We start from the raw sequence: 113,524 nt of genomic DNA on the forward strand, positions 1-113,524 counted from the left end.
ATCCCCGCCTGGGCCGGTGAGTAACCCAGCGCCACTTGCAGCAGCAACGGCACCAGGAAGGGCAGGGCGCCGCTGCCCAGGCGGGCGAACAGGTTGCCGAGGATGCCGATGGCGAAAGTGCGCACGCGGAACAGCGACGGCGAGAACAGTGGCTCCGGGTCACGTCCGGCGCGCAGCCAGTAGGCGGCCAGGCAGGCCATGCCGGCGAACAGCAACAGCATCACCCGCAGGTGCGGCAGGTGCAGTTCGCCCAGGCCTTCCATGGCGATGGTGATAAGCACCATCGCCGCGCCGAACAGCAGGAAGCCCGGCCCGTCGAAGGTGGTGCGCTCGGCGCCGCGCAGGTCGGGGATGAACCTCCACACCGCATAGCAACCCACGGCGCCCACCGGCAGGTTGAGCAGGAAGATCCAGTGCCAGCTGAGGATTTCCACCAGCCAGCCGCCCACGGTCGGGCCGAGCAGCGGGCCGAGCAGGCCGGGGATGGTGATGAAACTCATGATCCGCACCAGTTCGCTGCGCGGGTAGGCGCGCAACACCACCAGCCTTCCGACCGGCAGCATCAGTGCGCCGCCCAGGCCTTGCACCACCCGGGCGAAGATCAGGAAACCGAGGCTGTTGGCCATGGCGCACAACAGCGAGCCGAAGCTGAATAGCAGAATCGCGCTGAAGAAGATGCGCTTGGTGCCGAAGCGGTCGGCGATCCAGCCCGAGGCCGGGATCAACAGGGCCACGGTGAGCATGTAGGCGATGATCACCCCCTGCATGCGCAGCGGGTCTTCGGCCAGCGAGCGGGCCATGGCCGGCAGCGCGGTGTTGAGGATGGTGCCGTCCAGCGATTGCATGAAGAAGGCGATGGCCACCACCCAGGGGATCCAGCGGGCGGTGACGGGGTCCAGCGGGGCACGGTCGGGCATGGGTTACCTCAATGTCCTGTTTTGCCTGGGGCGGCCTCATCGCCGGCAAGCCGGCTCCCACAGGAGTAGCGCATGCCGTTCACTGTGGGAGCTGGCTTGTCGTGGCGACGAACCGCAGCGATGAGGCCGGTCCTGCGAATCACAGTGTCAGGGTCAACCCCTTCACCAACGCCCCTGGCAGATGACTCGAACCGGTGCTGCGCTGCCCATAGGTGCTGGTCGAGAGGATCATCTCGCGCTCCTGGCTCAGGTCCTCCAGCTGGTTGCCCAGCAGGTTGTACAGGCTGTCGTCGAAGCGCATGGTGCTCACCGGGCCCTGGATCTGCCCGTTCTCCACCCAGAAGGTGGCGAAGCGGGTCAGCCCGGTCATGCGCGCCGCCGGCAGGTCCGAGTAATTCAGGTACCAGAGGTTGCTGATGTAAAGGCCGGTGCCCAGACGTTCGAGAATCTGCTCGCCGGGCAGGATGCCTGGCGCCAGGCTCAGCGCGCAGGGCGACTCGTAGCTGTCGGCGCCATTGGCCTGTTGGCCGAATTCGACGGCGCTGCGCGCACTCACCAGTCTTTCCAGCGCCCGCCCTTCACCGATCAGCAGCAGGTCGCGGCGCGGCGAACCCTCATCGGAGAAGGCCGGACTCAGCGAACCGCTGACCTGTTCGCTGAAGCTCACCAGCGGGCTCAACTGCGCGTCGCCGTTGTACAGGCGCTGCAACGGGCTGTTGCCAGTGGCCAGCGCCTGCGCGGAAAAACCACCCCAGCACAGCATGCCGGCGATCTCGTCCATCGCCGCCGGCGCCAGGTAGGCGCGGTAGCTGCCGGGCTTGAGGGTGACGGCCGGGCGCCCCAGGTGCGCCAGCTGTTCGCGAGCCTGACGCAGGCGTGCGGCAAAGGTTTCGCCGCGCCAGGCCTGCCCTGCGTAGTTGGCTTTGACGGCCTGGCCGTTGGCGTGGAACAGGCTCCAGTCAAAGTTGAAACTGTTGGCCTGGTGCCAGCCGAAGGCGCCGAACGAGCTGGCGAAGCCGCGGCAGATGGGGCCGGCGGCATAGATGCCGACCAGGTCCAGGTCGCCGGCTTCGCGCTCGACCAAGGCCAGCACTTCGTCCAGCTCGGGCAGTGGCTGCTCCAGCAGGCTATGACTGTGCCAGGCGCTGTCGTCGAGGTTCAGGTAGGGATCCACAGCTAGCAGCGGCAGGGTCTGGCGCAGTTGCGCGAGGGCGTCGTGCAGGCGCTGGCGGTCGAGTTCGGCATCGTCGCCCAGGGTGATCTGTTGCTCGGCCTGGCGTCCTTCGCGGACCAGCCGCAACTGCACGCTGGCCTGGCTGACCAGTCCGGCCTGGCGCACCTTGGCATGGTTGAAGCGCACGAACTGCGAGTGTTCGGCGCTGTAGCCCAGAGTGAACTGCTCGCCGGGCTGCACGGCGGCGTTCAGGCTATCGAGCAAGCTTTCGAAACGTTGCTGGTAGACGGTGCTCATCAGGCGTCCCCTCCGAATACGTCGATCTGGCGGAACACGCAGGCCGGCGAGGCATGGCCGACCCGCACCACCTGGTTGGGCTCGCCCTTGCCGCAGTTGGGCGTGCCTAGTACCTGGAAGGTGCTGCGGTCACCGACCGCCGAGAGGTTGCGCCAGAAGTCGGCGGAGATGCCGCGATAGTTCGGGTTCTTCACCACGCCCTTGAGTTCGCCGTTCTCGATCAGTTGGCCCCACTCACAACCGAACTGGAATTTGTTGCGCGCATCATCGATGGACCAGGAGCGGTTGGTGCGCATCAGGATGCCGTGCTCGATGCCGGCGATCAGTTGCGCCAGCGTCTGCTCGCCCGGCTCGATGTTGAGGTTGGCCATGCGGTCGATCGGCGCGCGGTTCCAGCCGCAGGCGCGGCTGTTGGCCACGCCGTCCAGGCCCGAGCGCAGTTGCGACAGGGCGCCACCCAGGGGGCGTATCAGCAGGCCATCACGGATCAGGAACTGCTTGCTGGCCGGGGTGCCGTCGTCATCGAAGCTGTAGCTGGCCAGCTCCTCGTGGATTGTCGGGTCGAAGGTCACGTTGAGCAGCTTCGAGCCGTATTGCAGGTGGCCGAAGTCGCCGGCTTTGACGAAGCTGGTGCCGGCGTAGTTGCGCTCATCGCCGAGAATGCGGTCCAGCTCCAGCGGGTGGCCGATGGATTCGTGGATCTGCAGCATCATCTGGTCGGGCATCAGCAGCAGGTCGCGCTGACCGGCCGGGGTGTTCGGCGCCAGCAGCAGTTGCAGCGCCTCGTCGGCCACCCGGCGGGCTGCGCCGACCAGGCCGCAGCGCTCGACCACTTCAAAGCCGCCTTGCTGGCCGAAGTTCTCCCGGCCCAGGCTGCGGCTCTGGCTGTCCTGGCCGTCGCTGGCGGTGACGCCCAGGCCTGGGTAGATGAAGCGCTGGGCGTGACGCAGCTCGGCGCCGGCGGAGTTCAGGTAGGTCTGTTCGACCACACTGAAGCCCAGGCTCGCCTGCCAGTCCACCAGGCGCTCGTCCTTGGGCACGCTGGCCGACTCGGCGGCAAGCAGCTCCAGGCAGTCGGCGAGGTTGGGCAGGGACTGTTCGAAATTGGGCGAGACATGATCGTGACGCCCGCTCGGGGCGGCCTGGCCACCCAGGTCGAGCAGGCTGCTGGCCTTGATCCGCCGGGCGAGTGCCTCGGCCTGTTCCAGCGCGCGTTGCAGGCCTGCCTGGGACAGGTCGGCGGTGGCCGCGTAGGCCTCGACGCCGTTGACCCGCACGGTGAGCATGGCGCCTTCGTCCTGGCTGAAGAAGGGCGGCTCGGCGACGTTGCGCCGTACTGACAGTGACTGCTGCGATTGCTTCACATGGCGAAGCGAGAACAGTTCGGCCGTGCTGCGCAACGCGGCGAAGCGCTGGCGCAGCAGGGTGCTGGAGTCGAACATGGGAAACCTCCGTGTGCGCGGTGGCTCCCCCTAGAACCACCCCTCTTGCATGCCCAGGCACGTATCGTCGCGGGCCTCGAGCAAAGCGAGGTCATTATGGCAGCCCGGCACTTCCCAGGTGAGGAAATAACGCGCGGCCTGGAGCTTGCCCAGGTAGAAGTCGCGGTCGCTGCCCTTGAGCAGGCCGACCTCGGCATGGATCGCCTGCTCCAGCCAGCGCCAGCCGATCACGCAGTGGCCAAAGGCCTTGAGGTACAGAGACGAGTTGGCCAGTGCGCCGGCGACCTTGCCCTGGGCCAGGTCGCCGAGCAGGGCGAGGGTGACCGCTTGCAGGCGGTTCACCAGCTGTTCCAGTGGCTGGCGCAGGTTGTCCAGGTTCGGATGATGGCTGGCGCGCTCGCAGGTGCCGGCGATCAGGCGGATCAGCTGCTTGAGCCCGGCGCCGCCGTTCTGCGCCAGCTTGCGCCCGAGCAGGTCGAGGGACTGGATGCCTTCGGTACCTTCGTGGATCGGGTTGAGACGGTTGTCGCGGTAGTACTGTTCGACCGGGTACTCGCGGGTGTAGCCGTGGCCGCCGAGGATCTGGATTGCCAGTTCATTGGCCTTGAGGCAGAACGTCGAGGGCCAGGACTTGACGATCGGGGTGAGCAGGTCGAGCAATTCCTGGGCTTGCTGGCGGGTGTTTTCATCCGGCGCAGTGTGGGTGTCATCGAACAGCCGGGCCGCGTACAGGCCCAGGTCGAAAGCACCCTCCACGTAGGCCTTTTGTGCCAGCAGCATGCGCTTGACGTCGCTATGCTCGATGATCGGCACGGCGGCGCTGTGTGGGTCCTTGTTGTCCGGCAGGCGGCCCTGTGGGCGTTGGCGGGCGTACTCCAGTGAATACAGGTAACCGGCGTAGCCGAGCATCACCGCGCCCATGCCGACGCCGATGCGCGCCTCGTTCATCATCTGGAACATGCAGGCCAGGCCCTGGTGCGGCTGGCCGACCAGGTAGCCGACGCATTGGCCATTGTCGCCGAAATTGAGCGCGGTAGAAGTGGTGCCGCGCCAGCCCATCTTGTGGAACAGGCCGGCCAGCAGCACATCGTTGCGCGGGCCCAGGCTGCCGTCGGGGTTGACCAGATACTTGGGCACGATGAACAGCGAGATGCCCTTTACCCCGGCTGGCGCGTCCGGCAGCTTGGCCAGGACCATGTGCACGATGTTCTCGGACAGCTCGTGGTCGCCGCCGGAGATGAAGATCTTGTTGCCTCTGAGTCGGTAGCTGCCTTCGCCTGCGGGTTCGGCGCGGCTGCGGATATCGGCCAGTGACGAGCCGGCATGGGGCTCGGTCAGGGCCATGGTGCCGAAGTAGCGGCCCTCGATCATCGGCTGCAGGAACAGGCGCTTCTGCTCTTCAGTGCCGAAACTCTCGATCAGGTTGGCCGCGCCCATGGTCAGGAACGGGTAGGCCGTGGTGCCAGCGTTGGCCGCCTGGAAGTGGGCAAAGCAGGCCTGTGATACCAGGCTTGGCAACTGCATGCCGCCGACTTCGAAGTCGCGGTTGGCGTTGAGGAAGCCCGCTTCGAGGAAGGCGTCCACGGCCGGTTTCACTTCCGGGATCAGCTCGGCGCGGCCGTCCACGTAACGTGGCTCGTTTTCATCGCCTTTGCGGTTGTGCGGGGCGAAGTACTTCTCGGCAATGGTGCGGGCGGTGGTCAGCGCCGCGTCGAAGGTCTCGCGGCTGTGTTCGGCGAAGCGCGGACGCTGGGTCAGGGCCTCGGCGTCGAGGACTTCGTAAAGTTCGAAGGCGAGGTTGCGGCTGCTGAGGAGTTGCTCGGACATGGCTGCATTCCTGGTTCGGGGTGCAGCGAGTCTAGGCGGGGTGGTGGGGCAGGGGACAGGTTAATAGGTGTGGGTGATATGGGGGCAGAAGTGGCCATCGCCCAGGTCACCTTGGGTTGCGCCGGGCGCCATGGACCTGGGTGTTACTCGTCGCAAAGCCTTGTCACGCAATTGCGCTTATATCGATATCGATATAGTTTTATCTTTGCCGCTCATGGAGAGTTTACGCCTCCGATAAGGACAAGCCAGGCGAGTGCATTGGCGGGAGCGTGCAGGATGCATGTAGGGCAAAAGCCAATCGAATGGTTGGGTAGCAGCAAGCAGGACCTGCGGGACTTTCCGATTGTGGCAAGGCAGCGGGCCGGGTATCAGCTGGAGCTGATCCAGGACGGTGAAGACCCCTTCGACTGGAAGCCAATGGAAAGCGTTGGTCCGGGGACGCGAGAAATCCGCATCAAGTGTCGGGACGGGGCATTTCGAGTGTTCTACGTCGTGAGTCGACCAGAAGCGGTTTACGTCCTGCACGCGTTTCGCAAGACGACTGAGAAGACGGAAAAGCGTGATATCGATCTGGCGAGAGCGCGATACAAATTGTTGGGCGCCTGCTGAGCCAGAACCGGCAGTACTGTATGAACGAGATGGATGCACAGAGGGATTTGCGATGACAAACGAACGCTCCACTTCAGTATGGGATGCGCTGTTCGACTCACCCGAAGAGGCCGAGAACCTACGGCTTCGGGCGAAGCTGATGCGGGTGTTGACCAAGATTGTCCGATCCTGGGATCTGCCGCAGAAAGATGCAGCGCGGCGACTGCATCTGACTCAGCCACGCTTGAGTGACTTGCTCAATGGCAAGATAGACAAGTTCTCGCTGGATGCACTGGTGAATATCCTGGCGAACGCCGATCTGGAAGTCGATTTTACGGTGAAAAAGAAATCGGCCTGATGGCCGCTTAGCCTCAAATTAATCGCAGTTTTCCAGTCGTCCCTATGGCTCTAATGGCCGAGCCGAAGTGCGTTTCCTACGCAGATTCCAAGACTTTCCCTATTCCATGTAGTCCAATTCCCAAACATACTCCCAAGCCCTTTCAAGCCATTGCGGTGCTCTGGGTTGGTCTCTAGTCTCGGACGGTCGCTGCAAAATCAGCGACCGGCTTTGACAGGCCGACTATCAAGAGCTTACTCAACGGTTTCGCCCTTTATGGCGGCTGTATGTGGGGCACTTCGCGTGCGCCGGGGTTTTGCTCTTGCTGACCGGTCTGTCAACCCATATACAGCTGCCACCTTCTTGTTTGACAGCAACGGGTGGTGGTCCCACTTGATCAGCAAGAGGTAGCTATGTTGAAGATTGTCCCCGATCCACCCCACAACCCTCATTCCCTCGAAGACACCCTCATCCAGGCCACCGAGTACGCCCTGTGCGCCTTGACCGTGGCCCATCACGCCGTACAGCTCAAACCCAGGTCGCCGGCTGCCGTGTTGATGATGGCGTCGATGCATGAAATGGAATCGCTGCGTGTGTTGCTCGAAGCGGCGTTGATCCAGGTGCAGATGCCAGCGCAGGCGCCGACGTTGCATTAAGTCTGATCGAGGGGAAAGCCCGCTCCCACGCAGCCGAATCCAGCGAAATCCTGGCGTGGGAGCGGGCTTGCCCCGCGATAGCGTCCGCACAGGCACCGACCATTTCAGGGAGAACAACCATGACCACAGACAATACCCCCACCACCGTCGGCAAGACCAAGTTCTACCAGGGCGAAGGTATGACCGACCCGCTGTTCTGCATCGAACCCGGCATCCCCTGCCGGCACGCCCGCGACCAGGCCTCGGAACTGATGGGCTGCGTACGCGACCTGACCATCACCGGGATCATGGAGGAAAAGCCCCAACTGCTCTGGGCGTCGTATTACCTGAGCGCCCTGGCCAAGGCGCTGATGGATGATGCCGAACTGGGCATGGGGCGTTAACGCCCCCAAAGGGCATCGCGGGGCAACCCCGCTCTCACGCCACTGGGTACTGCTGCGGAAGTGGGGCTGTCGTGATATCGCGCCAAGCGCCGGTTTGGGACAGCTCCTACATGGCAGCAGGACTTAACGCTGTTTTGCCGCTGCGGGAATTCCGGTTCCATATCCACCTTTCCCAGCGGCAATCAGTTCTCCAAATAGTTTCAGGGCTCGACCTTGCGAGTTGTACGCAAGTTTGTACAATGTTTGGCAGGCAGGTCGCACAGCGCCGACTTGCCATCAAGGCCTGTTGACTCTCGAGAACTGATCCAGGCGGTACCTGGAAAGGAAAGAAAAATGCATGTACTGACGTTCAGCCAGGCACGCGCCGACCTGAAGCAGACAATGGACGACGTATGCCGGGACCATGAGCCGGCAGTCATCACACGTCAGCGTGGCGAGCCGGTCGTGATGATTTCGCTCGAGGACTACAACGGCATGCGCGAGACCATGTACCTGCTGGAGTCGTCCGCGAACGCCAAGCGTCTTCGCGCTTCCATTGCTCAGCTCCGGGCTGGTAAGGCCGTTACCCAGGAACTGGCACTCGATGAATGTGAAAGCCAAGCAACGAAACAAGACTGAGGCGCGAAGCACCACAAGCGTGGCCTTCACTGCTGAGGGGTGGGAAGACTACGGTTACTGGCGAAACAGTGATGTCGCTATCTTCCAGCGCATCAACACGATGATCTGTGAGTGTCTGCCCAGCCCTTTCAAAGGCACCGGCAAGCCAGAGCCGCTCAAAGGCGACTTGTCAGGTTTCTGGTCTCGCCGTATCACTCGCGAACACCGATTGGTCTACTTCTACGAGGCGGGAATCCTGACCATCCTGCAGTGCCGTTACCACTATGACGATTAGGCCAAGCGCCCACAAAAAAGGAGAGCCGAAGCTCTCCTTTTTTGTTAGATCGGTGTCAGCCGATGGTCATCAGGCTGGCGTTACCACCTGCCGCCGCGGTATTAACACTCACCGCCCGCTCGATCACCAGGCGCTCCAGGGCGATCTGGTGATCGCCGCTCGACAGCCCATGCACGCCGACGATCGCGCCGGCACGCTTGGCCACCTGCTCGCAGACGCCGCGCAACTGGTCGGAGTGACCGTGGTGAATGACCGCGTCGAAGGCGACCTCATCCTTGCTCCAGTCAGCCACCAGCTTGATCTTCGCTTGCAGCTCCTTCGGCAGACGAGCGCGCACGGTCTTGGCCGGCTCGCCGTCCTGGAACACCGCCGAGCTGCCCACGGCCAGTACCGCTGCCAGCTGGGCCAGCAGGTCGGCCTCGTTGTCGGCCAGGCACAGCACGTGTTCGCGTGGCAGCACGCTGTAGGTGTTGCGCTCGCCGGTCGGGCCTGGCAGCACGCGGGTGATGCCGCTCTGCGACTGCTCGGCGAACTGCTCGCACAGCGCGACCAGGTCGCTCATCTGGCTGCTGGCCGCCCAGGTCTTGAGGGAGGTCAACGGCTTGAGCTGCTGGTCGCGCAGGGTGGTGTCGGCCTTGCTGCGCGCGTCGTCGGCCTGGAAGTGGCGGGCGATGGCGTCGGCCGGGCGGGTCGACAGCAGGCGGTACAGGTACAGCGGGCCACCGGCTTTCGGGCCGGTGCCCGACAGGCCTTCACCGCCGAACGGCTGCACGCCGACCACGGCGCCGACGATGTTGCGGTTGACGTACATGTTGCCGGCGTTGACGTTGTCCACCACCTTGGCGATGGTCTCGTCGATGCGGGTGTGCACGCCCAGGGTCAGACCGTAGCCGGAGGCGTTGATCTGCTCGATCAGCTGGTCCAGGTCCTTGCGGTTGTAGCGCACCACGTGCAGCACCGGGCCGAAGATTTCGCGCTTGAGCTCGTCGAAGCTTTCCAGTTCGATCAGGGTCGGCATCACGAAGGTGCCGCGCTTGATCTCTTCACCCTCGGCGATGGCCACCTGGTAAACGCTGCGGCCTTTGTCGCGCATGCCCTGGATGTGCTTCTCGATGCCGGCCTTGGCTTCGGCGTCGATCACCGGGCCAATGTCCACGGACAGGCGCTCCGGGTTGCCCAGGCGGCTTTCGGCCATGGCGCCCTTGAGCATCTCGATCACGCGGTCGGCGGAGTCTTCCTGCAGGCACAGCACGCGCAGGGCCGAGCAACGCTGGCCGGCGCTGTCGAAGGCCGAGGACACCACATCGATCACCACCTGCTCGGTAAGCGCCGAGGAGTCGACGATCATCGCGTTCTGGCCGCCAGTTTCGGCGATCAGCGGGATCGGACGGCCCTGGTTGTCCAGGCGCCCGGCAATGTTGCGTTGCAGCAGGCGGGCGACTTCGGTGGAACCGGTGAACATCACGCCCTTGACGCGCTCGTCACCGACCAGGCCGGCACCGACGGTTTCGCCCTGGCCCGGCAGCAGTTGCAGCACGCCTTCGGGGATGCCGGCTTCCAGCATCAGGCGCACGGCCTGGGCGGCGATCAGTGGGGTCTGCTCGGCCGGCTTGGCCAATACCGGGTTGCCGGCGGCGAGGGCCGCGGCCACCTGGCCGGAGAAGATCGCCAGTGGGAAGTTCCACGGGCTGATGCACACCACCGGACCCAGTGGGCGGCAGCTATCGTTGCGCAGATCGTTGCGTGCCTGCACCGCGTAGTAGCGCAGGAAGTCCACCGCCTCGCGCACTTCGGCGATGGCGTTGGCGAAGGTCTTGCCGGCTTCGCGTACCAGCAGGCCCATCAGCGGCTGGATGTCGGCTTCCATCAGGTCAGCGGCGCGTTCGAGGATCGCGGCGCGCTCGGCGGGCGGAGTGGCCTGCCAGATCGGCGCGGCGTTCAGCGCGCACTGGATGGCATTGTCGACGTCGGCGACGGTGGCTTCCTGCACATGGCCGACCACATCGCGATGATCGGATGGGTTGAGCACCGGCGTGGCCGGCTGTTCGCTGGCGGCGCAAGCCAGCAGCGGCGTGGCTTTCCAGTCGTTGTGGGCGGTGGCCAGCAGGGCGCAGGACAGCGACGCCAGGCGGTGTTCGTTGGCCATGTCGATGCCGGCCGAGTTGGCCCGCTCGCTGCCGTACAGCTCACGCGGCATCGGAATGCGCGGGTGCGGCAGGCCGATGCTGCCTTCCTGGGTACCCATGCGCTCGATGCTGGCGACCGGGTCGGCGACCAGTTCCTGAATGGAGATCGAGTGGTCGGCAATGCGGTTGACGAACGAGGTGTTGGCGCCGTTTTCCAGCAGGCGGCGGACCAGGTAGGCCAGCAGGGTCTCGTGGGTGCCGACGGGTGCGTACACGCGGCACGGACGGTTCAGCTTGCCCTCGGAGATCTTGCCCACGACTTGCTCGTACAGCGGTTCGCCCATGCCGTGCAGGCACTGGAACTCGTACTGGCCCGGGTAATAGTTCTGCCCGGCGATGGTGTAGATGGCCGACAGGGTGTGGGCGTTGTGGGTGGCGAACTGCGGGTAGATGGCTTCAGGCACCGACAGCAACTTGCGCGCGCAGGCAATATAGGAAACGTCGGTGTACACCTTGCGGGTGTAGACCGGGTAGCCTTCCAGGCCCTCGACCTGGGCGCGCTTGATCTCGCTGTCCCAGTAGGCGCCCTTCACCAGGCGGATCATCAGGCGGTGGCGGCTGCGCTTGGCCAGGTCGATGACGTAGTCGATCACATATGGGCAGCGCTTCTGGTACGCCTGGATAACGAAGCCGATGCCGTTCCAGCCGGCCAGCGACGGCTCGAAGCACAGGCGCTCGAGCAGGTCCAGCGACAGCTCCAGGCGGTCGGCTTCCTCGGCGTCGATGTTCAGGCCGATGTCGTATTGCTTGGCCAGCAGGGTCAGCGACAGCAGGCGCGGGTACAGCTCGCTCATCACGCGCTCGTACTGGGCGCGGCTGTAACGCGGGTGCAGGGCCGAGAGCTTGATCGAGATGCCCGGGCCTTCATAGATGCCGCGGCCGTGCGAGGCCTTGCCGATCGAGTGGATCGCCTGCTCGTAGGAGGCCAGGTATTTCTGCGCGTCGTGCTCGGTCAGCGCTGCTTCGCCGAGCATGTCGTAGCTGTAGCGGAAGCCCTTGGATTCGAACTTGCTGGCGTTGGCCAGGGCCTCGGCGATGGTCTCGCCGGTGACGAACTGCTCGCCCATCAGGCGCATGGCCATGTCGACGCCCTTGCGGATCATCGGCTCGCCGCTCTTGCCGATGATGCGGGTGAGCGAGGAGGTCAGGCCGGATTCGTTGTGGGTGCTGACCAGCTTGCCGGTCAGCAGCAGGCCCCAGGTGGCGGCGTTGACGAACAGCGATGGGCTGTTGCCCAGGTGCGGCTGCCAGTTGCCGGTGCTGATCTTGTCGCGGATCAGCGCGTCACGGGTGCCTTTGTCGGGGATACGCAGCAGGGCTTCGGCCAGGCACATCAGCGCTACGCCTTCTTGCGAGGACAGCGAGAACTCCTGCAGCAGGCCCTGGACGATACCGGCGCGGCCACCGGCGCTCTTCTGGTTGCGCAGCTTGTCGGCCAGGCTTGCGGCCAGCTTGTTGGTGGCTTCGGCCTGGGCGGCCGGCAGGCGAGCCTGCTCCAGCAGCATCGGCACCACTTCCTGCTCGGGGCGGCGGTAGGCGGCGGTGATCGCCGAGCGCAGTACCGACTGCGGCAGGATGCTTTCGGCAAACTCCAGGAAGCACTGGTGGGCGTGGTCGGCGGCGACTTCGCCGGCGTCATCGCCAGCGGCGGCATGGCCGTTGAGGTCGTTCAGGGTGGCGCCACCCTCGAGCTTCTCGAGATAGTTGAAGATCGCTTGCTTGATCAACCAGTGCGGCGTGCGGTCGATGGACTGCGCAGCTGCTTTGAGTCGCTCACGGGTCGGGTCGTCGAGTTTGACCCCAAGGGTGGTCGTCGCCATTTCTTATCCTCGTTATTGGCCACGGATGTGGCCTAAGCTGGCGGCAAGATTAGCCTGTAGGACAATTGGGGTGCAACCGGGTGCAACCCGAATTTTTCGTGCCCCAGGTGCAACTCGTCTGAAGGGTATTTCTGAACCGCCGAAATGGCTGTTTTTGCTGCATTTAAGTATGAGAAACGTCGTTTTTGCTCCGAAAAGAAGCAAGAAAGCAGTTTTATCTGAAAATGCAGGCTTGGGTGCAACTTGCAAATGAAAAATGGTTGCACCTGATTCATGTTGTTGCATAGGATGCGCCGCCTGGGTGCAACCGTCGTCGTGCACGGCGAGTCGCAGAGATAAAAACAACGCCAGGGCACAACTCATGGGCAATCCAATCACGATCACCTTCGTGATCTACATCGCGGCAATGGTGCTGATCGGCTTCGCGGCCTATCGCTCCACCAAGAACCTTTCCGACTATATTCTCGGCGGCCGTAGCCTCGGCAGCGTGGTCACCGCGCTTTCCGCCGGCGCATCGGACATGAGCGGCTGGCTGCTGATGGGCCTGCCGGGCGCCATCTACTTCGCCGGCCTTTCCGAGGCCTGGATCGCCATCGGCCTGACCGTCGGCGCCTACCTGAACTGGCTGTTCGTCGCCGGCCGTCTGCGTGTGCAGACCGAGCACAACGGTGACGCCCTGACCCTGCCGGACTACTTCGCCAGCCGCTTCGAGGACAAGACCGGCCTGCTGCGGATCATCTCGGCCATCGTCATCCTGGTGTTCTTCACCATTTACTGCGCCTCCGGCATCGTCGCCGGCGCCCGCCTCTTCGAAAGCACCTTCGGCATGTCCTACGAGACCGCCCTGTGGGCCGGTGCCGCCGCCACCATCGCCTACACCTTCGTCGGTGGTTTCCTGGCGGTGAGCTGGACCGACACCGTGCAGGCATCGCTGATGATCTTCGCGCTGATCCTGACCCCAGTGATCGTGCTGATCTCCACCGGCGGCTTCGACCAGACCTTCGCCGCCATCGACGCGGTGAACCCGGCGCACTTCGACATGTTCAAGGGCGCCACCTTCATCGGCATCATCTCGCTGATGGGCTGGGGCCTGGGCTACTTCGGCCAGCCGCACATCCTGGCGCGGTTCATGGCGGCCGACTCGGTGAAGTCGATCGCCAATGCCCGTCGCATCTCCATGACCTGGATGATCCTCTGCCTGGCCGGTACCTGCGCCGTGGGCTTCTTTGGTATCGCCTACTTCTCGGCGCATCCTGACCTGGCCGGTCCGGTCACCGAGAACCACGAGCGCGTGTTCATCGAGCTGGCCAAGATCCTGTTCAACCCATGGGTCGCCGGCGTGCTGCTGTCGGCCATCCTGGCGGCGGTGATGAGCACCCTGAGCTGCCAGCTGCTGGTGTGCTCCAGCGCCCTGACCGAAGACTTCTACAAGGCCTTCCTGCGCAAGAATGCCTCGCAGACCGAGCTGGTCTGGGTCGGTCGCCTGATGGTGCTGGCTGTCGCGCTGATCGCCATCGCCATGGCCGCCAACCCCGAGAACCGCGTGCTGGGCCTGGTGGCCTACGCCTGGGCTGGCTTCGGTGCCGCCTTCGGCCCGGTGGTGTTGATCTCGGTACTGTGGAAAGGCATGACCCGCAACGGCGCGCTGGCCGGTATCGTGGTCGGTGCACTGACCGTGATCCTGTGGAAGAGCTACGTCGGCCTGGGGCTGTACGAGATCATCCCGGGCTTCCTGTTCGCCAGCATCGCCATCTTCGTGGTGAGCAAGCTGGGCAGCCCGACGAACAGCATGGTTTCGCGTTTTGAAACCGCTGATGCGGCGTATCACGCCGACAAGTAATACCTGCTGAATCGGCATCGCCTTCATCGCCGGCAAGCCGGCTCCCACAGGGATCTCATCCAACCTGTGGGAGCCGGCTTACCGGCGATGCGATTCAAGCCCGACCGCCGTACCTGACGTCTCCTTCGCGACAAGGTAAACTTGCCGCCCCCGCAGGAGTCCTCATGAACTATCGTCACGCCTTCCACGCCGGCAACCATGCCGACGTCCTCAAGCACATCGTGCTCACCCGCCTCATCGCCCTGATGTCGCGCAAGGAGCAGCCGTTTGCCTATATCGATACCCACGCAGGGCTTGGCCTGTACGACCTGCAGGGCGATCAGGCGAGCCGTACCGGTGAGTACCTCGAAGGCGTCGCCCGCCTGTGGAATCGCGATGACCTGCCCGCCGTTACCGCTGACTATCTGGGTGTCATCAAGCGCCTGAACAAGAACGGCGAGCTGCGCTACTACCCGGGCTCCCCCGAACTGGCACGGCGCCTGATGCGTGAACAGGACCGTGCGCAGCTCAACGAAAAGCACCCTGAAGACGGCGTGCTGCTTAAAGAGAACATGAAGAAGGATCCGCGTGTCACCGTGCACCTGGGCGAGGGGTGGCACATCCCGCGGGCCCTGCTGCCGGTGCCGGAGAAGCGCGCGATCATGCTGATCGACCCGCCGTTCGAGCAGGCCGACGAGCTCAAGCGCTGCACCGTGGCGATGAAGGAGGCGATCGGTCGCATGCGCCAGACCGTCGCGGCCATCTGGTACCCGATCAAGGACCAGCGCTCGCTGACCCGCTTCTACCAGGACCTCACCAGCACCGGCGCGCCCAAGCTGCTGCGCGTGGAGCTGTATGTGCATCACCAGGACAGCCCGCAGGGCCTGAACGGCTCGGGCCTGGCCATCGCCAACCCACCGTGGGGCCTGGAAGACGAACTCAAGGAGCTGCTGCCGTGGTTGGCCAAGGAACTGGCACAGACCGCCGGCAGCTTCCGCATGGACTGGCTGATCGCCGAATAAACAGGCGTCGTAAGCACCGTGGGAGTGGGCTTGCCCGGCGATGGCGTCAGCAGATCCAACGCCATCGCGGGGCAAGCCCGCTGCCACGTCTATGCATCGCGTCAGGCGATCTTTGCGTTATAATCCCGCCCTTTAGCCGCCATCCGCCTGAATGGCCGGTGGCGCACTTCATACCGATTTGAGAGGCTAACCCCTTGGCACTGACGATTCTTGGCCTGTCCGGCGCCCTTAGCCATGACCCTTCCGCGGCCCTGTACATCGACGGCAAGCTGATTGCCGCCGCCGAAGAAGAGCGCTTCGTGCGTGACAAGCATGCGAAGAACCGCATGCCCTACGAGTCGGCGAAGTTCTGCCTGGAGCAGGCCGGCATCAAGCCGTCGGACGTCGACGTGGTGGCCATTCCTTTCGCCCCGATCAGCCTGTTCGGCAAGGCCCGCTGGCACTACGCCAAGCGCTACTGGTACGCCCCGGATCGCGCTCTCGACGCGCTGCTGATGGGCAACCGCCGCTACAAGCGCTACCGCAAGAAGATCGTCTGGTGCCTGGAGCAGCTGGGCTTCGATCCGAAGAAGATCAAGATCGAACCGGTCGAGCACCACCTGGCCCACGCCTCCAGCGCCTACCATTGCTCGGGCTTCAAAGAGAAGACCGCGATCCTCGGCATCGACGGCAAGGGCGAGTACGCCACTACCTTCTTCGGTTATGGCGAAAACGGCAAGATCCACAAGATCAAGGAATTCTTCGACCCGGACTCCCTGGGTGGCCTGTATGGCGCGATCACCGAGTTCCTCGGCTTCGAGATGCTCGATGGCGAGTTCAAGGTCATGGGCATGGCGCCGTACGGCGATGCCAGCAAATATGACTTCTCGCGCCTGGCCAGCTTCGAAAACGGCGAGTTGGTGATCAACACCGAGTACGCCAACGTCATCGGCCTGCGCCGTTATAAAGAGAAGGGCAAGGGCTTCTACTTCTCGCCCAAGCTGATCGAGTGGTTGGGTCCGAAGCGCGAAGGCGACATCGCCGACGAGCCGTATATCCACTACGCGGCGAGCATGCAGGCATTGTTCGAGAAGCTCGCCCTGCAGATGATCGACCACTACCTGGGCGATACCCTGAAAGAGACCGGCAAGCTGGCCTTCGCTGGCGGCTGTGCGCTGAACGTCAAGCTGAACCAGAAGATCATCGCCCGCGATGACGTGAAAGAGCTGTTCGTCCAGCCAGCGTCCGGCGACGCCGGAACTGCGGTAGGTGCAGCTGCCTATGTGTCCCACGCCCGTGGCGTGCCGGTCGAGAAGATGGAGCACGTCTACCTCGGCCCTGCGTACTCCAACGAAGACGTGATCGCCGCCTGCGCCCGTCACCCGAGCAAACCGGTATGGCGCAAGCTCGAGAACATGCCCGAGCAGATCGCCAAGATCATGGTCGACGGCAACCCGGTTGCCTGGTTCCAGGGGCGCATGGAGTTCGGCCCGCGCGCACTGGGTGGTCGCTCGATCATCGGTTGCCCGAGCGTGCCGGGCGTGGCCGACCGCATCAACCACCAGATCAAGTTCCGCGAGCGTTGGAGGCCTTTCTGCCCGTCGATGCTCGACACCGTCGCGCCGCAGATGATCAAGATCGATCACCCGGCGCCGTTCATGACCTTCACCTTCGAAGTGGCAGAAGAGTGGAAGACCCGTGTGCCGGAAGTGGTCCACGAGGACGGTACCTCGCGTGCCCAGGTGCTCAAGCGCGAGTACAACCCGCGCTACTACGACATGATGAAGGCGCTGGAAGACCTGACCGGCAACGGCGTGTCGCTGAACACCTCGCTCAACCGCCGTGGCGAACCGATGATCTGCTCGCCGACCGACGCCCTGAACATGTTCTTCGGCTCGGACCTGCAGTACCTGATCATGGAAGACATCCTGGTGGTCAAGGAAGGCGCCGCGCCGTATGACCAGCCGCTCTGAACCGCGGATCCTGCAGTTCTGCCATGGCTATGACGGGCCGTTCCTCGACTGCGCCCGTCAATATGCCAGCCTGTTCCAGGGCAGCGGCTACAAGGTCACCACCGTGTTCCTCACCGGGGCAGCTGACGCGCAGGTCGCGGCTGGCTGCGCCTCGGACGAGGTGTTGTTCCTGGAGTTCAGTTCAAAGGCCGTGCGTGGCCTGAAGCTGGGCGCCATCGCCGCGCTGCGCAAGATCGCCGCGCAGCGCAATTTCGCGTTTTGCATCGCCCACCGCTTCAAGCCGATCTATGTCGCGCTGCTGGCCACCGGTCTGCCGGTGATCGGCGTGCACCATGCGTTTGGCGACTACCAGCGCAAGGGGCGTCGCCTGTTCGCCAACCTGTTCTGTAAACGCCTGAGCCTGCTCGGTGTCTCGGACGCGGTGCGCGACGACATGCGACGCTGCCTGGGGCAGTGGCCGGCCGAGCGTATCCAGACCCTGTACAACCGCATCGATGTCGAGGCACTACAGGCCAGCCTGGTACCGCGTGACGAGGCGCGTCGCGCCTTGGGCCTGGATGAGCAGGCCTGGGTGGTCGGCAATGTCGGCCGACTGCACCCGGACAAGGACCAGGCCACGCTGTTGCGCGGCTTCGCCGAAGCCTTGCCTGGCCTGCCGGCTGGCGCGCGGCTGGCAATCCTGGGCAAGGGCCGCCTCGAGGCATCGCTCAAGGCATTGGCCAGTGAGCTGGGTATTGCCGGGCAGGTGGACTTCCTCGGCCAGGTGCCGGACGCCCGCCGTTACTTCCGCGCCTTCGATGTATTTGCGCTGAGCTCCGATCATGAGCCGTTCGGCATGGTCCTGCTCGAGGCCATGGTGGCGGGCGTGCCGCTGCTGGCCACCGCCTGTGGCGGCGCCCGGGAAGTGGTCGAGGGCGTGGGCGTGCTGTTCCCGCTGGGGGATGCCGCGCAGCTGGCCCAGGGCCTGAAGCATATGGCCGGGCTGGACGCCGGGCAGCGTGAGGCCTGTGCTTTGCACATGCTGCAGCGCCTGCAGCAGCGTTTTAGCGATCTGGCGGTGCGCGATGCCTTCTGGCAGTTGCCGCAGGTGCGTGCGCTGGTGGCGGAGGCCTGATGCTCAATCACCTCAAGGCCTGGCGCGAACGCGGCTGGCAAGTGATCGACGCGGCCGAATACAACGCTGCCTGGCAGCGTTTCGGCGGCAGTGTCGCCACGCACCCGCTGGTGGTCGAGCAACTGGCGGACCTGGCTCAGATCCCGGTGCGTTACCTCGGTTGTTTCCAGGGCGGCGAGCTCAAGGCCGCACTGCCAACCTGGGGGCGCCACCTGGCGCTGGCCAAGGATGTACTCAAGCGCGAAGGCAAGAAGGGTCTGTTCGACCTGGGCAATGCCGAGATCATCCTGCCGGCCGCTGCCGATGCCGGGGCGCCGCTGCGGCACGCCGGTCGCTACCTGTCGGAGCTGAACCAGGGCCGTTTCACCGGCCTGAAGGCGCAGCCTGAGCAGTTGGCCATGGCGCGGCCTCACGAGGATCTGTCGAAGAAGTTCCGCTATAACCAGCGTCGTGAGCTGCGACTGCTGGAAGAGGCGGGCGGGCAGGTGCGGCCGATCGGTGATTTCACTGCCGCCGAGATCGCGGCGATGTACTGTGATCTGTTCCAGCGTCGCTGGGGCTTCCCGGCCACCGGTGCGGACCGCATGGCCGAGGTGCTCGAGCGCCTGCGCGAGCTGCTGATCGGCTCGGTGCTGTTCCTCGAGGGGGCGCCAATCGCCATTCAGCTGGTGTATCGCGTCGAGGCGCCGCAGTGGATCAGCGTCGAATACGTCAACGGTGGTGTCGACCCTGAAACCAAGGCCTTCAGCCCTGGAAGCGTATTGAGCTTCATCAACACCCAGTCTGCCTGGGAGGATGCCACGGCCCGGGGCAAGGCGCTGCGGTTCTCGTTCGGTCGTGCAGACCGAGAGTACAAGGACCGTTGGTGCAACCCTGTACCGGTGTTTCAGTCGTGAGCCGCAAGCAGCAGTTGCTCAAGCGCCACCGGCGCAACAAGCGCCTGGGGCTGCTGGTGGGCCTGCTGCTGCTGGTCGTGTTGGGCGTGTTCGTTGCGTGGTGGTTGCCGCTGTTGTTGCTGCCGCTGTTGTGGGTGGCGCACGAGGCCTGGTTCGCCGATCACCTGTTCTACTCGCCGGGCGAAGACTACGCCTACCGTTTTGCCAAGGACACTCGCGAAGTCGCAGCGAGCCTGCAGGGCGATCTGTTGCAAACTGATGTTGCACTGCAAGGTGACGAGACACTGATCCTTGAAATCGGTATTCGTAGCAATTGGCTCGGGCGCTTCCTTGATCCTTGCGTCGAGCTGCTGGCGGGGGCCGCCAGCGACGTGCAAACGTTCGAGCGTGGCGTCAAAGGGGTGCGTTTCCTCAATCTGACCGGGTTGGCCGAACCGTTGGCGGCCGGCACGTTGCGCCTGCGTGGTCGGCATTGCCGATTGCAGCAATCGCCGCGCCTGTGGATAACTCCGGCGGTCGAATTGCGCAAACGCCGAGTGATGGTCATCGCCCCCCATGCCGATGACGCTGAGCTGGCGGCCTATGGCCTCTACAGCCAGGCCGACGAAACCTGGGTGGTCACTCTGACTGCCGGTGAGATCGAGGCCGAACACTACCAGGCCATGGGCCTGGCCAAGGCCGAGGCGGCCAGGCTGAAGGGGCGGTTGCGCGCCTGGGACAGCATCGCCGTGCCACGGTGGGCCGGCGTGCCGGAGTCGCGCTGTGTGCAACTGGGCTACTTCTGCCTGCAATTGCCAGTCATGCAGGCTGCGCCGGATCTGCCGGTGGGCTCGCGTGAAGCCGACCTTGCCGACATTCGTCCCTTCCGACGTTTCAATCCGTTCCCGCTGCCGGCCGATATCGATGGTGCGCCGACCTGGCACAACCTGCTGGCCGACCTGCGTGCCCTGTTCGAGATGGCCCGGCCCCAGGTGCTGGTGATGCCGCATTCGGTGCTTGATCCGCACCCGGACCACATCTGTGCCCAGGCCGCTGTGCTCGAGGCGCTGCAAGGCCTGGCGTGGCAGCCTGAAACGTTGCTGTGCTACGCCAACCACCTGCATGACAACGACCGCTGGCCGATGGGCGAGAGCGGAGATGGCGTGGCCCTGCCGCCGCAGCTGGAAGCCGCCGAAGCCTGGGCGCCCTGCAGCCTGGTGCTGGATATCGACACCCAGCGCGACAAGGCCATGGCTCTGGGCATGATGCATGACCTGCAACCTGCGCCCCCCTTCAAGCGTCGCCTGCGCCGTGCGTTGCAACGCTGGCTGGCAGGGCGCCGCCCATCGCCGTACGGAGAGAACGAATTCTTCCGCAAGGCGGTGCGCCGACATGAACTGTTCTGGCGTCGCGACCTGTGAGCGCCCAAGGAAAGCAATGAAAGTCCTATTTCTGGTGCAGAAGGAACAACGGGCGATTCTCGACCGTCTGTACGACGGCGTCGCGGCCAACTGCGACTGCGATCTGCGTTGGCTGAGCGACGAGGACCAGCGCAACCTGCGTCGCTATTTCAAGCGGGAAGTGGACGTCACGCGCTATGACCGTATCGTGTTCTTCCTGCGATTCAAGCAGGAAATCCGTCAGGTCGCGTTCATCCGCAGTGTTCCCAACCTGGTGATCCTCGAGCACGACGCCTACCAGAACTACATCCCCTGCAAGTACACCGGCAAGTTCAGTGAACACTATCGGCAACTGCCGTGGGCGCGGGTGATCAGCTCCGGCTACATGGTCAGCGAGCGTCTGCGTCAGGAAGGCTTCGACGCGGTATTCGTGCCCAAGGGCTACGACGAACAACTGCTGGCCGACCAAGGGCGCGAACGCGATATCGAGCTGGCATTCGTCGGCAGCACCAAGAGTGTCGCCTACAGTGGCCGCAAAGCCTTGCTGGACGAGTTGGGGCAGGTGGAGAACCTGGTGGTCACCCGTACCAAGTCGGGCGAGGACTATTGCAATACCCTCAACCGTATCCGCTTTTTCGTCAGTGCCGACGTCGGCATGGGCGAGTACATGATCAAGAACTTCGAGGCGATGGCCTGCGGATGCGTATTGCTGGCCTACGACCAGGGAGAAGCGGAGAACCGCGCCCTGGGGCTCGAGGACATGCGCAACGTGGTGTTGTATGACAGCATCCCGACGTTGCAGGCCAAGCTGCGCCAGTTACGCGAGGATCCTGTGCTGGCGGCGTTCATCGCTGGCAATGGGCGTGAACTGGCCACTGCGCGCTTCAGTTTCGCAGCCGTGGGCCGAAGCATTGTCGAGCACATGGTGCCTGCCCTGCGAGCGCATCCGCCGCTGACCACCTGGCAGCGCTTGCGTTTGCGGCTCGGTTTCTGACGTAGATTCGAGCGAGACTTCGCGGATCAGCAAAACGGCTGGCTTCAAGGCCCACCGAATCATCAAAGGGGCGTTACGCCGTTGAATATCCTCAATGTGATGTGGTCGGGCGGTTCGCCCTTCGCTTCCATCCACAGTGTGCACAGGCAGGTGCTGGCACATGCCCCGAGCGGTGCGCAGGTGACCAACTGGCTTCTGCTCGGAGAGGGTTTGTGTAGCGGTGTGGGCCAGACGCGTAGCTGGCATTTGTCGCCACGCGTGCTCAAGGGGCGGCTGTCGCATCGACTGGCACTGTCCTGGGTGAAGTGGCGTCTGCGTCGCGCGTTGAAGGCGGTGGGTCCCGATGCCCTGTTGCTGGACGGACTGGGCGTTGCCCGGCTGTTGCTGCCATTGTTGCGTCAGCTTCCAGACGTGCGGGTTGCTGTCCTGTTTCACGGTACGACACGCCTGACCCGACGCGATGTCACCCTGTTCCGGCAGTTTCCTGTCGAGCGCCTGACGGTCGCCGCTGTATCCACGACATTGGCGCATTCGCTGGAGCAAGGGCTGGGGCGGACGGTGCAAAGCTTGCGTGTGGCGCTGGATCCCCAGGCCTTCACCGAGCATTCGCTGGGCCGGGAGCAGGCCAGGCAGGCATTGTCGCTGATGGAAGACGGTCTGGTGCTGGGGGCGGTGGGTCGCCTGGTCGAGAGTAAAGGTTTCGAGATGTTGATCGAAGCATTCGCCAGGACGCGCGCAGTGCAGCACGGCGCTCGCCTGGTCATACTCGGCGATGGCCCGTTGCGTGGGCAGTTGGAAGCGCAGGCCAGAGCGCTCGGCGTGGGTGAGCGTATCCGGTTCTATGGCCATCGTGAAGATTCGACACGACTGTACCCGGCCTTCGACTGGTTGCTGGTGCCCTCCCGCTCGGAGGGGCTCGGGCTGGTGCTGCAGGAGGCCGTGCTTTCCAAGGTGCCGGTCGTCTGCAGTGACCTGCCGGTCTTTCGCGAACAGTTGGGTGGCGCGGGCCACTACCTGCCGACGGACGATTCGTGTGCCTGGGCTGATGTCATTGACGATTGCGCCTTCCAAGATGCCGGGGCCAAGGCTTCGGAGCAATGGCTGGCCTTGGCGCCGGAGCAGGGATGGCAAGCGTTTCGGTCTGGTTCGGCGAGCCTGCTGGCGCGCTGAGTGTCAACGCGCCGCCAGGGCTGCCTGGAACTGATCGAGGGGAAACTCCCGGGCGAGGGGTTCGCGCTCGATGTAGCGAACCATGTGCTGTACGTTGCGTTGCACCATTCGGGAAGAGAGCGGGGCGCGCAGGAAGCGCATGTCGGCCACATCGATCAAGCCCAGCAAGCCTTCGGGGGTCTCGACCACGTTGCCCAGATGCAGCGAGCGGAAGTAGATCCCCGCGCGATGCAGTCGCCGAATGAGCTCGACGAGTCGCGGCAATTGCCGGTCCCAGCTGAAGTCGGCCTGGCGCGACAGCTGCAGGAGGGTCTCGCCCGGCAACGGCCGATAGAGCACTGCGGTGCGGCCCGGCAGCGGCAGCTTGTGGTGGCTGATCACTTCCAGGGTCGGAAAGCCGGCGAAGGCCAGGCGTACGGCATTGTCGATGAAGCGCTGCGAGTAGGGGCGCAACAGCGCAGATGAAATCAGACGCTTGCGACGAAAAACCTTGAGGATATTTCCATCCCCAAGCAGGTAGACTTTGGCGCCGTGGCTATCTGCCTCAAGCACCTTGGCGCCGAGAGTCAATCGATCGAAGTCGACCTGGGAGAGCCGGGAACATTGCATGTATTCGAGCCTTGTCTTCTGGGCAGGCAAAAATGACCGGCAATAATGCCGAAATTTATCTGTTAGCACCATGACGGTGTGTTTGTGTTTTACATGGGGGAAAGGATGTTGCACGAAAAGAACTGGGCCAGAGCCTGGCTGGGGTGGGGGTTCATCTGGTTCCTGGCGGCGATTGCGCTGGCGCCGAGCAACAAGCTGTACCAGCAGGGCCTGATCCTGTTCCTGTGGTTGCCGACCCTGGGGTTTGCCTGGTCCGCCCGGCATGTCTATGCCCAGGCCTTGCGAAAGCAAACCGGCTTGTGGATCTGCGTCCTGGCCCTGCTGCTCTGGTGCGCCATCAGCCTTACCTGGTCGACCGCCGAGGATGGAGCGCGTGAAGGCAAGCGGCTCGTGTACATCCTGCTGTTCCTGCTGGCCTTTCCCCTGCTGGCACAGGCCGGCGTTCAGCAGGTTTCACGCCTTCTGCAGCTGGGAGGTGGGTTGCTGGCGCTGGCCGCGTTGATTTCGATCGTGCAGTTCTACGTGGTGGCGGGTAATCCGCTGGTGACCCGAATCGAAGGCATTGGTGAGATTTCCCACCCGATCCTGGGGGCCTATGTCATCGCTGCCGCAGTCCTCTGGCTGCTGTACAGCTTCCCCAGCCAGCGTGGGATGCAACTCGCCTGGGCGTTGGCCCTGGCCTGCCTGGGGGCTTTCGTGGTGTTCAGTCAGAGCCGCGGAGCCGCGTTGGCCCTGGTGGTGTCCGTCGTCCTGGCGCCACTGTGGTTCCGCAACCGCAGTAGCGGCCTGTTCGCCGTGCTGGCGGCCCTGGCCACTGGCGTCGCTTTCTACCTGATGTTCGAGTTGATCATGCTCAGGGGGTCGTCCTACCGTCCGGAGATCTTCCACGCAGCCGTGCAGATGATCCGTGAACACCCTGTCGGCGGCCTCGGGCTGGGCGCTTTCTACCGCGTGGAAGCGGTAGGGCTCGAGTTCGACCATACCCACAACATGTTCACCCACATTGCCGTGGAGTTGGGGTTGCCGGGGATGTTGCTGTGGCTGGGGGTCTGGCTGTGCACCCTGGTGGCGATCCTGCGTGCGCGCGACACGTTGTTCGGCAAGATCCTCCTGGTCTTCTGGGTGTACTCCACCCTGGCCATGCAGTTCGACGCCGCCAGCCTGACCGCCACGCCGCGTGCCGAGTGGTTCATCAGCTGGCTGCCAGTGGGCCTGGCAATGTTGTTGCCCTGGGCAGATGACCAGAATCGACGCTGTGGTAAAATCGCCGGTTCAATCTGAACAGCGAGCTCGATGATGGCCGAAACACCGCTACCGGTGGAGAACACCTCCAGCCTGAAGATCTACTTCAGGCTGCTGAGGTACGTGAAACCCTACATCGGCATCTTCCTGCTGAGTATCGTCGGGTTCGTGATCTTCGCTTCGACCCAGCCGATGCTGGCCGGGATTCTCAAGTACTTCGTCGACGGCCTGAGCAATCCCCAGGCCGTCCTGTTCCCCAACGTGGCCTACCTGCGCGACCTGCAACTGCTGCAGGCCGTTCCGCTGCTGATCATCCTGATCGCCGCCTGGCAGGGCCTGGGGTCGTTCCTGGGCAACTACTTCCTGGCCAAGGTGTCGTTGTGCCTGGTGCACGACCTGCGCGTGGAGCTGTTCAACAAGCTGCTGGTGCTGCCCAACCGCTATTTCGACAACCACAACTCCGGCCACCTGATCTCGCGTATCACCTTCAACGTGACCATGGTCACTGGCGCGGCGACCGACGCGATCAAGGTGGTGATCCGTGAAGGCCTGACGGTGGTATTCCTGTTCGCCTACCTGCTGTGGATGAACTGGAAGCTTACCCTGGTCATGCTGGCCATCCTGCCGGTAATCGCGGTGATGGTGAGCACCGCCAGCAAGAAATTCCGCAAGCAGAGCAAGAAAATCCAGGTGGCCATGGGGGATGTGACGCATGTCGCCTCCGAGACCATCCAGGGTTATCGGGTGGTGCGCAGTTTCGGCGGTGAGCGTTACGAGGAGCAGCGTTTCGGCGCCGCCAGCCAGAGCAACACCGACAAGCAGCTGCGCATGACCAAGACCGGCGCGTTGTACACGCCGCTGCTGCAACTGGTGATCTATACCGCCATGGCCACGCTGATGTTCCTGGTGTTGTTCCTGCGCGGAGACGCGTCGGCTGGCGACCTGGTCGCCTACATCACGGCCGCGGGCCTGCTGCCCAAACCGATCCGTCAGCTTTCGGAGGTCAGTTCGACCATCCAGAAAGGCCTGGCCGGCGCCGAGAGCATCTTCGAACAGCTGGATGAAGCGCCTGAAGTGGATACCGGTACTGTCGAGAAGGAGCGTGTCCAGGGCCGTCTGGAAGTGCGCAATCTCAGCTTCACCTACCCAGGGACCGAGCGTCAGGTGCTCAGCGACATCAGCTTCACTGCCGAACCTGGCCAGATGATTGCCCTGGTCGGTCGTTCCGGCAGTGGCAAGTCGACCCTCGCTGCGCTCATTCCGCGTTTCTATCATCACAGTGAAGGGCAGATTCTGCTCGACGGTGTGGAGATCGAGGACTATCGTCTGCGCAACCTGCGTCGCCATGTGTCCCAGGTCACCCAGCATGTCACGTTGTTCAATGACACCGTGGCCAACAATATCGCCTATGGCGACCTGGCCGGCGCACCGCGTGCCGACATCGAGGCTGCCGCCGCAGATGCCTATGCCAAGGAGTTCGTCGACCAGTTGCCAAAAGGTTTCGACACCGAAGTCGGCGAGAACGGTGTGCTGCTGTCGGGCGGCCAGCGCCAGCGCCTGGCGATAGCCCGTGCGCTGCTGAAGAATGCGCCGTTGCTGATTCTGGACGAGGCGACTTCGGCGCTGGATACCGAGTCCGAGCGGCATATCCAGGCCGCCCTGGACCATGTCATGCAGGGGCGCACGACGCTGGTGATCGCCCACCGACTGTCGACCATCGAGAAGGCCGACATGATCCTGGTGATGGACCAGGGGCGTCTGGTGGAGCGTGGTACCCATGCCGAGCTGCTTGAAGCCAATGGCTACTATGCTCGTCTGCATGCCATGGGCCTGGATGCGCCAGAAAACGCCGACATCACTTGAAACCCCTGAGATTGGGGTCTGCACGGCCCCGATTGTCACCGCAGTTGTCCACAGCGAAGCTGGCCGTAAAGCCCCCCTCGACCCTGTGCTAATATCCTGCCCCTGTTCACTTTTCCAATATTGGGTTGCCCATGAAGTTGTCCATGCCGCGTTTCGATCAAGCCCCGGTACTGGTGGTCGGCGATGTCATGCTCGACCGCTACTGGCATGGCGGTACTTCGCGTATCTCGCCTGAAGCGCCGGTGCCGGTGGTCAAGGTCGATCAGATCGAGGACCGTCCCGGCGGCGCCGCCAACGTGGCCTTGAACATCGCCGCCCTCGGCGCCCCAGCCGCGCTGGTTGGCGTCACCGGCCAGGACGAAGCCGCCGACAGCCTGGCCAACAGCCTGCAGGCCGCAGGCGTGCGCTCGATCTTCCAGCGCATCGCTCATCAGCCGACCATCGTCAAGCTGCGGGTCATGAGCCGCCACCAGCAGTTGCTGCGCATCGATTTCGAAGAACCCTTCGCCACCGACCCGCTGTCGTTGGGAGCGGAAGTCGATGCCTTGCTCGAAGGCGTCAAGGTGCTGGTGCTGTCCGACTACGGCAAGGGCGCGCTGAAGAATCACCAGTCGTTGATCCAGGCTGCCCGCGGCAAGGGCATCCCGGTGCTGGCCGACCCCAAGGGCAAGGATTTCTCGATCTACCGCGGCGCCAGCCTGATCACCCCGAACCTCAGCGAGTTCGAGACCATCGTCGGCCGTTGCGCCGACGAAGCCGAGCTGGTGGCCAAGGGCCTGAAGCTGCTCGAAGAGCTGGACCTGGGCGCGCTGCTGGTGACCCGTGGCGAGCACGGCATGACCTTGCTGCGCATCGGCCACCCGGCGCTGCACCTGCCGGCCCGAGCCCGTGAGGTGTTCGATGTCACCGGTGCCGGCGATACGGTGATTTCCACTCTCGCCGCGGCCATTGCCGCGGGCGAAGACCTGCCGCACGCGGTCGCCCTGGCCAACCTGGCTGCCGGCATCGTGGTCGGCAAGCTGGGTACCGCCGCTATCAGCGCACCCGAACTGCGCCGGGCGATCCAGCGTGAGGAAGGCTCAGAGCGCGGCGTGCTGGGGTTGGAGCAGTTGCTGCTGGCCATCGATGATGCCCGTGCGCACAACGAGAGCATCGTCTTCACCAATGGCTGTTTCGATATCCTGCATGCGGGCCACGTGACCTACCTGGAGCAGGCCCGTGCCCAGGGCGACCGCCTTATCGTCGCGATCAACGACGATGCTTCGGTCAGCCGCCTGAAAGGGCCGGGCCGTCCGATCAACAGCGTCGATCGTCGCATGGCCGTGCTGGCCGGGCTCGGTGCGGTGGACTGGGTCATCAGCTTCCCTGAGGACACCCCTGAGAACCTGCTGCGCCAGGTCAAGCCGGATGTGTTGGTCAAGGGCGGCGACTACGGTATCGATCAGGTGGTCGGTGCCGATATCGTCAAGGCCTATGGCGGCACGGTGAAGGTGCTCGGCCTGGTGGAGAACAGCTCGACCACGGCGATCGTCGAGAAGATCCGCAAGCACTGAGCCAGTTGCAATCGCGGGGCAAGTCGCATCGGCGCGCCGATGCGACTTGCCCCGTGTTCATTTGTGCAGCGTGTCCCGCGCCCGTTCCAGCAACGCCCGGGCCTTGTCACTGAAGCGCTCCAGGTGCGAAGCCGGTTCGCGCTTGTGCTCGACCAGGCCTTGTTGCTTCAACCAATCCTTCCAGCGTACCCGCTCCTCCCGAACTACCCAGCCTAGCTGTGGTGCAAAGCTTTCAGCCAACCATAGGCCGCGTGTGCTCGCCGGCAGCAGTTGATCCTTCTTCAGGGTATAGAGCTCTGCCAGCGGCTGGCCGTCCTGCAACGGCATCAGGTAAAGGTCGGGTTTTTTGCGGTCGAGCCGTGCCACCAGTTGGTCGCCCTCGAGCCGTTCATCGACATGGAACAGGCTCAGTGACTTGGCGTCCTTGGGCACTTGCAGACGCAAGTCGTAGATCAACTGCAACGACGCGGTGGGCAGGTGCACGTAGGCCCGTGGCCGCTCCAGCAAAGTCAGGCGCGCGCAATGCACCGGGCGGGCGGCACCGGACTCGGGCGAGAGCACGAATGGTAGCGCCTCGCGATAGTGCAGGGCGGCGGCATAGGGCGCCGGCAGCCAGGTGTCGTTGAAGCGCCCGCCAAGCCAGCCTTCGGGGGTTTCCAGCAGGCACTCCTCGGCCACTTCCTGGATCGCCGTGTGCAGCGGCAGGTTCAGCTCGTGGGCCGGGACATAGCCGGAAATCAGCTTGAGCACCACATCGCCACGGTCCTGTCGGCGTTGGCGCACCAGCACCCAGTAGTCGCGGCCTTGCCAGTTCAGGGTGAGGCGCACCGACACGCCAAGGTTGGCCAGCTCCGCCACGAAGTGTTCGGGGTTGGCGACCTGGATGGCCTTGCGCCGCTGCAGGGTCTGGGCGAAGTTCAGCGGCATGCCGATGCTCTGGTAGGTCAGGCCATCGGGCGTGGCTTCGACGTGCAGCGGCAGGGTCTTGAAGTTGCTCGGATTCTTGCGGATCAGCGTACGCGGCACGAGGCTCCTCCTTGCGTTGGGCCCCCGCCCAGGCGGCTCAGGGCCGGCTCAGGATGCGGGCGACGGTGGCCACGTTGTGGGCCAGGTGTACCGGGTTGATGGTACCGACGATGGCACTGCACACACCGGGGTGGGCAAACAGCAACTCGAAACTGGCCTGCACCGGGTCGACCCCCGGGGCCAGGCAGATATGGCCGCTGGCCAGGGCCTTCTTCACCAGGATGGCCTTGCCGTGTTCGGCAGCGTAGTCCAGCACGGGCCGCTCCGCCTGCTCGTTGAGATTGTAGGTGACCATGGCGCAATCACCTTGTTCCAAGGCCTTCAGGCCACCTGCGGCGGTCTTGCCGGAGAATCCGTAGCCGAGGATCTTGCCTTCGCGCTTGAGCGCGGCGAGGGTTTCGTACACCTCCTCCTGCTCGAGGATTGCCAGGTCGTTGCCATCGGAGTGCACCAGCACCAGTTCGATACGGTCGGTTTCCAGGCGCTTGAGGCTGCGCTCGACCGAGCGGCGGGTATGGGCGGCGCTGAAATCGAAATGCGACTGGCCATCCTCGAATTCTTCCCCTACCTTGCTGACGATGACCCACTGCTCGCGCTGGCCGCGCAGCAACGGGCCGAGGCGCTCCTCGCTGCGGCCATAGGCCGGGGCGGTGTCGATCAGGTTGATGCCCAGCTCGCGGGCTTGCGCAAGCAAGAGGCGCGCGGCCTGGTCATCGGGAATGGTGAAACCATTGGGGTATTTGACGCCTTGGTCGCGGCCCAGCTTGACCGTGCCCAGGCCCAGTGGCGAAACCCGCAGGCCGGTGCTGCCCAAGGGACGGTGGTGATCGTGCAGGGTCGGCAGGCTCATGGCAGCAGTTGCTCCCAGGCTGGCAGCGCCAGCGGCGGGCGCGGCAGGTCGGCAAGGTCAGGCTTGCTCGCTGGGCGGATGCCGTCGCGCTCGAAGCTGGCCAGCACGCGATCGGCGAAGTCCGGCGCCAGGGCCAGCTTGGTCGGCCAGCCGACCAGCAGGCGCTGCTGGTCGGCAAGGAAGGCGTTGTCCGGGCGTACCAGGCCCGATTGTGCGGGCTCGGCACGATCGACGCGCAGGGTGGCCCAGCGCACCAGGCTTTGATCGACCCAAGGCAGCAGGCTGGCGACTTCCTTCTGCGCTGCGGCGATCTGCGCCTCAGGCTCGCGAGCAACCCCGTCGGTCTCGGCGATATCGCCACCCAGGTACCACACCCACTGGCCATCGGCGGCCGGGTGGGTGGTCACGGTGATGCGCGGCTTGGGGCCACCGCCCAGGCAGTGGGCATACAAGGGCTTGAGGTTGGGCCCCTTGGCCAGGACCATGTGCAGCGGTCGGCGTTGCATGGCCGGTTGGTCCAGCCCCAGGGCGTGCAGCAGGTCTGCGGTGCCACCGCCGGCGCTGAGGACGATGCGCTGGGCGCGGATCTCGCGACCATCGACCACCAGGCCTGCCAGTTCTTCGCCGTCACGAAGCGGTTCGATGCGCTCGCCGGCCAGCAGGCTGTCACCCGCCAGTTGCGCGAGGTTTGCCAGCAAGCTGGGTACGTCGATGACCAGTTCGGCCAGGCGGTAGACCTTGCCCTTGAACGCACGATCCTGCAGGGCCGGCGGCAGTTGCTCGCCCTTGACCTGGTCGACCCGGCCGCGCACGGCCTTGCTGGCGAAGAAACTGGTGAGGTTGCCGGCCAGGGTGCCGGGGGACCAGAGGTAATGGGCCTCGGACAGCAGGCGGGTGCCGCTCAGGTCCAGCTCGCCGTTGCCGGCCAGCGCTTCGCGCCAGCGCCGCGGCATGTCGGCGATGGCTTCGGAGGCGCCGGTCAGTGCCCCGTGCAGGGCGTACTTGGTGCCACCGTGGATGATGCCTTGCGACTTGATGGTCTGCTCGCCACCGAGGCTGGCGCGTTCCACCAGTACCGTCGAATAACCCAGGCGGCGTAGCCGGGCATTGAGCCAGAGGCCTGCGACCCCGGCGCCGACGATCAGCACGTCAGTGGTAATGGCGGATGGCATGCGGGCACCTCGAAAACTGGGACAGGTGCGCAGTATACAGGCTGTGGCGTCGTGCTGACCCCTGTGGGCTCAGGCTCAGTGCCCTGCGGTATTGGAAAACACCTGGATCACCACCACCCCGCCGACGATCATGGCCATACCCACCATCGCTGGCACATCCAGCTTCTGCCCATAGATCACCAGCGCCGCGACGCTGATCAGGACGATCCCCAGCCCCGACCAGATCGCATAGGCGATCCCCACCGGAATGCTGCGCACCACCAGGGTGAGCATCCAGAACGCCACGCCGTAGCCGCACACCATCAGCAGCAGCGGCAGTGGCGTGCTCAGCCCCTTGACCGCTTTCATGGAAGCAGTGGCGATGACTTCGGCGCAGATGGCGATGGCGAGATAGGTGTAGGCGTTCATGGTGCGGGTCCTCCGGTGCTGGATGGGCATTCTAGAGGATCTCCGAATGCGGTAAAGTCATTACCTATCTGCTATGGAGATAGGTTGATGATGACCGAGCACTGGAACCTGGAACAGTTGCGCCTGTTCGTGCGGGCGGCGGAGTTGCGTTCGTTTTCCGCAGTGGCCCGCGAGCAGCACAAGGCGCAGTCGGCGGTGAGCAACGCCATCGCCCTGCTCGAGGCGGACCTGGGCGTGACGCTGTTCGAGCGCAGCAGCGGCCGCCAGCCACGCCTGACCGAAAGCGGCGCCGCGCTGCTGGAGGACGCCCGAGAGCTGTTGCGCCAGTGCGAGCGTCTGGACGGTCGGGCACTCGCGTTGATGCGTGGCCAGGAGGCGCTGCTGCGGGTGGCCCAGGACGAAGCCATGCCCTACCAGCCGGTAATCGACAGCCTCGACGAGCTGGCAGCGCGCTATCCCTATCTGGAGGTGCAACTGGCCAGCGGCGCCCAGGGCGATGTAGCGCGCAAGCTGGTGGAGCGGCGCGCCGACCTGGGGTTGTTCTTCCACCACGAAAGCATTCCTTCCTCGCTGGAGCGGCGGGCCCTGGGCAGCGTCGAGATGGTCACTGTGTGCGCCATCGGCCACCCGCTGGCGGGGCAGGGCAAGGTTAGCCGGCAACAACTGGCGCGTCATCGCCAATTACTGATCACCCCACAGCAGAGCGGCTATCCGGGCGGCGAGGCGATCAGCCCGCAGGTCTGGCGTGCCGACAGCTTCTATGCCATGGCCGAATTGCTGATGCGCGGCCTGGGCTGGGCTTGGCTGCCGCGTCATGTGGTGCAGTACCCCACCTACCAGGCGCAGATGGTCGAGCTGGACAGCGAATGGCGCCCGCCGGCGCTGGTGGCGGAACTGGCCTGGCGCCGCGACGAGCCCCTGGGCCCTGCGGCGCAGTGGCTGGCCGAGCGCTTCGCGGTGCACCTGCGGGCCATTGGCTGACAGGCCTTTTCATCCAGTTCCTAGTAAACTCCGCCGCCATGAACAGAACCCTCTATACCCTGCTTTTCCATCTGGGCCTGCCGCTGGTCGCGCTGCGCCTGTTCCTGCGCGGGCGCAAGGCGCCGGCCTACCGTGCGCGGATCGCCGAACGCTTCGCTTGTGGCTTGCCACCCATGCGTCAGGGCGGCATCTGGGTGCATGCGGTCTCGGTGGGCGAGAGTATCGCTGCCGCGCCATTGGTCCGGGCGCTGCTCAAGCAGTATCCGGACCTGCCGGTCACGCTGACCTGCATGACCCCGACCGGCTCCGAGCGCATTCGTGCGATGTTCGACGGCGAGCCACGGGTGCAACACTGTTACCTGCCGTACGACCTGCCATGGGCGGCGGGGCGTTTTCTCGACCATGTGCGCCCGCGCCTGGGCATCATCATGGAAACCGAGCTGTGGCCCAACCATATCCATCAGTGCGCCAGGCGCGGTATTCCGGTGGCGTTGGCCAATGCGCGGCTGTCCGAACGCTCGGCCCGAGGCTATGCGCGCTTCGCCGGCCTGACCCGGCCGATGCTCGAGGAGATGAGCCTGATCGCGGTACAGACCGAAACCGAGGCCGAGCGTTTCCGCTCGCTCGGTGCGCGCCAGACGTGTGTGCAGGTGACCGGCTCGATCAAGTTCGACCTGAAGGTCGACGAGCAGTTGATGCCTCGTGCCCGGCAGTTGCGCGAGCAGTGGGGGGCCAGCCAGCGCCCGGTATGGATCGCCGCCAGTACCCACGATGGCGAGGATGGGTTGATCCTCGAGGCTCACCGGCAACTGCTGAGCGTGCACAGCGATGCACTGTTGGTGCTGGTGCCGCGCCATCCCGAGCGATTCGCGGCGGTGCATGAACTGTGCGCCGGCCAGTTCTCCACGGTGCGTCGTTCGACAGGCGATGTCGTGACGGCGCAGACCCAGGTGCTGCTGGGTGACACCATGGGTGAATTGCTGTTCCTGTACGCCCTGGCCGATATCGCCTTCGTCGGTGGCAGCCTGGTCCCCACGGGTGGGCACAACCCGTTGGAGCCGGCGGCGCTGGCGCTGCCGGTGCTCATGGGGCCGCATGTGTTCAACTTCCTCGAGATCAGCGCGATGCTGCGCGAGGCGGGGGCGTTGCAGCAGGTGGACGATGCCGAGGGCTTGGCCGCGGCGGTGCGCCGCTTGGTCGAGCTGCCGCAGGATGCCCGGCGCATGGGCGAGGCGGGCAGGGCGGTGATGCAGGCCAACCAGGGGGCGTTGCAGCGGTTGCTCGATGGGCTGGCGCGACTTCTGAGCTGATGATGAGCCTGTAGGCGCGGTTGTTGTGGGAGCGGGGGTTGCCCCCACGAACCCCGCCCTACAGGTAGTGTGTTGCCTTCAAGGCCGGCGTTCGAAGTTTTTCGCCGCCGCCGCCGCCAGGTCCGGTGGCAGGAAATCCTTGTCCGGGTTGTAGTCGGCCTTCAGGTACCGTCCCAGGTCCTGCAGGTCCTGCGGGCTCAGGGTGCCGGCCGCCTGCTTGAGGCGCAGGTTGTCGAGGATGTAGTCGTAGCGGCTGTTGTTGTAGTCGCGCACCGAGGTGTACAGCTGGCGCTGCGCGTCGAGCACGTCGACGATGTTGCGGGTGCCGACCTGGTAGCCGATCTCGGTGGCTTCCAGGGCGCTCTGGTTGGAGATGATCGACTGCTTGCGCGCCTGTACCTGTTCCACGTCGGTGTTCACCGCGCGGTGCAGGTTACGGGTGTTCTCCACCACCTGGCGGCGCAGGCTTTCGCGCTGCTGCTCGCTCTGGGTCAGGCGCGCATAGGCCTCGCGCACCTGGGAGCTGGTCAACCCGCCGCTGTAGATCGGAATGTTCAGTTGCAGGCCGACGCTGGTCTGCTCCACGTCACCGCCGTAGCGCACGCCGTTCTGCGAAGGGTTGGTGAACCCGAGGTTGTCGTTGTCGCCCTTCTGGTACTTGGCCACTGCATCCAGGGTTGGCGCATGCCCAGCCTTGCGCTGGCGCACGGTCTCCTCGGCGGCCGCCACGGCATGGTTGGTGGCCTGCAGGTTGAGGTTCTGCCGCCCGGCGGTCTCGACCCAGGCCTTGGCGTCATTGGGCGTCGGCACTTGCACGGGCAGGGTGTGGACCACGCCCTGGATCGCACTGTATTGGCGGTTGGTCAGGGTGATCAGGGCCTCGAAGGCATCCTGCACCTGGCGCTCGGCGATGATCCGGTTGGCCCGCGCCGTGTCGTAGCTGGCCTGGGACTGGAGCACGTCGGTCTTGTCCGAAAGGCCGACATCGAAGCGTTCGTTGGACTGGTCGAGCTGGCGCTTGAAGGCCGCCTCTTCAGCCTTGGTCGAGGCCAGGTTGTCCTGGGCGCGTAGCACCGCGAAGTAGTTCTCGGCGCTCTGCAGGATCAGGTTCTGTTCGGTGGCCGACAGTTCCAGCGCGGCCTGTTCGTTGACCGCTTCGGCAGCCTGCAGCTGGAACCAGCGGTCGGCGCGGAAGATCGGCTGCGCCAGGGTGGCGCTCCAGGCATTGCCGCTGCGGTTGGAGGTGATCGACGGCTCGTCGAGCTTGGTGCGGGTATTCATCATCTCGGCGCCGGCCGAAAGGTTAGGCAGCAAGCCGGCGCGAGCCTGGGGCACCACCTCGCGGCGGGCGCCGTAGTCGGCGCGGGCGGCGGCCAGGTCGGCATTGTTGTCCACCGCTTCCTGGTAGACGCTGACCAGGTCGGTCTTCACCGTCGTGGGCGTATCCACTGCCCAGGCCACTCCGTTGGACGCACAAGACACGGCAATCGCCAGTGAGAGTTTGCGCAGCATAGGGCAATCCTTGATCAAGATGTATTTACTGTACTGTCGGGTACCGAGCACGCCAGTGTAGTGCCGCGCGCCGCCCTCAACAATCCGTCACGTGTGCCATTTATCACGCCAGGGATTTACCCGCTTGGCTTTGCCGACCACTCCAGTCTAGACTGCGCAGGTTCTTGTCGGGGTGCCTTGATGCAAAGGCTGAGATCGCAAAGTTGCGGATCCCGTTGAACCTGATCAGGTTAGCGCCTGCGTAGGGAACAAGATTGCTCTCATGTCCCGGGAGCCTCTTGTGCCAGGTCCGGGATCGCCACAGCTGCTTGCAGCCCACGGCACCCCTTGTCCGGCACTGCACCCGTCAACACGGGTGCGTCCGCGCCTTTCAGGTTCACCCCGACATTCCGCCCGCTAGGAAGCTGTCTGGAGAGCCTGTGATGAGCAAACAAGAAAAAACGATCAGTCTGAGCGAGTCGGCCCAAGTCGACCAACAGTCCGTGCAACCCCTGCCCAATTCGCGCAAGGTCTATGTCGAAGGTTCGCGCCCCGACATCCGCGTGCCCATGCGCGAGATCAGCCTGCACGACACCCCCACCGACTTCGGCGGCGAAAAGAACGCCCCGGTGCTGGTGTATGACACTTCCGGCCCGTACACCGACCCCAATGTCATCATCGACGTGCGCAAGGGCCTGGGCGATGTGCGCTCGGCGTGGATCGACGCCCGTGGCGACACCGAGCGCCTGGGTGGCCTGAGCTCGAACTTCGGCCAGCAGCGCCTGAACGACGCCGAGTTGGCCAAGCTGCGCTTCGCCCACGTGCGCAACCCGCGCCGGGCCAAGGCCGGCGCCAACGTTTCGCAGATGCACTATGCACGCCAGGGCATCATCACCGCCGAGATGGAATACGTCGCCATCCGCGAGAACATGAAACTGCAGGAAGCTCGCGCCGCCGGCCTGCTAAACCAGCAGCACGCCGGGCACAGCTTCGGTGCCAGCATCCCGAAAGAGATCACCCCCGAGTTCGTCCGCGAGGAGATCGCCCGCGGTCGCGCGATCATCCCGGCCAACATCAACCACACCGAGCTGGAGCCGATGATCATCGGCCGCAACTTCCTGGTGAAGATCAACGGCAACATCGGCAACAGCGCCCTGGGTTCCTCCATCGAGGAAGAAGTGGCCAAGCTGACCTGGGGCATCCGCTGGGGTTCGGACACGGTCATGGACCTGTCCACCGGCAAGCACATCCACGAGACCCGCGAGTGGATCATCCGCAACTCGCCGGTGCCGATCGGTACCGTGCCGATCTACCAGGCCCTGGAAAAGGTCAATGGCGTTGCCGAGGACCTGACCTGGGAGCTGTTCCGCGACACCCTGATCGAACAGGCCGAGCAGGGCGTGGACTACTTCACCATCCACGCCGGGGTCTTGCTGCGCTATGTGCCGCTGACCGCCAAGCGCGTCACCGGCATCGTCAGCCGTGGCGGCTCGATCATGGCCAAGTGGTGCCTGGCGCATCACAAGGAAAACTTCCTGTACACGCACTTCGACGAGATCTGCGAAATCATGAAGGCCTATGACGTCAGCTTCTCGCTGGGTGACGGTCTGCGCCCGGGCTCGATCGCCGACGCCAACGACGCCGCGCAGTTCGGTGAGCTGGAAACCCTTGGCGAGCTGACCAAGATCGCCTGGAAGCACGACGTGCAGTGCATGATCGAGGGCCCCGGCCATGTGCCGATGCAGTTGATCAAGGAGAACATGGACAAGCAGCTCGAGTGCTGCGACGAGGCGCCGTTCTACACCCTCGGCCCGCTGACCACCGACATCGCTCCGGGCTACGACCACATCACCTCCGGCATCGGCGCGGCGATGATCGGCTGGTTCGGTTGCGCCATGCTTTGCTACGTCACGCCCAAGGAGCACCTGGGCCTGCCGAACAAGGACGACGTCAAGACCGGCATCATCACCTACAAGATCGCCGCGCATGCCGCCGACCTTGCCAAGGGCCACCCGGGCGCGCAGATCCGTGACAATGCGCTGTCCAAGGCGCGCTTCGAGTTTCGTTGGGAAGACCAGTTCAACCTCGGCCTGGATCCGGACACCGCCCGTGCGTTCCACGACGAGACGCTGCCCAAGGAGTCGGCCAAGGTCGCGCACTTCTGCTCGATGTGCGGGCCGAAGTTCTGCTCGATGAAGATCACCCAGGAAGTGCGTGAGTATGCGGCCAAGATCGAGACCGTGGACGTGACGGTCGAACAGGGCATGCGCGAGCAGGCCGAGCGGTTCCGCCAGGAAGGCAGCCAGCTGTACCAGAAAGTCTGAGTAGCAGACCCAGGCGGTGCGCGATGCGCACCGCATCGCTGGCAAGCCAGCTCCCACAGAGACTGCGATGCGGCCCCTGTGGGAGCTGGCTTGCCAGCGATGGGTTCACCCCAACTCTTCCGTCGAGCGCCCGAGCATGACCACTCCCAGCCACTTCTCTCCCGACCACCCGGTTCCCTCCCAGCATCGCCAGTTCGGCGCCCGCGACCTGTTTTCGCTGTGGTTTTCCCTCGGCATCGGCCTGATGGTCCTGCAGGTCGGCGGCCTGCTGGCGCCGGGCCTGGGCCTGGCGGGCTCGATCCTGGCGATCACCCTGGGCACGGCGGTAGGGGTATTGCTGCTGGCTGCGGTGGGGGTGATCGGTAGCGATACCGGCCTGTCGGCCATGGCGACCTTGCGCCTCACGCTCGGTAGCCATGGCGCGCGCCTGCCTGCCTTGCTCAACCTGCTGCAACTGGTCGGCTGGGGTTCGTTCGAGATCATCGTCATGCGTGATGCCGCCAGCTTGCTGGGCGCACGCGCGTTCGGCGAGGGCAGCGGCTGGAGCAGCCCGCTGCTGTGGACCTTGTGCTTTGGCGCCCTGGCCACTCTGCTGGCGGTCAGCGGGCCGCTGGCGTTCGTGCGCAAGGTCTTGCGCAAGTGGGGGATCTGGCTGCTGCTGGGCGCCTGCGCCTGGTTGACCTGGAACCTGTTCGCCAAGGCCGACCTGGCCGATCTGTGGCGCCGGCCTGGGGACGGTTCGCTGTCCCTGGCACTGGGTTTCGACATCGTGATCGCCATGCCGCTGTCGTGGCTGCCGCTGATCGCCGACTATTCACGCTTTGGCCAGCGCGCCAGCCGGGTGTTCGGCGGTACCGCGCTGGGCTTCTTCATCGGCAATGCCTGGCTGATGAGCCTGGGCGTGGCCTACACCTTGGCGTTCGCGCCCAGCGGTGAGGTGAATGCCCTGCTGTTGGCACTGGCCGGCGCCGGGCTGGGGATCCCGCTGTTGCTGATCCTGCTGGACGAGACGGAAAACGCCTTTGCCGACATCCACTCGGCGGCGGTGTCCACCGGCCTGCTGGTGAAAATGAAGGTCGAGCACCTGGCCCTGGCTATCGGGCTGCTGTGCACGCTGACCGCCTTGCTGGCGCCGCTGGCCCAGTACCAGAACTTCCTGTTGCTGATCGGCTCGGTGTTCGCGCCGCTGTTCGGCGTGGTGCTGGTGGATCACTTCGTGATTCGCCGCCGCCGCCTGCCGGCGCTGGTCGAGGGTTTGCACTGGCAGGCGCTGCTGGCCTGGGGCGCGGGAGTGGCGGCCTATCACCTGATGGCCAGCCAGGCGCCGGAGCTGGGGGCGACCCTGCCGGCACTGTTGCTGGCAGGGGTACTGCACTTGCTGCTATCGCTCAGCCGCGGCCGGGAAACAGCTCGGGCTTGATCACGCCATTGAGGCGCGGGTAGGGGATCTTCAGCTCGACGTGGCCCATGGAGTAGGGCGCGATCGAGTAGACCTCGTACTTGATCACCACCGCGCCGTAGGTCAGGGCAATGTGCGGGGACTGCTTGAACGGCCAGGTCTTGATGAACTCGGGGTCCTTGTCCATGCCGGTGCTGATCAGCCAGGCGCGGTGGGACTCCTCGGCGGTCTTCCAGAAGGTCGCCTCCTGGCCGGGCACCAGCATGTCGTCCAGGGTCAGTACCTTGTCCAGCTTGCGTGAATAGTTGATGAAGCCGCGCCCAGGCATGCCGTGGGCACCGCCGCTGTCGAGGTAGCTGGACAGCTCGACGATCACCAGCCCGTCATGCTGCTCGCGTACCTTGGCTTGCAGATAGCTGCTGTTGCGCTTGTCGGCGCGGGCCAGGTATTGCTGCTCATAGGCTTGCAGCGAGGCCGGCGGGGTGCCGCGCTGGTTGTCCTCGGTCAGCATCAGCAGGCGCTTCTCGACAATGCCGTCGAGTTTGGGCAGGGCCGGGAAGTGCACGACGTCGATGTTGACCAGCGGGCAGTCGCTTTCGCTGCAGCCGGGTTTGACGTGCTCCCAGGCCTCGCGCTTGACCTCGAGCGGGGCCCGGTAATTGGGCGTGAACAGGCTCTGGCAGGCGCCGAGCGCCAGTGCCAGGACGGCCACGGAAGTCAGTTTGACAAGCGTCATGTTGCCTCTTTCACAACGGTGATGATCGGCCTTGGACCGCCTGCGCGGCCTTCAGTTCGCCACTAAGCTAACAGAGAGTGACACGCCTGTCCCGGCTGCCCGAACGGTCAGCGGAAAGGGATGAAACCGGGCCGTGCGCAGAGTAGGATTGCGCGATGCGGTAAACGAGGCATGAGGAGTTTGCATGACGGACACGCACAATACAGTGCCTACCCAGGTCGAGATCGTTCGGCGGGAGTCGCTGTTCAAGGGCTTCTACAAGCTCGACAAGCTGCACCTGCGCCACGAGCTGTTCGCCGGGGGCATGAGCCGCGAGTTCACCCGTGAACTGTTCGTGCGCCATGACGCGGTCTGCGTGCTGCCCTACGATCCTCAGCGCGACGAAGTGGTGCTGATCGAGCAGTTTCGCGTCGGCGCCATGGGCAAGGTCGCCAACCCCTGGCTGATCGAGATGGTCGCCGGGCTGATCGACAAGGACGAGCAGCCCGAGGAGGTTGCCCACCGCGAAGCCGAGGAAGAAGCGGGCCTGACCTTCTCGGCGCTGTGGCCGATGACCCGGTATTTCCCGTCACCGGGCGGCAGCGACGAGTACGTCCACCTGTTCCTGGGCCGTTGCGTCAGCGAGGGTGCCGGTGGCCTGCATGGCCTGGAAGAGGAAAGCGAGGACATTCGCGTGCGCGTGTGGTCGTTCGAGGATGCCCTGCAGGCCGTACGCGACGGGCGTATCTGCAACGCCGCCGCGATCATCGGGTTGCAATGGCTGGCGCTGAACCGTGACGAAGTACGAGGTATGTGGAAGTGAACCTGCTGCGCGAGCGCTATCGAGTCGACCTGGTCGGGCTGCAGTCCGCCTGCGAGGCCAACTATGCCCGCCTGATGCGCCTGTTGCCCGACATGCGCACCACGCAGAGCTCGCGCCGTATCGGCATGACCCAGGGCGACCAGATGCTCGGCGTGCTGGTGCTTGAAGTGCTATTGGCCTGCCCCTACACCACCACGCTCAAGGTGCGCCAGGAGCACAGCCTGCCCTGGCTGCCGGTGCCCGAGCTGGAGGTGCAGGTCTACCATGACGCGCGCATGGCCGAGGTGGTCAGTGCCGAGCATGCGCGTCGCCTGCGCAGCATCTACCCCTATCCCAACACGGCGATGCACCAGCCGGACGAGAAGGCCCAGCTCAATCTGTTCCTCGGTGAATGGCTGAGCCACTGCCTGGCCTGCGGCCACGAACTGGCAACCGTGCGCTGAAATGTGATGCGCGTCGGTTTCGAGTATTTGCTCGAAAGCGATCCGCCGCCATAATCCGTGCTGAATCCGTTCGAGGAGACGGCCGTTGCCGCAACCATTTTCACCCCCGTCACCTGTCCATGTGGTGCAACTGACCGATGCCCATCTGTTCGCCGACCCGGCGGGCACCCTGCTCGGCCTCAATACCCGCGCAAGCCTTGGGCACGTGGTCGGCCAGGTTCGCCGCGAACAACAGCGCATCGACCTGCTGCTGTGCACGGGCGATCTTTCCCAGGATGCCAGCGTCGAATCTTACGCGGCCTTTCGCGAGCTCACGTCGACGCTCGGCGCGCCAGCGCGCTGGCTGCCGGGTAACCATGATGAGGCGCGGGTCATGGCCGAGGTGGCGCCGGAACTGGTGCAGGCAGTGACCGATATCGGCGCCTGGCGCATCGTCATGCTCGACTCGGCAGTGGTCGGTGCCACCTTCGGTCTGTTGGCCGATGACCAGTTGGTCGTGCTGGACCAGGCGCTGAACGGTGCGGGCGAGCGCCATTGCCTGGTGTGCTGCCATCACCAGCCGGTGGATATCGGTTGTGCCTGGATCGCGCCGATCGGGCTGCATAATGCCGATGAGCTGTTGCAGCGTCTGCGCAGTTATCCACAGGTGAAGGTGCTGCTGTGGGGGCATATCCACCAGGAATGGGACGAAGTGCGTGACGGCATCCGTTTCCTCGCCACGCCTTCGACCTGCATCCAGTTCGCGCCGCGCAGCGAGGACTTCAAGGTGAGCGAGGAACAGCCGGGTTACCGCTGGCTTCGTCTGCATGCCGACGGGCGGTTGGAGACCGGGGTGGTGCGGGCGCGGGATTTCGTAGTGAAGCTGGATTTCGACAGCCCCGGCTACTGAAGGGCTGCGCAGCTGCCCCTGTCATTTGAAGAATTTGTTGCGAAAATCCCCAGGCTGCGCCAATGACCATCGAACACGCTACACTGCGCGTCTTTGCGTCCGGGGGCAGCATGTCGGGTTCCATCCTCTATATCCATGGCTTCAACAGCTCGCCGCTGTCGACCAAGGCACGCCAACTCGAAGCGGTGATGCAGCAGCTCGGCCTGGCCGAGCAACTGCGGGTCCCGGCCCTGCACCATCATCCACGCCAGGCCATCGCCCAACTGGAGACGGCGATCGCCGAGCTCGGCGCGCCCTTGCTGGTCGGCAGCTCACTCGGCGGCTACTATGCCACCCACCTGGCCGAGCGACACGGGCTCAAGGCGCTGTTGATCAACCCGGCGGTGGCCCCGCACAAGCTGTTCGACGGTTACCTCGGCACCCAGCGCAACCTCTATACCGACGAAGCCTGGGAGCTCACCCACGACCACGTGGACGCCCTGGCCGAACTGGAAGTGCCGGCGCCGCAGGATGCCACCCGCTATCAAGTGTGGTTGCAGACCGCCGATGAAACCCTGGACTATCGCCAGGCCGAGCGCTACTACCGCGCCTGCGCCCTGCGTATCCAGGCCGGTGGCGACCACAGTTACCAGGGCTTCGCCGAACAGTTGCCGGCCCTGCTGGCGTTCGCCGGTATTGCCCGCGGGCAGTACGCGGCGCTGGACTTTTCTGTATTTTGACTTTTGCATTCACCAGACTGACGACGAGAACCCATGGCCAATCCCAGCGCTAGCGCCTATAACGCAGACGCCATCGAAGTCCTCTCGGGCCTTGACCCGGTCCGCAAGCGGCCGGGCATGTACACCGACACCAGCCGGCCCAACCACCTGGCCCAGGAAGTCATCGACAACAGCGTCGACGAAGCCCTGGCTGGCCACGCACGGTCGGTGCAGGTCGTTCTGCACGCCGACCACTCGCTGGAAGTCAGCGACGATGGCCGCGGCATGCCGGTGGACATCCACCCCGAAGAGGGCGTTTCCGGTGTCGAGCTGATCCTCACCAAGCTGCACGCCGGCGGCAAGTTCTCCAACAAGAACTATCAATTCTCCGGCGGCCTGCACGGCGTCGGCATTTCGGTGGTCAACGCCCTGTCGAGCCAGGTCCGCGTGCGCGTCAAGCGCGACGGCAACGAGTACCAGATGACCTTCGCCGATGGCTTCAAGGCCAGCGAGCTGGAGGTGGTCGGCACCGTCGGCAAGCGCAACACCGGCACCAGCGTGTACTTCAGCCCCGATCCGAAGTACTTCGATTCGCCGAAGTTCTCCATCAGCCGCCTCAAGCACGTACTCAAGGCCAAGGCCGTATTGTGCCCGGGGCTGTCCATCAGCTTCGAGGACAAGGGCACCGGCGAGAAGGTCGAGTGGCACTACGAAGACGGTCTGCGCTCCTACCTGGTCGATTCGGTCAGCGAGTTCCAGCGCCTGCCCGACGAGCCGTTCTGCGGCAGCCTGGCGGGTAACAAGGAGGCCGTGGACTGGGCCTTGTTGTGGCTGCCGGAAGGTGGCGACAGCATCCAGGAAAGCTACGTCAACCTGATCCCCACCGCCCAGGGCGGCACCCACGTCAACGGCCTGCGCCAGGGCCTGCTGGACGCCATGCGCGAGTTCTGCGAGTTCCGCAACCTGCTGCCGCGCGGGGTCAAGCTGGCCCCCGAGGACGTCTGGGAGCGCATCAGCTTCGTGCTGTCGATGAAGATGCAGGAGCCGCAGTTCTCCGGCCAGACCAAGGAGCGCCTGTCGTCCCGCGAGGCGGCCGCGTTCGTTTCCGGCGTGGTCAAGGACGCCTTCAGCCTGTGGCTCAATGCCCACCCCGAACTGGGCATGCAGCTGGCGGAACTGGCCATCAGCAACGCCGGCCGGCGCCTGAAGGCGAGCAAGAAGGTCGAGCGCAAGCGCATCACCCAGGGCCCCGCATTGCCCGGCAAGCTGGCCGATTGCGCCGGCCAGGACCCGATGCGCGCCGAGCTGTTCCTGGTCGAGGGTGACTCGGCCGGTGGCTCGGCCAAGCAGGCGCGGGACAAGGAGTTCCAGGCCATCCTGCCGCTGCGCGGCAAGATCCTCAACACCTGGGAGGTCGATGGCGGTGAAGTCCTGGCCAGCCAGGAAGTGCACAACATCGCCGTGGCCATCGGTGTCGATCCGGGAGCAGCCGACCTCTCGCAGCTGCGCTACGGCAAGGTCTGCATCCTCGCCGACGCCGACTCCGACGGCCTGCACATCGCCACACTGCTGTGCGCGCTGTTCGTCCAGCACTTCCGCCCGCTGGTCGAGGCCGGCCACGTCTACGTGGCCATGCCGCCGCTGTACCGCATCGACCTGGGCAAGGAGATCTACTACGCCCTGGACGAAGCCGAGCGTGACGGCATCCTCGACCGCCTGGTGGCCGAGAAGAAGCGCGGCAAGCCGCAGGTCACCCGATTCAAGGGCCTGGGCGAGATGAACCCGCCGCAACTGCGCGAAACCACCATGGACCCGAACACCCGGCGCCTGGTCCAGTTGACCCTGGACGATGTGCAGGGCACCACCGAGATCATGGACATGCTGCTGGCCAAGAAGCGTGCGGGCGATCGCAAGAGCTGGCTGGAGACCAAAGGCAACCTGGCCGAGGTCCTGGTTTGATTCGTCCGTTGCTCCTGGCCTGCCTGGCGTGGTTTGCCCTGCAGGCCCAGGCCGGCGACTGGCCGCAGCTCAAGCTCAGCGCCGAGCATGCGGTCGATGGCATGCGCGGCGGCAACCTGTCGGGCCTGGCCTGGTGCCGTGGGGCACTGTGGGCGGTATCCGACCGCGATGACGACCGGATCTACCGCCTGGATCAGGAGGGGGCGACGTGGCAGGCCCAGCCACTGACCTTCACCCCGCCTGCGGCGCCCGACACCGGCCTGCCCTGGGGGCTCAAGTCGCGCAATTGGGCGGCGTCCTACATCCGCGGAGGCGAGCTGGATTTCGAGGGCATCACCTGCGATCAGGCCGGCAACCTCTATATCGTCAGCGAGGCGCACGCCGCCGTGCTGCAGTTGCCGGTGGACGGTGAACCGGACTGGCTGAAAATCGACCAGGCCATGGTGCGTCAGGCGCGGGCCAGCGGCATGTTGCTGCATTTCAACGCGCTGTTCGAGGGGCTGGCGATCAACCCGGCGGGCGATCGCCTGTGGCTGGCCGCCGAGCGCGAGCGCCGTGGCCTGCTCGCGGTGCAGCGCCAGCAATCGGTGTGGACCTGCGGGCGCGGCTGCGTGCTGCTCAGCGAGGCGGGTGTCGAGATGCAGCCGCCGCAGTTTCCCGAGGCACGCCCGGTATCACGTGACTTTGCCGACCTGGCCTGGTTCGAGGGCAAGCTGTTCACCCTCGAGCGCAATGCCTACCGCATTTGCCGACGGGATGCCGACACGGGCGCCGTGGAGCGCTGCTGGTCGTTCGCCGCCGACGCCCTGATGGAATCGCGGCGCTACTCGCAGCCCTACGGCCTGGCCGAGGCGCTGGTGATCGACAAGGGCGGCGCCTGGATCGGCGTGGACAACAACGACCGCCCCCGGGTGGATGGTGAAACACGGCCGATCGTCTGGCGCTTCGACGCGCCGCAGGGCGGCTGGAGCGCCAAGCCATGAGCCAGCCACCGGGCAAGCGCGCGGGCAGGGTATTGATGATTGTCGCCTGGGCGGCGGCGATGTTCCTTGCCACGCGCTTTTTCGGCCAGTGGGAAGAACGTCAACAGAACCCCAACAGCGTGGTGCAGAGCGAGCAGGGCGACGGCTTCGTCGAGGTGCGCCTGCTGAGCAACGGCCAGGGCCATTTCGTTGCCGATGGCGCGATCAATGGGCGACCGGTGCATTTCATGCTCGACACCGGCGCCACCGACGTGGCGATCCCCGAGGCACTGGCCCGCGACCTGGACCTGGCGCGTGGCGCCGCGGTGCAGTTGAGCACCGCCAATGGCCGTACCCAAGGCTACCGCACGCGGCTCGACAGCCTGCAACTGGGCGATATCCACCTGCGCGACGTACGCGCGCTGGTGGTGCCCGGCCTGGATGGCCAGGGCGTGCTGCTGGGCATGAGTGCCCTGAAACAACTTGAATTTACCCAGCGCGGCGGCACCATGCTGCTGCGCCAGAACCTGAAATGACGAGGCCCGCATGAGCGACTCACTCGAACTCAGTCTCGACGGCGTCGAACGCCGTTCCCTGGCTGACTTCACCGAACAGGCCTACCTCAACTACTCCATGTACGTGATCATGGACCGCGCCCTGCCGCACATCGGCGACGGCCTCAAGCCGGTCCAGCGACGCATCGTCTATGCCATGAGCGAGTTGGGGCTCGATGCCGACTCCAAGCACAAGAAATCGGCGCGTACCGTCGGTGACGTGCTCGGCAAGTTCCACCCCCACGGCGACTCGGCGTGCTACGAGGCCATGGTGCTGATGGCCCAGCCGTTCAGCTACCGCTACACCCTGGTCGACGGCCAGGGCAACTGGGGTGCGCCGGACGATCCGAAGTCGTTCGCCGCCATGCGTTACACCGAGGCGCGCCTGTCGCGCTACTCCGAGGTGCTGCTCACCGAATTGGGCCAGGGCACCGTCGACTGGGTACCGAACTTCGACGGCACCTTGCAGGAGCCGGCCGTGCTGCCCGCGCGTCTGCCGAACATCCTGCTCAACGGCACCACCGGCATCGCCGTGGGCATGGCCACCGACGTGCCGCCGCACAACCTGCGCGAAGTGGCCAGCGCCTGTGTGCGCCTGCTCGACGAGCCCAAGGCCACCATCGAGCAGCTCTGCGAGCATATCCAGGGGCCGGACTATCCGACTGAAGCCGAGATCGTCACCCCGCGCGCCGATATCCAGAAGATCTACGAGAGCGGCAAGGGCTCGATCCGCATGCGTGCGGTGTATCGCATCGAGGACGGCGACATCGTCGTCACCGCGCTGCCGCACCAGGTCTCCGGCGCCAAGGTGCTCGAGCAGATCGCCGCGCAGATGCAGGCCAAGAAGCTGCCGATGGTCGCTGACCTGCGCGACGAGTCGGACCACGAGAACCCTTGCCGCATCGTCATCATCCCGCGCTCGAACCGCGTGGATGCCGCGGAGCTGATGCAGCACCTGTTCGCCACCACCGACCTGGAGAGCACCTACCGGGTCAACGTCAACATCATCGGCCTCGACGGCCGTCCGCAGCTGAAGAACCTGCGGGCGCTGCTGCTGGAGTGGTTGGAGTACCGCATCGGTACCGTGCGGCGCCGCCTGCAGCACCGCCTGGACAAGGTCGAGAAGCGCCTGCACCTGTTGGAAGGCTTGCTTACCGCGTTCCTCAACCTGGATGAAGTGATCCACATTATCCGCACCGAGGAGCACCCCAAACAGGCCTTGATCGCCCGTTTCGACCTGAGCGAGATCCAGGCCGACTACATCCTCGAGACTCGCCTGCGTCAACTGGCGCGTCTGGAAGAGATGAAGATCCGCGGCGAGCAGGACGAACTGCTCAAGGAGCAGAAGCAACTGCAAGCACTGCTGGGCAGCGACAGCAAACTGCGCAAGCTGGTGCGCAGCGAGCTGATCAAGGACGCCGAGACCTACGGCGACGACCGCCGCTCGCCGATCGTCGAGCGCGCCGAGGCCAAGGCCCTGTCGGAAAACGAGCTGATGCCGACCGAGCCGGTCACCGTGGTGCTGTCGGAGAAGGGCTGGGTGCGCTGCGCCAAGGGCCACGATATCGATGCCACGGGGCTTTCGTACAAGGCTGGCGACGGCTTCAAGGCCGCCGCCGCCGGACGTTCCAATCAGTTTGCCGTGCTCATCGACTCCACCGGCCGCAGCTACTCGCTGGCCGCCCACAGTCTGCCGTCGGCCCGTGGCCAGGGCGAGCCGCTGACCGGCCGCCTGACCCCGCCACCAGGCGCCACCTTCGAGTGCGTGCTGCTGCCGGAAGACGATGCCTTGTACGTCGTTGCCTCCGACGCCGGCTACGGTTTCGTGGTCAAGGGCGAGGACCTGCAGGCCAAGAACAAGGCCGGCAAGGGCCTGCTCAGCCTGCCCAACGGCGCCAAGGTGATGACCCCGCGTCCGGTGGCCGATCGCGAGCAGGACTGGCTCGCGGCGGTGACCACCGAGGGTCGCCTGCTGGTGTTCAAGGTGGCCGACCTGCCGCAGCTGGGTAAAGGCAAGGGCAACAAGATCATCGGCGTGCCGGGTGATCGGGTGGCCAGCCGCGAGGAATACGTGACCGATCTTGCGGTGATCAGCGAGGGCTCGACCCTTGTATTGCAAGCTGGCAAGCGTACCCTTTCGCTCAAGCCGGATGATCTCGAGCACTACAAGGGCGAACGGGGTCGCCGTGGTAGCAAATTGCCACGCGGTTTCCAGCGCGTCGATGGGTTGCTGGTGGAAACCCCGGCTTGAGTGGGTGGGCCGTCTGTTGCGGCGTTTTCGACGCCGCTTCGGGCGGAAATGCTGGAGTCGGGCGACTATTTCGCGGATGATAGGGCCCTCGTTGGCGCCGGCGTGGCCGAGTGCCCGGATGAATCTACATGAGTATCACTGCGGTCAGTCTGGTGACGACCGCCTGGATGGGATGAATGAAATTTCTGCGCCTTCCATTTGCGCTGCTGATGACTGGCTTGCTGGGCCTGAGCGGGTGCAGCATGCACCAGCCGGTTGCCCTGTATCAGCTCGACAGCGGTGATCCCGGCCAGCCGACCCAGGCTGCGGGCATGGCGGTGGTGCTTGGCCCGGTATCGGTGGCCGACTACCTGCAACGCGAAACCTTTTTGCAGCGTCAGACCGATGGCAGCCTGACTGCGGCGACCGACGGTCGCTGGGCTGGCAGCCTTTCGTCGGATATCGACCAGTTGCTGGTACGCCAGCTGGCCTGGCGCCTGGACAGCCAACGCGTGGTGCTGGCGCCGGCAAGTGCCGGCTTCACGCCGGATGTGCAGGTGCTGCTGTCGATCACCCGCCTGGACTCGGGCAAGAACCAGCCGGCGATCCTCGATGCGCAGTGGCGCGTGCTGGACCGCCGTGGCCAGGTGCGTGACAACCGTATCGTCCACCTCGAACAGCCCCATGCGGGCAGCGAGTCGGCGCAGGTTCAAGCCCAGGGGCAGTTGCTGCAGAAGCTGGTCGAACAGCTGAGCACCACGGTCAAGCCGCTGGCCAACCAGCCGGCCATCGCCGAGGAAGCGCCCCGCAAGCCGGCCGCGCCGGTGCAGGTGAAGAAAGAGCCGGAGAAGCCAAAGATTCCGATGGCATCGCCGATTCGTACCGATATGGAAGTGTTCCGCTTCTGATATGACAGACATGAAAAAGCCCGCAGCGATGCGGGCTTTTTTGTGGCCTTCGAGAATGCTGAGGGCGCTTTGCGCCCCTTTCGCCGTATGACAAGCCGCCTCCCACAAAGAGCAGACCATGTACCTGTGGGAGCCGGCTTGCCGGCGAAAGGGCTGCGCCGCAGCCCCAGGCGTGTTTCAGGTCAGGCGCGGCGCTCATGCATCCGCGCCAGTTGGCGCTCCAGCATGGACGGGTAAGGCTCCATCAGGCGCTCGACACAGCACGCGCCCTCCGGGCTGGCGATCGGCCGAATACGCGCACGCTGGCGCACCAGGGCGTCATCGCTGATGCGCCGCTCCACCAGCAGCAGATTGCGGCTGTGCTGCGACAGGGCCAGCGCGTCCTGAGCCTGTTCGGTCATCAGCAAGTCGACCTGATCCATGCCCTGCAGGTCGTCGGCCAGCACCAGGCCCAACTGCAGTTGCAGGGTGATGCCGCTGTCGGCTACCTCGATCTGCAGGGCGTGGCCCAGGGCGCGCAGCAGCTCGCCACAGCAGATTGCGTTGGTGAGGTAGTCCTCGCCGCTGTCGCGGCTGTGGAACAGCAGCAGGGTGCTGCCGTCGTTCAGGGTGTGGACCTCACCTTCGTACAGCGAGGCAGCCTGGTCCAGGCAGTCGCGGTAGCGCTCCAGCAATTCGGTCAGGCGGGTGCGCGGCAGGCGGCGCAGTTGCTCCTGGGAGCCCAACTGCACGGCCAGCACGGCACTGTGCTGCGGTTCGTCGGACTCGACGATGGCAGGCTTGGCCGGGGCGCTCTGTTCATCCATCAGATCGGCGAAGGCGTCATCGTCATCGTCGTGATCGAGTGCCTGCGCCGCGACCTTCGTACGTGGCGCGGCCTTGGGAGCGGGCACTTCATCGAAATCGTCTGCCTCGTCCTCTTCCTCCGGCTCCGGTGGTGGTGGCGGGGCGAGACGAGCGTGCAGCTGGCGGGCCAGGTCGCCGATTTCGTCCTGGCGGTCGATGCCCGGTGTGTAGGGGTGCGGATCACGCAACCAGACGCGCAGTTGCAGCAGCGGGGTGGAGATGAAACGACCCAGGCGCAGGCTGAGGGTCAGTGCCAGGGCCAACAGGATCGCGGCAAGGATACCCATGCTCTGCAGGCTGATCAGCATCGGTTGCTGGAACTGGCTCATGTCCAGGCTGATGCGCAACTGGCCGGCGGTCACGTCCTGGAAGGTGATCTTGGTCTGGTAGACCCCTTCGGTTTCGCCCAGCAAGCTATTGCGTGGGCGCTGGCCGGCCTCGGCGAGGATGCGGTTGTCCACGCTGTAGATGGCGGCATGGGCCACCAGCGGGTTCTTCACCAGGTTGCCGAGCAGCACGTTGAGGCTGAGGATGTCGTTGGACACCAGCAGCTCGGTGGCCGATGTGGCCGTTTGCGTGGTCAGGCTCTGGCCAACGGCATCGGCCTGCTCGTGCATGGCCTGCTTGAACTGCAACCCCATCACGCAGGCATAGATCACCAGGGCCAGGGCCACCAGGAAGATGTTATGGCTGGCAATGCGCAGGGCCAGTGGGATTCGGCGCTGGCTGAGGGCTCGGTAGATCATCAGGAAGAAGTTATCGGGTTTAACGGGCGTGGGCCGGTTCACAGAGCGCGGCTCTTCATGGCGAGAAAGTTGCTGGGCAGTATAGCGATACGTGTTTTGTCGGCAAAGTAGCGTTGGCGCCCGATGGTCATGGAAAATCGGTAGAATGCGCATTTTTCATCGAGTTGGAGCCCGGTCTTGCGCGAAATCGTCCTGATCAACATCACTGGTGAAGACCGTCCAGGTCTTACCGCGGCCATCACCGGCGTCCTGCTCCAGGGCGGTGTGAACATTCTCGACATCGGCCTTGCGGTCATGCACGGCACGCTGTCGTTCGGCATCCTGGTCGACATCCCCGACAACGAGGTGGCCACCGCGCTGCTGCAGAGCGTACAGGCCAAGGCCCATGAGCTGAACCTGCAGGCGCGCTACACGCCGATCTCCGAGGCCGACTACCAGCACTGGGCCGACAGCCAGGGCGAGGCCCGCCACATCGTCACCCTGCTCAGCCGCCGGGTCACGCCACAGCAGTTGCAGCGGGTCAGCGCCATCATCAGCCAGTACGGCCTGACTATCGAGCGCATCGAGCGCCTGTCGGCCCGCGTGGCGCTGGATGCCCAGGTCGAGAAGGGCAAGTCGGCGCTGGAAATCTCCGTGCGTGGCGAAGCCAGCGACGCCCAGGCCCTGCGCGCCGACTTCTTCGCCCTGTCCGAAGAGCTGAACATCGATATCGCCTTCCAACGTGACGACCTGTTCCGCCGCAACCGCCGCCTGGCGGTGTTCGACATGGATTCGACGCTGATCGAGGCCGAAGTCATCGACGAGCTGGCCAAGGCTGCCGGTGTCGGTGAGCAGGTAGCGGCGATCACCGAGCGCGCGATGCGTGGCGAGCTGGATTTCCGGGCCAGCTTCAAAGAGCGCATGGCGCTGCTCAAGGGCCTGGACGTGGGCGTACTGGATCAGATTGGCGCCTCGCTGCGCCTGACCGAGGGTGCCGAGCACCTGTTCGCCGAGCTCAAGCGCCTGGGCTACAAGACGGCGATCCTTTCCGGCGGCTTCACCTACTTCGCCAAGCAGGTACAGGCGCGCCTGGGCATCGACTACGTATTCGCCAACGAGCTGGAGGTGGTGGACGGCAAGGTCACCGGCGTGGCCGTCGAGCCGATCGTCGATGCGCAGCGCAAGGCCGATCTGTTGCAGCAACTGGCCAGTGAAGAGGGCCTGCAGCTCGAGCAGACCATCGCCGTGGGCGATGGCGCCAACGACCTGCCGATGCTGTCCCTGGCCGGCCTGGGTGTGGCCTTCCGCGCCAAGCCACTGGTGCGTCAGTCGGCCAAGCAGGCGATCTCGACCCTAGGCCTGGATGGTGTGCTGTACCTGCTCGGCGTACGCGATCGCGAAGCACGCGGTTGATCTTGAGCCCTGGGGCTGCGCTGCAGCCCTTTCGCCGGCAAGCCGGCTCCCACAGAGGTTTGCTTTCTTACTGTGGGAGCCGGCTTGCCGGCGATGGACCGCGTAGCGGTCCCAATGAAAAAGGCCCTGCTGAGCAGGGCCTTTCTTGTTGCAGCAGTCAATCAGGCCTGGGCCGGTTGCGCCAGCAACTCGCCCATGCGCACGGCGGAGCCGGCACCGAGGCTCTCGGCCCACTTCACCTGCTCTGGCCCGAACAGCACGATGGCGGTGGAGCCCAGCTTGAAGCGACCCAGTTCGGCGCCTTTCTCCAGATGGATCGGCGCACGGCTGGCGTCGTCGTAGCGGAAGGTCTTCAGCTCGCGCTTCGGCGGCGTGACCAGGCCGGCCCAGACGGTCTCGATCGAGGCGACGATCATCGCGCCGACCAGCACCACGGCCATCGGGCCGCGCTCGGTGTCGAACAGGCAGACCACGCGCTCGTTGCGGGCGAACAGCTCCGGTACGTTCTCTGCGGTGGTCTGGTTGACCGAGAACAGCCGGCCCGGCACATAGACCATCTCGCGCAGGGTGCCGGCCAGCGGCATGTGCACGCGGTGGTAGTCCTTGGGCGACAGGTAGATGGTGGCGAATTCGCCGCCCATGAACGGCGCGGCCAGGGCCGGATCGCCGCCCAGCAGCTCCAGGGCGCTGTAGCCGTGGCCCTTGGCCTGGAAGATGCGGCCGTGCTCAATCGGGCCGAGCTGGCTGACCGCGCCGTCGGCCGGGCAGAGGATCGCGCCGGGGGTTTCGTCCAGCGGGCGGGCGCCGGGCTTGAGGGCGCGGGTGAAGAAGGCGTTGAAGTGCTCGTAGGCGCTGAGGTCTTCGACCAGTGCCTCGGACATGTTCACCTGGTAGCGCTTGGCGAACCAGGCAGTGAAGGCGTTCTTGAACCAGCGTGCGCGGCATTCGGCGACGCAGCCGGCCAGCCGCGACAGCAAGTGGTGCGGCAGCAGGTACTGGCTGATGATGAACAAGCGGGATTTCATTGAGCGTCCTTAAGCTTCGACGGGCGTGTCGGGGTGGTTGCCCCATTCGCCCCAGGAACCGGCATAGCCCTTCACCCGTGGATAGCCGAGGGCCTTGGCCACGAGGTAGGTGAAGCCGGAGCGGTGGTGGGTCTGGCAGTGGGTGATCACTTCCTTGTCGGGGGTGATGCCAAGGTTTTGCAGGACTTCGGCGATGTCCTTGCGGATGCGCAGGTGGTCGTTGAGGTCCATGCCGGCGGTCCACTCGAAGTTGATCGCGCCGGGAATGTGCCCGCCTTTGGCGGCCAGCACTTTCTCGCCGCTGTATTCCAGTGGCCCGCGGGCGTCCCAGATGACCAGGTCGGCGGCGCCCAGGCGGCTTTGCAGGTATTCGCGGGTGGCGGTGGGCTCCGGGTGCAGTCGCAGGTTCACCGCCCCGCCCATGCTGGCGGGCACTTCGGTGGACAGTTTGTCCGCCGGCCAGGCCTGTATGCCGCCGTTCAGGTAGTGATAGCGCTGGTGGCCAATCACGTCGAGCAACCAGATGAAGCGGCCGGCCCAGCCGCCTCCTTCGTCGTCGTAGACCACATAGACCGCATCGTCGCGATGACCGAGTTCGGCGAACAGCTTCTCCAGGTCGGCGCGTGCCGGCAGCAGGCCAGGCGCCGGTGGTTGCCCCAGCTGGGTGCGCTTGGGATCGACGAAGCGCGCCCCGGGGATGTGGCCGCTGCCATAGCGGTTGGCGCTGGTCAGGTCGACCAGGATCAGTTGCGGCGATTCCAGGCGCGGCAGCAGGTCCTCGGCTTCGATCACCAGGGGCAAGCCGGAAAAGTCAGTCATCCACGGTCTCCAGGGTGCAAAGGGGGCGATTGTAGCGCAAGGCAATCATGAATGGCGGTTGCCGAAGAGGGCCAGGGCGCGCTCGATGCATTGCACGGTTTTACCGAATGCCTGCACGCTGACATCGGCCAGCGGTTTGCCGTCCTGGTCCGCCACCGCCAGCATCAGCACCTGGTCGCCGACCGCCAGCGAGCGCAGCAGCAGGTGTTCGCTGCGGAAGAATGCGCGCAGTGGCGCTGGCAGCAGCGCGGTGAACTGGGCGTGATTTTCGGGCGTCAGGCGCAATTGCCCGGCCTTGCTCATCAGTTTCTGCAGGAGTTTGTTCTGCGCGATCGGCAACGCAATGACGCTGGCTTCCTTGGGCAGGCCCGCAGTCTGCTGCACCCGCAGGTAGTCGGTGGCCTTGTCCAGGCTCAGCAGCATCAGGCGCTGCATGCCGCACGCCAGCAGCGCTTCGCGGGCCTGGGTGGCCAGGTGCACGGTGTTGCTGAACGGGCTCGGCTGGGCGAGCAGTTCCTGGCACAGCGTGCGCCAGCGACCGAGGTCCTCGGTGCTGGGCGGTGGCGGCGTGAGCATGTCCGGGTGCGGACGGCGCTGGTGCCAAGGCCAGATCAGTGCCTCGGCCGGGTGGAACAGGGCATGCCGGGCGTGATGGCGGGCACTGGCCGCGGCCTGCTGGTGAACCTGCTGCTGCACATCGTCCAGCGTGGTCTGCAGATAAAGGGCGGTAAGCAGCTGCCAGCGCAGCAAATGCGGATTGTCCCAGCCAACCTGGGCAGCCAGGGCAAGGCCGTTGGCCAGCAGCACGGTATTCGGGGGCTGGTTGAACCAGCGACGCAGGGCCGGCTCTTCGTCCAGGCGCTGTTGCTGGACCAGCGGGTCCTGTTCGCGGGCGATGTTCAGTACCTGCGCCAGCTGTTCGCGCTCGTCCATCAGCAGGCGGTAACCCTGGGTCACCCATTCAGGCAGGCGCCAGTGCTCGGCCATGGCCTGGCACAATTGCATGATGCGCACGCCAAACAGTTGCTGCTCGACTTCAGCAGCGTCCTCGCCCTTGTGGATAACTCGCAGCTCCCAGGTGTCCAGCAGCTTGGGGTAGGCCAGGGCCAGGGGCCACAGGGGCGAGAGGAACAACAGGCTGCCCCAGTGGATTTCCTGCCACAGGCGCGCCAGGCGGCTGGCGAACAGGCCGTTGGCCTGCTGGGTGGCATGCTGGCTGATCAGCAGGAACTGGCGCAGCACCGGCGGGATCTCGTCGGCCGGCAGCGATGGCAGGCGTGCCAGCAGTTGGCTGACGCGGGCCAGGCCAAGTCGGTTAAGGGCTATTTCCAGGCTCTCGGCCGGCTCGGCCTGGCTGGCGTTGGCCGGGTGGTTGGCCTCGCGCAGCACGCAGAGCACCAGCGCGGGGCTGTCCTGCATCAGTTCGGCGATATCGCGCAGGGAGCGACGGCTGTCGTTGATGGCCTGCAGCACGCGATCATGGCTCTCTTTCGGCACCGGTACGCGGACCCCGTCGAGCAGCTTGATCCAGGCCTCTAGACTCGACGGAACCTGACTTGGCACCTTGGTTTCAATTGGCATATTGACATCAGTCCGAACTGGCTTTTCGCAATGAGTGGCTATAGTCTGGCGCAGTTCTGCCGATAAGTAGAAGAAGAGTTTTCAAGCTTCCGTTCCCTATCCTGACCACGACAGCAAGTGCTTCCAACTTATGGCTAAAATTATCGGCATCATCGTCGTATTCGCGAGCGTGCTCGGCGGCTACGTGCTTTCCCACGGCAAGATCGCGGCACTGATCCAGCCGTTCGAAGTGCTGATCATCGGCGGCGCGGCCTTTGGTGCGTTCCTCCAGGCCAACCCTGGTTACATGACCATGCATGTAATCAAGAAGTCGCTGAAGATGTTCGGCACCCGTTTCACCCACACCTTCTACCTGGAAGTGCTGGGCCTGGTGTACGAGATCCTCAACAAGAGCCGTCGTGAAGGCATGATGGCGATCGAAGGCGACATCGAGGACGCCGCAGCCAGCCCGATCTTCGCCAAGTACCCGGCGGTGCTGGGCGACGAGCGCATGACCGCGTTCATCTGCGACTACCTGCGGATCATGTCCACCGGCAACATGGCGCCCCACGAGCTCGAAGGCCTGTTCGACATGGAACTGCTGAGCATGAAGGAAGAGCTCGAGCACCCGTCCCACGCAGTGACCGGGATCGCCGACGGCATGCCCGGCTTCGGTATCGTCGCGGCGGTACTGGGTATCGTGGTGACCATGGCCTCGCTGGGTGACGGTGACCAGAAGTCCATCGGCCTGCACGTCGGTGCGGCGTTGGTCGGTACCTTCTTCGGTATTCTTGCTGCCTACGGCTTCTTCGGCCCATTGGCCAACGCCCTGCGCCACGATGCCAAGGAAGAGCTGAACGTCTACGAGGCGATCAAGGCCTCGCTGGTGGCCTCGGCTTCCGGCATGCCGCCGTCGCTGGCGGTCGAGTTCGGTCGCAAGGTGCTGTACCCGGCGCACCGCCCGAGCTTCGCCGAGCTGGAACAAGCAGTACGCGGTCGCTAAGCCATGGAGAACAATCAGCCCATCATCGTCAAGCGCGTCAAGCGCTTCGGCGACGGCCATCACGGCGGCGCCTGGAAAATCGCCTTCGCCGACTTCGCCACGGCGATGATGGCGTTCTTCCTGGTGCTGTGGTTGCTGTCGACCGCCACGCCCGAGCAGAAGATCGCCATCGCCGGTTACTTCAAGGACCCGATCGGTTTCTCCGAAAGCGGTACGCCCTACATCATCGATCTGGGTGGTTCGCCAGAATTGGCGCCGGAAAAGACCATCAACCCGGAAGTGAAGTCCGAGCCGACACCTGATACCAGCCTGCAACTGGACAAGGATCAGGTCGAGACCATGGCCGAGCAGGTGGAGCGCGAGCGCCTCGAGCTGCTGCTGCAGGAGCTGCAGAACAAGGTCGAGGAAAACCCGCAGCTGCAGAAGTTCAAGGACCAGATCCTGTTCGAGATCACCCAGGACGGCCTGCGCATCCAGATCATGGACGCCGAGAACCGGCCGATGTTCGACCTGGGCAGCGCACGCCTGCAGCCGTACTTCGAAGACATCCTGCTGGCCATGGCCGACACCATCAAGGCGGTGCCGAACAAGATCAGCATCAGCGGCCATACCGATGCCAAGCCGTACTCCGGCACTGGCGATTTCGGCAACTGGGAGCTGTCGGCCAACCGCGCCAACGCGGCGCGTCGTGCATTGGTCGCCGGTGGCTATCCGGATGAGCAGGTGGCCCGTGTAGTCGGTTATGCATCGTCGTCGCTGTTCGACCGTGCCAACCCGTTCAACCCGGTCAACCGCCGTATCGACATCATCGTCCTCACCAAGAAGGCGCAACGCGATATCGAGGGTGAACAGGGCAAGCCGGAGGCTGCGCCGCCTGCCACTGAAGCACCGCCTGCGGGCGCTGCGCCAGGTGCGGCCGCGACACCGGGCGATACGCCGATGCAACCGCGCGAGCTGCGTCAGAAGCTGAACATCTTCGAGGATGGCGTGTTGAAGATGGACGAGGCCAAGGACCAGTAAGTGACAGGGGCCGCTTTGCGGCCCCGATGCATTCAGAACCCCCGCCTGATCTTGGCCTTGAGATCAGCATGGAAGAAATCCGCGTTGTCCCTGTCCGACACTACGCCACCCCCGGCCGGCGAAGCCATGGCCCGGCCAAAGGTCTGCTCGTCATGATAGGCGCGCACGAACAGGTCTATATGCTCTCGTTCTCGCATTACTGGCCACTTGCCCAGCCTTTGCGGCAGGTCAGCCGAGCCAGCATGGTAGAAAGTCACCCGTCGATCCGCCATGGCCGCTGCGCCCAGTAGCCAGGCCGTCCACCAGTCTTCGGCATGGGCCTCGCAGAGCACGCCGATCCAATGAGTGGAATCGGCCATGTGTTGGCAAAAGCTGCCATGCAGGTCGTCGTGGGTCTGCCCTTCACTGTCGAAGGGGACGAGTTGGGTGGGAATGCCTTCTAGTAGCAGACGCTCGTTCAGGATGAAGGCATCGAGCCGTTCGTTCTGGTGGTAACTGATGAATACCGGCATCTGTGCTGCCCTCCCTGATCAATACCGACGACAAGGCCATGACCATCAGGGAAAGCAGCGGAAGGGACAATAGGTGACCGCGAAACCGGAGCGGTCCTACCTGCTCCGGTAAAATTTCCTACGATGCTAGCGTGCTTGCCGCCACCTCAATAGGTGTCTTCCGGCAAGCTGGCGATGATCGAGCGATAGCTGTTCATTCGCTGTTGCGTAACGCTGCCGTCTTCCAGGGCCTTGAGCAGCGCACAGCCAGGCTCGCGGTCATGCTTGCAGTCGCGGAAGCGGCAGTTGCCGATCAGTTCGCGGAATTCGATGAAGCCATCCTCGACATCGTCACGGCTGACATGGCCCAGGCCGAATTCACGGATGCCTGGCGAGTCGATCAGGTCACCGCCATTGGGGAAGTGGTAGAGGCGCGCGGTGGTGGTGGTGTGGGTACCCTGGCCGGACCATTCCGACAGGTCGCCGACACGGGTGCCTGCATCAGGCAGCAGGCTGTTGACCAGCGAGGACTTGCCCACGCCCGACTGGCCGACGAACACGCTGATATGACCATCGAGCGTCTGCTGCAAGCGCTGCATGCCATCGCCCTGGTGCGCCGAGACTTCCAGCAGCGGGTAGCCCAGGCCACGGTAGACCTCGAGCATTGCGTTGAGGGTCGGGGCGTTCTCGTCGTTGATCAGGTCGGCCTTGTTCAGCAGCAGCAGCGGGCGGATGCCGGCATGCTCGGCGGCGACCAGGTAACGGTCGATCAGGTTGGGGTGCGGTTCGGGCGCTGGGGCGAAGACAATCACGATCAGGTCGACGTTGGCTGCCACCGGCTTGAGCTGGCCATGGTTGTTCGGCCGGCACAGCTCGGTGCTGCGCGGCATCTGCGCGACGATCACGCCGATGCCCTGGTTGCCGGCGCGCCAGACCACACGGTCGCCGGTCACCAGCGCCGGCAGGTTGGCCCGCAGGTGGCAGCGGAACACCTGGCCCGCGGCCTCGCCGTCCTGGGCCTCGACCTCGACCTGCACGCCGAAGTGGGCAATCACCAGGCCCAGTTGCTCCGGCCCCAGGTCGCCACCCTCCAGTTCCTGCAGTACATGCTGCTCGCGTTTGGCGGCGCGAGCGGCGCGTTCACCCTGGATCTTTTCGATGCGCCAGTTCTGGCGGCGGTTGAGCTGGCGTTTGGCCATGAAGGTTCCGTGTCGGCGGGGCAGAAAGAAAACGGCAGGCAGTTTAGCACGGCGCGCCCAACACCCGTTCGCTAGGCTAATATGACGGCCTATTTGAGGAGCCCTTTCATGCAAAATCCACAGAACCTGATCTGGATCGATCTGGAGATGACCGGCCTGGATCCGGACAACGACGTCATCATCGAGATGGCCACCATTGTCACCGACAGCGAGCTGAACACACTGGCCGAAGGCCCGGTGATCGCCATTCACCATAGCGACGAGGTGCTGGCGCGCATGGACGAGTGGAACACCCGCACCCATGGCGCCTCGGGCCTGACCCAGCGCGTGCGCGAGAGCAAGGTGAGCATGGCCGAGGCCGAGGCACAGACCATCGCCTTCCTCGAGCAGTGGGTACCGAAGGGCAAGTCGCCGATCTGTGGCAACAGCATCTGCCAGGACCGTCGTTTCCTCTATCGCCACATGCGCGAGCTGGAAAACTACTTCCACTATCGCAACCTCGATGTGTCCACGCTCAAGGAACTGGCCGCGCGCTGGGCGCCGGAAGTGCGTGACAGCTTCAAGAAGGGCAACACCCATTTGGCGCTGGATGATATCCGTGAGTCGATTGGCGAACTGCGTCACTACCGTGAGCATTTCATCAAGGTCTGACCTTGTGCGCCGATGATCATCGGCGCGCCCCTTTTGGTGCCCCGCGTGACTGGGTAGACTGCGCGCCTTTCCCGCACGGACCTGCACCATGTTGCTGATGCTCTATCTCATCGCCATCACCGCCGAAGCCATGACCGGCGCCCTGTCCGCTGGCCGCCGCGGCATGGACTGGTTTGGCGTGGTGCTGATCGCCTGCGTCACCGCGCTGGGTGGCGGCTCGGTGCGTGACGTACTGCTCGGGCATTACCCGCTGACCTGGGTGAAGCATCCCGAGTACCTGGTGCTGACCAGCTTCGCGGCGCTGCTGACCATCTTCATCGCGCCCTTGATGCGCCATCTGCGGTCGCTGTTCCTGGTGCTCGACGCCCTGGGTCTCGTGGCGTTCACCCTGATCGGCTGCATGACCGCGCTGGAGATGGGGCAGGGGTTCCTTGTCGCCTCCATCAGCGGGGTGATTACCGGGGTGTTTGGCGGCATCCTGCGGGACATCTTCTGCAACGATATTCCGTTGGTGTTTCGACGTGAGCTGTATGCCAGTGTTTCGTTCGCGGCGGCTTGGTTCTATCTGGGGTGCGTTTACTTCAAGGTACCGGCGGAGCAGGCCATGTTGCTGACACTGTTTGGTGGTTTTCTGTTGCGGTTGTTGGCGATTCGGTTTCATTGGGAGATGCCGAAGTTTCATTATAATGATCAGCAATAACGGCTTTTTGCGGCGCAGCCACTGTATTCAGAATCTTTCTGGCAGGACTGTAACTGTAGCTATATAGCCATTGTTCAGAAAAGTTGCTTGCTCTTGCTCTTGCTCTTGCTCTTGCTCTGCTTTTGCTTCTAAGTGCGCGATAGTTCAGGCGACACAAATTGCGACTTCAGGAGGCCGAACGGAGGTCTTGCGGAGGGAGGTGACGGGCATGGATGCCCGTCAAGCGCTGCGCCCCAGGATGGGGCGTTCAGCGCGGTCCTCCCGGGAGCAAGGCCGGAGTGAGGGGGCCCCGGAGCGAAGCGTAGGGGCCGGATGAATGGAGCGAGCATTTTTTGGTTCCTTTTTGATGCTTCAAAAAGGGACCCGCCGTAAGGGCGGAAAGGTGATTGTGCGTCACCATCGCAAATGAATGCGCATATAATTTTCGAGACACACGCTGTGTAAGTCAAAGTCAAAGTCAAAGTCAAAGTCAAAGTCAAAGTCAAATGCGATCGGCGTGGGTTTCCACAGTTGTAAGCGCATTCATTTACTATACTGACGCATAGTCACCTTTTCGCCCTTACGTGAACTGACCCCCGAAAGTTGGACAGGTAGCGCTATGCGGCCAGCGCTTGGGTTCGGAATTCTACCGGACTCAAGCCATTCAGTCTGAGACTGATGCGTTCTTGGTTGTAGTAGGCGATGTAATCCTCTAGCCCTGATGCCAGTTGCTCAACACTTTCAAACGATTCCAGGTAAAAAAACTCGCTCTTGAGCGTGCCGAAAAAGCTTTCCATGGCGGCGTTGTCCAGGCAATTGCCCTTACGTGACATGCTCTGCTCGATATTCTTCCCAGCCAGCATATGCCGGTAAGTTGGCTGTTGATATTGCCAGCCTTGATCGGAATGCAGTATCGGTTTGTCACCTGGATTCAGCCGCTCGAAGGCTTGCTCCAGCATTGTCGAAACCATCTTGAACTCAGGACGCCGGTTGATCTGATAAGCAAGGATCTCGCCGTTGTACAGGTCCATCACAGGCGAGAGAAACAGCTTCTGCCCCTTTACCTTGAACTCTGTCACGTCGGTTGCCCATTTCTGATTGGGGGCTTCTGCCTTGAATTTGCGTTTGAGTAGATCAGATGCAACAACCCCCTCGGAGCCTCGGTACGAGCGATATTTCTTAACTTTGACCAGAGATTTGAGGTCCATCAACTGCATCAGTCGCTGCACCTTCTTGTGGTTGACCACCTCGCCATTGTGCCCGAGGACCGCAGTGATACGACGATAGCCGTACCGCCCCTTATGTCCGTGATAGAGGCTGTTGATGCGCTCTTTGAGAGCAGCATGCTTGTCAGCCACCAGCACTTTGCTTTGGTAATAAAAGGTACTGCGTGCCAGCCCTGCAGCACGTAGCAGCAGAGCAAGTCGATGCCCGCGCCTCAATCCTTGGATAGCCTGCGTTTTCTTGCCTGCGCAGTTCGAGGGTCCGCTTGGATCAAGGCATCGAGCTTTTTTAGATAAGCATTCTCCGCGCGCAGGTATTCCAGCTCTTCGAGCATTTGCTTTGGTGTCAGCTCGCTGTCCGCTGGGGTGGGCGGGCTTGTGCTGGACTGTTTTGATGGCTTGCGGGGCATGCTGAACTCTCGGGTACGGCGCGGGTGAAGGGCTTCTACTCCGCCTTTATCGTACAACCTTTTCCATTGCCTGATGCTACTCGGGCCGCGGATATCAAACTGCACGCAAGCTTGCTGGGCGGACAGTCCGTCTTGCTCAATGCACTGCAAAACCTTCAATTTGAACTGCGCGTCGTAGTGGCTGTACTTGGCAATCAAACCGGCTGCACCGTGTTGCTCGTAGCCCTTTACCCAGCGGCGTAACAGCGATGGACTCAGGTCATGCTTGAGCGCCACCTCATGAACACTGCGGGCAGAAAGGCACTCTTCGATGAGTGCCTGCTTGAGTGCCAGGTTGTATTTCGTCATGGAACACCCTCCGGTTGGGGATAAGGTGTCCAACTTTCGGGGGTCAGTTCAACGGCGAGTCACTTTTTGTCAAACGCGACAAAAAGTAACCAAAAAACGCTGCGGGTATGACTCACCCACATGGGTTACAAATCAGTTCACGCACATAGGTAACAGTCTTTAACTGGCAGGGTCGGTTTTCGAGGATCTGACCATGCCTTGGCGAGAGCTGAAACCTATGGACCTTAAAATGCTTTTCATCGCGGATTACCTGCAGGGGCCGCCCAGCTTCAGCGCCCTGTGCCAGGCCTACGAGATCAGCCGAAAGACCGGCTACAAATGGGTCGAGCGATATGAGAAAGAGGGGCCTTCGGGGCTGGAAGAACGCAGCCGCCGCCGGTTGAACCAGGATTGGGTCGTACCCGCCGCAGTTCGCGAAGCCATCATCGAATTGCGCAGTCGAGGCGAAACGGAACCGGGGCCGAAAAAGATCCAGGCTGCGCTGCAGGAGCGTTTCCCTGATCAGGCGCCGCCCTCGAAGACAGCGATCTACAACATCCTCAAGAAAGCCGAATTGGTCAAACCACGCCGCTTACGTCAGCGTGTAGCGGTCTATCCCAAGCCCCTGGAGAAGGCCGAGTCGCCTAACCAGCTGTTCAGTGCGGACTACAAAGGTCAATTCCTGACAGGTGCAGGCGTCTGGTGCTATCCGCTGACGATCATGGATCACGCCAGTCGTTTCCTGCTCGCCTGTCACAGCATGCCCAATACCAACCTGCTGGAAACCCAGGCCGTTTTCACCCAAGTGTTCCGAGAGAATGGCTTGCCTGAGCGGATTCGTACCGATAACGGTGTGCCGTTTGCCAGTAAGGGGCGTGCGGGACTTTCTCAGCTGTCGATCTGGTGGCTGCGTCTAGGCATCATTCCCGAGCGTATTGCGCCTGGTCGGCCTGAACAAAATGGCCGCCACGAGCGCATGCATCGAACGCTCAAAAGCACGCTCCCATCGCCGCCGGCAGTGGCCTGGGAGGCTCAACAACGGCACTTTGATCGCTTTCGGCAGCACTACAATCATGAGCGCTTGCATGAAGCGCTGAAGCAGAAAACACCGGCGTCTTGCTACCAGCCATCTCCACGCCCATTCCCTGAAAAGCTCCCCGAAATGACCTATCCCAGTCATATCGAGAGCTTGCCGGCTGATAGCTCCGGCATCATCAATCGCCGGGGCTTGAGGATCTACGTAGGTTATGTGCTCAAGCACCAGACCATTGGACTGGAGCAGGTTGGGGATGGCATCTGGGATGTTATTTTCGGTCCCATCATCCTTGGCAGGGTCGATGTGCGGGATGCCACTGATGGTTATGTAACACTCAAGGTGTTGTCACCTATGTGAGTGAACTTTTGTGTAACCCATGTGGGTGATCCGTACATCGCTCCATTCATCCGGCCCCTACGCTTCGCTCCGGGGTCCCCTCACTCCGGCCTTGCTCCCGGGAGGACCGCGCTGAACGCCCCATCCTGGGGCGCAGCGCTTGACGGGCATCCATGCCCGTCACCTCCCTCCGCAAGACCTGCGTTCGGCCTCCTGAAGTCGCGAAGTTACGGGCGGCGCCTGCACTGGCGCAGCTGGCGCTCGCGGGCTATGGGGTTGACCTTTTGATCGCCAAAGGCAAAGTCGAAGCAGCGAGCTTCAAAGGGCGTTGTGGCGAGCCAGGGCCCACTCCACATGTTCGCGTACCAGTTCCGAAGGATCATCCCTACGCGCATTGAGCGCCTCCAGCACGGGGATGGTCGACGGTGCGTTGCCAAGCCCCACCGCGAGGTTGCGCAGGAACCGTTCATACCCCGCCCGGCGCAGTGGCGAGCCTTCGGTGCAGCCGAGAAAACACTTTTCATCCCACAGGAACAGTTCGGCCAGCTCGATATTGTCCAGCCCCCGGCGGGGCATGAAGTCGTCTTCGGTCGTGGTCTTGGCGAAACGGTTCCACGGGCAGACGATCTGGCAATCGTCGCAACCGAACACCCGGTTACCGATCAATGAGCGCAGTTCCAGTGGAATGGCCCCGCGCAATTCGATGGTCAGGTACGAGATGCAGCGCCGGGCATCGAGCTGATAGGGCCCGACGAACGCCTGGGTCGGGCAGATGTCCAGGCAGGCCTGGCAACGCCCGCAATGATCGCTGCCCTGCACGCCGTCGATCGGCAGCGGCAAGTCGACGAACAACTCGGCGAGGAAGAAATAGCTGCCCGCCTTGCGGTTGAGCAGCAGGGTGTTCTTGCCGATCCAGCCAAGGCCAGCCTCCTGGGCCAGGGCTTTCTCCAGCACCGGGGCGCTGTCGACGAAGGCGCGGTAGCCGAACGGGCCGATGGCTTCCTGGATGCGGTCGGCGAAGTGCTGCACCCGCTTGCGCACCAGCTTGTGGTAGTCGCGGCCCAGGGCGTAGCGCGAGATGTAGGCTTTTTCCGGCTCTGCCAGGCGCTTGGCCATCTGCGTGTCGCCGGGCAGGTAGTCCATGCGCAGCGAGATCACCCGCAACGTGCCGGGTATCAGCTCGGCCGGGCGCGAGCGCTTGTTGCCATGCTCGCCCATGTACTCCATCTCGCCATTGTGGCCGGCGGCCAGCCAACGCTGCAGGTGCTGCTCGTGCTCGCCAAGGTCGACACCGGCGATGCCGACATGGGCAAAACCGAGTTCGCGGCCCCAATCCTTGATCGATTGGGCCAGTGTGGCGATGTCTGGAAGGTCGGCGGACATGGATGAACAAGCATTACAAGCGGAGGTGCGTATAATTCTGCCAGACATCGGAGCCTTTGACCCCATGCCTCAGACCAAACACCCCCCATTACCGCTCAGCAGCCTGACCTTGGCCAGGTTGCCGCCACGTGCCGCTGATGCCCATAAGGGCGATTTCGGCCATGTGCTGGTGGTCGGTGGCGATCTCGGCACAGGCGGCGCGGTCATACTCAGTGGCGAGGCAGCGTTGCGTTGCGGCGCCGGCCTGGTCAGCGTGGCCACTCGCCCCGAGCACGTAGTTGCGGGGCTGACACGCCTGCCCGAGACCATGTGGTTGGGCGTGAGCTCGGCCAACCAGCTGATGGCGCTGCTCGAGCGTGCCACGGTGCTGGTGGTCGGCCCTGGTCTCGGCCAGGCCGGGTGGGGGCGCAGCCTGTTGTCGGCGGTGGCCAATGCCCATCGGCCACAGGTGTGGGACGCCGATGCGCTCAACTTGCTGGCACGCACGCCACTGGCACTGCCCAGCGGCAGCATCCTCACCCCGCATCCCGGCGAGGCCGCGCGCCTGCTGGGTATTTCCACCGAGGCGGTGCAGGCCGACCGGCCGGGTGCGGCGCGCAAGCTGGCGCGCCGCTACGCCAGCGTCTGCGTGCTCAAGGGCGCCGGCACGTTGGTGGCCGACCCTGCCGGGCAGTTGGCGTTTTGCGGCCGTGGGCACCCAGCCATGGCCGGTGCCGGACTGGGCGATGTGTTGACAGGCGTGCTGGCATCCTTGCTCGCCCAGGGGCTGGACGCCTGGCAGGCCGCGTGCCTGGGGGTGTGGCTGCATGCGTGCGCCGGCGAGCGGTTGGGTGTCAAAGGTAGAGGGCTGGCGGCCAGTGATCTGGTGCCGGTCATTAGAGCGTTATTGGAGGAGCATTCAGCGTGTCAGGCATAACCCTGTTTCTGGGCGACGAGGACGCCACCGTCGCCTTTGGCGCGAAACTGGCCGAAGTGACCAAGGGTCATGGTGTGATTTTTCTCGAGGGCGACCTGGGGGCCGGTAAAACCACCTTGTCCCGCGGGCTGATCCGTGGCCTGGGTCATACCGGCCCGGTAAAAAGTCCGACATTTACCGTGGTTGAACCCTACGAGATTGGTGATGTTCGCGCCTTCCATTTCGACCTCTATCGCCTGGTCGACCCGGAAGAGCTTGAATTCATGGGCATTCGCGATTATTTCGAGGGCGATGCATTGTGCCTGTTCGAATGGCCAGATAAAGGCGCGGGCGTTTTGCCAAAGCCCGACCTGACCATTACCATAAGCCCGCAAGCGGGCGGACGTTCGCTGAACCTGTCGCCGCAGGGGGCACGCGGCGAAGCCTGGTGTGCCGTTCTGGCCAAAGAATTCATACAGTAAGTGGGGAAAGGTATGCGCATACGCGCACTGGTCGCTGTCGTTGGGCTGCTGCTGACCGCGGTGACCGTTGACGCTCTGGCCGTCACTCAAGTCAAGAGCATGCGCCTGTGGCGCGCTCCGGACAACACGCGGCTGGTCTTCGACCTGTCCGGGCCTGTGCAGCACAGCGTCTTCACCCTCACCGCTCCCGATCGCCTGGTGATCGACATCAACGGTGCCACCCTGGGGGCGCCGCTGAACGTCTCCACCTCGAACACGCCGATCACCAGCGTGCGTTCGGCCCAGCGCACGCCAACCGACCTGCGCGTGGTAGTCGACCTGAAGAAAGCCGTGTCGCCGAAGAGCTTCACCCTGGCGCCGAACGCCCAGTACGGCAATCGCCTGGTGGTCGACCTGTACGACCAGGAAGCCGACGCCATCGCCGCCAGCAACCCGACACCACCACCGACACCGCAGCCACCGGCTACCACGCCGGCGGTGCCCGTCACCCCGGCGCAGCCGGCGATCAAGTTGCCACCGGCACCGAGTGGCAAGCGTGACATCGTGGTCGCCATCGACGCCGGCCACGGCGGCGAAGACCCGGGCGCGTCCGGCTCGCGTGGCCAGCACGAGAAAGACATCGTGCTGGATATCGCCAAGGAACTGCAGCGCCAGATCAACTCCGAGAAGGGTTACCGCGCCGAGCTGACCCGCACCGGCGACTACTTCATCCCGCTGCGCAAGCGCACCGAGATCGCCCGCAAGAAGGGCGCCGACCTGTTCGTCTCGATCCACGCCGACGCCGCGCCGTCCAAGGCTGCCTTCGGCGCCTCGGTGTTCGCCCTGTCTGACCGCGGTGCCACCTCCGAGACCGCCCGCTGGCTGGCCGACACGGAAAACCGCTCCGACCTGATCGGTGGTGCCGGTAACGTCAGCCTCGACGACAAGGACCGCATGCTGGCCGGCGTGCTGCTCGACTTGTCGATGACCGCCACCCTCAGTTCCAGCCTCAATGTCGGGCAGAAGGTGCTGGGCAACATGGGCCGGGTCACGCCGCTGCACAAGCAGCGGGTGGAGCAGGCCGGGTTCATGGTGTTGAAGTCGCCGGACATCCCGTCGATCCTCGTTGAAACCGGGTTCATCTCCAATGCCAACGAGGCGGCCAAGCTGGCTACCCGCAGTCATCAGCAGGCCTTGGCGCGTTCGATCCATACCGGTGTGCGTCAGTTCTTCCAGCAGAACCCGCCGCCGGGCACCTACATTGCCTGGCTGCGTGACAGCGGCAAGATCGCCGAGGGGCCGCGTGAGCATACCGTGCGGCCGGGTGAGACCCTGGCGATGATCGCCGTGCGCTACCAGGTGAGTGTTGCCGCCCTGCGCAGCAGCAACAGCCTGAAAAGCGATGAATTGAAAGTCGGCCAGCACCTCGACATTCCGACCACCGCCCTGGCGTCCCAGCGATGAGTGGCGGCTCGCGCATCCAGCTGCTCAGCCCGCGGCTGGCCAACCAGATCGCCGCAGGCGAGGTGGTCGAACGCCCTGCGTCGGTGGCCAAGGAGCTGCTGGAGAACAGCCTCGACTCCGGTGCCCGGCGTATCGAAGTCGAAGTCGAACAGGGCGGCGTGAAGTTGCTGCGGGTGCGCGACAACGGCAGCGGCATTGCCCCTGATGACCTACCGCTGGCCCTGGCACGTCATGCCACCAGCAAGATTCGTGAGCTGGAAGACCTCGAAGGCGTGCTCAGCCTGGGGTTTCGCGGCGAGGCGCTGGCATCGATCAGCTCGGTCGCCCGTCTGACCCTCACCTCACGTACCGCCGAGGCCAGCGAGGCCTGGCAGGTGGAGACCGAGGGGCGCGACATGCTCCCGCGGGTGCAGCCGGCGGCTCATCCGGTCGGCACCTCGGTCGAAGTACGTGACCTGTTCTTCAACACCCCGGCCCGACGCAAGTTCCTCAAGGCCGAAAAGACCGAATTCGATCACCTGCAGGAAGTAATCCGGCGTCTGGCGCTGGCGCGTTTCGACGTGGGCTTTCACCTGCGGCACAACGGCAAGACCATCTTCAGCCTGCATGAGGCCGCCGACGAGATGGCGCGGGCGCGGCGCGTCGGCACCATCTGCGGCCCGGGCTTCCTTGAGCAGGCGCTGCCGATCGATGTCGAACGCAACGGCCTGCGCCTGTGGGGTTGGGTGGGCTTGCCGACGTTCTCGCGCAGCCAGGCCGACCTGCAGTACTTCTTCGTCAATGGCCGCGCGGTGCGCGACAAGCTGGTCGCCCATGCGGTGCGTCAGGCTTATCGGGATGTGCTGTTCAATGGTCGGCACCCGACCTTCGTGCTGTTCCTCGAGTGCGACCCGACCGGCGTGGACGTCAACGTCCACCCCACCAAGCACGAAGTGCGCTTCCGTGAAGGGCGCATGGTCCATGACTTCCTCTACGGCACCTTGCACCGTGCCCTGGCCGATGTGCGCCCGGAAGACCAGCTTGCGGCGCCGGCGGCCACCGATGAGCTGGTCCGCCCCAGCGGCTTGCAGGCCGGCGAGTTCGGCCCCCAAGGCGAAATGCGCCTGGCCTCGCCAGTGCTCGAGCAGCCTCAGGGCGAGCAGCGGGGGTTCGCTTCGAGCGGTTCGGGCGCGGGCTATCAGTACCAGTACACGCCCAGGCCCTCCCAGCCGCTGAATGCCGGCGAGGCCCAGGCGGCCTACCGCGAGTTCTACGCCCCCCTGGACAATGCCGCCGCCGCGCCGAGCGCGTTGCCGGAAAGCCAGGGCGACATCCCACCGCTGGGCTACGCGCTGGCGCAGCTCAAGGGGATCTATATCCTTGCCGAGAACGCCGTCGGCCTGGTGCTGGTGGATATGCATGCCGCCCATGAGCGGATCATGTACGAGCGTCTGAAAGTGGCCATGGCCAGTGAAGGCTTGAGCGGCCAGCCATTGCTGGTGCCCGAGTCGCTGGCATTGAGCCAGCGCGAAGCCGACTGCGCCGAGGAACATGCCCAGTGGTTCCAACGCCTGGGCTTCGAACTGCAGCGCCTGGGCCCGGAAACCCTGGCTATCCGTCAGATCCCGGCCTTGCTCAAACAGGCCGAGGCCAATCGCCTGGTGCAGGATGTGCTGGCCGACCTCATGGAATACGGCACCAGTGACCGTATCCAGGCGCACCTCAACGAGCTGCTGGGGACCATGGCCTGCCATGGCGCGGTGCGGGCCAACCGGCGCCTGGCCATCCCCGAGATGAACGCCTTGCTGCGCGACATGGAGAACACCGAGCGCAGCGGCCAGTGCAACCACGGCCGACCGACCTGGACCCAGATGGGTCTGGACGATCTGGACAAGCTGTTCCTGCGGGGCCGATGACATGAGTGCCAGACCTCCGGCGATTTTCCTCATGGGCCCGACTGCGGCCGGCAAGACCGACCTGGCGATCGAGCTGACCAGCAAGCTGCCCTGCGAGCTGATCAGTGTCGACTCGGCGCTGGTCTATCGCGGCATGGACATCGGTACCGCCAAGCCCTCCAAGGAAGTGCTGGCCGCGCATCCGCACCGCCTGATCGACATTCTCGACCCCGCCGAAAGCTACTCGGCCAAGCGTTTCTGCACCGATGCTCTCCAAGCCATGGCCGAGATCACCGCGCGCGGCAAGATCCCGCTGCTGGTCGGCGGCACCATGCTCTACTACAAGGCACTGGTCGATGGCCTGGCGGACATGCCGCCGGCCGATGCCACGGTGCGCGCCGAGCTCGAGGCACAGGCGCAGGCCCTCGGCCTGGCCGAATTGCACCGGCAACTGGCCGAAGTCGATCCGGAGTCGGCGGCGCGTATTCATCCGAATGACCCGCAGCGGCTGATCCGTGCGCTTGAAGTGTACAAAGTGAGCGGCGAGAGCATGACCGCCCACCGTCAGCGTCAATACGCGCAAAGTAGCGGCGCAGACGCAGGCGCGGGCGAGCATTTGCCCTATACTGTCGCCAGCCTGGCGATAGCGCCTACAGATCGTCACATTTTGCATCAGCGAATTGCGTTACGATTTTCACAGATGCTGGAACAGGGCTTTGTCGACGAGGTCCGAACGCTGCGGGCCAGAAGTGACTTGCACGCCGAGCTGCCGTCTATAAGGGCAGTGGGGTATCGGCAGGTCTGGGACTACCTCGACGGCAAGCTGACTGAGAATGAGATGCGTGAACGCGGTATCATTGCCACGCGTCAGCTGGCCAAGCGGCAATTCACCTGGTTGCGCGGCTGGTCCGACGTCCACTGGCTGGATAGCCTGGCCTGCGACAATCTGTCCCGCACCTTGAAATACCTGGGGACCGTCTCCATATTGAGCTGAGTCCCTGCCAGTTGCCGTCTATTCTTGCGAAGGGGCGGCATAATTTATCGATTTTCTTGATTTTCTATTATTGATCCTTACAGGAGTGCGGCATATGTCAAAAGGGCATTCGCTACAAGACCCTTACTTGAACACCTTGAGAAAAGAAAAAGTCCCGGTTTCGATCTATCTGGTCAACGGGATCAAGCTGCAGGGCCAGATCGAATCCTTCGACCAGTTCGTCGTGCTGCTGAAAAACACCGTCAGCCAGATGGTCTACAAGCACGCCATTTCGACCGTCGTCCCCGCACGCCCGGTTCGTCTGCCAAGCCCGACCGATGGTGAGCACGGCGACAGCGAGCCAGGCAACGCTTGAAAAAAGTAGGAGCCTGCATTGTTCTTTGAGCGCCACGGTGGTGGTGAGCGAGCGTTGCTCGTTCACTTGGAAGGTCAGAACCCTGAGGCGCGCGAAGACCCGCAGGAGTTTCAGGAGCTGGCGCTGTCGGCCGGAGCCGATATCGTTTCGCTGGTAACAGTGGCGCGGCATCAGCCCACCGCCAAGTTTCTGATCGGCAGTGGCAAGGTCGAGGAGTTGCGCGACCTGGTCCATTCGGCCGAAGCCGACCTTGTGATTTTCAATCACACCCTCACGCCCAGCCAGGAACGCAACCTCGAGCGCGTCTTCGAGTGTCGCGTGCTGGATCGTACCGGGCTGATTCTCGATATCTTCGCCCAGCGGGCGCGTACTCACGAAGGCAAGCTGCAGGTCGAACTGGCCCAGCTCGAGCACATGAGCACGCGACTGGTACGCGGTTGGACCCACCTTGAGCGGCAGAAAGGCGGTATCGGCCTGCGTGGCCCGGGTGAAACCCAGCTCGAAACCGACCGCCGCCTGCTGCGGGTGCGCCTGCGCCAGATCAAGGCACGCCTGGAGAAGGTGCGCAGCCAGCGCGAGCAGGCCCGTCGTGGGCGCAAGCGCGCCGACATTCCTTCGGTGTCGCTGGTGGGTTATACCAACGCCGGTAAATCGACCCTGTTCAACGCACTCACGCAATCCGATGTGTATGCCGCGGACCAGCTGTTCGCCACCCTCGACCCGACCTTGCGCCGGCTCGAGCTGGCCGACCTGGGGCCGATCGTGCTGGCCGACACCGTAGGTTTCATCCGCCACCTGCCGCATAAGCTGGTCGAGGCATTTCGGGCTACGCTCGAAGAGTCGAGCAACTCCGACCTGCTGCTGCACGTGATCGATGCCCATGAGCCCGAGCGCATGGAGCAGATCGAACAGGTACTGGCGGTGCTGGGCGAGATCGGTGCCGAGAGCTTGCCGATCCTCGAGGTCTATAACAAACTCGACCTGCTCGAAGATGTCGAGCCGCAGATCCAGCGCGATGCCGATGGCAAGCCGCAGCGGGTCTGGGTATCGGCACGCGATGGACGAGGCCTGGAGCTGGTTGGCCAGGCGATTGCCGAGTTGCTGGGGGACGATCTGTATGTCGGAACCCTGTGCCTGGAGCAACGGTTTGCCCGCCTGCGCGCGCAATTCTTTGCCCTGGGTGCCGTGCAGAGTGAAGAGCATGATGAAGAAGGGCGCAGCCTGCTGAGCGTGCGACTGCCCAGGGTCGAGCTGAATCGCCTGGTCAGCCGCGAAGGCATGGAGCCGCAAGTGTTTGTCGAGCAACACACTTTGCAATAAATGCCCGTCGAGGTCGCCGGGCAGCCGTGACAGGCATTCTGTAGCATTGGACGGCGCGCCGTGGGCGCGTCTTTGCTTTATCAGATGGAGAGCGCTATGGCTTGGAACGAGCCGGGTGGCAACTCGAACAATCAGGATCCCTGGGGCGGCCGCCGTAATGGTGGCGGCGGTGGTGGCGACAAGAAAGGTCCACCGGATCTGGACGAGGCCTTCCGCAAGCTGCAGGACAGCCTGAACGGCATGTTCGGCAGTGGCAAGAAACGTGGCGGCGGCGGTGACCGCAATATCGGCAAGGGTGGCGGCTACGGCCTGCTGGGCATCGGCCTGGCGGCTCTGGCGGCAATCTGGCTGTACAACGCCGTCTATGTCGTGGACGAGCAGGAGCAGGCCGTGGTGCTGCGCTTCGGCAAGTACTACGAGACCGTTGGTCCCGGCCTGAATATCTATTTCCCGCCGATCGACCGCAAGTACATGGAAAACGTGACCCGCGAGCGGGCCTACACCAAGCAGGGGCAGATGCTCACCGAAGACGAGAACATCGTCGAAGTGCCACTGACCGTGCAGTACCGCATCAGCAACCTGCAGGACTTCGTGCTCAACGTCGACCAGCCGGAAGTCAGCCTGCAGCATGCGACCGACAGCGCCCTGCGCCACGTGGTGGGTTCCACCTCGATGGACCAGGTGCTGACCGAAGGCCGCGAGCAGATGGCCGTGGACATCCGCGAGCGTCTGCAGCGTTTCCTCGACACCTACCGTACCGGTATCACCGTCACCCAGGTCAACGTACAGAGCGCGGCAGCCCCGCGTGAAGTGCAGGAAGCCTTCGACGACGTGATCCGTGCCCGTGAGGACGAGCAGCGTGCGCGCAACCAGGCCGAGTCCTACGCCAATGGCGTGGTGCCGGAGGCCCGTGGCCAGGCGCAGCGCATCATCGAGGACGCCAACGGCTACCGCGATGAAGTCATCGCCCGCGCCAAGGGTGAGGCCGATCGCTTCACCAAGCTGGTCGCCGAGTACCGCAAGGCGCCGGAGGTCACGCGTCAGCGTCTGTACCTGGACACCATGCAGGAGGTCTACAGCAACTCCAGCAAGGTCCTGGTCACGGCCAAGGACGGGCAGAACAACCTGCTCTACCTGCCGTTGGACAAGATGGTCGAAGGCAGCCGTGGCAACAGTGCAGCGCCGGCCAGCAGCGTATCGCCGTCGGTCAATGACGCCGCCGCGCGTGCCGCGCAGGACCTGCAACCACAACCGCCGCTGCGTTCCAGGGAGAGCCGCTGATGAGCAATAAGTCACTGTTCGCCCTGATCGGCGCCGTGGTGCTGGCGATCGCCGCCTGGAACTGCTTCTACATCGTTTCGCAGACTGAACGCGCGGTATTGCTGCAGTTCGGTCGCGTGGTCAAGGCCGATGTCCAGCCTGGCTTGCACGTGAAGGTGCCGTACGTGAACCAGGTGCGCAAGTTCGACGCCCGCCTGATGACCCTCGACGCACCGACCCAGCGTTTCCTGACGCTTGAGAAGAAAGCGGTGATGGTCGATGCCTACGCCAAATGGCGGGTCAAGGACGCCGAGCGCTTCTATACCGCAACTTCGGGTATGAAGCAGATCGCCGACGAGCGCCTGTCGCGTCGTCTGGAGAGCGGCCTGCGTGACCAGTTTGGTAAGCGCACCCTGCACGAAGTGGTTTCCGGTGAGCGTGATGCGCTGATGGCGGATATCACCGCCTCGCTGAACCGCATGGCCAGCAAGGAGCTGGGTATCGAAGTGGTCGACGTTCGCGTCAAGGCCATCGACCTGCCCAAGGAAGTCAACCGCAGCGTGTTCGACCGCATGAGCACCGAGCGCGAGCGTGAAGCCCGCGAGCACCGCGCCAAGGGTAACGAGCTGGCCGAAGGTATTCGTGCCGACGCCGACCGTCAGCGCCGCGTGCTGCTGGCTGAAGCGTACCGCGAAGCGGAAGAGACCCGTGGTGATGGCGATGCCCAGGCAGCTGCCATCTATGCCAAGGCCTACACGCAGGACGCCGATTTCTACGGGTTCTACCGTAGCCTAAAGGCCTACCGCGAAAGCTTCTCCAGCAAGAGCGATGTGCTGGTCCTGGATTCGAAGAACGAGTTCTTCCGCTTCCTGGACAAGAGCAAGCCCTGATCGTGCTCTCATGAGGGATTCGCCCCGCCGGGCAGCTAAAATGCCTGGCGGGGTGCATCCTGAATGAAAAGGGGTGTATGATGAGTCAGCCGGGAAATTCCCGGCTTTTTTGCGTCTGCAAGGTTGATTGGCAAACGGCCAGTTGACGGTTTGGTCAGGTCGCAAGGCAATTCGAGGGTATTGGCTACGGTGGTTGCGCTGGGATCGGTGCTGCCCGCTGTTGTGCGTCAATGCCTGCTTTACTCACGGCTCGCCAGCTGGCAGGCCGCCCGGACCAGAGGGGAAATGGCGTAATGGCAACGGTAGACCGCTGGCTACTGCCAGATGGCATCGAGGAAGTACTGCCACCTGAGGCGGCGCGCATCGAGATCGCGCGTCGTCAGGTGTTGGACCTGTTCCAGAGTTGGGGTTACGAACTGGTCGTCACCCCGCATATCGAGTACCTGGAGTCGCTGCTCACCGGCGCCGGCCAGGACCTGGACCAGCGTACCTTCAAGGTCGTCGACCCGCAGTCAGGCCGCCTGATGGGCTTCCGTGCCGACTTCACGCCGCAGGTGGCGCGCATCGACGCCCACACCCTGCGCCGTGAAGGCCCGAGCCGCCTGTGCTATGCCGGCAGCGTGCTGCATGCGCAGCCGCGTGCCCTGTCGACCTCGCGCAGCCCGATCCAGCTGGGCGCCGAGCTGTACGGCGACGCCAGCCCTACCAGCGATGTCGAAGTCATCAGCCTGATGCTCGCCACGCTGCAACTGACCGATGTCGCCGATGTGCACATGGACCTTGGCCATGTCGGTATCTATCGCGGCCTGGCCCGTGCCGCCAACCTGTCCGGCGCGGTCGAGCAGCAACTGTTCGATGCCCTGCAGCGCAAGGCCGTCGATGAAGTGCAGGCGCTGACCGCAGACCTGCCGAAGGACCTCGGCAACATGCTGCGCGCCCTGTGCGAGCTGTGCGGTGGTCGTGAAGTGCTGGCCGAGGCCCGTGTGCGCCTGGGCCGCGCCCCGGCCAGCGTGCTGGCGGCGCTGGACGACCTGTTGGCGATCGCCGATCGCCTGGCTTCGCGCTACCCGGACCTGCCGCTGTACTTCGACCTCGGCGAACTGCGCGGCTACCACTATCACACCGGCGTGGTGTTCGCCGTGTTCGTGCCTGGCGAAGGTCAATCGATCGCCCAGGGCGGCCGCTATGACGACATCGGCGCTGATTTTGGCCGGGCACGCCCGGCCACCGGATTCTCCACGGATTTGAAGACCCTGGTCACACTGGGGCGAGCGGAGGTCGTATTGCCTGCTGGCGGCATCTGGATGCCCGACAGCAGCGATGCGGCCCTCTGGCAGATGGTCTGCCAGTTGCGCAACGAGGGCCAGCGAGTGGTCCAGGCTTTGCCTGGCCAGCCGCTGAGTGCTGCCCTCGAGGCGGATTGTGATCGGCAATTGATTCAGCAAGACGGGCGCTGGCAGGTTCTGCCGCTGACCCATTGAGATTCTTCGCCGGCAATGGGCCGGCACCAAGTTTGCGTGAATGAGGACAAATGTAATGGGTAAGAATGTCGTCGTCCTGGGCACCCAGTGGGGTGATGAGGGCAAAGGCAAGATCGTCGATCTGCTGACCGAACATGCTGCCGCCGTCGTGCGCTACCAAGGTGGCCACAACGCGGGCCACACCCTGGTGATCAACGGTGAGAAGACTGTTCTGCACCTGATTCCGTCCGGCATCCTGCGTGAAGGCGTGCAATGCCTGATCGGCAACGGCGTGGTCGTTGCCCCGGATGCCCTGATGCGTGAAATCACCAAGCTGGAAGAGAAGGGCGTACCGGTGCGCGAGCGCCTGCGCATTTCCCCGGCGGCTCCGCTGATCCTGTCGTACCACGTGGCCCTCGACCAGGCCCGTGAAAAAGCCCGTGGCGAAGCCAAGATCGGCACCACCGGTCGTGGTATCGGCCCAGCCTACGAAGACAAGGTGGCCCGTCGCGGCCTGCGCGTCGGCGACCTGTTCCACCGCGAGCGCTTCGCCGCCAAGCTCGGTGAGCTGCTGGATTACCACAACTTCCAGCTGGTGAACTACTACAAAGAGCCGGCCATCGACTTCCAGCAGACCCTGGATGAGTGCATGGCCTACGCCGAGCAGCTCAAGCCGATGATGCTCGACGTCACCGCCGAACTGCACAACCTGCGCCGCGCCGGCAAGGACATCATGTTCGAAGGCGCCCAGGGCTCGCTGCTGGACATCGACCACGGCACCTACCCGTACGTCACCAGCTCCAACACCACCGCCGGCGGCATCTCCACCGGTTCCGGCGTTGGCCCGATGTACCTGGACTACATCCTGGGCATCACCAAGGCCTACACCACCCGCGTCGGTTCCGGTCCGTTCCCGACCGAGCTGTTCGACGAGACCGGCGCCACCCTGGCCAAGCGTGGCCACGAGTTCGGCTCTACCACCGGCCGTGCCCGTCGTTGCGGCTGGTTCGATGCCGTGATCCTGCGTCGCGCCATCGACGTCAACAGCATCTCGGGCATCTGCCTGACCAAGCTGGACGTGCTGGACGGCCTGGAAACCATCAACATCTGCGTTGGCTACAAGAACGAGAACGGTGCCGTCATCGACGCGCCTTCCGATGCCGACAGCTACATCGGCCTGGAGCCGGTGTACGAAGAGATGCCAGGCTGGAGCGAGTCGACCCTGGGCGTTAAAACCCTGGAAGAGCTGCCGCAGGCCGCCCGCAACTACATCAAGCGCATCGAGGAGCTGGTCGGCGCGCCGATCGACATCATCTCGACTGGCCCGGACCGCAACGAGACCATCGTGCTGCGTCATCCGTTCGCCTGATCAGCTACTCGCTAGCTGACTGAACGCCGCGCCCCCGCAAGGAGGCGCGGCGTTTTCATATGGGTACGAAGTAGCGGCGGGCCTGCCCCGCGCATGGCTTCGGTGCAGGCAATTTCGCTGCCATGGATAATCGCCTCATATCTTTGGCATTTATACCTGCTGTCTCAGGCACAACCCTTGCTGTAAGAAGTTTCTGTAGATGCCATCAAAGTAATGGCGCCAGAAACACGAGGGTTACAACGTGTCTGCCATCCTTTCACTGTTACGAAGCCGCCTCTTGCGGCCTGTGTTTGTTGCGCTTGGTATCGCTCTTCTGGTGCAGGTGCTGGTTGCCGTTGCACTGACGCGGAGCACGGTCACTGCCCTGGAGGCCGATTTGGGGGCGCGCCTGGGCAATGACAGCCAGAAACTGGCTGCCGAACTGGAGCAGGCCGGGGAGGATGTCCGGGCTGGGCTCGACAGCCTTTCCGTCAGTACGCGCCAGCGCTTGAGTGCGGGCCTGTCCAGCCGTCTGCAGGATGAGCAGCAGCAGTTGCGCGCAACGCTGGAGGAAAATCTCAGGGACTCGGCCCATGAAATGGCCGATCTGTTGGCCTCGGTCGCGCCACGGGCGATCTGGGACAACGACGTGCCGATGCTCTCGGACTTCGCTCGCCGTGCCCAGCGCAATCCCAACGTGTTGTTCGTGATCTACGACGATGCCCAGGGCCAGCACCTGACCCGCTACCTCAACCGGCAGAACCCGATCAACCAGGCATTGATGGAAAAGGGCCAGGGTGAACGGGCGCTGGACAAGGTGCTGGATGCCGCACGCAAGGATCCGTCGGTGTACTTCGTCGAAGCGTCGATCAACCCCAATGGCGCAGAGATCGGCAAGGTGCTGATGGGCGTGTCCACCGCGGGCATCGACCAGGAGCTCAAGGCTCTGGATCAGCGCTTCGCGGCCTTGATCGCCAGTGGCGAGCAACTGGTCGGGGACAGCCTGGTGGCCGCCGCCGCCGACAGTGGCAAGGCCTTGCGTGCGCGCCTGGAGACAGCCCAGCACAGCGCCACGGCGATGCAGGCCAATACCGCGCAGACCGTGCGTGATGCCGCCGCCGAGCTGCGCTGGCGCATCGGCCTGGGCCTGGTACTGGTCGGTCTGGGTGTGCTGCTGGTGGTGGCCGTGGTGCTCGGGCGTCGCGTCCTCAGCAAGCTCGGCCTGCTGATCGTCGCGTTGAATGACCTGGCCGCCGGCGAAGGCGACCTGACCAAGCGCGTCAAGCTCGACAGCCGTGACGAGATTGGTGACATGGCCTCGGCGGTCAATCGCTTCGTCGACAAGCTGCAGCCCATCGTCCGCGAAGCTGGCGAAGTAGCGCAGCGTACTGGCGTGGAGATCGACAGCATGGCCCAGCGCAACGCTGGGGCCGATGCCGCTGCCGCGTTGCAGCGCGACGAAGTGGCTGCCAGCCTGCGCGACCTGTCGAGCATGGCTGACGAGGCCCAGGCCGAGAGCCACGCCATGCAGGCGGCATTGCAGCAGGTGGTGGATATTCGCCAGGCGACCGACGAGAACAGCCGTGCTTCGACGCAGCTGGCGCGATTGATCGAGAATCTGGCCGGCGAAGTGCAGACCGGCTCCCAGGTGATCGAGCGGCTGGCCAAGCAGAGCGAGCAGATCGAGGTGGTGTTGACGGTGATCCATGGCATTGCCGAACAGACCAACCTATTGGCGCTCAACGCCGCCATCGAAGCGGCGCGGGCCGGAGAGACCGGGCGCGGTTTCGCCGTGGTGGCCGATGAGGTGCGTGCCTTGGCGAGCAAGACGCAGAGCTCGACCGGGGATATCCAGTCGCATATCGCTGCGCTGCAGCAAGGCGCCAAGGAGGCGGTGGCGACCATCAGTCAGGCCGGGCGCCAGGCCAGTGAGGGCTTGCTGGTGTTGCGCGACAATGAGCGGCGCCAGCAATCGGTGCAGGCTGCTGTCGAGCAGGTGCATGCGGCGATCGGCCTGGCCACGCGAGCGGCCGAGCAGCAGGCCAACGGCGCGCAGGCCGTGCGTGGGCGAGTCGAAACCATCCATGCCCAGGCCGAGCGTTCGGCCGAGGTGGTGATGCAGACCACCGCCAGCAGCAAGGTGCTGGATGACCTGGCGGCGCAGTTGCGGGCCAGCCTGGGGCAGTTCAGGGCCTGAAATAAAGCATCGCGGGGCAAGCCCGCTCCCACGCGACCGGTACACGGCGGCGTGGGAGCGGGCTTGCCCCGCGATAGGTCTTACGCCTTGTTCAGATACATCCGCGTAGTCAGTAGATACACCGGCAATCCCGACACTACGATCAGCAGAGCCGCATAGGGCGCCGCCGCCGCGAACTCGACATTGGCGGTATGCGCCCACACCTCGGTGGCCAAGGTGGTCATCCCGGTCGGGCTGAGCAGCAAGGTGGCGGTCAGTTCCTTCATCGCATCCAGGAACACCAGGGCGAACGCCGCCGCCATCGCCGGGAAGATGATCGGCAAGGTAACCCGGCAGAAGGCTGCGAAGCTGCTGGCGCCCAAGGTGCGCGCCGCCTCTTCCAGGGTTGGCGAGGCCTTGTTCAGTGCGGTGCGCACCGGCGACTGTGCCAGCGGCAGGAACAGCAAGGCATAGGCCAGGATCAGCAGCGCCGTGGTCTGGTACAGCGCCGGGACATAGTGCAGGGCAAAGAACACCAGGGTCAGCGCGATCACCAGCCCGGGCAGGGCGTGCAGCAGGTACGGCAACCGCTCGGCCCAGATCGCCAGGCGCCCCTTGTAGCGCACCACCAGGAAGCTGATTGGCAGGGCCAGCAGCACGCAGAAGCCGGCGCCACCCAATGACACCGACAGCGAGGTGCCCAGGGCCTTGCCGATGGCCGCGACCGGGAAGGCTGCCGACGAGCCCACGCTCAGCCAGTAGCCGAGCATGGCCAGTGGAATGCCACTGCCCAGCACCGCCAGCGCCAGGCAGAACAGCTGTCCCAGTGGCATCCAGCCGCGCAGTCGCAAGGGTTGGGCGCGGCGCGCCACGCCCTGGCCAATGCGCACATGGCGCGCCTTGCCACGCACCCGCAGTTCCAGCCACAGCATCGCCAGGCACAGCACCAGCAGCACCGCCGAAAGCATCGCGGCGTTGGCGTTGCTGAATTCCAGCTCGAACTGCTGGTAGATCGCCGTGGTGAAGGTCTGCAGGCCAAGGATCGACAGGGCGCCGAACTCCACCAGCATGTGCAGGGCGATCAGCAGCCCGCCGCCGAGCATCGACGGCCACAGCAGCGGCAGGGTGATCTTGCGGAACACACCCCAGCGGCTGCAGCCCAGAGTGCGCGCCGACTCCTCCAGCGCGGTATCCAGGTTGCGCAGGGTGGCGGCTACCGGCAGGAACACCAGTGGGTACTTCGACAGCGCCATCACCAGGATTGCCCCGCCCAGTCCTTCGAAGTCCGAGCTCAGCGACACCCAGGTGAAGCTGCTGACGAACGATGGCACGGCGAATGGCAGGCACAGCACCACGCCCCACAGGCGTCGGCCTGGCAGGTCGCTGCGCTCCAGCAGCCAGGCCAGGGCCACGCCCACCACCAGGCACAACGCGGTGACGCCGACCATCAGCAGCAGGGTGTTGCGCAGCAAGCCCCACACGAACGGACGCCATAACAGGCGCAGGGCTTCATGCCAGCCGGCATCCCAGGCCTTGAGCCCGACGTACAGCAATGGCAGCAGGCTCATGGCCACCAGGAACAGCACGGGCAGCATCACCCAGATGGACGGGCGCTTGCGCTTGGGGACGAAGCGCGCCAAGGCGGGCGAGGGCAGGGCGGCAGTCATCAGAGCAGGCCAACCTCACGTTCCAGCTCGATGGCTTCCTCGGCATTGCCAAGGTCGGCCGGCGAGATCTTCGGCGGGCGCAGCTCATCGAACGGCTTCAGGCCACGGTCGGAGACCATGCCTTTATGCAGCGGGTATTCGGCGGTGGTCTGGGTGATCACGCGCTGGCCTTCTTCGCTGGCCATCCAGTTGAGCAGGGCCTGGGCCTCTTTCGGATGCTTGCTGGCCTTGACCGCGGCAGCACCGGAGATGGTCACCAGGTTGCCGGCGTCGCCGTCGGCCAGGTAGTACAGCTTGGAATCGAGCTTGCCGCGCTCGCGCTCCAGGGCGTACCAGTAGTAGTTGTTCACCAGCACGGCGGCGACTTCGCCCTTCTCCACGGCTTTCAGCGCGACCATGTTGTTGGTGTAGGTCTTGCCGAAGGCTTTCAGGCCGGTCAGCCATTCTTCGGTGGCTTCGCGCCCGTGCATCTTGAGGATGGCCACCGCCTGTTCCTGGAAGGCGCCGCTGGTGGGCACGTAGCCGACACGGCCGTCCCACTCGGGGCCGGCGAAATCCATCACCGTGGTCGGCAGGTCTTTCTCATCGATCTTCTTCGGGTTGTAGACCACCACGCGGGTACGCGCGGTGACGCCCATCCAGGTGCCGTTGGCGCCCACGTACTCCTTGGGCAGCATGTTCAGGGTGGCGTCGTCGATCTTCGCCAGCAGGCCCAGTTCGCCCAGGTTGTTCAGCGGTGGCGACTCTTCGGTATAGATGATGTCGGCCGGCGAGCGTTCGCCTTCCTCGATGATCTGGCTGGCCAGCTGGTTGCTGCTGCCCTTGCGAATATTGATATGAATACCGGTCTTGGCCTCGTAGGCCTTGGCGATGGCTTCACCGATTTCCTTGTGCTGGCCGTTGTACATCGTCAACGTGACCGGTTCGTCTGCCAGGGCGGCCGGAGCGCCGATCACCAGGCTCAGAACTGCGGCGGCCAGGGTGCGCATCAGCGGTTGCGGGCGGATCGTCATGCGGGTATTTCCTCGCTTACGGCTACATATTTGGAAACAATGGTAAACGAAATTGTTTCTCAAATGGGCGCATGACGGGAAATTCATGGGTAGACGAAGGAGGGGGCTGCCCGGCGACATGAAATCGCAGGCAAGAAAAAACCCACTAGCAAGCTAGTGGGTTTTTGTATGGTGCCCAGGAGAAGACTCGAACTTCCACGACCGTTAAGTCACTGATACCTGAAACCAGCGCGTCTACCAATTCCGCCACCTGGGCAAAGCTTTGCATCGTCTGGTGAAGGCGACTTTCGTCTGCTTTCACACAGTAGTAACAGATCCTTGGTCATCTGTTACTTGAAAATTTTTGGTGCCCAGGAGAAGACTCGAACTTCCACGACCGTTAAGTCACTGATACCTGAAACCAGCGCGTCTACCAATTCCGCCACCTGGGCACACATTCGAGATTAAAAGATGCTTTACAGCGTCGTTCATCTCTACTACAACTTCGGGGTTGTCCGTCGTTGTGGTGCGCACTATACGGACGCTCCTGATGGCTGTAAAGCCCCTGATCGAAAAAAAATTCAAAAAATTCAACCCGTTGATTCCACGCGCCTATTTCCGTTCGGCGGATACCGCGCCGGGGCTGTCCAAGGCTGACATTTCCGGTTTCAATACGCCTATGCCAGAATTCATATCTATATACCCCAAGGTGAACCCCTTCTGATGGCCGATTGGCAATCCCTCGATCCCGAGGCCGCTCGCGAAGCGGAAAAATACGACAACCCTATCCCCAGCCGTGAGCTGATCCTGCAGCGCCTCGCCGACCGTGGCGAGCCGGCTGCCCGCGAACAGCTGGCCGAAGAGTTCGGTCTTTACGAAGAGGACCAGATCGAAGCCCTGCGCCGCCGCCTGCGTGCCATGGAGCGCGACGGTCAGCTTATCTATACCCGGCGCGGCACCTATGCCCCGGTGGACAAGCTCGACCTTATCTGTGGCCGCGTGTCCGGCCACCGCGACGGTTTCGGCTTCCTGATTCCCGACGATGGCAGCGAAGACCTGTTCCTCAGCCCGTCGCAGATGCGCCTGGTGTTCGACGGCGACCGCGGCCTGGCCCGGGTTTCCGGGGTAGACCGCCGTGGCCGCCGCGAAGGTGTGCTGGTGGAAGTCATCTCCCGCGCCCACGAAAGCGTGGTCGGCCGTTACTTCGAAGAGGGCGGCATCGGCTATGTGACCCCCGACAACCCCAAGATCCAGCAGGAAGTGCTGGTCACCGCCGGGCGCAACGGCGGCGCCAAGATCGGCCAGTTCGTGTCGATCAAGATCACCCACTGGCCAACCCCGCGCTTCCAGCCGCAGGGTGATGTGGTCGAGGTGATCGGCAACTACATGGCGCCGGGCATGGAAATCGACATCGCCCTGCGCAGCTATGACATCCCGCATGTCTGGCCGCAGGAGGTGATCAAGGAAGCGCGCAAGTTCCGCTCCGAAGTCGAGGAGAAAGATAAAGAGAAGCGCATCGACCTGCGCCATCTGCCTTTCGTCACCATCGACGGCGAAGACGCCCGCGACTTCGACGATGCGGTGTATTGCGAACCGTTGGGCAAGCTGCGCATGTTCTCCGGCGGCTGGCGCCTGTACGTGGCGATCGCCGACGTTTCCAGCTACGTGCGCCTGGGCTCGGCCCTGGATACCGAAGCGCAGCAACGGGGTAACTCGGTGTACTTCCCCGAGCGCGTCGTGCCGATGCTGCCTGAAGAGCTGTCCAACGGCCTGTGCTCGCTGAACCCGCACGTCGATCGCCTGGCCATGGTCTGCGAAATGACCATCAACAAGGCCGGCCAGATGGTCGACTACCAGTTCTACGAGGGTGTGATCCACTCCCACGCGCGCCTGACCTACAACAAGGTCAGCAGCATGCTCGAGCATTCCCGCACCCGCGAAGGCAAGGCCCTGCGCGAGGAATACAGCGCGGTGCTGCCGGACCTGAAGAGCCTGTACGCCCTGTACAAAGTGCTCCTGGCGGCCCGTCACACCCGCGGCGCGATTGACTTCGAAACCCAGGAAACCCGAATCATCTTCGGCGATGACCGCAAGATCGACGAAATTCGTCCGACCGTGCGCAACGACGCCCACAAGCTGATCGAAGAGTGCATGCTGGCGGCCAACGTCGCGACGGCCGAGTTCCTGCAGAAACACAACGTGCCTGCGCTGTACCGCGTGCACGACGGCCCGCCGCCGGAGCGCCTGGAGAAGTTGCGCGCATTCCTCGGTGAGCTGGGCCTGAGCCTGCACAAAGGCAAGGACCCTTCGCCGAAGGATTACCAGGCACTGCTGGCGAGCATCGCCGGGCGCCCGGATTTCCACCTGATCCAGACCGTCATGCTGCGCTCGCTGAGCCAGGCGGTGTACAGCGTCGAGAACAACGGCCACTTCGGTCTGAACTACGAGGCCTACACCCACTTCACCTCGCCGATCCGTCGTTACCCGGACCTGCTGGTGCACCGCGCCATCCGTAGCGTGATCCGCTCCAAGGTCGACACCCCGCACGTCAAGCGTGCCGGTGCCATGAGTATTCCCAAGGCGCGCATCTACCCGTACGACGAGAACAGCCTCGAGCAGATGGGCGAGCAGTGCTCGATGACCGAGCGCCGCGCCGACGAGGCTACCCGCGACGTGGTCAACTGGCTCAAGTGCGAGTACATGCGTGATCGCGTCGGCGAGACCTTCCCTGGCGTGATCACCGCGGTGACCGGCTTTGGTCTGTTCATCGAGCTGACCGACATCTATGTCGAAGGCCTGGTGCATGTCAGCGCCCTGCCGGGTGACTACTACCACTTCGATCCTGTGCATCACCGCCTGTCCGGTGAGCGCAGCGGCCGCAGCTTCCGCCTGGGCGACACGGTCGAGGTGAAGGTCATGCGTGTCGACCTCGAGCAGCGCAAGATCGACTTCGAAATGTCGGAGAAGACCGTCACCGCACCGGTCGGCCGCAAGCCACGCGCTGCCGCGCAACCGGTGGCCGAGCAGGCGCCTGCTGTCGAAGCGAAGATTTCGCCCAAGCCGCGCAGCCGCAAGAGCGAGGCTTCCGAGGCGTACTTCCCGAAAGACGCGGTGCAGCGCAATGCCGAGGTGCGCAAGAGCCGTGAAATGAAGAAGGCGCTGATGGGCGAGGCGCGTGCCAGCGGCCATGCCGGCGGCAAGTCGGAAAAGGGTGGCAAGTCGTCCGGCAAGCCGACCAAGCATCGCAAGGGGCCGCCCAAGTCCGGCGCGCCACGCAAGGGCAAGAACAAGTCATGAGTCAGCTGGAAAAGATCTACGGCGTGCATGCCGTGCAGGCACTGCTGCAACACCACCCCAAGCGGGTAAAGCAGATCTGGCTGTCCGAAGGGCGCAGTGAGCCACGCATCCAGGCCTTGTTGGAGCTGGCTGCGCAGAACCGCGTCCAGGTCGGTCAGGCCGAGCGCCGTGAACTCGACGCCTGGGTCGAAGGTGTGCACCAGGGTGTGGTTGCCGAGGTGAGCCCGAGCCAGGTGTGGGGCGAGGCGATGCTCGACGAGCTGCTCGAGCGTACCGAGACGCCGCCCTTGATCCTGGTGCTCGATGGCGTTACCGATCCGCACAACCTCGGCGCCTGCCTGCGCACCGCCGATGCGGCCGGGGCGACCGCCGTGGTGATCCCCAAGGACAAGTCCGCGACCCTGACCGGCGTGGTGCGCAAGGTGGCCTGCGGCGCCGCCGAGGTGATGCCGCTGGTGGCCGTGACCAACCTGGCGCGTACCCTGGAGAAACTCCAGCAGCGCGGGCTGTGGGTGGTCGGTACCGCTGGCGAGGCCGAGCAGGAAATCTACCAGCAGGACCTGACCGGTCCGCTGGTGATGATCATGGGGGCCGAAGGCAAGGGCATGCGCCGCCTGACCCGTGAGCACTGTGATTTCCTGGTGAAGCTGCCGATGGGCGGCAGCGTCAGCAGCCTGAATGTTTCGGTGGCCACCGGGGTATGTCTGTTCGAGGCCGTGAGGCAGCGTCAGATCAAGCGCTGATGGCTTGATGTCGGGCGTGGGAGCGGGCTTGTCCCGCGATGGTGGTGGATTCGACATCGCATCGCGGGGCAAGCCCGCTCCCACGTTCCATGATTGTCCGCGAAATATGTTTCCGGCTGTTCAAATATTCGCCAACCTCCTTGCTTGTCCTTCCCGGCTTCTCTACAATTGCGCCCCTTGCCGAGCTGGCAGGCGCGCATGTGCCTTCTCTCTAGGGCAAGACATACAGTGTCATTCACTCCTTGTCTGACCAGGTTGCTGGCAGACTACTAACCCGTAAGGAGCATTCATGCGTCATTACGAAATCATCTTCCTGGTTCACCCGGACCAGAGCGAGCAAGTCGGCGGCATGGTTGAGCGTTACACCAAGCTGATCGAAGAAGATGGTGGCAAGATCCACCGCCTGGAAGACTGGGGCCGTCGTCAACTGGCCTACGCAATCAACAATGTTCATAAGGCTCACTACGTGATGCTGAACGTTGAGTGCTCCGGCAAGGCCCTGGCCGAGCTGGAAGACAACTTCCGCTACAACGATGCCGTGATCCGTAACCTGGTCATCCGTCGCGACGAAGCCGTCACCGGCCCGTCCGAGATGCTCAAGGCAGAAGAGAACCGCAGCGAGCGCCGTGAGCGTCGCGAACGTCCTGAGCATGCTGATGGCGCCGAAGGCGACGACAGCAATGACAGCGACAACAGCGATAACGCTGACGAGTAATCCACGGACCTTTTGAGGAGCCTATTACATGGCACGTTTCTTCCGTCGTCGTAAATTCTGCCGCTTCACTGCTGAAGACGTGAAAGAGATCGACTTCAAAGATCTCAACACCCTGAAAGCTTACGTATCCGAAACCGGCAAGATCGTTCCAAGCCGCATCACCGGTACCAAAGCTCGTTATCAGCGTCAGCTGGCCACCGCTATCAAGCGCGCCCGCTTCCTGGCCCTGCTGCCCTACACCGACAGCCACGGCCGCTGAGACCGGGTCGTCGACTAAGTAGCAAGGGATAAGCATGCGAGCGTTGGCAAGTTTCATCATGCGCGGTCGTGTGCAGGCCACCCTCGTGGTGGTCATCAGCGCGGTACTGCCGCTGCTGTTCTGGTTGAGTGCCGCCGCCGGGAGCCTGGTGCTCCTGCGGCGCGGGTTCAAGGACGCTTCATCGGTCATCGCCTGGGGCCTTTTGCCAGCGTTGATCATGGGCTTCTTCGGCGAACCAAGCACCTTGCTGGTGCTTTTGGGAACGCTGGGTCTGGCCGCCTCGTTGCGCGCCGGGCACTCCTGGACCCGGGTACTGCTGTCCAGTGTCGCATTAGGCTTGCTATACAGCCTGATCCTGGATGCGGTGATGCGCGAAACCTTCGAGGTGCTGGCCAAGGCGCTTGAAAAAGCCCTGCCGCAGTTCGAGGGCCAACCAGTACTACCTGGTGAGCTGATCGGCCCTTTGCTGGTCGCTTCCAGTGCGGTAATGCTGCAGCTGTTCAGCCTGCTGGCCTTGATGCTGGCGCGCTATTGGCAGGCTGCGTTGTACAACCCCGGTGGTTTCGGGCGCGAGTTTCGCGAACTGAGGCTGCCGCTGGTACCCATGCTGGTGCTGGTGTCATTGATGGTGTTGGGCCCGTTCATCGGGTCGCAGTTCATCGTCCTGGCCAGTGCGTCCAGCCTGGTGCTGCTGCTCGCTGGCATCGCCCTGATTCACGGGCTGGTGGCACAAGGGCGACTGGCCGGTTTCTGGCTGGTGGGGATGTACGTGACGTTGCCGCTGCTCATGCAGCTGATGTATCCGTTGCTCGTGGTTCTGGCCATTGTCGACAGCCTGATTGATTTTCGCGGTCGCAAGTCCCCTTCACAGGGTGACGACTCCGCGAACGGTGAAGGTTAAAAGTTAAGAGGTTTTACCAAATGGAACTGATCCTGCTGGAAAAAGTCGCCAACCTGGGCAACCTGGGCGACAAAGTAAACGTTAAGGCTGGTTACGGCCGTAACTTCCTGCTGCCATTCGGCAAGGCCACCGTTGCCAACGCCGCCAACCTGGCCGCGTTCGAAGAACGCCGCGCCGAGCTGGAAAAAGCCGCCGCAGAGAAAAAAGCTTCGGCTGAAAGCCGCGCTGCCCAACTGGCCGAGCTGGAAGTGACCATCACTGCCACCGCTGGCGACGAAGGCAAGCTGTTCGGTTCGATCGGCACCCACGACATCGCTGATGCCCTGACCGCCTCCGGCGTTGAAGTGGCCAAGGCTGAAGTTCGTCTGCCGAACGGCACCATCCGTCAGGTTGGCGAATACGACGTAGCCGTGCACCTGCACAGCGACGTTGAAGCCACCGTACGTGTGGTCGTCGTAGCTGCCTAAGCTGCGTAATCGGCTGGTCCCTCGCGGGCCAGGCGGTTAACATCGGGCACGGTCCTGTTTTGCGCAGGCCGTGCCCTTTGTCTTTTTCATCTTCCAGAATTCTTTCGTGGCCATGAACGAGATCACCACCCCCGAACAACTCGACCTGCAAACCGCTGCCCTGAAGGTGCCGCCGCATTCCATCGAGGCCGAACAGGCCGTGCTCGGTGGCCTGATGCTGGACAACAACGCTTGGGAACGGGTGCTGGATCAGGTGTCGGACGGCGATTTCTACCGGCATGACCACCGCCTGATCTTCCGCGCCATCCACAAGCTGGTGGACGCCAACCAACCGTTCGACGTGGTCACCCTGCACGAGCAGCTGGACAAGGAGGGCGTGTCCACCCAGGTGGGCGGCCTGGCGTATCTGGCCGAGCTGGCCAAGAACACCCCGTCGGTGGCCAACATCAAGGCCTACGCCGCGATCATCCGTGAGCGGGCCACGCTGCGTCAGTTGATCAGCATCAGTACCGATATCGCCGACAACGCCTTCAACCCACAGGGGCGTAACGCCGAGGAGATCCTTGACGACGCCGAACGGCAGATCTTCCAGATCGCCGAGGCGCGGCCGAAGACCGGTGGGCCGGTGGGGGTCAACGAACTGTTGACCATGGCCATCGACCGCATCGACACGCTGTTCAACTCCGACAGCGACATCACCGGCGTGTCCACCGGCTTCACCGACCTGGACGAGAAGACCAGCGGCCTGCAGGCAGCCGACCTGATCATCGTCGCGGGCCGTCCGTCGATGGGCAAGACCACCTTCGCCATGAACCTGGTGGAAAACGCCGTGTTGCGCAGCGACAAGGTGGTGCTGGTGTTCTCCCTCGAGATGCCAGGTGAATCGCTGATCATGCGTATGCTGTCGTCCCTGGGGCGCATCGACCAGACCAAGGTGCGTTCCGGCCAGCTGGACGACGACGACTGGCCACGGTTGACCTCGGCGGTCAACCTGCTCAACGACCGCAAGCTGTTCATCGACGACACCGCCGGCATCAGCCCATCGGAAATGCGTGCGCGCACCCGCCGCCTGGCTCGCGAGCATGGCGAGATCGCCATGATCATGGTCGACTACCTGCAGTTGATGCAGATCCCGGGCTCTGCCGGTGACAACCGGACCAACGAGATTTCCGAGATCTCCCGCTCGCTCAAGGCGCTGGCCAAGGAATTCAACTGCCCAGTGATCGCCCTGTCGCAGCTCAACCGTTCCCTCGAGCAGCGTCCCAACAAGCGCCCGGTCAACTCCGACCTTCGTGAATCGGGTGCGATCGAGCAGGACGCCGACGTGATCATGTTCGTCTACCGCGACGAGGTGTATCACCCCGAGACCGAACACAAGGGCGTGGCCGAGATCATCATCGGCAAGCAGCGTAACGGCCCCATCGGCTTCATTCGCCTGGCGTTCATCGGCAAGTACACCCGCTTCGAGAACCTCGCGCCGGGCATGTACAACTTCGACGACGACGAGTAATCACTGAGCCTATCCCCGGCAGCAGCGCTCCTGTGGGAGCCGGCTTGCCGGCGATAGGGCCAGTGGAAGCTACAGATGAATCCGACCACCACCGTCGGATTTGGTCAAAATTTGTGCTATATTCCGCGCCCGCGATTTTCCTGCACATTAGAACCGGTCACTGACATGCAAGCAGCCAAACCACTCTACGACTATCCCAAGTACTGGGCCGAATGCTTCGGACCAGCGCCGTTCCTGCCGATGAGCAGGGAGGAGATGGATCAGCTCGGCTGGGATTCCTGCGACATCATCATCGTGACCGGTGACGCCTACGTCGACCACGCGTCGTTCGGCATGGCCATCATCGGCCGCCTGCTCGAGGCCCAGGGCTTCCGGGTGGGCATCATCGCCCAGCCGAACTGGCAGTCGAAGGACGACTTCATGAAGCTCGGCGAGCCGAACCTGTTCTTCGGGGTCGCGGCGGGCAACATGGACTCGATGATCAACCGCTACACCGCGGACAAGAAAATCCGTTCCGACGACGCCTACACGCCTGGCGGCATGGCCGGCAAGCGTCCGGACCGCGCCAGCCTGGTGTACAGCCAGCGCTGCAAGGAGGCCTACAAGCACGTGCCGATCGTGCTCGGCGGCATCGAGGCCTCGCTGCGCCGCATCGCCCATTACGACTACTGGCAGGACAAGGTCCGCCACTCGATCCTGGTCGACGCCAGCGCCGACATCCTGCTGTACGGCAACGCCGAACGCGCTATCGTCGAGGTTGCCCAGCGCCTGTCCCAGGGTGAAAGCATCGAGCACATCACCGATGTGCGCGGCACCGCGTTCATTCGTCGCGACACCCCGCAGGGCTGGTTCGAGATCGACTCCACCCGTATCGACCGCCCGGGCCGCGTCGACAAGATCATCAACCCGTACGTGAACACCCAGGACACCCAGGCCTGTGCCATCGAGCAGGCCAAGGGCGACCAGGAAGACCCGAACGAAGCCAAGGTGGTGCAGATCCTCGACAGCCCGAGCGTTACCCGCGAGAAGTCGGTGATCCGCCTGCCGTCGTTCGAGAAGGTGCGCAACGACCCGGTGCTCTATGCCCACGCCAACCGCGTGCTGCACCTGGAGACCAATCCGGGCAACGCCCGCGCCCTGGTGCAGAAGCATGGCGAGGTGGATGTGTGGTTCAACCCGCCACCCATTCCCATGACCACCGAAGAGATGGACTACGTGTTCGGCATGCCCTATGCACGCATCCCGCACCCGGCCTATGGCAAGGAGCGCATCCCGGCCTACGAGATGATTCGCTTCTCGGTGAACATCATGCGTGGCTGCTTCGGTGGCTGCACCTTCTGCTCGATCACCGAGCACGAAGGCCGGATCATCCAGAACCGCTCGCACGAATCGATCCTTCACGAGATCGAAGAAATGCGCGACAAGGTGCCGGGCTTCACCGGCGTGGTCTCCGACCTTGGCGGGCCGACCGCCAACATGTACCGCATCGCCTGTAAGAGCCATGACATCGAGAAGCACTGCCGCAAGCCATCGTGCGTGTTCCCGGGTATCTGCGAGAACCTCAACACCGACCACAGCTCGCTGATCGAGCTGTATCGCAAGGCTCGTGCCCTGCCGGGGGTGAAGAAGATCCTGATCGCCTCGGGCCTGCGCTACGACCTGGCGGTGGAGTCGCCGGAGTACGTGCGTGAGCTGGTCACCCACCACGTCGGCGGTTACCTGAAGATTGCTCCGGAGCACACCGAGCGTGGTCCGCTGGACAAGATGATGAAGCCGGGCATCGGCACCTACGACCGCTTCAAGCGCATGTTCGAGAAGTTCTCGAAAGAGGCGGGCAAGGAGCAGTACCTGATCCCGTACTTCATCGCTGCCCACCCGGGCACCACCGACGAAGACATGATGAACCTGGCCCTGTGGCTCAAGGGCAACGGCTTCCGTGCCGACCAGGTGCAGGCGTTCTATCCGTCGCCGATGGCTTCGGCCACGGCCATGTACCATTCGGGCAAGAACCCGCTGCGCAAGGTCACCTACAAGAGCGAAGGGGTGGAGATCGTCAAGAGCGAGGAGCAGCGCCGCTTGCACAAGGCGTTCCTGCGTTATCACGATCCGAAGGGCTGGCCGATGCTGCGCGAAGCGCTGCAGCGCATGGGCCGCGCCGACCTGATCGGGCCGGGCAAGCACCAGCTGATCCCGCTGCACCAGCCGGCGACCGACACTTACCAGAGTGCGCGGCGCAAGAACTCGACCCCGGCCGGCAGCCACAAGGTGGGCAAGGACCAGAAGATCCTCACCCAGCACACCGGTCTGCCACCGCGCGCCAGCGATGGCAGCAAGCCGTGGGACAAGCGCGAGAAGGCCAAGGCCGAGGCGTTCGCCCGCAACCAGCAGGCGGCCAAGGAGCGCAAGGAAGCGGCCAAGGGTGGTGGTGGCAAGGGTAAGAAGCCGCGCCAGCCGGTGATTCCGCGCTGATCATCAAAGGGGCTGCAAAGCAGCCCCTTCCTGGTCAATCAGGCTGTTTGTCGACCCACTTCGGCACCACTGGTGCAACGAAGCTGTCCATCCCATCCAGCAATTCATCCGGCTGCTCCCCGAGCAACAGCATCGCCCGGTGCTGCGGCCGCACGAAGCCTTCCTCGACAATATGGTCGAGGAACCCGCCCAGCTTCGCGTAGAAACCATTCACATCCAGCAGCCCCAGCGGCTTGGCGTGATACCCCAGTTGCCCCCAGGTCCATACCTCGAACAGCTCCTCCAGCGTGCCCAGGCCACCCGGCAGGGCAATGAAGGCGTCGCTGAGTTCGGCCATGCGCGCCTTGCGCGCATGCATGCCGTCCACCACTTCCAGGCGGGTCAGGCCCTTGTGGCCGATTTCGGCGTTCATCAGGCTTTGCGGGATGATGCCGACGACTTCACCTCCGGCAGCCATGGCGGCATCGGCAACGGTGCCCATCAGGCCGACCGCGCCGCCGCCATAGACCAGCGTCAGGCCACGGCGGGCGATGGCCTGGCCGAGGGCGACGGCGGCTTCACGGTAGGCAGGGTTGGCACCGATGCTGGCGCCACAGAAGACACAAACGGAACGTACAGGCATTGCTTATCTCCCTTTACATGCGCGCACAGGGTAAGGCGCATGCCTGTCGGTTCCAAGGGGATCATTCGGGACGGGCGAACTCGCAGACCGCTGAACCGGCGGCGCCGCAGGCGTAGGCTGCCAGCAGGCTGCGCATCATGTTGCTCAATGTCATGACATTTGCTCCTAATTGAGAGGTTGTCTCATCGTCCATTAAGAGGGCATGATGTGCACTTTGATTGGTTGTATACAATCCATTGAACAAATCTACTGGCTGGCGACTTGACACCCCTTGACCCATATCAGGTACGGGCGTTCGGTTTTCAGGCAGTCTCGCAATTGATAAAACCCTGCCAAGGAGATTCATGATGTTTGCGAAAGCTGTAGCGGTATCCCTGCTGACCCTCGCCAGCGCCTCCGTCTTTGCTGCCGACTGCAAGGTGACTGTCGACTCGACTGACCAGATGTCGTTCAACACCAAGGAATTCACCATCGACAAGAGCTGCAAGACCGTCGAGATCGAACTGACCCACGGTGGCAGCCTGCCGAAGAACGTCATGGGCCACAACCTGGTCATCAGCAAGACCGCCGACATGGACGCCATCGCCAAAGAGGGCATGTCGCAAGGCCTGGACAAGGACTACATCAAGGCCGACAACGCCGCGATCATCGGCCACACCAAGATGATCGGCGCCGGCGAAAAAGACACCATCAAGCTCGACACCGCCAAGCTGGAAGCCGGCGGCGACTACAGCTTCTTCTGCACCTTCCCGGGCCACATCTCGATGATGAAGGGCAAGGTCGTCGTCAAGTAATCAAAACCTGACGCAATACCCTGTGGGAGCGATCTTGTCCTGCGATGGCGATGGTGAATCCACCACGTCATCGCAGGGCAAGGCCGCTCCCACAGTTGTTTCCACGCCTGATCAAGGGGCGAACGGCAGCTCGCGTTTGTGCTGGGTCTTGCGGTAGGTGGCGACGATGATGTCGAACGCCTCCTGGCTCACCGGCTTACCGTGCAGGAAGGCGTCGATCTGCTGGTAGGTCACGCCGTGGGACGCTTCGTCCGGCTTGCCCGGTTCGAGGTCTTCCAGGTCCGCGGTCGGTACTTTCTCCACCAGCGATTCCGGCGCGCCAAAGCTGCGCGCAATGGCCCGCACCTGGTTTTTCACCAGCCCGCTCAGCGGCGCCAGGTCGCAGGCACCATCACCAAACTTGGTAAAGAAGCCCATTACCGCTTCGGCCGCATGGTCCGTGCCGATCACCAGGCCAGCACGGGCGCCGGCGACGGTGTATTGGGCGACCATGCGCGTGCGCGCCTTGACGTTGCCGACGACGAAGTCGACCAGGGTCGGCGAGCCGTTTTTCAGTTCCTCGACCTCCGCCGCCAAGGCCTTTACGGCTGGGGCGATGTCGATGGTGTGCACCTCGTCGGCCTTGATCACGTCCAGGCAGGCCTGGGCGTCGTGCTCGTCGTGCTGCACGTGGTACGGCAGGCGCACGGCGATGAAGGTATAAGCCTTGTCGCCGGTTTCGGCGCGCAGTTCGTTGATGGCGCGCTGGGCGAGCAGGGCGGCGGTCAGCGAGTCGACACCGCCACTGATGCCCAGCACCAGGGTCTTGAGCCGGGCATTGGCCAGGCAGTCCTTGATGAACGCCACGCGCCGGGCCACTTCCTGCTCGAGGGCGGCGGCATCGGCGAACGGCGGCTGCACCTTGAGCGCCTGGGCAATCTCTTGCTGAACGGCTTGCATGGGTTACTCCTTGCTGGGGACTTTGAATACGTGGCGCATATAGGCGACGAAGTTTTCGTCACGGCACTGGGTCTTGGCGGCTTCGTCGGAGATCTTCGCCACCGGCGAGCCGTTGCAGTCGGTCATTTTAAGTACGATGCTCATGGGCGCCACGCCGGGAATGTCACAGGTCAGGTTGGTGCCGATGCCGAAGCTGACATTGATGCGCCCACGCAGGGCCCGGAAGATCTCCAGCGAGCGGGTCAGGTTCAGGCCATCGGAGAACACCAGGGTCTTGGTCATCGGGTCGATACCGAGCTTCTGGTAATGGGCGATGGCCTTTTCTGCCCAGGCCACCGGCTCGCCCGAGTCATGGCGCAGGCCATCGAACAGCTTGGCGAAGTACAGGTCGAAATCCTTCAGGAAGGCGTCCATGGTGATGCAATCGGTCAGGGCGATGCCGAGCAGTCCCCGGTACTCGCGCACCCAGCAGTCCAGGGCGGCGATCTGGCTGTCGATCAGCCGTGGGCCGAGCTGCTGGTGGGCCATGATCCATTCATGGGCCATGGTGCCCAGGGGCTTGATAACCAGTTTCCATGCCAGGTCGACGTTGCTGGTGCCGACGAAGCGGCCCGGGAACTCATCGCGCAGCACCCGTACCACGTCTTCCTGCACGCGGCTGGAGAAGCGCCGGCGGGTGCCGAAGTCGGCTACCTGCAGTTCGGCCAGTTCGTCGTCGCTGGCGTGGGCGCGCAGCCAGTCGAACTTGCGATATAGCTGGTCGCGGGCTTCGGCCAGGCGCATGCGCGGGTGCAGGTGGCGGTTGCGCACTTCGCTGATGATGGCCAGCAGCGGTACTTCGAAAAGGATCACATGCAGCCATGGGCCTTTCAGGCGCAAGAACAGTTGGTCGTTCTCGATGCCGATGCGCACATAGCGCAGGTTGAAGCGGAACAGGCGCAGGAAGCGCAGGAAGTCCGGCTTGAGGAAGCTGATGCGCTCGAGGAAGGCCAGTTGGCCGTCATCCAGGGTCAGCTCGCTGAGCAGCTCGAGCTGGTTGCGGATCTCGCCCAGGTAGGGGCGCAGGTCCTCGCCGTTGCGGCAGCGAAACTCCCATTCGACATCGGCGTCCGGGTAGTTGTGCAGGACGCCCTGCATCATCGTGAGCTTGTAGAAGTCGGTGTCGAGCAGGTTGTGCACGATGCGCTCGGCGAATGCGCTCTCGCTCATCAGGGGGAAGCTCCAAGGCGGGCAATGGCGACCATTGTGCCAGATCGCGGGGCAAGCCCGCTCCCACGCCGCCCGCGATATTGGCCTCTGCAGGTAATTTTCCGTGCGCCAGCTAGCCTTCAAACAGTGCTCCCTGTAGCAGTCGCGCACCAGTGGTGTGCAGTTCGGTGACGTCCGCTGTTACAGCGCGGTTGCACGTTAACACTTGCGAGGGTTGCAATGGTGGCGGGCGTCGGTTGCTCCTTGTCTAGGCGTGTGGGTGTCACTTGCCGTGCGGCAGACGGTTGCACGCTCAATAAAGAAAAGGCCGCCGGTCGCCTCTGCTCACCCCTTGTCGTGTGTTTTCCCGGAAGACAAAACCACTGGCACGGCCCTTGCTCGGAGCACAGGGCTGAGAAGTTGTAGTGCCAACCAAAAAAAATATTCTAGGAGCACCACCTCATGTCGCAGACGTTTTACAAGAAAGGTTTCCTGGCACTGGCTGTAGCCACCGCACTGGGTGTTTCTTCGTATGTTCAGGCCGACATCAAGATCGGCGTCGCGGGCCCGATGACCGGAGCCAACGCAGCGTTTGGCGAGCAGTACATGAAAGGTGCGCAGGCCGCGGCCGACGTGATCAACAAGGCTGGCGGCGTCAACGGCGAGAAGATCGTCCTGGTCAAGGGCGATGACGCCTGCGAGCCAAAACAGGCCGTGGCCGTGGCCAACCGTCTGGTCGACCAGGACAAGGTGATCGGTGTGGTCGGCCACTTCTGTTCTTCCAACACCATCCCAGCCTCCGAGGTCTATGACGAGGCCGGCGTGATCGCCATCACCCCCGGCTCGACCAACCCGCAGGTCACCGAGCGCGGCTTGAACGCCATGTTCCGCATGTGCGGCCGTGACGACCAGCAGGGCATCGTCGCTGGCAACTACATCGTCGACGTGCTCAAGGGCAAGAAAGTGGCCGTCCTGCATGACAAGGACACCTACGGCCAGGGTCTGGCCGATGCCACCAAGGCGCAGCTGACCAAGCGTGGTGTCACGCCCGTGCTGTACGAAGGCCTGACCCGTGGCGAGAAGGACTTCAGCGCGGTGGTCACCAAGATCCGCGCCGCAGGTGCCGATGTCGTCTACTTCGGCGGCCTGCACCCGGAGGCCGGCCCGCTGGTGCGCCAGCTGCGCGAGCAGGGCCTGAAGGACGTGGCATTCATGTCCGACGACGGCATCGTCACCGACGAACTGGTGGCCACCGCCGGCGGCGCCCAGTACACCAACGGCGTGTACATGACCTTCGGCGCCGACCCGCGCCTGCTGCCCGACAGCAAGGCAGTGGTCGAGGAGTTCCGCAAGAACGGCACCGAGCCTGAAGGCTACACCCTGTATGCCTACGCCTCGGTCCAGGCCCTGGCCGCCGCGTTCAACGGCGCCAAGTCGAACAAGGGCGAGGACGCCGCCAAGTGGCTCAAGGCCAACCCGGTCAAGACCGTCATGGGCGAGAAGAAGTGGGACCAGAAGGGCGACCTGACCGTCTCCGACTACGTGGTCTACCAGTGGGATGCCAACGGCAAGTACCACCAGCTGGAAAAACAAAAATAACAATGGCATCCGGCCCGGGCGCGCACTGCCCCGGGCCATAGCCCCGCGGTACCTGTCTTTGTCAGTAGATGTGCACAGTTCTGCGCTGCGAGGGCCGCTGCATCCGGGCCCTGCGTGGTCGGCGCTCGTGCAATCTCAATCAGGTGAGATTGCGTTATGGATGGTATTTTCCTGCAGCAACTGGTCAACGGCCTGACCCTCGGGTCGGTCTACGGCCTGATCGCCATCGGCTACACAATGGTCTATGGCATCATCGGCATGATCAACTTCGCGCACGGCGAGGTGTACATGATCTCCGCGTACCTCGCGGCGATCAGCCTGGCATTGCTGGCCTACTTCGGTATCGAGTCGTTTCCGCTGCTGATGCTGGGCACCTTGTTGTTCACCATCGTCGTCACTGGCGTCTATGGCTTCACCATCGAACGCATCGCCTACAAACCCCTGCGCAACTCCACCCGCCTGGCGCCCTTGATCAGCGCCATTGGCATTTCGCTGATCCTGCAGAACTACGCGCAGATCAGCCAGGGCGCTCGCCAGCAAGGCGTGCCGACCCTGCTCGAAGGCGCCATGCGCGTCGAAGTGGGCACCGGCTTCGTGCAGCTCACCTACACCAAGATCTTCATCCTGGTGGCCGCTTTCGTCGGCATGGGCCTGCTCACCTACGTGATCAAGTACACCAAGCTCGGGCGCATGTGCCGGGCCACGCAACAAGACCGCAAGATGGCCTCGATCCTGGGCATCAACACCGACCGGGTGATCTCCTACGTGTTCGTCATCGGTGCGGTGATGGCCGCGCTGGCGGGCGTGCTGATCACCATGAACTACGGCACCTTCGACTTCTACGCCGGCTTCATCATCGGCATCAAGGCCTTCACCGCCGCGGTGCTCGGCGGCATCGGCTCGCTGCCGGGGGCCATGCTCGGCGGGATCATCCTGGGGATTTCCGAGTCGTTGTTCTCCGGCCTGATCAACTCCGACTACAAGGACGTGTTCAGCTTCTCGCTGCTGGTGATGATCCTCATCTTCCGTCCCCAAGGCCTGCTGGGTCGCCCGCTCGTGGCTAAGGTGTGAAACATGTCCGTTGCCAATACTGCCTCTCCTTCGCAAACCAAGGGTTTCGACCTTAAACGCAGCCTGCTGGAGACCATCGTCGCCGGCCTGCTGGCCCTTATCGTCTTCGGCCCCGTCGTCGGCGTGGTGCTCGATGGCTACACGTTCAACGCCGAACCCGCCCGCGTCGCCTGGCTGGTCGGCGGCGTGATGATCGGGCGTTTCATCCTCAGCCTGTTCCTGCAGACGCCGACCGGCCAACGCATGCTTCAGGGCTTCGACAGCGGCGGTTCTGGCGTGCATGTGCTGGCGCCGAACTACAAGTCGCGCCTGCGCTATATCATCCCGGCGCTGATCGTCATCGCCATCGTGTTCCCGATCTTCGCCAACAAGTACCTGCTGACCGTGGTCATCCTCGGCCTGATCTACGTGCTGCTGGGGCTGGGCCTGAACATCGTGGTCGGTCTGGCCGGCTTGCTCGACCTGGGCTATGTGGCGTTCTACGCCATCGGTGCCTACGGCCTGGCGCTGGGCTATCAGTACCTGGGCCTGGGCTTCTGGAGCGTGCTGCCACTGGCGGCCATTGCCGCGGCGCTGGCGGGGTGCATCCTCGGCTTCCCGGTGTTGCGCATGCATGGCGACTACCTGGCCATCGTCACCCTCGGCTTCGGCGAGATCATCCGCCTGGTGCTGAACAACTGGCTGTCGTTCACCGGCGGCCCCAACGGCATGCCGGCGCCGTCGCCGACCTTCCTGGGCCTGGAGTTCGGCCGCCGGGCCAAGGACGGCGGGGTGCCGATCCACGAGTTCTTCGGCTTCGAATACAACGCCAACCTCAAGTTCGTGTTCATCTACGCAGTGCTGTTCCTGGTGGTGCTGGCGGTGCTGTACATCAAGCACCGGCTGACCCGCATGCCGGTGGGCCGCGCCTGGGAAGCCTTGCGCGAGGACGAGATCGCCTGCCGCTCGATGGGCCTGAACCACGTACTGGTCAAGCTTTCCGCGTTCACCCTCGGCGCGTCCACCGCAGGCCTTGCCGGGGTGTTCTTCGCCACCTACCAGGGCTTCGTCAACCCATCGTCGTTCACCTTCTTCGAGTCCGCGCTGATCCTGGCCATCGTCGTGCTCGGCGGCATGGGCTCGACCGTGGGCGTGGTGATCGCGGCGTTCGTGCTGACCGTGGCGCCGGAGCTGCTGCGCAGCTTCTCCGAGTACCGGGTACTGCTGTTCGGCGTGCTGATGGTGCTGATGATGATCTGGCGACCGCGAGGGCTGATCCGCATCAGCCGTACCGGCGTAGTCCCGCGTAAAGGAGTGGCGCCATGAGCGACGAAGTCATTCTGTCTGTAGACAACCTGATGATGCAGTTCGGTGGGATCAAGGCGCTCAGCGATGTCAGCCTGCAGGTCAAACGCAACCAGATCTTCGCCCTGATCGGCCCCAATGGCGCTGGCAAGACCACGGTGTTCAACTGCCTCACGGGCTTCTACAAGGCCACCGGCGGGCGGATCGAGCTGAACGTGCGCGGCAGCCACACCAACGTCATCCAGCTGCTCGGCGAGCGCTTCCGGGCGGCGGACTTCGTTTCGCCGGCACGCTTTGCCAACCGCCTGTACTACAAGATGTTCGGCGGCACCCACCTGGTCAACCGCGCCGGGCTGGCGCGCACCTTCCAGAACATCCGTCTGTTCAAGGAAATGTCGGTGGTGGAGAACCTGCTGGTGGCCCAGCACATGTGGGTCAACCGCAACCTGCTGGCCGGGGTGCTCAATACTCCGGGCTACCGCAAGGCCGAGAGCGATGCCCTCGACCATGCGTTCTACTGGCTGGAGGTGGTCGACCTGGTGGACTGCGCCAACCGCCTGGCCGGCGAGCTGTCCTACGGCCAGCAGCGTCGCCTGGAGATTGCCCGGGCGATGTGCACGCGGCCGAAGATCATCTGCCTGGACGAACCGGCTGCCGGCCTCAACCCCCAGGAAACCGAAGCGCTGAGCCGCATGATCCGTGTGCTGCGCGACGAGCATGACATCACCGTGGTGCTGATCGAGCACGACATGGGCATGGTCATGAGCATCTCCGACCATATCGTCGTGCTCGACCACGGCAACGTGATCGCCGAAGGATCACCGCAGGATATCCGCCACAACCCGACGGTGATTGCCGCCTACCTGGGTGCCGACGAAGAGGAACTGACATGAGTGCGCCCATTCTTGAGCTGAAGGACCTGGATGTGTTCTATGGGCCGATCCAGGCCCTGAAGAAGGTCTCGATGCACATCAACGAAGGCGAGACGGTCAGCCTGATCGGCGCCAACGGCGCGGGCAAGTCCACGCTGCTGATGTCGATCTTCGGCCAGCCGCGCGCGGCATCCGGGCAGATCGTCTATCGCGGCACCGACATCACCCGCAAGTCGTCGCACTACATCGCGTCCAATGGCATCGCCCAGTCCCCGGAGGGGCGGCGCGTGTTCCCCGACATGACCGTCGAGGAAAACCTGATGATGGGCACCATCCCGATCGGCGACAAGCATGCCGACCAGGACATGCAGCGCATGTATGAGCTGTTTCCGCGGCTCAAGGAACGGCGCAACCAGCGGGCCATGACCATGTCCGGGGGTGAACAGCAGATGCTGGCGATTGCCCGGGCGCTGATGAGCCGGCCCAAGCTGTTGCTGCTCGATGAGCCGTCGCTGGGCCTGGCGCCGATCGTGGTCAAGCAGATCTTCTCGACCCTGCGCGAGCTGGCGCAGACTGGGATGACCATCTTCCTGGTCGAGCAGAATGCCAACCATGCGTTGAAGCTGTCCGACAGGGCCTATGTGATGGTCAACGGGCAGATCCGCATGACCGGGACGGGGCAGGAGCTGTTGGTCAACGAGGAGGTGCGTAACGCCTACCTGGGCGGGCACTGAAGTAAATCGCGGGGCAAGTCGGTGCGGCAACCCGACTTGCCCCGCGATGCGTTTTATGCCTTCCGACACATGTGGACAACTTGTCGCATATCTTTCCGGCAGCACACCACAATCCCCACGCAAGCCATTGTTTCCACAGCTGGAAAACTTTCCACGGATTATGTGGAACCGCCTGTGGAAAACATGGTGGCACCTTGCTCAAGCCCTTGTGTAGCAACGCCTCCAAGGATCTGTTCGTTTTTTGATCAGGTCTTGCTTGTGCATGATTTATTGAGGGTTTTTAGCAGCAGCGCGGTTCATCCACAGTTGTTCGGATTCTGTGGATAAGTCTGTGAAAAAACTTTGGACAGACCGCCGCAGACGGCAGGTTGAAAGCGTTGCGCCATCACGGGCAGATGTCCACAGCAGGCAAAGGTTCCCTGGAGCCGACGAGTTGCCCCCAATCTGTGGGGAAAGCCTTGTGGATAAGATGCGCATAGCCTGACGAAAGCCCGCAATCACGGGGCTTTTCAGCGTCTGTACGTTTTTTGACCAGTGGCTGAAACGGTTGTCGACAACGCTTGCGCCGGGCATGCTGCAAGGCCTGCCGAGCACACCCAAGGAGAAGAGCATGACATCCACCGTATTCATCACTGGCGCGACCTCCGGTTTCGGTGAAGCCACCGCCCGCCGTTTCGCCGATGCCGGCTGGAAGCTGGTGCTCACCGGTCGCCGCAAGGAGCGCCTGGATGCGCTGTGCCAAGAACTCTCGGCCAAGACCGAGGTGCACGGGCTGGTGGTCGATGTGCGTGATCGCCAGGCCATGGAGGCCGCCATCGCCAGCCTGCCGCCGAGCTTCGACAAGCTCCAGGGCCTGGTCAACAATGCCGGCCTGGCACTGGGTGTGGATGCGGCGCAGAACTGCAGCCTGGACGACTGGGAAACCATGGTCGACACCAACATCAAGGGCCTGATGTACACCACCCGCCTGTTGCTGCCGCGCCTGATCGCCCACGGGCGCGGCGCGTCGATCCTCAATGTCGGTTCGGTGGCGGGCAACTACCCGTATCCGGGCGCGAATGTGTATGGCGGCACCAAGGCCTTCGTCGGCCAGTTCTCGCTGAGTCTGCGCTGCGACCTGCGCGGCACTGGCGTGCGGGTCAGCAACATCGAGCCGGGGCTGTGCGAAAGCGAGTTCTCGCTGGTGCGTTTCGGCGGCGACCAGGCCAAGTACGACGCCACCTACGCTGGCGCCGAGCCGATCCAGCCGCAGGACATCGCCGAGACCATTTTCTGGATCCTCAACCAGCCGGCGCATATCAACATCAACAGCCTTGAGCTGATGCCGGTGAGCCAGGACTGGGCAGGGTTCTCGATCGACCGGTCGGCGAAAGGCTGATTCGCCGATGATCGCGGGGCAAGTCGCATCGGCGCAGCGCCCCGCGATAGCGTCAGATCAGGCGCTGCAGACCTTCGAGGCAAGTCGCCAGATGATAGGGCGTGGTCGACGGCATGTCATGGCGGCTCACCGCCCCCTCGCCATCGCGGCACTCATGCCAGCCGCCTTCATGCAGGAAGCGTGACTCCAGCGCCGTGAGTTGCTCCAGCAGCCGCGCCTCGCTTCCCGGCCGCAGGGCCAGTGCTCGCAGGTACTCCGCCTGGGCCCAGATACGCTGTGTCGCGTCGATCACCTTGCCGTCCACATCCAACGTCGCCAGCACCGCAGCATCCTTCACGCCGCACTGTTCGGCGAAGTCGAAGGCCCGCTCGATGGAGGCATGCAGCGCAGTACCGCGCAACAACTCGGAAGTGTCGAGCAGGTAGAACCATTCGAACTGGTGGCCCGGCTCGAACCAGTTATCCACAGCCCCGCGCGGCTTCTCCAGCATCAGGCCATGGGCCGGTTCGACGAACTGCGCCTGCAGCGCTTCGCACAGCTTCAGCAGCGATTGGCTAACGTCGTCGTCCTCGCGCACGGCTAGCACTTGGAGGAAGGCCTCGGCCAGGTGCATCTGCGGGTTCTGCAGCGGGCCGCTGCCCAGGTCTGACCAATCCTCACCCAGGCTGGCCTCGTACAGGCCATCGTCGCGGGCGAACTGCTCGTGGATCACCTCGAGGGCGCCATTGAGCGTGGCTTCCACCAGCCCTTCGCCGACCTTGCCCAGGTAATGGGCGCAGGCGAAGACGATGAAGGCGTGGGTGTAGAGGTCCTTGCGCCGGTCCAGCGGCTTGCCCTGGGCATCGATACTGTAGAACCAGCCGCCGTGCTCGGCGTCGTGGAAGTGCTTCTGCAACGAACGGAACAACGCCGCGGCGCGTTCGGCCGCGCCGGGTTGTTCGATGCGGCTGCTGAACAGGTACAGCTGGCGGGCGCAGGCCATGGCCCGGTAGCGTTGCACCGGCAGTGGTCGGTGCTGGGTGTCCAGGGCTTCGTACGGCAGGGCCATGTCGGCGTTCCACCCCGGGCCTTGCCACAGCGGCACGATGCGCTCGGCGAAGTGCTGTTGGAAACGGGTCAGTGCGGGACGGGGGTCGGACATGGTGGCGCTCGTGGACGGTCGGGCAGGGCGCCATGGTAGCAGAAGTGACAAGGGGTTCGTGGGGCACCGCCGCTGCCAAGATCCGGCTTGGGCGAAAATCTCAGCCTGGATTGCCCAGCCCCTGCCAGTGCCGAGCGCCGACAAAAATGAAGCGCAGCTGCTGGGTGATCTTTTCCTGTGCCGTCAGCGCCTGTGCATGACCTGGCTCGGGGCTGTCGATCAGCTCGGGCAGGGTGGCGAACACGGTCTTGACCACCAGGTCGGCCATCACCGCCAGGGCGGCGCCGTCCAGGTGCCGCCAGCGCGGCATGCGCGCAAGGTCGGTGGCCAGGTCGCTGCTGATGTCCTGGCGCAGGCGGGCGATGGCCTGGCGCACCGGTTGCGAGCCGCCGTACTGCTCGCGGGCGAGGAACAGGAATTGCGCGCGGTGGGCGGCGACCACGTCGAGGAAGATGCGCACCGAGGCATCGGTGATGCCACCCAGTTCGAATTCGTTATGGCGCACCAGGCGGATGGTCTGGCGGAAGGTGGTGTCCACCTCGGCGACCAGGGCCAGGCCCAGGGCGTCCATGTCGGGGAAGTGGCGGTAGAAGCCGGTGGGCACGATGCCGGCGGCCTTGGCCACCTCGCGCAGGCTGATGCTGCCGAAGCCCCGGCCGCTCTCCATGAGCAGGCAGGCGGCATCCAGCAGGGCCTGGCGGGTTTGTAGCTTCTGTTCGGCGCGCGGCAGCATGGGGCAGGCTTCTATGACGGTACGGCTGGGCATTCTGGATAGAAAAACGAAGCCCGGTCAATGGACCGGGCTTGGAGGGGAGCAGCTACCGCACGGAGGGTTGTTGTTTTCGGCCATGGCGATCAGCTCACACGGCTGAGTTCGACCAGGCGATCCGAGCCACCCTCGGCTACACGGTTGTTGCGTTCGTTGAGGCGATCGGAACCCCCTTCGGCGACGCGGTCGTTGCGTTCGATCAGGCGATCGGAACCACCTTCGGCGACACGGTCGTTGCGTTCGATCAGGCGATCGGAACCACCTTCGGCGACACGGTCGTTGCGTTCGATCAGGCGATCCGAACCACCTTCGGCGACACGGTCATTGCGTTCGATCAGGCGATCGGAACCACCTTCGGCGACACGGTCGTTGCGTTCGATCAGGCGATCGGAACCACCTTCGGCGACACGGTCGTTGCGTTCGATCAGGCGATCCGAACCACCTTCGGCGACACGGTCATTGCGTTCGATCAGGCGATCAGAGCCACCTTCGGCAACACGGTTGTTACGTTCGAGCAGGCGTTCGGCACCGCCTTCGGCCACACGGCCTGCACGTTCCTGCAGGCGCTCGGCGCCACCTTCTGCCAGGGTGTTCAGTGGTTGGCTGACGGTGATGGCGCTGGAGCGCGATTCGGCGCTCAGGTGCTGGTCTTCGGCTGGCAGGGCGAAGGCGTTGGCAGCAAGTACGGACAGGGTCAGGCTCAGCAGCAGATGGCGTTTCATGATTCGGTGCTCCTCTGGGGGGCTGGAAAGTGGGTACGGAGCCAATGCTACGCCCGGTAACTCCAGAGAAAAGTTCATCAGGATAATGGTAACAATCGACGGCATTGATACTGTGTGTGGAGCGCTCTGTCTCAATGTTTTCGGCGATGCGCCGAGCATTGAGGCACGTCGACTCCCCGGTAACACTGCCACGCTCCGTAGACCAAAAGCTGGGGAAATCGTCAGGAAAATCTTGGTTATCATGCTGCACGGATTAAACCCGGCGGGTTTTCATCAGTCCGACATAATGAGTGCCATCGTCGCGCCGCCTTCCATGCAGTCAGGAGAATCACGCAATGACGCGCCCTGCCAGAATCATCGTCTGGACCTTCGCCACCCTGGCCACCTTGTTGGCAATCCTGGTGGTGGTGATCGCCACCTTCGACTGGAACCGCGTCAAGCCGCTGCTCAACGAGAAAGTCTCCGAAGCCCTGCACCGGCCTTTCGCGATCAACGGCAACCTCGCCGTGCACTGGCGCACCGAACCCGAGGAGGGCGGCTGGCGTGCCTTCGTGCCCTGGCCGCACTTCACCGCCGAAGACCTCACCCTGGGCAACCCCGAATGGCTCAAGGAACCGCGCATGGTGGGCCTGGAGCGGGTGGACTTCCGCCTGGCGCCGTTGCCGCTGATCGTCCAGCGCATCAGCATCCCGCGCATCGACCTGGTCAAGCCCAGTGCCAGCCTCACCCGCCTGGCCGATGGCCGGGCCAACTGGGTGTTCGACTTCGGGCCCAAGGATGAGCACGAGGAGCCGTCGAAGTGGGTGCTGGACATCGGCGCGATCGGCTTCGACCAGGGCAATGTCAGCTTCGACGACCAGACCCTGAAAACCAGCATGAAGGTGCAGGTCGACCCGCTGGGTAAGCCGATCCCGTTCAGCGACATCGTCGGCAAGGCCCGCGCCGAGAAAGCCGGCAATGCCCAGGACTATGCCTTCGGCTTCAAGGCCCAGGGGCGCTACAAGGGCCAGGCGGTGGCCGGCACCGGCAAGATCGGCGGCCTGCTGGCGCTGCAGGATGCCAGCCAGCCATTCCCGCTGCAGGCCGACGTGCGCATCGGCGACACCCATGTCGCCCTTGCCGGTACCCTGACCGATCCCCGCAACCTGGGCGCCCTCGACCTGCGCCTGAAGCTGTCCGGAAGTAGCTTGGGCAACCTCTACCCGCTGACCGGCGTGACCCTGCCAGACACGCCGCCCTACGCCACCGACGGCCACCTGAGCGCCAACCTGCATGCCGCCGAGGGCGCGCATTTCCGCTATGAAGGCTTCAACGGCAAGATCGGTGACAGTGATATCCATGGCGACCTGGCCTTCGTCGCCAGCCAGCCCCGGCCGAAACTGTCCGGCAACCTGGTTTCCAATCAACTGCTGTTCAAGGACCTGGCACCGCTGATCGGCGCCGATTCGAACGCCGAGCAGAAGGCCCGTGGCGGCGCAAGCAAGCAGCCGGCCAACAAGGTGTTGCCGGTAGAGGAGTTCCGCACCGAGCGCTGGCGGGCGATGGATGCCGACGTGACCTTCGCCGGCAAGCGCATCGTGCACAGCGAGAAACTGCCGTTCAATGACCTGTCTGCCCATGTGATTCTCGAGGACGGCCTGCTGCGCCTGGAACCGCTGCGCTTCGGCGTGGCCGGGGGCAACCTCGATTCCAACATCCGCCTGGACGGGCGCAGCACGCCGCTGCAGGGGCGCGCCCAGCTCACCGCCCGGGGCTTCAAGCTCAAGCAGTTGTTCCCCAGCTTTGCGCCCATGCAGACCAGCTTCGGCGAGCTCAACGGCGACGCCGATATCAGTGGCAGGGGCAACTCGGTGGCGGCGCTGCTCGGTACTTCCAACGGCGACCTGCGCCTGCTGATCAACGATGGCGCCATCAGCCGCAGCCTGATGGAGATCGCCGGGCTCAACGTGGGCAACTACGTGATCGGAAAGCTGTTCGGTGACGAAGAGGTGAAGATCAACTGTGCCGCAGCCGATGTCGGCATCAAGGAGGGCCTGGCGACCACCCGACTGTTCGTGTTCGATACCGAGAATGCGATCATCCACATCGACGGCACGGCCAATTTCGCCAGCGAGCAACTGGACCTGAAGATCACCCCGGAATCGAAAGGGCTACGGCTGTTCTCGCTGCGCTCGCCGTTGTATGTGCGTGGGCCTTTCGCCAAGCCGAGTGCCGGTGTGCAGGCGGTGCCGTTGGCATTGCGCGGCGCGGGGATGGTGGCGTTGGGTGTGGTGGCGGGGCCTGCGGCGGGGCTGCTGGCGCTGATCGCGCCGAGCAGCGGGGATGTGCCCAACCAGTGCACGCCGTTGTTGCAGCAGATGCGCGCCGGCAAGGCGCCGGCGGCGGTGAAGGCCAAGAAGTAGGGCCGCTTGGCGGCCCGATCGCCGGCAAGCCGGCTCCCACAGTTATCACCGATCGCCTGTGGGAGCCGGCTTGCCGGCGATTGGGGCGCGCAGCGCCCCCAACATTACAAGCCCTGCAACAGATCCGACATATCGTCGGCGTGCTCTTCTTCCTGGGCCAGGATGTCTTCGAAGATGCGCCGCGTGGTCGGGTCCTTGTCGCCGATGTACTGGATGATCTCGCGGTAGCTGTCGATGGCGATCCGTTCGGCCACCAGGTCCTCCAGCACCATCTCCTTCAATGAACTGCCCGCCACGTACTGGGCATGGGAGTTCTTGGTCAGGTTGTCGGGGTTGAAGTCCGGCTCGCCGCCCAGTTGCACGATGCGCTCGGCCAGCTTGTCGGCATGCTCGGCTTCCTGGGTGGCGTGCTCGAGGAACTCTGCGGCGGCGACGCTGGCCTTGATACCGCTGGCCATGAAGTAGTGACGCTTGTAGCGCAGCACGCAGACCAGCTCGGTGGCCAGCGACTCGTTGAGCAGGCGCAGGATTTTCTCGCGATCGGCGTGGTAACCCTCGGTCACCGCGCCTTGCTCGACATGCTGGCGGGCACGTTCGCGCAGGGTTTTCACATCGGTCAGTTCAACGCTCATGTTCATCTCCGAAAGGATCAGGGTAGTCATGGGGTGTCATGCGCCGTGGACGGCGTCGCTGTCTTCCTGGCGTTGCTTGCAGGTCTTGAAGCCCTTGGCGTCGACATGGCCGGTGGCGTCGAAGCGCACGTAATAGGGCTGTTGCTGGCCATCGCGGTTGAGGATGTAGTCGTTGCAGGTACCGCCGTGGGGCAGGTCGCTGACACTCGATGGGCTGCCGCCGATGGCGATGACCTTCTGCATGGTCATGCCGTGCTCCACCTGCTTGACCAGCGGCTCGTCGCGGTAGGTGACGTAGTCCACCGGGTTTTCCGGGCGGCTGCCGCAGGCGGCGAGGGTGGCGCTTGCCAGAAGGATGGCCAGGGTTCGCTTGTACATGGTCCCGCTCCTTGCTCAGGGTCTGTTCTGCTTGGAACCGCACGGCGCGCCGGGAGTTCGATTGCGAATGGCACAGGGCGCGCTGTAGTGTGGGCCGGTCGTCCATGGAAGAGGGCAGGGTGATGAGTCAGGAACTGGCCACGCGTTATCCACTGGTACTGGTGCCGGGCATGCTCGGCTTCGTGCGGGCGCTGCTGTATCCCTACTGGTTCGGCATTGTCCCGGCGTTGCGCCGGGGCGGCGCGCAGGTGTATCCGGTGCAGGTGTCGCCGCTGCATTCCAGCGAGGTGCGTGGCGAGCAGCTGTTGATCATCATCGAGGACATCTGCCGGCGTACGGGGGCCGAGAAGGTCAACCTGATCGGCCACAGCCAGGGCGCGCTCAGTGCCCGCTATGCGGCGGCGAAGCGGCCAGGCCGGGTGGCCTCGGTGACCTCGGTGGCCGGCCCCAACCATGGCTCGGAGCTGGCCGACCACCTTGAACGCACGGCGCCGGGCGACTCCGCCAAGGGGCGTATCCTCAAGGCCGTGCTGCATGGTTTCGCCGTGCTGCTGGGCTGGCTGGAGACCGGCTGGCGCCGCGATCCGCTGCCGATCGACGTGCATGCCTCGCACCAGTCGCTGACCAGCGCCGGGGTGGCGCTGTTCAACCAGGCTTATCCACAGGGGCTGCCCGAGGTCTGGGGCGGCGAGGGGCCGGCCGAGGTGAACGGCGTGCGTTACTACTCCTGGTCAGGCACCTTGCAGCCGGGGCGCACCGACCAGGGGCTGAACCGCTTCGACGGCAGCAATCGCTTCTGCCGTCTGTTCGCCCGTAGCTTCGTGCGCGAGAAGGGTCACTGCGACGGCATGGTCGGGCGTTTCAGCTCGCACTTGGGCCAGGTGATCGGCGACGACTATCCGCTCGACCACCTGGACATCGTCAACCAGTCCCTCGGCGCCGTGGGCAAGGGCGCCGAGCCGGTGCGGCTGTTCACCGAACATGCCGCGCGGCTCAAGGCCGCGGGGTTGTGACCGTGCGCCGTACTGGCGTTGTCCAGCGCTCGGCCAGCAGCACGCCGACCAGTGTCAGCAAGCCGCCGACCAGGTGATAACTGGCCAGTTGCTCGTTCAGCACCACGGCGGCGATCACCGCCGTGACCACCGGCAGGAGGTTGAAGAACAGCGTTGTGCGACTCGGGCCCAGGCGATGCACGGCCTGCATCCATACCCGCGGCGCGACCATCGAGGCCAGCAGGCCGGCATACAGCATCAGGCCGAAGTTGTGGCCGTTCAGCCCGGTCTTCGGTGACAGCACGAACAGCGGCAGCAGCACCAGGATCGCCACCAGCACCTGCAGGTAGAGCAACTGCAGCGGCGGCAGGCGCAGCTGCCATTTCTTCAGCAGGAAGCTGTACAGCGCATAGGCGAGGGTGGCCACCAGCATCATCAGGTCGCCACTGTTCAGGCCCTGGTGCAGCAGCGTGCCAGGCTGCCCGGCCGAGACGACTTCCAGCACGCCGAAGAACGACACGATCGCGCCCAGCAGCGCGCCGTAGCTCAGGCGCTGGCCCAGCCAGGCGATGGACAGGGCCAGTGACATCAGCGGCATCAGCGAGAGGATGATGCCCATGTTGGTGGCGCTGGTGATGCTGGCGGCGAAGTACGCCAGGCTCTGGTAGATGGCCATGCCCAGCACGCCCAGCACGAACACCTTGCCCAGGTGCGGGCGGATCGCCGCGCGGTTGCGCCAGACCTGGGGCAGCAGGAAGGGCGTGAACAGCAGGCCGGCCAGCAGCCAGCGATAGAAACCGATCTCGGCCGGGAAGATGGCCCCCGCGGACATCTTGGTGACCACGGTGTTGCCGGCCCAGATGAGGATGGCGATGAGGGGGAAGAGGTAGTTCATTGGTGCTCTCAGGTAACGGGTGTCCCCTGCAGGAGCGGGCTCGCTCCTGCAGGGAGGGTATGACGGCGGGTATTATCGCTTGTCTGCTTGCATGCCTATACTTCCATCCAGACAACCTACCCCGCGAAGCAGACAGCATGGCCCGCAAGTACCTCGACATTCCCCGCTTCGACCAGCTCCCGGCCCCGGTGTACTTTCGCTACGACGAATTCGGTGCCGACACCCACAGCGCCCCGCACCGTCACCCCTGGGGCCAGCTCAACTACGCGTCCCATGGCCTGATGCATCTGGACGTCGAAGGCCAGCGCTTCATCTCGCCGCCGCACTACGCCGTGTGGGTGCCACCGGATACCGAGCATGGCTGCTACAACCCCCAGGCCATCGTCTACCGCTCGGTCTACCTTGACCGCAGCCTGTGTGCCGGGCTGCCGGCGCAACCCTGCAGCCTGGTGATCAGCGACATCCTCAAGGCGATCCTCGGCGACTTCGCCCGCCGCGACCTGCGCATCGCCCGGGACGAGCGTGACCAGCGCCTCGCACAGGTGCTGCTCGACCAGTTGCACCTGGCGCAGACCCAGACCTGCTACCTGCCCTTCGCCCGCAGCGACAGCCTGCGCCAGGTGCTTGAAGAATTGCATGGCGAACCCGGCGACAACCGCCCGCTGGCCCACTGGGCCGCGCAGGTGCATGTCAGCGAGCGCACCCTGGCGCGGCAGTTCCTGCGTGAACTGGGGATGAGCTTCGGCGAATGGCGTCTGCGCCTGCGCTTTCTGCGCGCCATCGAGGCGCTCGAGGCGGGTACCGCGATCCAGGCCATCGCCTTCGACCTCGGCTACAGCAGCGCCTCGGCTTTCATCGCCATGTTCCAGCGCCAGGCCCGGTGCACGCCGGAACAGTACCGACGGCGGGCGCGGACAGAGATGTAAAAATTCTTGTCTACACTCAGCAGCGACGAGCGCGCATCCGGCGCGCAGGCAAGGAGACCACTCCATGAAGCTGCTGCACGTACCCCTGCTGGTGTTGGGCATGATGATCGCGGGGCAAGGATTTGCCGCCACCGCGCAACAGGAAAAGATGAAGACCTGCAACGCCGACGCCACCGCCAAGGCGCTCAAGGGCGACGAACGCAAGGCATTCATGAGCACCTGCCTCAAGGCCAAGCCTGCCGCCACCCAGCAGGAGAAGATGAAAACCTGCAACGCCGACGCCACCACCAAGGCGCTCAAGGGCGACGAGCGCAAGACCTTCATGAGCGACTGCCTGAAGAAGAAATGACCTGCGCCTATGCCTCTGCCGTGAAGGCTGGCAGACTGCGGGACTTTCCGCTGTCTGCCGTCGAGGCTGTATGACCTTCACCCCCCGCCAGGTCACCCTGGCCAGCTGGATCATCGTCATGGCCGGCCTGTTGCTGGCGCTGCCCCTGAAGCTGCTGCCGAGCCTGCTCGCCGGCTTGCTGGTGTTCGAGCTGGTCAACATGCTCACCCCCAGGCTGCAGCCGCTGATCGCCGGACAGCGCGCGCGCTGGCTGGCAGTGGCGCTGCTCGGCACCCTGGTGGTGAGCACGCTCACCCTGCTGATTGCCGGCGCCTTCAGTTTCCTGCTGCACGAGGCCGAGAACCCCGGCGCCTCGCTGGACAAGTTCATGGGCCTGGTCGAGCGTGCCCGTGGCCAGTTGCCGCCGTTCATCGAAGCCTACCTGCCGGCCAGCGCCGCCGAGTTCAAGGTGGCCATCGGCGAATGGATCAAGAGCCACCTGAGCGACCTGCAACTGGTCGGCAAGGGCATGGCGCACATGTTCGTGACCCTGTTGATCGGCATGATCCTCGGCGCCATCGTCGCCCTGCAGCGCATCCCCGACATTTCCCGGCGCAAGCCCCTGGCCGCAGCCTTGTTCGAGCGCCTGAGCCTGCTGGTGCAGGCGTTTCGCAACATCGTCTTCGCGCAGATCAAGATCTCGCTGCTCAACACCTTCTTTACCGGCATCTTCCTCGCCGTGGTGTTGCCGCTGTTCGGCGTGCACCTGCCGCTGACCAAGACCCTGATCGTGCTGACCTTCCTGCTCGGGCTGCTGCCGGTGATCGGCAACCTGATGTCCAACACCCTGATCACCATCGTTGGCCTGTCGCTGTCGATCTGGGTGGCGATGGCGGCGCTGGGGTACTTGATCGTTATCCA

General features: G+C 63.9%; 101 protein-coding genes, 2 tRNA genes and 1 riboswitch (2 of these 104 cut by a window edge). Of the genes, 69 read left to right on the forward strand and 34 right to left on the reverse strand.

Annotated features, from left to right (window positions below):
- From mdtD to AAHK21_RS16345, 4 genes are all read right to left on the reverse strand, one after another.
- Positions 1–917: the 5' portion of a multidrug transporter subunit MdtD gene (mdtD, locus tag AAHK21_RS16330; protein ID WP_023632381.1), read on the reverse strand. It extends 511 nt beyond the left edge of the window; only the first 917 of its 1,428 coding nucleotides appear in the window; its start codon is at positions 915–917; its stop codon lies off the left edge, out of view.
- 139 nt (positions 918–1,056) lie between these two features.
- Positions 1,057–2,388 (reverse strand): TldD/PmbA family protein, encoded by a 1,332-nt coding sequence (locus AAHK21_RS16335; RefSeq protein WP_367857781.1) that lies wholly within the window; start codon positions 2,386–2,388, stop codon positions 1,057–1,059.
- The gene (locus AAHK21_RS16340; RefSeq protein WP_367857782.1) at positions 2,388–3,830 is read right to left on the reverse strand and encodes a TldD/PmbA family protein; all 1,443 of its coding nucleotides are present in this window, start codon (positions 3,828–3,830) and stop codon (positions 2,388–2,390) included. Before AAHK21_RS16340 ends, AAHK21_RS16335 begins: the two co-directional genes overlap by 1 nt.
- A gap of 30 nt (positions 3,831–3,860) precedes the next feature.
- A complete protein-coding gene (locus AAHK21_RS16345) occupies positions 3,861–5,657 on the reverse strand; it encodes an acyl-CoA dehydrogenase (protein ID WP_367857783.1) in 1,797 nt (598 codons plus the stop codon).
- Between the two features lie 276 nt (positions 5,658–5,933).
- On the opposite strand from AAHK21_RS16345, the gene AAHK21_RS16350 reads away from it, so the two are divergent.
- The 6 genes from AAHK21_RS16350 (at position 5,934) to AAHK21_RS16375 (ending at position 8,513) form a co-directional block, all read left to right on the forward strand.
- Positions 5,934–6,266 (forward strand): type II toxin-antitoxin system RelE/ParE family toxin, encoded by a 333-nt coding sequence (locus AAHK21_RS16350; protein WP_367857784.1) that lies wholly within the window; start codon positions 5,934–5,936, stop codon positions 6,264–6,266.
- A 52-nt stretch (positions 6,267–6,318) separates the two neighbouring features.
- Positions 6,319–6,603, forward strand: coding sequence for a helix-turn-helix domain-containing protein (locus AAHK21_RS16355; protein ID WP_252088457.1), 285 nt, complete (start codon positions 6,319–6,321; stop codon positions 6,601–6,603).
- Positions 6,604–6,995: 392 nt separating this feature from the next.
- On the forward strand, positions 6,996–7,238 hold the full coding sequence (locus AAHK21_RS16360; RefSeq protein ID WP_046854291.1) for a hypothetical protein: 243 nt from the start codon (positions 6,996–6,998) through the stop codon (positions 7,236–7,238).
- A gap of 119 nt (positions 7,239–7,357) precedes the next feature.
- Positions 7,358–7,621 (forward strand): DUF3077 domain-containing protein, encoded by a 264-nt coding sequence (locus tag AAHK21_RS16365; protein ID WP_367857785.1) that lies wholly within the window; start codon positions 7,358–7,360, stop codon positions 7,619–7,621.
- A 333-nt stretch (positions 7,622–7,954) separates the two neighbouring features.
- Positions 7,955–8,239: a type II toxin-antitoxin system Phd/YefM family antitoxin gene (locus tag AAHK21_RS16370; RefSeq protein WP_023630627.1), complete on the forward strand. Its 285-nt coding sequence runs from the start codon at positions 7,955–7,957 to the stop codon at positions 8,237–8,239.
- Positions 8,205–8,513 carry a Txe/YoeB family addiction module toxin gene (locus AAHK21_RS16375; protein ID WP_367857786.1) on the forward strand — a complete coding sequence of 103 codons (309 nt, stop codon included), beginning with the start codon at positions 8,205–8,207 and terminating at the stop codon, positions 8,511–8,513. The genes AAHK21_RS16370 and AAHK21_RS16375 overlap by 35 nt, the downstream gene beginning before the upstream one ends.
- Positions 8,514–8,568: 55 nt before the next feature.
- Here AAHK21_RS16375 and putA read toward each other — a convergent pair whose 3' ends face one another.
- Together putA and AAHK21_RS16385 are read right to left on the reverse strand one after the other, a co-directional pair.
- Complete coding sequence (gene putA, locus AAHK21_RS16380) at positions 8,569–12,519, reverse strand: trifunctional transcriptional regulator/proline dehydrogenase/L-glutamate gamma-semialdehyde dehydrogenase (protein WP_367857787.1); 3,951 nt, start codon at positions 12,517–12,519, stop codon at positions 8,569–8,571.
- Positions 12,520–12,531: 12 nt separating this feature from the next.
- Positions 12,532–12,882: a hypothetical protein gene (locus tag AAHK21_RS16385; RefSeq protein WP_367857788.1), complete on the reverse strand. Its 351-nt coding sequence runs from the start codon at positions 12,880–12,882 to the stop codon at positions 12,532–12,534.
- Here AAHK21_RS16385 and putP point away from each other — a divergent pair.
- The 8 genes from putP to AAHK21_RS16425 all read left to right on the forward strand — a co-directional run bounded on the left by putP (position 12,881) and on the right by AAHK21_RS16425 (position 22,865).
- Positions 12,881–14,359: a sodium/proline symporter PutP gene (gene putP / locus AAHK21_RS16390; protein ID WP_046853960.1), complete on the forward strand. Its 1,479-nt coding sequence runs from the start codon at positions 12,881–12,883 to the stop codon at positions 14,357–14,359. The genes AAHK21_RS16385 and putP overlap by 2 nt on opposite strands.
- Before the next feature lie 164 nt (positions 14,360–14,523).
- Complete coding sequence (locus tag AAHK21_RS16395) at positions 14,524–15,360, forward strand: 23S rRNA (adenine(2030)-N(6))-methyltransferase RlmJ (RefSeq protein WP_367857789.1); 837 nt, start codon at positions 14,524–14,526, stop codon at positions 15,358–15,360.
- Between the two features lie 194 nt (positions 15,361–15,554).
- Positions 15,555–17,312: a carbamoyltransferase gene (locus AAHK21_RS16400; protein ID WP_023630136.1), complete on the forward strand. Its 1,758-nt coding sequence runs from the start codon at positions 15,555–15,557 to the stop codon at positions 17,310–17,312.
- A complete protein-coding gene (locus AAHK21_RS16405) occupies positions 17,296–18,426 on the forward strand; it encodes a glycosyltransferase (protein ID WP_367857790.1) in 1,131 nt (376 codons plus the stop codon). The genes AAHK21_RS16400 and AAHK21_RS16405 overlap by 17 nt, the downstream gene beginning before the upstream one ends.
- Positions 18,426–19,322: an antimicrobial resistance protein Mig-14 gene (locus AAHK21_RS16410; RefSeq protein ID WP_367857791.1), complete on the forward strand. Its 897-nt coding sequence runs from the start codon at positions 18,426–18,428 to the stop codon at positions 19,320–19,322. Before AAHK21_RS16405 ends, AAHK21_RS16410 begins: the two co-directional genes overlap by 1 nt.
- Positions 19,319–20,722, forward strand: a complete 1,404-nt coding sequence (locus AAHK21_RS16415; RefSeq protein ID WP_367857792.1) for a PIG-L deacetylase family protein — start codon at positions 19,319–19,321, stop codon at positions 20,720–20,722. Before AAHK21_RS16410 ends, AAHK21_RS16415 begins: the two co-directional genes overlap by 4 nt.
- Positions 20,723–20,738: 16 nt before the next feature.
- Complete coding sequence (locus AAHK21_RS16420) at positions 20,739–21,695, forward strand: glycosyltransferase (protein ID WP_367857793.1); 957 nt, start codon at positions 20,739–20,741, stop codon at positions 21,693–21,695.
- An 81-nt stretch (positions 21,696–21,776) separates the two neighbouring features.
- Positions 21,777–22,865, forward strand: a complete 1,089-nt coding sequence (locus AAHK21_RS16425) for a glycosyltransferase (RefSeq protein ID WP_367857795.1) — start codon at positions 21,777–21,779, stop codon at positions 22,863–22,865.
- 3 nt (positions 22,866–22,868) lie between these two features.
- On the opposite strand, the gene AAHK21_RS16430 is transcribed toward AAHK21_RS16425, so the two are convergent.
- Positions 22,869–23,474 carry a toluene tolerance protein gene (locus AAHK21_RS16430; RefSeq protein WP_367857796.1) on the reverse strand — a complete coding sequence of 202 codons (606 nt, stop codon included), beginning with the start codon at positions 23,472–23,474 and terminating at the stop codon, positions 22,869–22,871.
- Positions 23,475–23,579: 105 nt separating this feature from the next.
- On the opposite strand from AAHK21_RS16430, the gene AAHK21_RS16435 reads away from it, so the two are divergent.
- The 3 genes from AAHK21_RS16435 (at position 23,580) to hldE (ending at position 28,132) form a co-directional block, all read left to right on the forward strand.
- Positions 23,580–24,755, forward strand: a complete 1,176-nt coding sequence (locus AAHK21_RS16435; RefSeq protein WP_367857797.1) for an O-antigen ligase family protein — start codon at positions 23,580–23,582, stop codon at positions 24,753–24,755.
- 15 nt (positions 24,756–24,770) lie between these two features.
- Positions 24,771–26,579, forward strand: coding sequence for a lipid A export permease/ATP-binding protein MsbA (gene msbA / locus AAHK21_RS16440; RefSeq protein ID WP_367857798.1), 1,809 nt, complete (start codon positions 24,771–24,773; stop codon positions 26,577–26,579).
- A 131-nt stretch (positions 26,580–26,710) separates the two neighbouring features.
- The gene (gene hldE, locus AAHK21_RS16445; RefSeq protein ID WP_367857799.1) at positions 26,711–28,132 is read left to right on the forward strand and encodes a bifunctional D-glycero-beta-D-manno-heptose-7-phosphate kinase/D-glycero-beta-D-manno-heptose 1-phosphate adenylyltransferase HldE; all 1,422 of its coding nucleotides are present in this window, start codon (positions 26,711–26,713) and stop codon (positions 28,130–28,132) included.
- Between the two features lie 57 nt (positions 28,133–28,189).
- Here hldE and AAHK21_RS16450 read toward each other — a convergent pair whose 3' ends face one another.
- The 4 genes from AAHK21_RS16450 to AAHK21_RS16465 all read right to left on the reverse strand — a co-directional run bounded on the left by AAHK21_RS16450 (position 28,190) and on the right by AAHK21_RS16465 (position 31,588).
- Positions 28,190–29,158, reverse strand: a complete 969-nt coding sequence (locus tag AAHK21_RS16450) for a metal ABC transporter ATPase (protein ID WP_367857800.1) — start codon at positions 29,156–29,158, stop codon at positions 28,190–28,192.
- Positions 29,159–29,195: 37 nt separating this feature from the next.
- The gene (locus tag AAHK21_RS16455; RefSeq protein ID WP_367857801.1) at positions 29,196–30,008 is read right to left on the reverse strand and encodes an aldo/keto reductase; all 813 of its coding nucleotides are present in this window, start codon (positions 30,006–30,008) and stop codon (positions 29,196–29,198) included.
- Entirely contained in the window at positions 30,005–31,180 is a 1,176-nt protein-coding gene (locus tag AAHK21_RS16460; protein WP_367857802.1) for an NAD(P)/FAD-dependent oxidoreductase, read from the reverse strand. Before AAHK21_RS16460 ends, AAHK21_RS16455 begins: the two co-directional genes overlap by 4 nt.
- Before the next feature lie 75 nt (positions 31,181–31,255).
- Positions 31,256–31,588 carry a multidrug efflux SMR transporter gene (locus tag AAHK21_RS16465; RefSeq protein ID WP_217867394.1) on the reverse strand — a complete coding sequence of 111 codons (333 nt, stop codon included), beginning with the start codon at positions 31,586–31,588 and terminating at the stop codon, positions 31,256–31,258.
- A gap of 90 nt (positions 31,589–31,678) precedes the next feature.
- Here AAHK21_RS16465 and AAHK21_RS16470 point away from each other — a divergent pair, with 90 nt between their 5' ends.
- On the forward strand, positions 31,679–32,569 hold the full coding sequence (locus AAHK21_RS16470; protein ID WP_367858998.1) for a LysR family transcriptional regulator: 891 nt from the start codon (positions 31,679–31,681) through the stop codon (positions 32,567–32,569).
- A gap of 38 nt (positions 32,570–32,607) precedes the next feature.
- On the forward strand, positions 32,608–33,879 hold the full coding sequence (waaA, locus tag AAHK21_RS16475; protein ID WP_367857803.1) for a lipid IV(A) 3-deoxy-D-manno-octulosonic acid transferase: 1,272 nt from the start codon (positions 32,608–32,610) through the stop codon (positions 33,877–33,879).
- A 78-nt stretch (positions 33,880–33,957) separates the two neighbouring features.
- On the opposite strand, the gene AAHK21_RS16480 is transcribed toward waaA, so the two are convergent.
- Entirely contained in the window at positions 33,958–35,391 is a 1,434-nt protein-coding gene (locus AAHK21_RS16480) for a TolC family outer membrane protein (protein ID WP_023632667.1), read from the reverse strand.
- Between the two features lie 158 nt (positions 35,392–35,549).
- A riboswitch (TPP riboswitch) is annotated at positions 35,550–35,656 on the forward strand.
- A gap of 157 nt (positions 35,657–35,813) precedes the next feature.
- On the opposite strand from AAHK21_RS16480, the gene thiC reads away from it, so the two are divergent.
- Both thiC and cytX read left to right on the forward strand, forming a co-directional pair.
- Positions 35,814–37,694, forward strand: a complete 1,881-nt coding sequence (thiC, locus tag AAHK21_RS16485; protein WP_038706901.1) for a phosphomethylpyrimidine synthase ThiC — start codon at positions 35,814–35,816, stop codon at positions 37,692–37,694.
- Positions 37,695–37,830: 136 nt separating this feature from the next.
- Positions 37,831–39,114, forward strand: a complete 1,284-nt coding sequence (gene cytX / locus AAHK21_RS16490) for a putative hydroxymethylpyrimidine transporter CytX (RefSeq protein ID WP_367857804.1) — start codon at positions 37,831–37,833, stop codon at positions 39,112–39,114.
- On the opposite strand, the gene AAHK21_RS16495 is transcribed toward cytX, so the two are convergent.
- Positions 39,083–39,829: an RsiV family protein gene (locus AAHK21_RS16495; protein ID WP_046853979.1), complete on the reverse strand. Its 747-nt coding sequence runs from the start codon at positions 39,827–39,829 to the stop codon at positions 39,083–39,085. The two genes, cytX and AAHK21_RS16495, sit on opposite strands and share 32 nt — an antisense overlap.
- A gap of 184 nt (positions 39,830–40,013) precedes the next feature.
- Between AAHK21_RS16495 and AAHK21_RS16500 the strand changes: the two genes are divergently transcribed.
- From AAHK21_RS16500 to AAHK21_RS16540, 9 genes are all read left to right on the forward strand, one after another.
- Positions 40,014–40,631 (forward strand): NUDIX domain-containing protein, encoded by a 618-nt coding sequence (locus AAHK21_RS16500; protein ID WP_367857805.1) that lies wholly within the window; start codon positions 40,014–40,016, stop codon positions 40,629–40,631.
- Positions 40,622–41,074, forward strand: coding sequence for a DUF1249 domain-containing protein (locus AAHK21_RS16505; protein WP_367857806.1), 453 nt, complete (start codon positions 40,622–40,624; stop codon positions 41,072–41,074). Before AAHK21_RS16500 ends, AAHK21_RS16505 begins: the two co-directional genes overlap by 10 nt.
- A gap of 85 nt (positions 41,075–41,159) precedes the next feature.
- The gene (cpdA, locus tag AAHK21_RS16510) at positions 41,160–41,963 is read left to right on the forward strand and encodes a 3',5'-cyclic-AMP phosphodiesterase (RefSeq protein WP_367857807.1); all 804 of its coding nucleotides are present in this window, start codon (positions 41,160–41,162) and stop codon (positions 41,961–41,963) included.
- Positions 41,964–42,073: 110 nt separating this feature from the next.
- Positions 42,074–42,682 carry a YqiA/YcfP family alpha/beta fold hydrolase gene (locus AAHK21_RS16515; RefSeq protein WP_367857808.1) on the forward strand — a complete coding sequence of 203 codons (609 nt, stop codon included), beginning with the start codon at positions 42,074–42,076 and terminating at the stop codon, positions 42,680–42,682.
- A gap of 33 nt (positions 42,683–42,715) precedes the next feature.
- Positions 42,716–44,620, forward strand: a complete 1,905-nt coding sequence (parE, locus tag AAHK21_RS16520) for a DNA topoisomerase IV subunit B (protein WP_023630810.1) — start codon at positions 42,716–42,718, stop codon at positions 44,618–44,620.
- On the forward strand, positions 44,617–45,603 hold the full coding sequence (locus tag AAHK21_RS16525; RefSeq protein WP_367857809.1) for an esterase-like activity of phytase family protein: 987 nt from the start codon (positions 44,617–44,619) through the stop codon (positions 45,601–45,603). Before parE ends, AAHK21_RS16525 begins: the two co-directional genes overlap by 4 nt.
- Positions 45,600–46,118 (forward strand): TIGR02281 family clan AA aspartic protease, encoded by a 519-nt coding sequence (locus tag AAHK21_RS16530; protein WP_277502180.1) that lies wholly within the window; start codon positions 45,600–45,602, stop codon positions 46,116–46,118. The genes AAHK21_RS16525 and AAHK21_RS16530 overlap by 4 nt, the downstream gene beginning before the upstream one ends.
- Before the next feature lie 10 nt (positions 46,119–46,128).
- Positions 46,129–48,387, forward strand: coding sequence for a DNA topoisomerase IV subunit A (gene parC / locus AAHK21_RS16535; protein WP_023631342.1), 2,259 nt, complete (start codon positions 46,129–46,131; stop codon positions 48,385–48,387).
- A gap of 176 nt (positions 48,388–48,563) precedes the next feature.
- The gene (locus tag AAHK21_RS16540) at positions 48,564–49,274 is read left to right on the forward strand and encodes a membrane integrity-associated transporter subunit PqiC (protein WP_038706898.1); all 711 of its coding nucleotides are present in this window, start codon (positions 48,564–48,566) and stop codon (positions 49,272–49,274) included.
- A gap of 182 nt (positions 49,275–49,456) precedes the next feature.
- Here the strand turns inward: AAHK21_RS16540 and AAHK21_RS16545 are convergent, their stop codons facing one another.
- Complete coding sequence (locus tag AAHK21_RS16545) at positions 49,457–50,908, reverse strand: histidine kinase (RefSeq protein WP_367857810.1); 1,452 nt, start codon at positions 50,906–50,908, stop codon at positions 49,457–49,459.
- Positions 50,909–51,043: 135 nt separating this feature from the next.
- Between AAHK21_RS16545 and serB the strand changes: the two genes are divergently transcribed.
- Positions 51,044–52,258 carry a phosphoserine phosphatase SerB gene (gene serB, locus AAHK21_RS16550; RefSeq protein WP_367857811.1) on the forward strand — a complete coding sequence of 405 codons (1,215 nt, stop codon included), beginning with the start codon at positions 51,044–51,046 and terminating at the stop codon, positions 52,256–52,258.
- Positions 52,259–52,419: 161 nt separating this feature from the next.
- Here the strand turns inward: serB and asd are convergent, their stop codons facing one another.
- Genes asd through AAHK21_RS16565 form a run of 3 tightly spaced genes read right to left on the reverse strand, consistent with a single transcriptional unit; the run spans position 52,420 to position 55,683 of the window.
- Positions 52,420–53,283: an archaetidylserine decarboxylase gene (gene asd / locus AAHK21_RS16555; protein ID WP_038706897.1), complete on the reverse strand. Its 864-nt coding sequence runs from the start codon at positions 53,281–53,283 to the stop codon at positions 52,420–52,422.
- A gap of 9 nt (positions 53,284–53,292) precedes the next feature.
- Positions 53,293–54,102, reverse strand: a complete 810-nt coding sequence (rhdA, locus tag AAHK21_RS16560; RefSeq protein WP_367857812.1) for a thiosulfate sulfurtransferase — start codon at positions 54,100–54,102, stop codon at positions 53,293–53,295.
- A gap of 45 nt (positions 54,103–54,147) precedes the next feature.
- The gene (locus tag AAHK21_RS16565; protein WP_367857813.1) at positions 54,148–55,683 is read right to left on the reverse strand and encodes an HDOD domain-containing protein; all 1,536 of its coding nucleotides are present in this window, start codon (positions 55,681–55,683) and stop codon (positions 54,148–54,150) included.
- Positions 55,684–55,813: 130 nt separating this feature from the next.
- Here AAHK21_RS16565 and motA point away from each other — a divergent pair, with 130 nt between their 5' ends.
- Both motA and motB read left to right on the forward strand, forming a co-directional pair.
- Entirely contained in the window at positions 55,814–56,665 is an 852-nt protein-coding gene (gene motA, locus AAHK21_RS16570; RefSeq protein ID WP_023630652.1) for a flagellar motor stator protein MotA, read from the forward strand.
- Between the two features lie 3 nt (positions 56,666–56,668).
- Complete coding sequence (gene motB / locus AAHK21_RS16575; RefSeq protein WP_367857814.1) at positions 56,669–57,685, forward strand: flagellar motor protein MotB; 1,017 nt, start codon at positions 56,669–56,671, stop codon at positions 57,683–57,685.
- 32 nt (positions 57,686–57,717) lie between these two features.
- Here the strand turns inward: motB and AAHK21_RS16580 are convergent, their stop codons facing one another.
- Complete coding sequence (locus AAHK21_RS16580) at positions 57,718–58,197, reverse strand: molecular chaperone Tir (RefSeq protein WP_367857815.1); 480 nt, start codon at positions 58,195–58,197, stop codon at positions 57,718–57,720.
- Between the two features lie 146 nt (positions 58,198–58,343).
- Entirely contained in the window at positions 58,344–59,375 is a 1,032-nt protein-coding gene (gene rsgA / locus AAHK21_RS16585; RefSeq protein WP_046853992.1) for a small ribosomal subunit biogenesis GTPase RsgA, read from the reverse strand.
- A 108-nt stretch (positions 59,376–59,483) separates the two neighbouring features.
- Between rsgA and orn the strand changes: the two genes are divergently transcribed.
- Both orn and AAHK21_RS16595 read left to right on the forward strand, forming a co-directional pair.
- Positions 59,484–60,026 carry an oligoribonuclease gene (gene orn / locus AAHK21_RS16590; protein ID WP_046853993.1) on the forward strand — a complete coding sequence of 181 codons (543 nt, stop codon included), beginning with the start codon at positions 59,484–59,486 and terminating at the stop codon, positions 60,024–60,026.
- A gap of 88 nt (positions 60,027–60,114) precedes the next feature.
- Positions 60,115–60,726 carry a trimeric intracellular cation channel family protein gene (locus AAHK21_RS16595; protein WP_367857816.1) on the forward strand — a complete coding sequence of 204 codons (612 nt, stop codon included), beginning with the start codon at positions 60,115–60,117 and terminating at the stop codon, positions 60,724–60,726.
- A 596-nt stretch (positions 60,727–61,322) separates the two neighbouring features.
- Here AAHK21_RS16595 and AAHK21_RS16600 read toward each other — a convergent pair.
- Positions 61,323–62,686 (reverse strand): IS3 family transposase gene (locus AAHK21_RS16600; protein WP_367856463.1). Its coding sequence is split into 2 segments (ribosomal slippage): positions 61,323–62,221 and positions 62,221–62,686, totalling 1,365 coding nucleotides; the frame shifts between segments, so codons are not numbered across the junction.
- Positions 62,687–62,879: 193 nt separating this feature from the next.
- On the opposite strand from AAHK21_RS16600, the gene AAHK21_RS16605 reads away from it, so the two are divergent.
- A complete protein-coding gene (locus AAHK21_RS16605) occupies positions 62,880–64,058 on the forward strand; it encodes an integrase core domain-containing protein (RefSeq protein ID WP_367856464.1) in 1,179 nt (392 codons plus the stop codon).
- A gap of 297 nt (positions 64,059–64,355) precedes the next feature.
- On the opposite strand, the gene queG is transcribed toward AAHK21_RS16605, so the two are convergent.
- Entirely contained in the window at positions 64,356–65,420 is a 1,065-nt protein-coding gene (gene queG / locus AAHK21_RS16610; protein ID WP_367857817.1) for a tRNA epoxyqueuosine(34) reductase QueG, read from the reverse strand.
- Between the two features lie 64 nt (positions 65,421–65,484).
- On the opposite strand from queG, the gene AAHK21_RS16615 reads away from it, so the two are divergent.
- The 12 genes from AAHK21_RS16615 to AAHK21_RS16670 all read left to right on the forward strand — a co-directional run bounded on the left by AAHK21_RS16615 (position 65,485) and on the right by AAHK21_RS16670 (position 79,938).
- Positions 65,485–66,336 (forward strand): NAD(P)H-hydrate dehydratase, encoded by an 852-nt coding sequence (locus AAHK21_RS16615; RefSeq protein ID WP_367857818.1) that lies wholly within the window; start codon positions 65,485–65,487, stop codon positions 66,334–66,336.
- Positions 66,324–66,797 (forward strand): tRNA (adenosine(37)-N6)-threonylcarbamoyltransferase complex ATPase subunit type 1 TsaE, encoded by a 474-nt coding sequence (tsaE, locus tag AAHK21_RS16620; protein WP_023631735.1) that lies wholly within the window; start codon positions 66,324–66,326, stop codon positions 66,795–66,797. The genes AAHK21_RS16615 and tsaE overlap by 13 nt, the downstream gene beginning before the upstream one ends.
- A gap of 12 nt (positions 66,798–66,809) precedes the next feature.
- Positions 66,810–68,240, forward strand: coding sequence for an N-acetylmuramoyl-L-alanine amidase (locus tag AAHK21_RS16625; RefSeq protein ID WP_038706894.1), 1,431 nt, complete (start codon positions 66,810–66,812; stop codon positions 68,238–68,240).
- Positions 68,237–70,135 (forward strand): DNA mismatch repair endonuclease MutL, encoded by a 1,899-nt coding sequence (gene mutL / locus AAHK21_RS16630; RefSeq protein WP_367857819.1) that lies wholly within the window; start codon positions 68,237–68,239, stop codon positions 70,133–70,135. Before AAHK21_RS16625 ends, mutL begins: the two co-directional genes overlap by 4 nt.
- A 1-nt stretch (position 70,136) precedes the next feature.
- The gene (miaA, locus tag AAHK21_RS16635) at positions 70,137–71,108 is read left to right on the forward strand and encodes a tRNA (adenosine(37)-N6)-dimethylallyltransferase MiaA (RefSeq protein WP_023629893.1); all 972 of its coding nucleotides are present in this window, start codon (positions 70,137–70,139) and stop codon (positions 71,106–71,108) included.
- A gap of 94 nt (positions 71,109–71,202) precedes the next feature.
- The gene (gene hfq, locus AAHK21_RS16640) at positions 71,203–71,463 is read left to right on the forward strand and encodes an RNA chaperone Hfq (RefSeq protein WP_023629894.1); all 261 of its coding nucleotides are present in this window, start codon (positions 71,203–71,205) and stop codon (positions 71,461–71,463) included.
- Positions 71,464–71,481: 18 nt separating this feature from the next.
- Positions 71,482–72,783 (forward strand): ribosome rescue GTPase HflX, encoded by a 1,302-nt coding sequence (hflX, locus tag AAHK21_RS16645; RefSeq protein WP_023629895.1) that lies wholly within the window; start codon positions 71,482–71,484, stop codon positions 72,781–72,783.
- 96 nt (positions 72,784–72,879) lie between these two features.
- Positions 72,880–74,064: an FtsH protease activity modulator HflK gene (hflK, locus tag AAHK21_RS16650; protein ID WP_046853999.1), complete on the forward strand. Its 1,185-nt coding sequence runs from the start codon at positions 72,880–72,882 to the stop codon at positions 74,062–74,064.
- Positions 74,064–74,933 (forward strand): protease modulator HflC, encoded by an 870-nt coding sequence (gene hflC, locus AAHK21_RS16655; protein ID WP_367857820.1) that lies wholly within the window; start codon positions 74,064–74,066, stop codon positions 74,931–74,933. Before hflK ends, hflC begins: the two co-directional genes overlap by 1 nt.
- 293 nt (positions 74,934–75,226) lie before the next feature.
- Entirely contained in the window at positions 75,227–76,414 is a 1,188-nt protein-coding gene (locus AAHK21_RS16660; RefSeq protein ID WP_038706891.1) for an ATP phosphoribosyltransferase regulatory subunit, read from the forward strand.
- Between the two features lie 55 nt (positions 76,415–76,469).
- Entirely contained in the window at positions 76,470–77,762 is a 1,293-nt protein-coding gene (locus AAHK21_RS16665; protein ID WP_028688256.1) for an adenylosuccinate synthase, read from the forward strand.
- Between the two features lie 241 nt (positions 77,763–78,003).
- A complete protein-coding gene (locus tag AAHK21_RS16670; RefSeq protein ID WP_367857821.1) occupies positions 78,004–79,938 on the forward strand; it encodes a methyl-accepting chemotaxis protein in 1,935 nt (644 codons plus the stop codon).
- 80 nt (positions 79,939–80,018) lie between these two features.
- Here AAHK21_RS16670 and AAHK21_RS16675 read toward each other — a convergent pair whose 3' ends face one another.
- From AAHK21_RS16675 to AAHK21_RS16690, 4 genes are all read right to left on the reverse strand, one after another.
- Positions 80,019–81,584 (reverse strand): ABC transporter permease, encoded by a 1,566-nt coding sequence (locus tag AAHK21_RS16675; RefSeq protein WP_367857822.1) that lies wholly within the window; start codon positions 81,582–81,584, stop codon positions 80,019–80,021.
- A complete protein-coding gene (locus AAHK21_RS16680) occupies positions 81,584–82,597 on the reverse strand; it encodes an extracellular solute-binding protein (RefSeq protein WP_023629373.1) in 1,014 nt (337 codons plus the stop codon). Before AAHK21_RS16680 ends, AAHK21_RS16675 begins: the two co-directional genes overlap by 1 nt.
- A gap of 169 nt (positions 82,598–82,766) precedes the next feature.
- Positions 82,767–82,853 (reverse strand) — tRNA-Leu (locus AAHK21_RS16685).
- An 88-nt stretch (positions 82,854–82,941) separates the two neighbouring features.
- A tRNA-Leu gene (locus AAHK21_RS16690) sits at positions 82,942–83,028 on the reverse strand.
- 98 nt (positions 83,029–83,126) lie between these two features.
- On the opposite strand from AAHK21_RS16690, the gene AAHK21_RS16695 reads away from it, so the two are divergent.
- From AAHK21_RS16695 to AAHK21_RS16735, 9 genes are all read left to right on the forward strand, one after another.
- Positions 83,127–83,300, forward strand: a complete 174-nt coding sequence (locus tag AAHK21_RS16695) for a hypothetical protein (RefSeq protein WP_156177503.1) — start codon at positions 83,127–83,129, stop codon at positions 83,298–83,300.
- Complete coding sequence (gene rnr / locus AAHK21_RS16700) at positions 83,300–85,873, forward strand: ribonuclease R (protein WP_046854003.1); 2,574 nt, start codon at positions 83,300–83,302, stop codon at positions 85,871–85,873. The genes AAHK21_RS16695 and rnr overlap by 1 nt, the downstream gene beginning before the upstream one ends.
- On the forward strand, positions 85,870–86,616 hold the full coding sequence (gene rlmB / locus AAHK21_RS16705; RefSeq protein WP_367857823.1) for a 23S rRNA (guanosine(2251)-2'-O)-methyltransferase RlmB: 747 nt from the start codon (positions 85,870–85,872) through the stop codon (positions 86,614–86,616). The genes rnr and rlmB overlap by 4 nt, the downstream gene beginning before the upstream one ends.
- Positions 86,617–86,905: 289 nt before the next feature.
- Entirely contained in the window at positions 86,906–87,331 is a 426-nt protein-coding gene (rpsF, locus tag AAHK21_RS16710; protein ID WP_023629370.1) for a 30S ribosomal protein S6, read from the forward strand.
- 28 nt (positions 87,332–87,359) lie between these two features.
- Positions 87,360–87,590: a 30S ribosomal protein S18 gene (rpsR, locus tag AAHK21_RS16715; RefSeq protein ID WP_003249563.1), complete on the forward strand. Its 231-nt coding sequence runs from the start codon at positions 87,360–87,362 to the stop codon at positions 87,588–87,590.
- 34 nt (positions 87,591–87,624) lie between these two features.
- On the forward strand, positions 87,625–88,491 hold the full coding sequence (locus tag AAHK21_RS16720) for a hypothetical protein (protein ID WP_046854005.1): 867 nt from the start codon (positions 87,625–87,627) through the stop codon (positions 88,489–88,491).
- Between the two features lie 20 nt (positions 88,492–88,511).
- Positions 88,512–88,958 carry a 50S ribosomal protein L9 gene (rplI, locus tag AAHK21_RS16725; RefSeq protein WP_046854006.1) on the forward strand — a complete coding sequence of 149 codons (447 nt, stop codon included), beginning with the start codon at positions 88,512–88,514 and terminating at the stop codon, positions 88,956–88,958.
- A gap of 112 nt (positions 88,959–89,070) precedes the next feature.
- Entirely contained in the window at positions 89,071–90,468 is a 1,398-nt protein-coding gene (gene dnaB / locus AAHK21_RS16730; protein ID WP_046854007.1) for a replicative DNA helicase, read from the forward strand.
- Between the two features lie 165 nt (positions 90,469–90,633).
- Positions 90,634–92,937: a YgiQ family radical SAM protein gene (locus AAHK21_RS16735; RefSeq protein WP_046854008.1), complete on the forward strand. Its 2,304-nt coding sequence runs from the start codon at positions 90,634–90,636 to the stop codon at positions 92,935–92,937.
- Between the two features lie 34 nt (positions 92,938–92,971).
- Here the strand turns inward: AAHK21_RS16735 and AAHK21_RS16740 are convergent, their stop codons facing one another.
- Positions 92,972–93,559, reverse strand: coding sequence for a TIGR00730 family Rossman fold protein (locus tag AAHK21_RS16740; protein WP_094012218.1), 588 nt, complete (start codon positions 93,557–93,559; stop codon positions 92,972–92,974).
- Between the two features lie 347 nt (positions 93,560–93,906).
- Between AAHK21_RS16740 and azu the strand changes: the two genes are divergently transcribed.
- A complete protein-coding gene (gene azu, locus AAHK21_RS16745) occupies positions 93,907–94,353 on the forward strand; it encodes an azurin (protein ID WP_367857824.1) in 447 nt (148 codons plus the stop codon).
- Positions 94,354–94,464: 111 nt separating this feature from the next.
- On the opposite strand, the gene nadE is transcribed toward azu, so the two are convergent.
- Both nadE and pncB read right to left on the reverse strand, forming a co-directional pair.
- Entirely contained in the window at positions 94,465–95,292 is an 828-nt protein-coding gene (gene nadE / locus AAHK21_RS16750) for an ammonia-dependent NAD(+) synthetase (protein ID WP_367857825.1), read from the reverse strand.
- Between the two features lie 3 nt (positions 95,293–95,295).
- Entirely contained in the window at positions 95,296–96,501 is a 1,206-nt protein-coding gene (gene pncB, locus AAHK21_RS16755) for a nicotinate phosphoribosyltransferase (protein WP_367857826.1), read from the reverse strand.
- Positions 96,502–96,942: 441 nt separating this feature from the next.
- Between pncB and AAHK21_RS16760 the strand changes: the two genes are divergently transcribed.
- The 6 genes from AAHK21_RS16760 to AAHK21_RS16785 all read left to right on the forward strand — a co-directional run bounded on the left by AAHK21_RS16760 (position 96,943) and on the right by AAHK21_RS16785 (position 103,418).
- Positions 96,943–98,079 carry a branched-chain amino acid ABC transporter substrate-binding protein gene (locus AAHK21_RS16760; protein ID WP_198755620.1) on the forward strand — a complete coding sequence of 379 codons (1,137 nt, stop codon included), beginning with the start codon at positions 96,943–96,945 and terminating at the stop codon, positions 98,077–98,079.
- A 156-nt stretch (positions 98,080–98,235) separates the two neighbouring features.
- The gene (locus tag AAHK21_RS16765; protein WP_019098910.1) at positions 98,236–99,150 is read left to right on the forward strand and encodes a branched-chain amino acid ABC transporter permease; all 915 of its coding nucleotides are present in this window, start codon (positions 98,236–98,238) and stop codon (positions 99,148–99,150) included.
- 3 nt (positions 99,151–99,153) lie between these two features.
- Entirely contained in the window at positions 99,154–100,455 is a 1,302-nt protein-coding gene (gene livM, locus AAHK21_RS16770) for a high-affinity branched-chain amino acid ABC transporter permease LivM (RefSeq protein ID WP_367857827.1), read from the forward strand.
- Positions 100,452–101,327: an ABC transporter ATP-binding protein gene (locus AAHK21_RS16775; RefSeq protein WP_031314650.1), complete on the forward strand. Its 876-nt coding sequence runs from the start codon at positions 100,452–100,454 to the stop codon at positions 101,325–101,327. Before livM ends, AAHK21_RS16775 begins: the two co-directional genes overlap by 4 nt.
- On the forward strand, positions 101,324–102,040 hold the full coding sequence (locus AAHK21_RS16780; RefSeq protein WP_023629375.1) for an ABC transporter ATP-binding protein: 717 nt from the start codon (positions 101,324–101,326) through the stop codon (positions 102,038–102,040). The genes AAHK21_RS16775 and AAHK21_RS16780 overlap by 4 nt, the downstream gene beginning before the upstream one ends.
- A 610-nt stretch (positions 102,041–102,650) precedes the next feature.
- Positions 102,651–103,418, forward strand: a complete 768-nt coding sequence (locus AAHK21_RS16785) for an SDR family oxidoreductase (RefSeq protein WP_023629361.1) — start codon at positions 102,651–102,653, stop codon at positions 103,416–103,418.
- 52 nt (positions 103,419–103,470) lie between these two features.
- Here the strand turns inward: AAHK21_RS16785 and AAHK21_RS16790 are convergent, their stop codons facing one another.
- From AAHK21_RS16790 to AAHK21_RS16800, 3 genes are all read right to left on the reverse strand, one after another.
- Entirely contained in the window at positions 103,471–104,559 is a 1,089-nt protein-coding gene (locus AAHK21_RS16790; protein ID WP_367857828.1) for an AGE family epimerase/isomerase, read from the reverse strand.
- Between the two features lie 100 nt (positions 104,560–104,659).
- The gene (locus AAHK21_RS16795; RefSeq protein WP_102683958.1) at positions 104,660–105,292 is read right to left on the reverse strand and encodes a TetR family transcriptional regulator; all 633 of its coding nucleotides are present in this window, start codon (positions 105,290–105,292) and stop codon (positions 104,660–104,662) included.
- A gap of 122 nt (positions 105,293–105,414) precedes the next feature.
- Positions 105,415–106,050, reverse strand: coding sequence for a phage infection protein (locus AAHK21_RS16800; RefSeq protein WP_367857829.1), 636 nt, complete (start codon positions 106,048–106,050; stop codon positions 105,415–105,417).
- Between the two features lie 335 nt (positions 106,051–106,385).
- On the opposite strand from AAHK21_RS16800, the gene AAHK21_RS16805 reads away from it, so the two are divergent.
- Complete coding sequence (locus AAHK21_RS16805) at positions 106,386–108,452, forward strand: AsmA family protein (protein ID WP_367857830.1); 2,067 nt, start codon at positions 106,386–106,388, stop codon at positions 108,450–108,452.
- A 104-nt stretch (positions 108,453–108,556) separates the two neighbouring features.
- Here AAHK21_RS16805 and AAHK21_RS16810 read toward each other — a convergent pair whose 3' ends face one another.
- A complete protein-coding gene (locus AAHK21_RS16810) occupies positions 108,557–109,114 on the reverse strand; it encodes a bacterioferritin (RefSeq protein WP_023631202.1) in 558 nt (185 codons plus the stop codon).
- Between the two features lie 6 nt (positions 109,115–109,120).
- Positions 109,121–109,462, reverse strand: a complete 342-nt coding sequence (gene osmE / locus AAHK21_RS16815) for an osmotically-inducible lipoprotein OsmE (protein ID WP_367857831.1) — start codon at positions 109,460–109,462, stop codon at positions 109,121–109,123.
- 122 nt (positions 109,463–109,584) lie between these two features.
- Here osmE and AAHK21_RS16820 point away from each other — a divergent pair, with 122 nt between their 5' ends.
- The gene (locus AAHK21_RS16820; protein ID WP_367857832.1) at positions 109,585–110,475 is read left to right on the forward strand and encodes a lipase family alpha/beta hydrolase; all 891 of its coding nucleotides are present in this window, start codon (positions 109,585–109,587) and stop codon (positions 110,473–110,475) included.
- Here AAHK21_RS16820 and AAHK21_RS16825 read toward each other — a convergent pair.
- Positions 110,456–111,349, reverse strand: a complete 894-nt coding sequence (locus AAHK21_RS16825; RefSeq protein WP_367857833.1) for a DMT family transporter — start codon at positions 111,347–111,349, stop codon at positions 110,456–110,458. The genes AAHK21_RS16820 and AAHK21_RS16825 overlap by 20 nt on opposite strands.
- A gap of 137 nt (positions 111,350–111,486) precedes the next feature.
- Between AAHK21_RS16825 and AAHK21_RS16830 the strand changes: the two genes are divergently transcribed.
- From AAHK21_RS16830 to AAHK21_RS16840, 3 genes are all read left to right on the forward strand, one after another.
- Positions 111,487–112,275: a helix-turn-helix transcriptional regulator gene (locus tag AAHK21_RS16830; RefSeq protein ID WP_367857834.1), complete on the forward strand. Its 789-nt coding sequence runs from the start codon at positions 111,487–111,489 to the stop codon at positions 112,273–112,275.
- A gap of 64 nt (positions 112,276–112,339) precedes the next feature.
- Positions 112,340–112,624 (forward strand): PsiF family protein, encoded by a 285-nt coding sequence (locus tag AAHK21_RS16835; protein WP_023630090.1) that lies wholly within the window; start codon positions 112,340–112,342, stop codon positions 112,622–112,624.
- Positions 112,625–112,694: 70 nt separating this feature from the next.
- Positions 112,695–113,524, forward strand: the 5' portion of a protein-coding gene (locus tag AAHK21_RS16840; protein WP_046854025.1) for an AI-2E family transporter. 178 nt of this gene lie beyond the right edge of the window; only the first 830 of its 1,008 coding nucleotides appear in the window; its start codon is at positions 112,695–112,697; its stop codon lies off the right edge, out of view.

The sequence above is a fragment of the Pseudomonas sp. TE50-2 genome, assembly GCF_040813665.1.
Taxonomy (GTDB): Bacteria; Pseudomonadota; Gammaproteobacteria; order Pseudomonadales; family Pseudomonadaceae; genus Aquipseudomonas; species Aquipseudomonas soli.

Coding starts and splice junctions, on each gene's coding strand:
- AAHK21_RS16810 (WP_023631202.1), bottom strand. CDS start 109,114: ATGACTACCCTGATCCTTTCGGAGATGAACATGAGCGTTGAACTGACC.
- putA (WP_367857787.1), bottom strand. CDS start 12,519: ATGGCGACGACCACCCTTGGGGTCAAACTCGACGACCCGACCCGTGAG.
- rnr (WP_046854003.1), top strand. CDS start 83,300: ATGGCCGATTGGCAATCCCTCGATCCCGAGGCCGCTCGCGAAGCGGAA.
- cytX (WP_367857804.1), top strand. CDS start 37,831: ATGACCACTCCCAGCCACTTCTCTCCCGACCACCCGGTTCCCTCCCAG.
- AAHK21_RS16495 (WP_046853979.1), bottom strand. CDS start 39,829: ATGACGCTTGTCAAACTGACTTCCGTGGCCGTCCTGGCACTGGCGCTC.
- AAHK21_RS16780 (WP_023629375.1), top strand. CDS start 101,324: ATGAGTGCGCCCATTCTTGAGCTGAAGGACCTGGATGTGTTCTATGGG.
- AAHK21_RS16805 (WP_367857830.1), top strand. CDS start 106,386: ATGACGCGCCCTGCCAGAATCATCGTCTGGACCTTCGCCACCCTGGCC.
- rlmB (WP_367857823.1), top strand. CDS start 85,870: ATGAGTCAGCTGGAAAAGATCTACGGCGTGCATGCCGTGCAGGCACTG.
- AAHK21_RS16455 (WP_367857801.1), bottom strand. CDS start 30,008: ATGAGCCTGCCGACCCTGCACGATCACCACCGTCCCTTGGGCAGCACC.
- rsgA (WP_046853992.1), bottom strand. CDS start 59,375: ATGGCCAAACGCCAGCTCAACCGCCGCCAGAACTGGCGCATCGAAAAG.
- AAHK21_RS16430 (WP_367857796.1), bottom strand. CDS start 23,474: ATGCAATGTTCCCGGCTCTCCCAGGTCGACTTCGATCGATTGACTCTC.
- AAHK21_RS16355 (WP_252088457.1), top strand. CDS start 6,319: ATGACAAACGAACGCTCCACTTCAGTATGGGATGCGCTGTTCGACTCA.
- AAHK21_RS16695 (WP_156177503.1), top strand. CDS start 83,127: ATGGCTGTAAAGCCCCTGATCGAAAAAAAATTCAAAAAATTCAACCCG.
- AAHK21_RS16825 (WP_367857833.1), bottom strand. CDS start 111,349: ATGAACTACCTCTTCCCCCTCATCGCCATCCTCATCTGGGCCGGCAAC.
- AAHK21_RS16790 (WP_367857828.1), bottom strand. CDS start 104,559: ATGTCCGACCCCCGTCCCGCACTGACCCGTTTCCAACAGCACTTCGCC.
- AAHK21_RS16460 (WP_367857802.1), bottom strand. CDS start 31,180: ATGCCATCCGCCATTACCACTGACGTGCTGATCGTCGGCGCCGGGGTC.
- putP (WP_046853960.1), top strand. CDS start 12,881: ATGGGCAATCCAATCACGATCACCTTCGTGATCTACATCGCGGCAATG.
- AAHK21_RS16625 (WP_038706894.1), top strand. CDS start 66,810: ATGCGCATACGCGCACTGGTCGCTGTCGTTGGGCTGCTGCTGACCGCG.
- AAHK21_RS16735 (WP_046854008.1), top strand. CDS start 90,634: ATGCAAGCAGCCAAACCACTCTACGACTATCCCAAGTACTGGGCCGAA.
- hflC (WP_367857820.1), top strand. CDS start 74,064: ATGAGCAATAAGTCACTGTTCGCCCTGATCGGCGCCGTGGTGCTGGCG.
- parC (WP_023631342.1), top strand. CDS start 46,129: ATGAGCGACTCACTCGAACTCAGTCTCGACGGCGTCGAACGCCGTTCC.
- AAHK21_RS16500 (WP_367857805.1), top strand. CDS start 40,014: ATGACGGACACGCACAATACAGTGCCTACCCAGGTCGAGATCGTTCGG.
- AAHK21_RS16350 (WP_367857784.1), top strand. CDS start 5,934: ATGCATGTAGGGCAAAAGCCAATCGAATGGTTGGGTAGCAGCAAGCAG.
- AAHK21_RS16395 (WP_367857789.1), top strand. CDS start 14,524: ATGAACTATCGTCACGCCTTCCACGCCGGCAACCATGCCGACGTCCTC.
- AAHK21_RS16595 (WP_367857816.1), top strand. CDS start 60,115: ATGTTGCTGATGCTCTATCTCATCGCCATCACCGCCGAAGCCATGACC.
- livM (WP_367857827.1), top strand. CDS start 99,154: ATGTCCGTTGCCAATACTGCCTCTCCTTCGCAAACCAAGGGTTTCGAC.
- AAHK21_RS16775 (WP_031314650.1), top strand. CDS start 100,452: ATGAGCGACGAAGTCATTCTGTCTGTAGACAACCTGATGATGCAGTTC.
- AAHK21_RS16660 (WP_038706891.1), top strand. CDS start 75,227: ATGGCAACGGTAGACCGCTGGCTACTGCCAGATGGCATCGAGGAAGTA.
- rhdA (WP_367857812.1), bottom strand. CDS start 54,102: ATGACTGACTTTTCCGGCTTGCCCCTGGTGATCGAAGCCGAGGACCTG.
- AAHK21_RS16800 (WP_367857829.1), bottom strand. CDS start 106,050: ATGAAACGCCATCTGCTGCTGAGCCTGACCCTGTCCGTACTTGCTGCC.
- motB (WP_367857814.1), top strand. CDS start 56,669: ATGGAGAACAATCAGCCCATCATCGTCAAGCGCGTCAAGCGCTTCGGC.
- dnaB (WP_046854007.1), top strand. CDS start 89,071: ATGAACGAGATCACCACCCCCGAACAACTCGACCTGCAAACCGCTGCC.
- AAHK21_RS16615 (WP_367857818.1), top strand. CDS start 65,485: ATGCCTCAGACCAAACACCCCCCATTACCGCTCAGCAGCCTGACCTTG.
- waaA (WP_367857803.1), top strand. CDS start 32,608: ATGAACAGAACCCTCTATACCCTGCTTTTCCATCTGGGCCTGCCGCTG.
- AAHK21_RS16680 (WP_023629373.1), bottom strand. CDS start 82,597: ATGACGATCCGCCCGCAACCGCTGATGCGCACCCTGGCCGCCGCAGTT.
- rplI (WP_046854006.1), top strand. CDS start 88,512: ATGGAACTGATCCTGCTGGAAAAAGTCGCCAACCTGGGCAACCTGGGC.
- AAHK21_RS16830 (WP_367857834.1), top strand. CDS start 111,487: ATGGCCCGCAAGTACCTCGACATTCCCCGCTTCGACCAGCTCCCGGCC.
- hldE (WP_367857799.1), top strand. CDS start 26,711: ATGAAGTTGTCCATGCCGCGTTTCGATCAAGCCCCGGTACTGGTGGTC.
- AAHK21_RS16835 (WP_023630090.1), top strand. CDS start 112,340: ATGAAGCTGCTGCACGTACCCCTGCTGGTGTTGGGCATGATGATCGCG.
- AAHK21_RS16410 (WP_367857791.1), top strand. CDS start 18,426: ATGCTCAATCACCTCAAGGCCTGGCGCGAACGCGGCTGGCAAGTGATC.
- pncB (WP_367857826.1), bottom strand. CDS start 96,501: ATGAGCGAGAGCGCATTCGCCGAGCGCATCGTGCACAACCTGCTCGAC.
- AAHK21_RS16765 (WP_019098910.1), top strand. CDS start 98,236: ATGGATGGTATTTTCCTGCAGCAACTGGTCAACGGCCTGACCCTCGGG.
- AAHK21_RS16470 (WP_367858998.1), top strand. CDS start 31,679: ATGACCGAGCACTGGAACCTGGAACAGTTGCGCCTGTTCGTGCGGGCG.
- AAHK21_RS16420 (WP_367857793.1), top strand. CDS start 20,739: ATGAAAGTCCTATTTCTGGTGCAGAAGGAACAACGGGCGATTCTCGAC.
- AAHK21_RS16335 (WP_367857781.1), bottom strand. CDS start 2,388: ATGAGCACCGTCTACCAGCAACGTTTCGAAAGCTTGCTCGATAGCCTG.
- AAHK21_RS16580 (WP_367857815.1), bottom strand. CDS start 58,197: ATGCCGGTATTCATCAGTTACCACCAGAACGAACGGCTCGATGCCTTC.
- msbA (WP_367857798.1), top strand. CDS start 24,771: ATGGCCGAAACACCGCTACCGGTGGAGAACACCTCCAGCCTGAAGATC.
- AAHK21_RS16365 (WP_367857785.1), top strand. CDS start 7,358: ATGACCACAGACAATACCCCCACCACCGTCGGCAAGACCAAGTTCTAC.
- queG (WP_367857817.1), bottom strand. CDS start 65,420: ATGTCCGCCGACCTTCCAGACATCGCCACACTGGCCCAATCGATCAAG.
- AAHK21_RS16465 (WP_217867394.1), bottom strand. CDS start 31,588: ATGAACGCCTACACCTATCTCGCCATCGCCATCTGCGCCGAAGTCATC.
- AAHK21_RS16385 (WP_367857788.1), bottom strand. CDS start 12,882: ATGAGTTGTGCCCTGGCGTTGTTTTTATCTCTGCGACTCGCCGTGCAC.
- AAHK21_RS16665 (WP_028688256.1), top strand. CDS start 76,470: ATGGGTAAGAATGTCGTCGTCCTGGGCACCCAGTGGGGTGATGAGGGC.
- thiC (WP_038706901.1), top strand. CDS start 35,814: ATGAGCAAACAAGAAAAAACGATCAGTCTGAGCGAGTCGGCCCAAGTC.
- azu (WP_367857824.1), top strand. CDS start 93,907: ATGTTTGCGAAAGCTGTAGCGGTATCCCTGCTGACCCTCGCCAGCGCC.
- AAHK21_RS16405 (WP_367857790.1), top strand. CDS start 17,296: ATGACCAGCCGCTCTGAACCGCGGATCCTGCAGTTCTGCCATGGCTAT.
- nadE (WP_367857825.1), bottom strand. CDS start 95,292: ATGCAAGCCGTTCAGCAAGAGATTGCCCAGGCGCTCAAGGTGCAGCCG.
- parE (WP_023630810.1), top strand. CDS start 42,716: ATGGCCAATCCCAGCGCTAGCGCCTATAACGCAGACGCCATCGAAGTC.
- rpsR (WP_003249563.1), top strand. CDS start 87,360: ATGGCACGTTTCTTCCGTCGTCGTAAATTCTGCCGCTTCACTGCTGAA.
- hfq (WP_023629894.1), top strand. CDS start 71,203: ATGTCAAAAGGGCATTCGCTACAAGACCCTTACTTGAACACCTTGAGA.
- AAHK21_RS16720 (WP_046854005.1), top strand. CDS start 87,625: ATGCGAGCGTTGGCAAGTTTCATCATGCGCGGTCGTGTGCAGGCCACC.
- osmE (WP_367857831.1), bottom strand. CDS start 109,462: ATGTACAAGCGAACCCTGGCCATCCTTCTGGCAAGCGCCACCCTCGCC.
- AAHK21_RS16740 (WP_094012218.1), bottom strand. CDS start 93,559: ATGCCTGTACGTTCCGTTTGTGTCTTCTGTGGCGCCAGCATCGGTGCC.
- AAHK21_RS16435 (WP_367857797.1), top strand. CDS start 23,580: ATGTTGCACGAAAAGAACTGGGCCAGAGCCTGGCTGGGGTGGGGGTTC.
- AAHK21_RS16345 (WP_367857783.1), bottom strand. CDS start 5,657: ATGTCCGAGCAACTCCTCAGCAGCCGCAACCTCGCCTTCGAACTTTAC.
- asd (WP_038706897.1), bottom strand. CDS start 53,283: ATGAAATCCCGCTTGTTCATCATCAGCCAGTACCTGCTGCCGCACCAC.
- mutL (WP_367857819.1), top strand. CDS start 68,237: ATGAGTGGCGGCTCGCGCATCCAGCTGCTCAGCCCGCGGCTGGCCAAC.
- AAHK21_RS16530 (WP_277502180.1), top strand. CDS start 45,600: ATGAGCCAGCCACCGGGCAAGCGCGCGGGCAGGGTATTGATGATTGTC.
- AAHK21_RS16795 (WP_102683958.1), bottom strand. CDS start 105,292: ATGCTGCCGCGCGCCGAACAGAAGCTACAAACCCGCCAGGCCCTGCTG.
- AAHK21_RS16785 (WP_023629361.1), top strand. CDS start 102,651: ATGACATCCACCGTATTCATCACTGGCGCGACCTCCGGTTTCGGTGAA.
- miaA (WP_023629893.1), top strand. CDS start 70,137: ATGAGTGCCAGACCTCCGGCGATTTTCCTCATGGGCCCGACTGCGGCC.
- AAHK21_RS16370 (WP_023630627.1), top strand. CDS start 7,955: ATGCATGTACTGACGTTCAGCCAGGCACGCGCCGACCTGAAGCAGACA.
- AAHK21_RS16605 (WP_367856464.1), top strand. CDS start 62,880: ATGCCTTGGCGAGAGCTGAAACCTATGGACCTTAAAATGCTTTTCATC.
- hflK (WP_046853999.1), top strand. CDS start 72,880: ATGGCTTGGAACGAGCCGGGTGGCAACTCGAACAATCAGGATCCCTGG.
- AAHK21_RS16480 (WP_023632667.1), bottom strand. CDS start 35,391: ATGCTGCGCAAACTCTCACTGGCGATTGCCGTGTCTTGTGCGTCCAAC.
- AAHK21_RS16340 (WP_367857782.1), bottom strand. CDS start 3,830: ATGTTCGACTCCAGCACCCTGCTGCGCCAGCGCTTCGCCGCGTTGCGC.
- rpsF (WP_023629370.1), top strand. CDS start 86,906: ATGCGTCATTACGAAATCATCTTCCTGGTTCACCCGGACCAGAGCGAG.
- AAHK21_RS16540 (WP_038706898.1), top strand. CDS start 48,564: ATGAAATTTCTGCGCCTTCCATTTGCGCTGCTGATGACTGGCTTGCTG.
- motA (WP_023630652.1), top strand. CDS start 55,814: ATGGCTAAAATTATCGGCATCATCGTCGTATTCGCGAGCGTGCTCGGC.
- AAHK21_RS16515 (WP_367857808.1), top strand. CDS start 42,074: ATGTCGGGTTCCATCCTCTATATCCATGGCTTCAACAGCTCGCCGCTG.
- AAHK21_RS16360 (WP_046854291.1), top strand. CDS start 6,996: ATGTTGAAGATTGTCCCCGATCCACCCCACAACCCTCATTCCCTCGAA.
- AAHK21_RS16375 (WP_367857786.1), top strand. CDS start 8,205: ATGAATGTGAAAGCCAAGCAACGAAACAAGACTGAGGCGCGAAGCACC.
- orn (WP_046853993.1), top strand. CDS start 59,484: ATGCAAAATCCACAGAACCTGATCTGGATCGATCTGGAGATGACCGGC.
- AAHK21_RS16565 (WP_367857813.1), bottom strand. CDS start 55,683: ATGCCAATTGAAACCAAGGTGCCAAGTCAGGTTCCGTCGAGTCTAGAG.
- AAHK21_RS16675 (WP_367857822.1), bottom strand. CDS start 81,584: ATGACTGCCGCCCTGCCCTCGCCCGCCTTGGCGCGCTTCGTCCCCAAG.
- AAHK21_RS16760 (WP_198755620.1), top strand. CDS start 96,943: ATGTCGCAGACGTTTTACAAGAAAGGTTTCCTGGCACTGGCTGTAGCC.
- AAHK21_RS16820 (WP_367857832.1), top strand. CDS start 109,585: ATGAGTCAGGAACTGGCCACGCGTTATCCACTGGTACTGGTGCCGGGC.